This is a genomic window from Pseudomonas nitroreducens, from assembly GCF_014204515.1.
Classification (GTDB): Bacteria; Pseudomonadota; Gammaproteobacteria; order Pseudomonadales; family Pseudomonadaceae; genus Pseudomonas; species Pseudomonas nitritireducens_A.
On record NZ_JACHLI010000014.1, the window covers coordinates 1 to 113,610 of the forward strand.

General features: G+C 67.0%; 101 protein-coding genes, 3 tRNA genes and 2 pseudogenes. 64 read left to right on the forward strand and 42 right to left on the reverse strand.

Annotation, left to right across the window (positions count from 1 at the left end; genetic code table 11):
* Together HNP46_RS35680 and HNP46_RS17680 are read right to left on the reverse strand one after the other, a co-directional pair.
* Window positions 1–113 (reverse strand): acyl-CoA dehydrogenase family protein (locus HNP46_RS35680; RefSeq protein ID WP_221455026.1); only part of this gene is annotated, 113 nt, incomplete at its 3' end.
* A 77-nt stretch (window positions 114–190) separates the two neighbouring features.
* A complete protein-coding gene (locus HNP46_RS17680; RefSeq protein ID WP_184591342.1) occupies window positions 191–1,018 on the reverse strand; it encodes an FAS1-like dehydratase domain-containing protein in 828 nt (275 codons plus the stop codon).
* Between the two features lie 160 nt (window positions 1,019–1,178).
* On the opposite strand from HNP46_RS17680, the gene HNP46_RS17685 reads away from it, so the two are divergent.
* On the forward strand, window positions 1,179–2,078 hold the full coding sequence (locus HNP46_RS17685; RefSeq protein ID WP_184591344.1) for a LysR substrate-binding domain-containing protein: 900 nt from the start codon (window positions 1,179–1,181) through the stop codon (window positions 2,076–2,078).
* Here the strand turns inward: HNP46_RS17685 and HNP46_RS17690 are convergent.
* The 4 genes from HNP46_RS17690 to HNP46_RS17705 form a co-directional block, all read right to left on the reverse strand.
* Entirely contained in the window at window positions 2,075–5,167 is a 3,093-nt protein-coding gene (locus tag HNP46_RS17690) for an efflux RND transporter permease subunit (protein WP_184591346.1), read from the reverse strand. The two genes, HNP46_RS17685 and HNP46_RS17690, sit on opposite strands and share 4 nt — an antisense overlap.
* Window positions 5,164–6,357 (reverse strand): efflux RND transporter periplasmic adaptor subunit, encoded by a 1,194-nt coding sequence (locus HNP46_RS17695; protein ID WP_184591348.1) that lies wholly within the window; start codon window positions 6,355–6,357, stop codon window positions 5,164–5,166. The genes HNP46_RS17690 and HNP46_RS17695 overlap by 4 nt, the downstream gene beginning before the upstream one ends.
* A complete protein-coding gene (locus HNP46_RS17700) occupies window positions 6,354–7,796 on the reverse strand; it encodes an efflux transporter outer membrane subunit (RefSeq protein ID WP_311771818.1) in 1,443 nt (480 codons plus the stop codon). The genes HNP46_RS17695 and HNP46_RS17700 overlap by 4 nt, the downstream gene beginning before the upstream one ends.
* Window positions 7,797–7,947: 151 nt before the next feature.
* Complete coding sequence (locus tag HNP46_RS17705; protein WP_184591352.1) at window positions 7,948–8,631, reverse strand: response regulator transcription factor; 684 nt, start codon at window positions 8,629–8,631, stop codon at window positions 7,948–7,950.
* Between the two features lie 163 nt (window positions 8,632–8,794).
* On the opposite strand from HNP46_RS17705, the gene HNP46_RS17710 reads away from it, so the two are divergent.
* Together HNP46_RS17710 and HNP46_RS17715 are read left to right on the forward strand one after the other, a co-directional pair.
* Window positions 8,795–9,487 carry a response regulator transcription factor gene (locus tag HNP46_RS17710; RefSeq protein WP_184591354.1) on the forward strand — a complete coding sequence of 231 codons (693 nt, stop codon included), beginning with the start codon at window positions 8,795–8,797 and terminating at the stop codon, window positions 9,485–9,487.
* Window positions 9,465–10,832 carry a sensor histidine kinase gene (locus tag HNP46_RS17715; RefSeq protein WP_184591357.1) on the forward strand — a complete coding sequence of 456 codons (1,368 nt, stop codon included), beginning with the start codon at window positions 9,465–9,467 and terminating at the stop codon, window positions 10,830–10,832. The genes HNP46_RS17710 and HNP46_RS17715 overlap by 23 nt, the downstream gene beginning before the upstream one ends.
* Window positions 10,833–10,847: 15 nt before the next feature.
* On the opposite strand, the pseudogene HNP46_RS17720 reads toward HNP46_RS17715, so the two are convergent.
* Window positions 10,848–12,752: pseudogene (locus tag HNP46_RS17720) on the reverse strand (LTA synthase family protein).
* 289 nt (window positions 12,753–13,041) lie between these two features.
* On the opposite strand from HNP46_RS17720, the gene HNP46_RS17725 reads away from it, so the two are divergent.
* Window positions 13,042–13,698, forward strand: coding sequence for a hypothetical protein (locus tag HNP46_RS17725; RefSeq protein WP_184591359.1), 657 nt, complete (start codon window positions 13,042–13,044; stop codon window positions 13,696–13,698).
* A gap of 18 nt (window positions 13,699–13,716) precedes the next feature.
* Here the strand turns inward: HNP46_RS17725 and HNP46_RS17730 are convergent, their stop codons facing one another.
* Entirely contained in the window at window positions 13,717–14,052 is a 336-nt protein-coding gene (locus tag HNP46_RS17730; protein WP_184591361.1) for a hypothetical protein, read from the reverse strand.
* A gap of 235 nt (window positions 14,053–14,287) precedes the next feature.
* Between HNP46_RS17730 and HNP46_RS17735 the strand changes: the two genes are divergently transcribed.
* From HNP46_RS17735 to HNP46_RS17765, 7 genes are all read left to right on the forward strand, one after another.
* Window positions 14,288–15,307 carry an iron ABC transporter substrate-binding protein gene (locus HNP46_RS17735; RefSeq protein ID WP_260403196.1) on the forward strand — a complete coding sequence of 340 codons (1,020 nt, stop codon included), beginning with the start codon at window positions 14,288–14,290 and terminating at the stop codon, window positions 15,305–15,307.
* 66 nt (window positions 15,308–15,373) lie between these two features.
* Complete coding sequence (locus HNP46_RS17740) at window positions 15,374–16,912, forward strand: ABC transporter permease (protein WP_409372443.1); 1,539 nt, start codon at window positions 15,374–15,376, stop codon at window positions 16,910–16,912.
* Window positions 16,909–17,976, forward strand: coding sequence for an ABC transporter ATP-binding protein (locus tag HNP46_RS17745; protein ID WP_184591363.1), 1,068 nt, complete (start codon window positions 16,909–16,911; stop codon window positions 17,974–17,976). The genes HNP46_RS17740 and HNP46_RS17745 overlap by 4 nt, the downstream gene beginning before the upstream one ends.
* A 165-nt stretch (window positions 17,977–18,141) precedes the next feature.
* Window positions 18,142–18,909 carry a hypothetical protein gene (locus HNP46_RS17750; protein ID WP_184591365.1) on the forward strand — a complete coding sequence of 256 codons (768 nt, stop codon included), beginning with the start codon at window positions 18,142–18,144 and terminating at the stop codon, window positions 18,907–18,909.
* A gap of 58 nt (window positions 18,910–18,967) precedes the next feature.
* The gene (locus HNP46_RS17755) at window positions 18,968–19,393 is read left to right on the forward strand and encodes a hypothetical protein (RefSeq protein ID WP_184591711.1); all 426 of its coding nucleotides are present in this window, start codon (window positions 18,968–18,970) and stop codon (window positions 19,391–19,393) included.
* A 74-nt stretch (window positions 19,394–19,467) separates the two neighbouring features.
* Entirely contained in the window at window positions 19,468–20,133 is a 666-nt protein-coding gene (locus HNP46_RS17760) for a response regulator transcription factor (protein WP_184591367.1), read from the forward strand.
* Window positions 20,109–21,470 carry an ATP-binding protein gene (locus HNP46_RS17765; RefSeq protein ID WP_184591369.1) on the forward strand — a complete coding sequence of 454 codons (1,362 nt, stop codon included), beginning with the start codon at window positions 20,109–20,111 and terminating at the stop codon, window positions 21,468–21,470. Before HNP46_RS17760 ends, HNP46_RS17765 begins: the two co-directional genes overlap by 25 nt.
* A 3-nt stretch (window positions 21,471–21,473) precedes the next feature.
* Here the strand turns inward: HNP46_RS17765 and HNP46_RS17770 are convergent, their stop codons facing one another.
* Window positions 21,474–22,229 carry a DUF899 domain-containing protein gene (locus HNP46_RS17770; protein ID WP_184591371.1) on the reverse strand — a complete coding sequence of 252 codons (756 nt, stop codon included), beginning with the start codon at window positions 22,227–22,229 and terminating at the stop codon, window positions 21,474–21,476.
* 94 nt (window positions 22,230–22,323) lie between these two features.
* Here HNP46_RS17770 and HNP46_RS17775 point away from each other — a divergent pair, with 94 nt between their 5' ends.
* The 7 genes from HNP46_RS17775 to HNP46_RS17805 all read left to right on the forward strand — a co-directional run bounded on the left by HNP46_RS17775 (window position 22,324) and on the right by HNP46_RS17805 (window position 30,124).
* Window positions 22,324–23,520, forward strand: coding sequence for a helix-turn-helix domain-containing protein (locus tag HNP46_RS17775; RefSeq protein ID WP_184591373.1), 1,197 nt, complete (start codon window positions 22,324–22,326; stop codon window positions 23,518–23,520).
* 41 nt (window positions 23,521–23,561) lie between these two features.
* Window positions 23,562–24,215, forward strand: a complete 654-nt coding sequence (locus HNP46_RS17780; RefSeq protein ID WP_184591376.1) for a DUF5074 domain-containing protein — start codon at window positions 23,562–23,564, stop codon at window positions 24,213–24,215.
* Window positions 24,216–24,276: 61 nt separating this feature from the next.
* Entirely contained in the window at window positions 24,277–24,726 is a 450-nt protein-coding gene (locus tag HNP46_RS17785; RefSeq protein ID WP_184591378.1) for a methyltransferase family protein, read from the forward strand.
* Between the two features lie 96 nt (window positions 24,727–24,822).
* Window positions 24,823–25,515, forward strand: coding sequence for a response regulator transcription factor (locus HNP46_RS17790; protein ID WP_184591380.1), 693 nt, complete (start codon window positions 24,823–24,825; stop codon window positions 25,513–25,515).
* On the forward strand, window positions 25,515–26,891 hold the full coding sequence (locus HNP46_RS17795) for a HAMP domain-containing sensor histidine kinase (protein WP_184591382.1): 1,377 nt from the start codon (window positions 25,515–25,517) through the stop codon (window positions 26,889–26,891). Before HNP46_RS17790 ends, HNP46_RS17795 begins: the two co-directional genes overlap by 1 nt.
* Before the next feature lie 81 nt (window positions 26,892–26,972).
* Window positions 26,973–29,207, forward strand: a complete 2,235-nt coding sequence (locus HNP46_RS17800; RefSeq protein WP_184591384.1) for a TonB-dependent siderophore receptor — start codon at window positions 26,973–26,975, stop codon at window positions 29,205–29,207.
* A gap of 23 nt (window positions 29,208–29,230) precedes the next feature.
* Window positions 29,231–30,124, forward strand: coding sequence for an alpha/beta hydrolase (locus HNP46_RS17805; protein ID WP_184591388.1), 894 nt, complete (start codon window positions 29,231–29,233; stop codon window positions 30,122–30,124).
* Between the two features lie 272 nt (window positions 30,125–30,396).
* Here HNP46_RS17805 and HNP46_RS17810 read toward each other — a convergent pair whose 3' ends face one another.
* Window positions 30,397–31,290, reverse strand: coding sequence for a LysR family transcriptional regulator (locus HNP46_RS17810; protein WP_184591391.1), 894 nt, complete (start codon window positions 31,288–31,290; stop codon window positions 30,397–30,399).
* 89 nt (window positions 31,291–31,379) lie between these two features.
* Between HNP46_RS17810 and HNP46_RS17815 the strand changes: the two genes are divergently transcribed.
* The 8 genes from HNP46_RS17815 (at window position 31,380) to hydA (ending at window position 39,335) form a co-directional block, all read left to right on the forward strand.
* Window positions 31,380–32,156 (forward strand): NAD(P)H-dependent oxidoreductase, encoded by a 777-nt coding sequence (locus HNP46_RS17815; protein WP_184591394.1) that lies wholly within the window; start codon window positions 31,380–31,382, stop codon window positions 32,154–32,156.
* A gap of 270 nt (window positions 32,157–32,426) precedes the next feature.
* Window positions 32,427–33,212 (forward strand): transporter substrate-binding domain-containing protein, encoded by a 786-nt coding sequence (locus HNP46_RS17820; RefSeq protein ID WP_184591396.1) that lies wholly within the window; start codon window positions 32,427–32,429, stop codon window positions 33,210–33,212.
* 83 nt (window positions 33,213–33,295) lie between these two features.
* Complete coding sequence (locus HNP46_RS17825) at window positions 33,296–33,973, forward strand: amino acid ABC transporter permease (protein ID WP_184591399.1); 678 nt, start codon at window positions 33,296–33,298, stop codon at window positions 33,971–33,973.
* Complete coding sequence (locus tag HNP46_RS17830) at window positions 33,970–34,704, forward strand: amino acid ABC transporter ATP-binding protein (RefSeq protein WP_184591401.1); 735 nt, start codon at window positions 33,970–33,972, stop codon at window positions 34,702–34,704. Before HNP46_RS17825 ends, HNP46_RS17830 begins: the two co-directional genes overlap by 4 nt.
* Before the next feature lie 28 nt (window positions 34,705–34,732).
* Window positions 34,733–35,998, forward strand: coding sequence for a cysteine desulfurase-like protein (locus HNP46_RS17835; RefSeq protein ID WP_260403197.1), 1,266 nt, complete (start codon window positions 34,733–34,735; stop codon window positions 35,996–35,998).
* Between the two features lie 30 nt (window positions 35,999–36,028).
* Window positions 36,029–36,904, forward strand: coding sequence for a MurR/RpiR family transcriptional regulator (locus HNP46_RS17840; RefSeq protein WP_184591403.1), 876 nt, complete (start codon window positions 36,029–36,031; stop codon window positions 36,902–36,904).
* 72 nt (window positions 36,905–36,976) lie between these two features.
* Window positions 36,977–37,873 (forward strand): allantoinase PuuE, encoded by an 897-nt coding sequence (locus HNP46_RS17845; RefSeq protein WP_184591406.1) that lies wholly within the window; start codon window positions 36,977–36,979, stop codon window positions 37,871–37,873.
* A 1-nt stretch (window position 37,874) separates the two neighbouring features.
* Window positions 37,875–39,335, forward strand: coding sequence for a dihydropyrimidinase (gene hydA / locus HNP46_RS17850; protein WP_184591409.1), 1,461 nt, complete (start codon window positions 37,875–37,877; stop codon window positions 39,333–39,335).
* 148 nt (window positions 39,336–39,483) lie between these two features.
* On the opposite strand, the gene HNP46_RS17855 is transcribed toward hydA, so the two are convergent.
* Window positions 39,484–40,296, reverse strand: a complete 813-nt coding sequence (locus HNP46_RS17855; RefSeq protein WP_184591411.1) for an aminotransferase class IV family protein — start codon at window positions 40,294–40,296, stop codon at window positions 39,484–39,486.
* Window positions 40,297–40,445: 149 nt separating this feature from the next.
* On the opposite strand from HNP46_RS17855, the gene gcvA reads away from it, so the two are divergent.
* Window positions 40,446–41,357 carry a transcriptional regulator GcvA gene (gene gcvA / locus HNP46_RS17860; RefSeq protein ID WP_184591413.1) on the forward strand — a complete coding sequence of 304 codons (912 nt, stop codon included), beginning with the start codon at window positions 40,446–40,448 and terminating at the stop codon, window positions 41,355–41,357.
* A gap of 1 nt (window position 41,358) precedes the next feature.
* On the opposite strand, the gene HNP46_RS17865 is transcribed toward gcvA, so the two are convergent.
* Complete coding sequence (locus tag HNP46_RS17865; RefSeq protein WP_184591415.1) at window positions 41,359–41,832, reverse strand: glycine zipper 2TM domain-containing protein; 474 nt, start codon at window positions 41,830–41,832, stop codon at window positions 41,359–41,361.
* Between the two features lie 19 nt (window positions 41,833–41,851).
* Window positions 41,852–42,133 (reverse strand): hypothetical protein, encoded by a 282-nt coding sequence (locus HNP46_RS17870; protein ID WP_184591417.1) that lies wholly within the window; start codon window positions 42,131–42,133, stop codon window positions 41,852–41,854.
* Window positions 42,134–42,296: 163 nt separating this feature from the next.
* Here HNP46_RS17870 and HNP46_RS17875 point away from each other — a divergent pair, with 163 nt between their 5' ends.
* Window positions 42,297–42,701, forward strand: a complete 405-nt coding sequence (locus HNP46_RS17875; protein ID WP_184591419.1) for a hypothetical protein — start codon at window positions 42,297–42,299, stop codon at window positions 42,699–42,701.
* Between the two features lie 80 nt (window positions 42,702–42,781).
* Window positions 42,782–43,123: an FKBP-type peptidyl-prolyl cis-trans isomerase gene (locus HNP46_RS17880; RefSeq protein ID WP_184591421.1), complete on the forward strand. Its 342-nt coding sequence runs from the start codon at window positions 42,782–42,784 to the stop codon at window positions 43,121–43,123.
* Window positions 43,124–43,138: 15 nt separating this feature from the next.
* On the opposite strand, the gene HNP46_RS17885 is transcribed toward HNP46_RS17880, so the two are convergent.
* Entirely contained in the window at window positions 43,139–45,103 is a 1,965-nt protein-coding gene (locus HNP46_RS17885) for a DEAD/DEAH box helicase (RefSeq protein WP_184591423.1), read from the reverse strand.
* A 166-nt stretch (window positions 45,104–45,269) separates the two neighbouring features.
* Between HNP46_RS17885 and HNP46_RS17890 the strand changes: the two genes are divergently transcribed.
* The gene (locus HNP46_RS17890; protein ID WP_184591426.1) at window positions 45,270–46,037 is read left to right on the forward strand and encodes an ATP-binding cassette domain-containing protein; all 768 of its coding nucleotides are present in this window, start codon (window positions 45,270–45,272) and stop codon (window positions 46,035–46,037) included.
* Window positions 46,038–46,724: 687 nt separating this feature from the next.
* Here HNP46_RS17890 and fhuF read toward each other — a convergent pair.
* The 4 genes from fhuF to HNP46_RS17910 form a co-directional block, all read right to left on the reverse strand.
* Window positions 46,725–47,480: a siderophore-iron reductase FhuF gene (gene fhuF / locus HNP46_RS17895; RefSeq protein ID WP_184591428.1), complete on the reverse strand. Its 756-nt coding sequence runs from the start codon at window positions 47,478–47,480 to the stop codon at window positions 46,725–46,727.
* Window positions 47,481–47,511: 31 nt separating this feature from the next.
* A complete protein-coding gene (locus tag HNP46_RS17900) occupies window positions 47,512–48,498 on the reverse strand; it encodes a GNAT family N-acetyltransferase (RefSeq protein ID WP_184591430.1) in 987 nt (328 codons plus the stop codon).
* 98 nt (window positions 48,499–48,596) lie between these two features.
* Entirely contained in the window at window positions 48,597–49,931 is a 1,335-nt protein-coding gene (locus HNP46_RS17905; protein WP_184591432.1) for a lysine N(6)-hydroxylase/L-ornithine N(5)-oxygenase family protein, read from the reverse strand.
* Between the two features lie 441 nt (window positions 49,932–50,372).
* The gene (locus HNP46_RS17910; protein WP_184591434.1) at window positions 50,373–50,879 is read right to left on the reverse strand and encodes a sigma-70 family RNA polymerase sigma factor; all 507 of its coding nucleotides are present in this window, start codon (window positions 50,877–50,879) and stop codon (window positions 50,373–50,375) included.
* A 126-nt stretch (window positions 50,880–51,005) separates the two neighbouring features.
* Between HNP46_RS17910 and HNP46_RS17915 the strand changes: the two genes are divergently transcribed.
* From HNP46_RS17915 to HNP46_RS17950, 8 genes are all read left to right on the forward strand, one after another.
* Window positions 51,006–52,034 (forward strand): FecR family protein, encoded by a 1,029-nt coding sequence (locus HNP46_RS17915; protein ID WP_184591436.1) that lies wholly within the window; start codon window positions 51,006–51,008, stop codon window positions 52,032–52,034.
* Window positions 52,035–52,322: 288 nt separating this feature from the next.
* Window positions 52,323–54,011 (forward strand): cyclic peptide export ABC transporter, encoded by a 1,689-nt coding sequence (locus tag HNP46_RS17920; RefSeq protein ID WP_184591438.1) that lies wholly within the window; start codon window positions 52,323–52,325, stop codon window positions 54,009–54,011.
* A 155-nt stretch (window positions 54,012–54,166) separates the two neighbouring features.
* Window positions 54,167–56,563, forward strand: coding sequence for a TonB-dependent siderophore receptor (locus HNP46_RS17925; protein ID WP_184591441.1), 2,397 nt, complete (start codon window positions 54,167–54,169; stop codon window positions 56,561–56,563).
* Window positions 56,564–56,688: 125 nt separating this feature from the next.
* The gene (locus HNP46_RS17930; protein WP_184591443.1) at window positions 56,689–57,594 is read left to right on the forward strand and encodes an ABC transporter substrate-binding protein; all 906 of its coding nucleotides are present in this window, start codon (window positions 56,689–56,691) and stop codon (window positions 57,592–57,594) included.
* Entirely contained in the window at window positions 57,587–59,596 is a 2,010-nt protein-coding gene (fhuB, locus tag HNP46_RS17935; RefSeq protein WP_184591445.1) for a Fe(3+)-hydroxamate ABC transporter permease FhuB, read from the forward strand. The genes HNP46_RS17930 and fhuB overlap by 8 nt, the downstream gene beginning before the upstream one ends.
* A gap of 269 nt (window positions 59,597–59,865) precedes the next feature.
* Window positions 59,866–61,431, forward strand: a complete 1,566-nt coding sequence (locus HNP46_RS17940; RefSeq protein WP_184591447.1) for a sensor domain-containing diguanylate cyclase — start codon at window positions 59,866–59,868, stop codon at window positions 61,429–61,431.
* A 209-nt stretch (window positions 61,432–61,640) separates the two neighbouring features.
* On the forward strand, window positions 61,641–62,000 hold the full coding sequence (locus HNP46_RS17945; protein WP_184591449.1) for a hypothetical protein: 360 nt from the start codon (window positions 61,641–61,643) through the stop codon (window positions 61,998–62,000).
* 46 nt (window positions 62,001–62,046) lie between these two features.
* Window positions 62,047–62,658, forward strand: coding sequence for a Yip1 family protein (locus HNP46_RS17950; protein WP_184591451.1), 612 nt, complete (start codon window positions 62,047–62,049; stop codon window positions 62,656–62,658).
* A 172-nt stretch (window positions 62,659–62,830) separates the two neighbouring features.
* Here HNP46_RS17950 and HNP46_RS17955 read toward each other — a convergent pair whose 3' ends face one another.
* On the reverse strand, window positions 62,831–62,971 hold the full coding sequence (locus tag HNP46_RS17955; RefSeq protein WP_184591453.1) for a hypothetical protein: 141 nt from the start codon (window positions 62,969–62,971) through the stop codon (window positions 62,831–62,833).
* 66 nt (window positions 62,972–63,037) lie between these two features.
* Window positions 63,038–64,987 (reverse strand): hybrid sensor histidine kinase/response regulator, encoded by a 1,950-nt coding sequence (locus HNP46_RS17960; protein ID WP_184591455.1) that lies wholly within the window; start codon window positions 64,985–64,987, stop codon window positions 63,038–63,040.
* A gap of 186 nt (window positions 64,988–65,173) precedes the next feature.
* On the opposite strand from HNP46_RS17960, the gene HNP46_RS17965 reads away from it, so the two are divergent.
* The 7 genes and pseudogenes from HNP46_RS17965 (at window position 65,174) to glgX (ending at window position 76,941) form a co-directional block, all read left to right on the forward strand.
* Entirely contained in the window at window positions 65,174–65,689 is a 516-nt protein-coding gene (locus HNP46_RS17965) for a DUF4142 domain-containing protein (protein ID WP_184591459.1), read from the forward strand.
* 559 nt (window positions 65,690–66,248) lie between these two features.
* Window positions 66,249–67,778: a glycogen synthase GlgA gene (glgA, locus tag HNP46_RS17970; protein ID WP_184591463.1), complete on the forward strand. Its 1,530-nt coding sequence runs from the start codon at window positions 66,249–66,251 to the stop codon at window positions 67,776–67,778.
* Window positions 67,775–69,532, forward strand: a pseudogene (treZ, locus tag HNP46_RS17975) (malto-oligosyltrehalose trehalohydrolase). Before glgA ends, treZ begins: the two are co-directional and overlap by 4 nt.
* Window positions 69,532–71,613 (forward strand): 4-alpha-glucanotransferase, encoded by a 2,082-nt coding sequence (malQ, locus tag HNP46_RS17980; protein ID WP_184591483.1) that lies wholly within the window; start codon window positions 69,532–69,534, stop codon window positions 71,611–71,613. The pseudogene treZ and the gene malQ overlap by 1 nt, the downstream one beginning before the upstream one ends.
* Window positions 71,606–74,332 (forward strand): malto-oligosyltrehalose synthase, encoded by a 2,727-nt coding sequence (gene treY, locus HNP46_RS17985; RefSeq protein ID WP_184591491.1) that lies wholly within the window; start codon window positions 71,606–71,608, stop codon window positions 74,330–74,332. The genes malQ and treY overlap by 8 nt, the downstream gene beginning before the upstream one ends.
* Window positions 74,329–74,799, forward strand: coding sequence for a DUF2934 domain-containing protein (locus HNP46_RS17990; protein WP_184591493.1), 471 nt, complete (start codon window positions 74,329–74,331; stop codon window positions 74,797–74,799). The genes treY and HNP46_RS17990 overlap by 4 nt, the downstream gene beginning before the upstream one ends.
* A gap of 15 nt (window positions 74,800–74,814) precedes the next feature.
* Entirely contained in the window at window positions 74,815–76,941 is a 2,127-nt protein-coding gene (gene glgX, locus HNP46_RS17995) for a glycogen debranching protein GlgX (protein ID WP_184591495.1), read from the forward strand.
* Window positions 76,942–77,024: 83 nt separating this feature from the next.
* On the opposite strand, the gene HNP46_RS18000 is transcribed toward glgX, so the two are convergent.
* The 4 genes from HNP46_RS18000 to HNP46_RS18015 form a co-directional block, all read right to left on the reverse strand.
* Window positions 77,025–78,464 carry a short-chain fatty acid transporter gene (locus HNP46_RS18000; RefSeq protein ID WP_184591497.1) on the reverse strand — a complete coding sequence of 480 codons (1,440 nt, stop codon included), beginning with the start codon at window positions 78,462–78,464 and terminating at the stop codon, window positions 77,025–77,027.
* A gap of 244 nt (window positions 78,465–78,708) precedes the next feature.
* Window positions 78,709–79,890 (reverse strand): acetyl-CoA C-acetyltransferase, encoded by a 1,182-nt coding sequence (locus HNP46_RS18005; RefSeq protein ID WP_184591499.1) that lies wholly within the window; start codon window positions 79,888–79,890, stop codon window positions 78,709–78,711.
* Between the two features lie 118 nt (window positions 79,891–80,008).
* Window positions 80,009–80,665: a CoA transferase subunit B gene (locus HNP46_RS18010; protein WP_184591501.1), complete on the reverse strand. Its 657-nt coding sequence runs from the start codon at window positions 80,663–80,665 to the stop codon at window positions 80,009–80,011.
* A gap of 26 nt (window positions 80,666–80,691) precedes the next feature.
* Window positions 80,692–81,390 (reverse strand): CoA transferase subunit A, encoded by a 699-nt coding sequence (locus tag HNP46_RS18015; protein WP_184591503.1) that lies wholly within the window; start codon window positions 81,388–81,390, stop codon window positions 80,692–80,694.
* A 138-nt stretch (window positions 81,391–81,528) separates the two neighbouring features.
* Between HNP46_RS18015 and HNP46_RS18020 the strand changes: the two genes are divergently transcribed.
* Window positions 81,529–82,431, forward strand: coding sequence for a LysR family transcriptional regulator (locus HNP46_RS18020; RefSeq protein ID WP_184591505.1), 903 nt, complete (start codon window positions 81,529–81,531; stop codon window positions 82,429–82,431).
* A gap of 91 nt (window positions 82,432–82,522) precedes the next feature.
* On the opposite strand, the gene HNP46_RS18025 is transcribed toward HNP46_RS18020, so the two are convergent.
* A complete protein-coding gene (locus HNP46_RS18025; protein ID WP_184591508.1) occupies window positions 82,523–83,254 on the reverse strand; it encodes an IclR family transcriptional regulator in 732 nt (243 codons plus the stop codon).
* A 99-nt stretch (window positions 83,255–83,353) separates the two neighbouring features.
* Between HNP46_RS18025 and hmgA the strand changes: the two genes are divergently transcribed.
* Window positions 83,354–84,649 (forward strand): homogentisate 1,2-dioxygenase, encoded by a 1,296-nt coding sequence (hmgA, locus tag HNP46_RS18030; RefSeq protein ID WP_184591510.1) that lies wholly within the window; start codon window positions 83,354–83,356, stop codon window positions 84,647–84,649.
* Entirely contained in the window at window positions 84,646–85,950 is a 1,305-nt protein-coding gene (fahA, locus tag HNP46_RS18035) for a fumarylacetoacetase (RefSeq protein WP_184591512.1), read from the forward strand. The genes hmgA and fahA overlap by 4 nt, the downstream gene beginning before the upstream one ends.
* A gap of 1,140 nt (window positions 85,951–87,090) precedes the next feature.
* Here fahA and HNP46_RS18040 read toward each other — a convergent pair.
* Window positions 87,091–88,119, reverse strand: a complete 1,029-nt coding sequence (locus HNP46_RS18040; protein WP_184591514.1) for an ABC transporter substrate-binding protein — start codon at window positions 88,117–88,119, stop codon at window positions 87,091–87,093.
* A gap of 82 nt (window positions 88,120–88,201) precedes the next feature.
* A complete protein-coding gene (locus tag HNP46_RS18045; RefSeq protein ID WP_184591516.1) occupies window positions 88,202–88,975 on the reverse strand; it encodes a class II aldolase/adducin family protein in 774 nt (257 codons plus the stop codon).
* A 174-nt stretch (window positions 88,976–89,149) separates the two neighbouring features.
* Between HNP46_RS18045 and HNP46_RS18050 the strand changes: the two genes are divergently transcribed.
* From HNP46_RS18050 to HNP46_RS18065, 4 genes are all read left to right on the forward strand, one after another.
* The gene (locus HNP46_RS18050; RefSeq protein WP_184591520.1) at window positions 89,150–90,538 is read left to right on the forward strand and encodes a PLP-dependent aminotransferase family protein; all 1,389 of its coding nucleotides are present in this window, start codon (window positions 89,150–89,152) and stop codon (window positions 90,536–90,538) included.
* 133 nt (window positions 90,539–90,671) lie between these two features.
* Complete coding sequence (locus HNP46_RS18055; protein ID WP_184591523.1) at window positions 90,672–91,472, forward strand: RNA polymerase sigma factor; 801 nt, start codon at window positions 90,672–90,674, stop codon at window positions 91,470–91,472.
* A complete protein-coding gene (locus tag HNP46_RS18060) occupies window positions 91,469–91,888 on the forward strand; it encodes a PaaI family thioesterase (protein WP_184591526.1) in 420 nt (139 codons plus the stop codon). The genes HNP46_RS18055 and HNP46_RS18060 overlap by 4 nt, the downstream gene beginning before the upstream one ends.
* 75 nt (window positions 91,889–91,963) lie before the next feature.
* Window positions 91,964–92,665, forward strand: a complete 702-nt coding sequence (locus tag HNP46_RS18065) for a YebC/PmpR family DNA-binding transcriptional regulator (protein WP_184591528.1) — start codon at window positions 91,964–91,966, stop codon at window positions 92,663–92,665.
* Between the two features lie 47 nt (window positions 92,666–92,712).
* Here the strand turns inward: HNP46_RS18065 and HNP46_RS18070 are convergent, their stop codons facing one another.
* Both HNP46_RS18070 and HNP46_RS18075 read right to left on the reverse strand, forming a co-directional pair.
* Window positions 92,713–93,153, reverse strand: coding sequence for a hypothetical protein (locus HNP46_RS18070; protein ID WP_260403199.1), 441 nt, complete (start codon window positions 93,151–93,153; stop codon window positions 92,713–92,715).
* A 77-nt stretch (window positions 93,154–93,230) separates the two neighbouring features.
* Window positions 93,231–94,127: a LysR family transcriptional regulator gene (locus tag HNP46_RS18075; RefSeq protein WP_184591532.1), complete on the reverse strand. Its 897-nt coding sequence runs from the start codon at window positions 94,125–94,127 to the stop codon at window positions 93,231–93,233.
* A gap of 131 nt (window positions 94,128–94,258) precedes the next feature.
* On the opposite strand from HNP46_RS18075, the gene HNP46_RS18080 reads away from it, so the two are divergent.
* The 4 genes from HNP46_RS18080 to HNP46_RS18095 all read left to right on the forward strand — a co-directional run bounded on the left by HNP46_RS18080 (window position 94,259) and on the right by HNP46_RS18095 (window position 98,448).
* Window positions 94,259–95,767: a CoA-acylating methylmalonate-semialdehyde dehydrogenase gene (locus HNP46_RS18080; RefSeq protein WP_184591535.1), complete on the forward strand. Its 1,509-nt coding sequence runs from the start codon at window positions 94,259–94,261 to the stop codon at window positions 95,765–95,767.
* 136 nt (window positions 95,768–95,903) lie between these two features.
* On the forward strand, window positions 95,904–96,779 hold the full coding sequence (gene mmsB / locus HNP46_RS18085) for a 3-hydroxyisobutyrate dehydrogenase (protein ID WP_184591543.1): 876 nt from the start codon (window positions 95,904–95,906) through the stop codon (window positions 96,777–96,779).
* A 163-nt stretch (window positions 96,780–96,942) separates the two neighbouring features.
* Complete coding sequence (locus HNP46_RS18090) at window positions 96,943–97,860, forward strand: bestrophin family protein (RefSeq protein WP_184591545.1); 918 nt, start codon at window positions 96,943–96,945, stop codon at window positions 97,858–97,860.
* A 21-nt stretch (window positions 97,861–97,881) separates the two neighbouring features.
* A complete protein-coding gene (locus tag HNP46_RS18095; RefSeq protein ID WP_184591547.1) occupies window positions 97,882–98,448 on the forward strand; it encodes a flavin reductase family protein in 567 nt (188 codons plus the stop codon).
* Here the strand turns inward: HNP46_RS18095 and HNP46_RS18100 are convergent.
* Together HNP46_RS18100 and HNP46_RS18105 are read right to left on the reverse strand one after the other, a co-directional pair.
* Window positions 98,435–99,820 (reverse strand): CoA transferase, encoded by a 1,386-nt coding sequence (locus HNP46_RS18100; RefSeq protein ID WP_184591549.1) that lies wholly within the window; start codon window positions 99,818–99,820, stop codon window positions 98,435–98,437. The genes HNP46_RS18095 and HNP46_RS18100 overlap by 14 nt on opposite strands.
* Window positions 99,821–100,039: 219 nt before the next feature.
* Window positions 100,040–100,420 (reverse strand): hypothetical protein, encoded by a 381-nt coding sequence (locus HNP46_RS18105; protein ID WP_184591552.1) that lies wholly within the window; start codon window positions 100,418–100,420, stop codon window positions 100,040–100,042.
* 223 nt (window positions 100,421–100,643) lie between these two features.
* On the opposite strand from HNP46_RS18105, the gene HNP46_RS18110 reads away from it, so the two are divergent.
* Both HNP46_RS18110 and HNP46_RS18115 read left to right on the forward strand, forming a co-directional pair.
* Window positions 100,644–100,958, forward strand: coding sequence for a transcriptional regulator (locus HNP46_RS18110; RefSeq protein WP_184591554.1), 315 nt, complete (start codon window positions 100,644–100,646; stop codon window positions 100,956–100,958).
* A gap of 113 nt (window positions 100,959–101,071) precedes the next feature.
* Window positions 101,072–101,257 carry a hypothetical protein gene (locus tag HNP46_RS18115; protein WP_184591556.1) on the forward strand — a complete coding sequence of 62 codons (186 nt, stop codon included), beginning with the start codon at window positions 101,072–101,074 and terminating at the stop codon, window positions 101,255–101,257.
* Window positions 101,258–101,263: 6 nt separating this feature from the next.
* Here HNP46_RS18115 and HNP46_RS18120 read toward each other — a convergent pair whose 3' ends face one another.
* Window positions 101,264–101,635 (reverse strand): hypothetical protein, encoded by a 372-nt coding sequence (locus HNP46_RS18120; RefSeq protein ID WP_184591557.1) that lies wholly within the window; start codon window positions 101,633–101,635, stop codon window positions 101,264–101,266.
* A gap of 432 nt (window positions 101,636–102,067) precedes the next feature.
* On the opposite strand from HNP46_RS18120, the gene HNP46_RS18125 reads away from it, so the two are divergent.
* Together HNP46_RS18125 and HNP46_RS18130 are read left to right on the forward strand one after the other, a co-directional pair.
* Window positions 102,068–102,781, forward strand: coding sequence for an endonuclease (locus tag HNP46_RS18125; protein ID WP_184591559.1), 714 nt, complete (start codon window positions 102,068–102,070; stop codon window positions 102,779–102,781).
* Between the two features lie 89 nt (window positions 102,782–102,870).
* Window positions 102,871–103,377, forward strand: a complete 507-nt coding sequence (locus HNP46_RS18130) for a DUF1993 domain-containing protein (RefSeq protein WP_184591561.1) — start codon at window positions 102,871–102,873, stop codon at window positions 103,375–103,377.
* Between the two features lie 32 nt (window positions 103,378–103,409).
* Here HNP46_RS18130 and HNP46_RS18135 read toward each other — a convergent pair whose 3' ends face one another.
* Window positions 103,410–103,883 (reverse strand): Lrp/AsnC family transcriptional regulator, encoded by a 474-nt coding sequence (locus tag HNP46_RS18135; protein WP_184591564.1) that lies wholly within the window; start codon window positions 103,881–103,883, stop codon window positions 103,410–103,412.
* A 213-nt stretch (window positions 103,884–104,096) separates the two neighbouring features.
* Here HNP46_RS18135 and HNP46_RS18140 point away from each other — a divergent pair, with 213 nt between their 5' ends.
* A complete protein-coding gene (locus HNP46_RS18140; protein WP_311771820.1) occupies window positions 104,097–104,351 on the forward strand; it encodes a hypothetical protein in 255 nt (84 codons plus the stop codon).
* A 98-nt stretch (window positions 104,352–104,449) separates the two neighbouring features.
* Window positions 104,450–105,448, forward strand: a complete 999-nt coding sequence (locus tag HNP46_RS18145; RefSeq protein WP_184591566.1) for a bile acid:sodium symporter family protein — start codon at window positions 104,450–104,452, stop codon at window positions 105,446–105,448.
* Between the two features lie 57 nt (window positions 105,449–105,505).
* On the opposite strand, the gene gorA is transcribed toward HNP46_RS18145, so the two are convergent.
* Window positions 105,506–106,864, reverse strand: a complete 1,359-nt coding sequence (gene gorA, locus HNP46_RS18150; RefSeq protein ID WP_184591568.1) for a glutathione-disulfide reductase — start codon at window positions 106,862–106,864, stop codon at window positions 105,506–105,508.
* 88 nt (window positions 106,865–106,952) lie between these two features.
* Between gorA and HNP46_RS18155 the strand changes: the two genes are divergently transcribed.
* Window positions 106,953–107,384: a VOC family protein gene (locus tag HNP46_RS18155; protein ID WP_184591570.1), complete on the forward strand. Its 432-nt coding sequence runs from the start codon at window positions 106,953–106,955 to the stop codon at window positions 107,382–107,384.
* Window positions 107,385–107,442: 58 nt separating this feature from the next.
* On the opposite strand, the gene galU is transcribed toward HNP46_RS18155, so the two are convergent.
* Window positions 107,443–108,282: a UTP--glucose-1-phosphate uridylyltransferase GalU gene (galU, locus tag HNP46_RS18160; RefSeq protein ID WP_138215537.1), complete on the reverse strand. Its 840-nt coding sequence runs from the start codon at window positions 108,280–108,282 to the stop codon at window positions 107,443–107,445.
* Between the two features lie 209 nt (window positions 108,283–108,491).
* Window positions 108,492–108,926 (reverse strand): LexA family protein, encoded by a 435-nt coding sequence (locus tag HNP46_RS18165; RefSeq protein ID WP_184591573.1) that lies wholly within the window; start codon window positions 108,924–108,926, stop codon window positions 108,492–108,494.
* A 381-nt stretch (window positions 108,927–109,307) separates the two neighbouring features.
* Between HNP46_RS18165 and HNP46_RS18170 the strand changes: the two genes are divergently transcribed.
* Window positions 109,308–109,727 (forward strand): DUF3509 domain-containing protein, encoded by a 420-nt coding sequence (locus HNP46_RS18170; protein WP_184591575.1) that lies wholly within the window; start codon window positions 109,308–109,310, stop codon window positions 109,725–109,727.
* A gap of 109 nt (window positions 109,728–109,836) precedes the next feature.
* On the opposite strand, the gene HNP46_RS18175 is transcribed toward HNP46_RS18170, so the two are convergent.
* The 6 genes from HNP46_RS18175 to gacA form a co-directional block, all read right to left on the reverse strand.
* Window positions 109,837–109,922 (reverse strand) — tRNA-Leu (locus HNP46_RS18175).
* A gap of 157 nt (window positions 109,923–110,079) precedes the next feature.
* Window positions 110,080–110,153: transfer RNA gene (locus tag HNP46_RS18180), tRNA-Cys, on the reverse strand.
* A 35-nt stretch (window positions 110,154–110,188) separates the two neighbouring features.
* Window positions 110,189–110,264: transfer RNA gene (locus HNP46_RS18185), tRNA-Gly, on the reverse strand.
* A gap of 67 nt (window positions 110,265–110,331) precedes the next feature.
* Window positions 110,332–110,892: a CDP-diacylglycerol--glycerol-3-phosphate 3-phosphatidyltransferase gene (pgsA, locus tag HNP46_RS18190; RefSeq protein WP_184591578.1), complete on the reverse strand. Its 561-nt coding sequence runs from the start codon at window positions 110,890–110,892 to the stop codon at window positions 110,332–110,334.
* Between the two features lie 33 nt (window positions 110,893–110,925).
* Entirely contained in the window at window positions 110,926–112,752 is a 1,827-nt protein-coding gene (gene uvrC / locus HNP46_RS18195; protein ID WP_184591719.1) for an excinuclease ABC subunit UvrC, read from the reverse strand.
* A complete protein-coding gene (gene gacA / locus HNP46_RS18200; RefSeq protein ID WP_184591580.1) occupies window positions 112,752–113,396 on the reverse strand; it encodes a response regulator transcription factor GacA in 645 nt (214 codons plus the stop codon). Before gacA ends, uvrC begins: the two co-directional genes overlap by 1 nt.
* Window positions 113,397–113,610: the final 214 nt, after the last annotated feature.

Here is a 113,610-nt window from a genome sequence, read left to right on the forward strand (position 1 = left end):
TCGGGGAAGCCCTTTTCTTCATCGATCTTGCGCCAGTATTCGGCGGGGAACTCCGCACAGAGAGCGCGTACGCCGTCACGGATGGCCTGGAGTTCTTCGGGGGTGGACGTCATCGAAACACCTCATGTCTTTCTTGTAAGTCGTGGGCTTGTTGGAGGCACCGGGCTTTTGGAGCAGCAGCCGGGTGCGGTCAGTCGAATTCCACTTCACCGCGCTGGGCGATACCGGCGCCGTTGCCGGCCCAGACCTCGGCCTTGCCGGGGCCGCTCAGGCGGCCGCCGACTTCGAACGCTTCAGGGCTGATCAGCGGGCGCAGGCCACGGTAGGCATAGCGGCGCAGGCGGGCCTGGGGATTGGCGCGGCAGAACGCGCGCAGGTTCAGGGTGCCGATCAACGGGCCGTGGACCACCAACCCCGGATAGCCCTCGGCCTCGGTGACGTAGGGCCAGTCGTAGTGGATGCGGTGGCCGTTGAAGGTCAGCGCGGAATAGCGGAACAGCAGGATCGGCGTCGGCTCGACGGCTTCGCTCCAGTCTCCGGCGGGCAGCGCGTCGCCGCTGGAGAGCTTGGGCGGCGTGGGTTCGCGGTAGACGATGTCCTGCTCCTCGCTGAACGCCAGGCGGCCGTCCTGGGCGAATTCGTGGCGCAGGGTGACGAACAAAAGCGCGCCGGTGCGGCCGTGCTTTTCCTCGACATTGAGGATGGTGGTGGTGCGCTTCGCCACGCCGCCGACCCGCAGCGACTCGTGGAATTCCAGGCGGCCGCCGGCCCACATTCGGTTGCGCCCCTCGGCCGGCGGCAGGAAGCAGCCGCGTGCAGGGTGGCCATCAGCGCCCAGGCCGGACTCGACCACTTCGTCCTGGAAGAACATCCAGTGCCACAGCGGTGGCAGCGCGTCGCCCGCTACGGGAACCTCTTCCGCCAGGGTCACGGCCAGGCGGCGCACCAGCAGCGCACTCAGTTCTTCCTCGCGCTCCTGGGAGCGGCCGATCCAGTCGGCGTAAGGCGAATCGCTCATTTCTGCTCTCTCGTGGCTGTCAGAGTGGATGGACGGAGCATGCAACAGGGCTTGCGTTCGTCGAATCCACATTTTCATAATCCAGCGTTAGCTTTTGCCTAACGCTATCCCGGCATTCAAAGCCTAGCGGGCCTGCTCATCGCTTTACGGAGAACCGTCCATGCACTTCGACCTGGCCGACCTGCGGCTTTTCGCCCATATCGCCGAAGCCCCCAGCCTTACCCAGGGCGCGCGCCGCGCGCATCTTTCGGCGGCTGCCGCCAGCGCGCGGATCAAGGCGCTGGAAGGCCAGCTGGAGTGCCGCCTGCTCTACCGCGACAACCGTGGCGTCGAACTGACCCCGGCGGGCCAGCGCCTGCTGCAGCACGCGCGGCTGATCCTGCGCCAGGTGGATCACCTGAAGAGCGACTTCAGCGGCCAGGCCGGCGACCAGGTGGGACATATCCGCATCTTCGCCAACACCACGGCCTGCACCGAATTCCTTCCCGAACTGCTGGCCGACTTCCTCGCCGGGCGCCCCGGCGTCAGCGTCGACCTGCAGGAAAGGCTGAACCGCGACATCGTCCGCGCCATCCTCGATGGCTCGGCGGACCTGGGCATAGTCGCCGGACCGGTGCGCGCCGAAGGCCTGCAGGTGGTGCACTTCAGCACCGACCGCCTGGTGCTGGCAGTGGCCCCGGATCATCCGCTGGGCGCCCTGCCCCGGCTGACCCTCGCCGACACCCTGGGTTACCCGCACATCGGCCTGCACGAGGGCAGCACCCTGCAGAGCTTCCTGCGTGAGCGGGTGGACCGCATGGGCGGCGAGCTGAATCTGCGCATCCAGGTCGCCAGCTTCGAGGCGATCTGCCGGATGATCGAGGCCGGCGTCGGCATCGGTGTGATCCCCGAAACGGCTGCCGTGCGCCACAGCCGCACCATGAACCTGCGCATCCTGGCGCTGGACGAGCCCTGGGTGATCCGCGAGCGCAGCGTGCTGCTGCGCGACCGCGAGGCCCTGCCCGCCTGCGCGCGGGCGCTGGTGGATCGGCTGCAGGCAATGAAGGACCCGACGCCCTAGCCCGGCAGGGCCTCCGCGCGCGGCGTGGCGGCCTTTGCCCGCGCCTCGCGCAGGCGCTCGAACCACAGGTAGATCACCGGCGTGGAATACAGCGTGAGGATCAGCGATACCAGCAACCCGCCGACGATAGCGATCCCCAGCGGCTGGCGCAGTTCGGCGCCGGCGCCATGGCCGAAAGCCAGCGGCACCGCGCCCAGCAGCGCCGCCAGCGAGGTCATCAGGATCGGCCGCAGGCGCAGCAGGCACGCCTCGCGCACCGCCTCGGTGGCGGGCATGCCACGTTCCTGGGCGGCCTGGGTGAAGTCGACGATCATGATTGCGTTCTTCTTGACGATGCCGATCAGCAGTAGGATGCCGATCAGCCCGAGCACCGACAGGTCGAGGCGGAACAGCAGCAGCGCGACCAGCGCGCCGAAGCCGGCCGAGGGCAAGGTGGAGATGATCGTCAGCGGGTGGATGGCGTTCTCGTAGAGCACACCGAGTACCACGTAGACGGTCAGCACCGCCGCGAGGATCAGCCAGGGCTGCGACCTCAGCGAATCCTGGAAGGCCTGGGCGGTGCCCTGGAAGCTGCCCTGCACTCCATCCGGCAGGCCGATCTGCGCGGTGGACTGCCGGATCGCCGCCACCGCGTCGCTCAGCGACTTGCCCGGCGCCAGGTCGAAGGACAGGGTGATGGCCGGGAACACGCCCTGGTGGTTGATGACGATGGGCACCAGCTCGCGGTGAATGCTGGCGAGCATGTCCAGCGGCACCAGGTTGCCGGCGTCGGAGCGCGCGTAGAGGTGCTGCAGGGTCGACAGCGACACCTGCCATTTCGGGTCCAGTTCGAGGATCACGTGGTTCTGGTCCAGCTGGGTGAACATGGTGGCGATCTGGCGCTGGCCGAAGGCGTCGTAGAGCACGTCGTCGATGGTCTGGATCGATACGCCCAGGCGCGCCGCCGAAGCACGGTCGATCTGCAGGGTGGCCTGGGCGGTGCCCTGCTGCTGGTCCGAGGCCACGTGCTGCAGTTGCGGCAGGGCCTGCATGCGCTTGAGCAGCACGTCTGCCCAGTGGCTGAGCTCGCTGCTGTCGGGGTCCTGCAGGGTGTACTGGTAGAGGGTCTTGCTGATCCGGCCGCCGAACTGCAGGTCCTGCGTCGGCTGCATGTAGAGGCGCAGGCCGGTCACCGCACCCAGCGGCCCCTGCAGGCGGTTGATCACCTGGCGCGCCGAGACGTCGCGCTGGGCGAAGGGTTTCAGCGCGAGGACGATGCGCGCCTGGCTGATGGTCGGGCTGGGGCCGATCCAGAAGTACACCTTGTCCACCGCCGGGTCCTGGCGGGCGATTTCCGCTGCCTCGCGGACCTGTTCACGCATGGCCAGCGGCGAGCTGTCCGGCGCGCCCTCGGCAACGGTGACGATCAGCCCGGTGTCCTGCTCGGGGAAGAAGCCCTTGGGAATCACCACGTAGAGCACAGCGGTGGCCAGCAGCGTCGCCAGCACGCCGGCCAGGGTCACGCGCTGGTGGCGCAATACCCAGTCCAGGGTGCGTGCGTAGCCATCGTGGATCGCTTGCAGGCACTGCTCGCAGAACAACGAGAAGCGCCCCGGCGCGGCCTCCTCGGCATGGGGTTTCAGCAACCAGGCGCAGAGCATCGGCGTGATGCACAGGGAAATCACGCAGGACACCAGGATGGCGATGCTCACCGTGATGGCGAACTCGCGCAGCAGGCGGCCGACAATGCCGCCCATCAGCAGGATCGGCAGGAACACCGCCACCAGCGACACGGTCATCGAGACGATGGTCATGCCCACCTCGCGCAGGCCGTCCATGGCGGCCTGCAGCCGCGGCTTGCCCATCTCCAGGTGGCGCACGATGTTCTCCATCATCACGATGGCGTCGTCCACCACGAAGCCCACGGCAATCGCCAGGCCCATGATCGACAGGTTGTCGAGGCTGTAGCCGAGCACGTACATCACCGCGAAGGTCACCGCCAGCGATAGCGGGATGGTCATCGCCGGGATCAGCGTGGCCGTGGCCCGGCGCAGGAACAGGAAGATCACCAGCACCACCAGGGCGATGGACAGCAGCAGGGTGAACTCGACGTCGGCCACCGAGGCACGGATGGTCTGGGTGCGGTCGCCGGCGATGTGCACCTGGACGTCCGCCGGCAGCTGCGACATCAGCGCCGGCAGCCGCGCCTTGATGTTCTCGATGGTCTGGATGACGTTGTAGCCGGGCTGCTTGTGGATGTCGGCGATCACTGTCGGCTGGCCATCGAGCATCGCCGCCTGCTCGGTGTCCTCGGCGCCGGCGATCACACCCCCGACATCGCCGACCTTGATCGGCGTGCCGTTGCGGTAGGCGATCACCTGCTCGCGGTAGTGCCTGGGGTCGAGCAACTGGTCGGTGGCGCCCAGGGTGATCGAGCGGGTCGGCCCGTCGAGGTTGCCCTTGGGCTGGTCGAGGGTGGCGTTGCCGATGGTCGCGCGCAGGTCTTCCAGGGTCAGGCCGCGGGCGGTCAGGCGGTCCGGGTCGATGCGGATGCGCACCGCCGGCTTCTGCTGGCCGTGGAAGTCGATCAGGCCGACGCCGGGGATCTGCGACAACTGCTGGGAGATGTAGTTGTCGATGTACTGGTTGAGCTCGGGCAGCGTGCGCACCGGCGAGGTCACCGCCAGCGACAGCACGGTGGCTTCCGCCGGGTTGACCTTGTTGAAGGTCGGCAGGCTGGTCATGGTCTTGGGCAGGTTGGCGGTGGCGGCGTTGATCGCCGCCTGGACGTCCCCGGCGGCGCCGTCGATGTCGCGGTTGAGGTCGAACTGCAGGACGATCTGGGTCTTGCCGGCGGCGTTCGAGGAGGTCATCGCGGTGATCTGCGGCACGGCCGAGAACGCCCGTTCCAGCGGCGTCGCCACCGAGCTGGCCATGGTCTCGGCGTTGGCCCCGGAGAGCAGCGCGGTGACCTGGATGGTCGGGAAGTCCACCGTCGGCAGCGCCGCCACCGGCAGGTTGAGGTAGGCGAAGGCGCCCAGCAGCATGGCGCCGATGGCCAGCATGCTCAGGCCGACGCGGCGCGGAATCAGCCCCATCAGGCCGTTCATGGCTGGCGCCCCCCGGCATTGGCGGCGTTCAGCGTGCTCGCGCTGCTCGCCACGGCCTCCGCCTTGACCGACGCCACGCGGGCACCAGGGGCAATGCGCGGCTGGCCGATGGTCACCACGGTCTCGCCCGGCGCCAGGCCCTGGCGAATCCACTGCATGCCGTCGACCACCACGTCCGCGGCCTGCACCGGGCGCGCTTCCACCTGCTGGCGGGCATTGACCACATACACATAGTCGCCATCCCGGCCCAGCTGCACGGCGTTCTCCGGAATGGCGGTGACCGCGCGCTGGGTATCGAGCAGCAGGCGTGCGGTGACCAGTTGGCCCGGCCAGAGCTTCTGCGCGCCGTTGTCGAACTGCGCCTTGAGCTGCACCTGGCCGCTGGCGGTGGCCACCTGGCTGTCGATGAAGCTGAGCTTGCCGTGGGCGATCTCCTGGCTGCCGTCGCGGCTCATGGCGACCACTTCCAGCGGCGCCTGGGCCTGGCGGGCGAGAATCTGCGGCAGCTGGTCCTGGGAGACGGCGAAGGCCACGGAGATCGGGTCCATCTGGGTCAGCGTCACCAGCCCGGTGGCTTCGCTGCCGTGGACGATCGAACCGGCATCCAGCAGGCGCTGGCCGGTGCGGCCGGTGAACGGCGCGTGAATCTGGGTGAACGACAGCTGCAGGCGGGCGCTGTCCAGGGCCGCCTGGTCCGCCCGCAGGGTGGCCTGCTGGGCAGCCAGCTGTGCACGGTAGGTGTCGACGTCCTGGCTGGGGCCGGCCTTCGCGGCAGCGAGCTTGCTGGCGCGGTCGAGGTTCGACTTGAGGTTGGCCACCTGCGCCTGGTCACGGGCGACCAGCGCCTGGGCCTGGTCCTGCTGGGCCTGGTACGGACGCGGGTCGATCTTCGCCAGCAGGCTGCCGGCCTGGACCATCTGCCCCTCGCCGAACAGCACGTCGGTCAGCTCGCCATCGGCGCGTACGCGCACGTTGACGCTGTTCAGCGGCTGTACGTCGCCGATCGCCGACACCCACACCGGCATGTCGCGGCGGTCCACCTGGGCGGTCTGCACCGGAATCGCGGCGGGCTCCGCCTTGGCCGGCGCCGCACCGACCCTGGGCAGGCTCACGGCGGCGATGGCAATCACGACGATGCCGGCCACGATGCACCAGGCCAGGCGCTGGCGTGACAGAGGGGGGAAGTTCATGGACGGGGCTCCTGGCGGGCGGAATCGGACGGCATGGAAGCGGCAACGCTGGAAGCCTGCGCGACAGCGGTACTGGCCTGCCTGAAGTCGCCACCCAAGGCGCGGAACAGGCCGACGGAAGACTGCAGGTGCTGCAACTGCACCTGCAGCAGCGCGTCCTCGGCCTGGTACTGGGTGCGCTCGGCGATCAGCAGGGTCTGGAAGTCGATGGAGCCCAGGCGGTAGCGCACCTGGGCCAGGTGCGAAGCCTCGCGGGCGGCCTGCACGGCGGCCTGATTGAGCCCGTAGCTCTGCTGCAACTGCTGGCGGGCGCTGATCTGCGTCTGCACGTCCTGCAGTGCCTCGATCCACTGCTCGCGGTAGTTCGCCAGCAGCTCGCGGGAGCGCGCCTTGCTGGTGTCCAGCTGGCCTTCGAGCTGGCCGCCGGTGAACAGCGGTTGGGCAATCGAGCCGAGCACGCTCCAGATCGCGCCGGAGCCGAGGGTGTCGACGCCGCCCAGCAGGTTGATCGAGACGTTCGGCAGGAACGCCGCGCGGGCCACGCCGACGTCGAAGTTGGCGGATTTCAGGCGCGCTTCGGCGGCCTGGATGTCCGGGCGCTGGGCCAGCAGGTCGAGCGGCACGCCGACGCTGGGGAAAGGCACGGCCATTTCACCCAGTTGCTGGCGTTGCAGGCTGAAGCCCTGGGGCGCTGCACCCACCAGCACCGCCAGTTGGTAGAGCGCCTGGTCGCGCTGCTGCCGCAAGGCCGGCACGGCGGCCTCGAAAGTCTTCAGGGCATTGCGTTGCTGGGCCACTTCCAGGTCCGACGCGGAGCCAAGACCGGCCTGTACCTGCACCAGTTGCAGCATCTGGCGGGCATCGTCGGCGATGGTCTGCGCCAGGCGGATACGGTCCTGCAGTGACAGCACCTGGAAGTAACTGTCGGCGATGCTCGCGGTGAGGGTCATGCGTACGGTCTGCGCATCCAGCCGCGAGGCCTGGGTCAACTGGTCCGCCGAATCGGCCGCCGCGCGGTGGGCGCCCCAGAAGTCGATCTCGTAACTGGCACCGAGGGCAATCGAGCGCTTGGCGGTGGTCGAGTAGTCGTTCTGCCGCTGGTAGGTGCCATCCAGGCTCAGTTGCGGAAACAGCCCGCTGGCGGCCACCTCGGCGTTGCCCCGCGCCTGGTCGATGCGCGCCATGGCGGCGGCGAGGTTGTTGTTGCTCTGCAGGCCGAGCTGGATCAGCGCATCCAGTTCGCTGTCGGAGAACTCGCGCCACCAGGCGCCACCGGCAGCGGCCGTGCCCTTCTGCGCACTGACCGAGTCCCAGCTGGCAGCGGCGGGAACCTTGGGCGCCTGGTACTGCGGCACCAGCGAGCAGCCCGCCAGCAGGCTCAGCCCCAGGGCGAGCGGCAGCGCAAGGAACAGGCGTTGGGGACGGGCAGCGTCTGGCACGGGTGGGGTCTCCATGGAACCGGGTTGGACTGCGTCCTGACTGGGTTCCACGGTAAGGCCGGCTTGCTGGCAGGCCATTCCCCGGAAGTTAAACTTAAATTTAGCTGGGCGATCTGGCTGGACGATTTAGTTGGGCGAAGGGAGCGAAAGATCAGTCCGGATCGTCCGTCTCCAGCAGGTAGCCGGCGCCCGCGACGGTGCGGATGATCGAGCGCGAATGACCCTCGTCGAGTTTGCGCCGCAGGCGATGGATGTGCTTGTCGATCACGTTGTCGTTGGGGTCGAAATGGTAGTCCCAGGCGCTTTCCAGCAGCAGGTCGCGGCTCACCGGCTGGCCCTGGTGGCGCAGCAGGCGGGCCAGCAGCAGGGTCTCGCGGAACTGCAGGCGCACTTCCCTGCCCCGCCGCCACGCCAGGCGGGCACTGCAGTCCAGCTCCAGGCCGGGAGCGCGGAGGATGTCTCCGGTCGCGCCGCGACCGGGCCGGCGCAGCAGCGCCTGCAGCCGCACCAGCACCTCGACGAAGGCATAGGGCCGCGACAGGTAGTCGTCGCAGCCGGCGCGCAGGCCTTCCACACGTTCCAGCGCGCTGGGCTGGGCGCTGCACATCAGCACCGGCAGGTGCAGGTCTTCGGCGCGCAGCCGGCGCACCAGCTCCAGGCCGCCCAGGCGTGGCAGCTCGCGCTCCACGATCAGCGCGTCGTAGATGCCCTCCAGGGCCATCTCCAGGCCATCCACGCCATTGCCGGCGACATCGGCGACGTAGCCGCTCTCGCTCAGGCCGCGCGCCAGGTAAGCGGCCTGGCTGGCGTCTTCGGCCACCAGCAAAATTCTCATCCAGGGCGCTCCGCAGATAGATAGACTTTGGCCAGATAAACTTTTGTTCAGGTTGCGGCGAGCTGTGCTTTCGCCGCCGGGCAGCAGACTATGCCCAGGCGGATGTGAATCCGCCGTGATTGCCAATGCTGCCTGATGAATGATGTTGCCTGGAGAATACCGCATGGCCCACGTTCTGGTGGTCGAGGACGACAGCTCCACCGCCCTGGAGATCGAAGCGGCGCTGGTCGACCACGGCTTCGCGGTGACCCTGGCTGCCGACGGCCGCAGCGGCATCGTCCAGGCGCTGAGCCTGCCCTTCGACCTCATCGTGCTCGACCGCATGCTGCCGCTGGTGGATGGCCTGGGCGTGCTGACGGCGATCCGCACCGCCGGCGTGCTGACCCCGGTGCTGATCCTCAGTGCCCTCAGCGCCCTCGATGAACGGGTGCGCGGCCTGCGCGCCGGCGGCGACGACTACCTGACCAAGCCCTTCGAATTCATCGAGCTGACTGCACGCCTGGACGCCCTGCTGCGCCGCGGCGGCAACCTGCGGCCGGTGCTGCCGGCGAGCAACCAGCTGCACATCGGCGACCTCGCCATCGACCAGCTGCGCCGCAGCGTGCGCCGTGGCGAACGGGCCATCGACCTGCTGCCCCGCGAGTACGCGCTGCTCGAACACCTGGCCCTGCACGCCGACGAGGTGGTCACCCGCACCATGCTCTTCGAGGCGGTGTGGAACTACACCTACGACGAGCGCACCAACGTCATCGAGGTGCACATCGGCCGCCTGCGCCGCAAGATCGACGGCGACGGCGAAGAGCCCATGCTGCACACCGTGCGGGGAGCCGGCTATGTCCTCCGTTCGCCTCGCTGAGATCCCGCGCACCAGCGGCTTCCGCGTCGGCCTGCTGTTCCTCGCGCTGTTCGGTGTGTCGTTCCTTGCGCTGTTCGGCTACACCTACTGGCAGACCGCGGTCTATCTGCGCAGCGAGGTGGACGCCAACCTGCACCGGCAGATCGACAACCGCGGCGCCCAGGACGCGGACACGCGCCTGCAGGAAATCCGCCGCCACGCCCTGCAGGACCACGACGGCCGCGTGCCGCACACGCTGTTCGACGCCCAGGGCAAGCCGCTCGCCGGGCCGCTCAAGGAGTTGCCGGCCGGCAAGCGTTTCGACGTACCGGGTGAGTTCCGCTGGCAACGGCCCGACGGTGAGCACCGGCCGGTCCGCTACATCAAGCATCGCCTGGAGGACGGCGGCATCCTCGTGGCCGCCCAGGACGTGCACGACATCCACGAGTTCGACGAACTGCTGGTCAATGCCCTGGCTTCCGGCGGCGTCCTGCTGCTGGTGGTCGGTCTGATCGGCGCGGTGTGGCTGGGCAACTCCACGCGGGTGCGGCTCAACGACCTGAGCACGGCGATCCGCCGCATCGTCGAGGGCGACCTCAGCCGGCGCCTGCCGGTGCGCGGCAACGACGACGACATCGACCGCATCTCCGCCGTGGTCAACGGCATGCTCGATGAACTGGAGCGGCTGATGAGCGAGGTCAAGGGCGTCTGCGACGATATCGCCCACGACCTGCGCACCCCGCTGACCCGCCTTATCGCCGGCCTGGAGCGCGCCCAGCGCCGCGAACTGCAGGCCGCAGACTACGAGCAGACCATCGATGCCGCGCTGAACGAGGCCAAGGGCCTGTTGCTGACCTTCCGCGCGCTGCTGCGCATCTCCGAGATCGAGGACAGCGTGCGCCGCAGCCACTTCGCCCCGGTGGACCTGAACCGCATCGGCAGCGACGCGGTGGAGCTCTCCGAGCCGCTGGCGGAAGAACGGCGCATCCACCTCGAACTGCTACCCGCGGCGACTCCAGCGCTGCTCTCGGGCGACGCGCAGCTGCTGTTCGACGCCAGCTGCAACCTGATCGACAACGCCATCAAGTTCTCCCCCGAAGGCGCCCATGTCCGCGTCGAGATCGGTGCGGCGGACGGCGCTGTCGGCCTCACCGTGCGCGATAACGGCCCCGGCATCCCCGAGGCCGAGCGCGAATCGGTGTTCCGCCGTTTCTACCGCGCGCAGAGCAGCCGGCAGACCGCCGGCAACGGCCTGGGGCTGAGCCTGGTGGCGGCGGTAGCGCGGCTGCATGACCTGCAGCTGCGCGTCGAGGATGCCAGCCCCGGTTGCATCATGAGCCTGCGCGGCAAGCCTGCCGCCAGCTGAGGTTGCCGCAGGGCATCACTTCGTCGGCTGCGGCTGCCACTCCAGCAGGTGGTGGGAGAAGCCGTAGCTGGCCGACTGGTAGTAGGCGATTGCCCGTGCCACCAGAGGATCATCCGCCCTGGCCGTGACCTCCACGCTGGCCCCCAGCGCCTAGTTGTGCCGGCGCAGCCCCTGGCGCGGACTGAGGATCGCCAGGTCCTTGCCGTCGAACAGCCCCAGGTGCTGGTAGTTGCCGATCACCACGTGCGGCGGCAGTGCTTCGGGCTGCATCAGGTCGCGGCCATAGAAGGTCGAGTCGTAGCCCAGGTTCAGCAGGCCCAGCAGGGTCGGCGCCAGGTCCAGCTGGCTGGCCAGCTCTCCCCGCTCGCCGCTGGGCAGCAGCGCCGGTGCGTAGATGAACAGGGGAATCTGGTAGTTCTCCACCGGCAGGTCTTCCTTGCCTGCGCTACCGGCAGTGTGGTCGGCGACGAAGACGAAAATGGTGTCGGCGAACCACGGCTTGCTCTTCACCTCGCTGAGGAACTTGCCGATGGCGTAGTCGGTGTACTTCACCGCACCATCGCGGCCATTGCCCGACGGAATGTCGATGCGCCCCTGCGGGTAGGTGTAGGGCCGGTGGTTGGAGGTGGTCATCAGTTGCAGGAGGAATGGCTGCTGCCTGGCGTGGTCCTCGTCGGCAAGCCTGATCGCCTGGGCGTAGAGGTCTTCGTCGGCCATACCCCAGGCATTCTTGAAGTGGATGTCGGCCTCGTTGACGCTGGACTGGTCGACGATGCGGTAGCCGTTGCCGCCGAAGAAGGCATTCATGTTGTCGAAGTAGCCGCGCCCGCCATACAGGAACACCGAGTCGTAGCCGACGGCCTTGAGCTGCTGGCCAAGGCTGGCGAAGCCGCTTTCGCGGCCGATGCGCTTGACGATGGAGCGGCCCGGAGTCGGCGGGATGGACAGGGTGATCGCTTCCAGGCCACGGTCGGTGCGGGTGCCGGTAGCGTAGAAATTGTTGAAGTAGAGGCTGTTGCGGCGCAGCTCGTCGAGGTTCGGCGTCAGCTTGCGTTCGTCGCCATTGCTGCCCAGGTACTTGGCGCTGAGGCTTTCGATGGTCACCAGGACGATGTTGTGTTTCTTCAGCGGGCCGGCAGCGCTGATGCGGCGGCGGATGTCCAGCGCCTGGCTGCCGATGAAGGCCGCATTGGGTTCGGCCAGCTCCGCGCGCATCTGCCGTGCGACTTCCTGCTCGGGCAGGGTCGCGTAGAACTGCGGGTAGTCCAGCTCGTTGTTGCGGAAGGCGGCGAAGAACTGGTACGGGCCGTTGCTTTCCAGTTCGCGCAGGTAGGCGTTGCCGCCCTGGCCGCGCGGGTGCTCCTGGTCGACCAGGAACAGCGGCAGCAGCATCACCAGCAGCAGGCCCACGGCACCGGCGAGACGCTTGCGCAGCGGCGGCACGTCGGCCTGGGCAATGCTGCGCAACGGCTTGCGCAGGGCCAGGGTGGCCAGCGCGGCGATCAGCGCGAGCAGGCCCAGCAGTTTGCCGATCGGGTAGGACTCGAGGATGTTGTTGAGCACCTCGTCGGAGTACACCAGGTAGTCCACCGCAATGAAGTTGAAGCGCACACCGAACTCGTCCCAGAACAGCCACTCGGCCACCGCGGTGAAGAGCATCACGTACAGGCTGACGAACAGCAGCGCCACCAGGGCCCGGCGCCAGAAGGCGCTGCGCCAGAGCCGCGCGGGCAGCAGCAGAAGCAGCAGGCCCAGCGGCAACAGGGCGTAGACCAGGAAACTCAGGTCATACAGCAGGCCGATGGCGAACACCGCCAGGTGCCCGGCACCCAGCTCGGACAGGTGGCTCGCCAGCAGAACCGTGCGGGTGAGGAAGAAGACGACGAGCCAGAGAACGGCGGCCAGCGCCAGGAAACGCATTGGCGCAGAGCGGAGGAACGGGATGGAGACACCCTTGTTGTAATGCACCGGAACACGCGGCCACGGCACTTCGGAAGAGCCGGAACCGGCTGTTGGGCGGGCACCCTACAAGGCAGGACGAAAAAAAATGTCAAAAACGCGCTGATCTCACGAATCTCTTCGCGCCCTTTCAGCACCTGCCTGCTGGGCGGGCCACCACGACTTTTTCACATGTCCTTGACGAGACCTTGATCGGCCGACTCGATAATGGCCGGAAACAATGAGCCGTCGCAGCTGCCGAGCCCTGTCCATGAATGAACCCCAACGCCTGGTGGCCCCTGTTGCGCCGCGTGCAAGCGATAACGCCTCCGGCCGGCAGTTCACCGCCCGGCTGCGCGCCAGGGTCGCGGCGTGGCGCAAGCGCCGGCTGTTGCGGCTGGCGTTGCGGGTGGCGGAGGAGCCGATCCTGATGCTGGAGGTGTCGCAGGCGCCGGGGCTGTTCTGGCCGGTGCTCACCGAGCACAACAACCGCGTGATCGTGGCGACCTCCCCGGCCGCGGAATCCCTGCTCGAAGCCCACCGCCTGCTGCCCCAGGGCGTCACCCGGCGCATCCGCGTGATGCCCGGCCCGCTGGACTACGCCGAACTGCGGCCGGCGTCGGTCGACTGCATCCTGCTCGCCGAAATCCCCCCCTCGCCGTGCAACGCGAATACGCTGCGCCTGCTCGGCCAACTGCATCACGTCACCCGCGACAGCGCGATCCTCTTCGCCCGGGTCGGCTCGCAGCGGCCAGCGCCGCAAGCCGGGGACGCCTGCCACTGTGGCGACTCGCATGCCGTGGCGGCCGAGGCCAGCCATGCCAGAGCGCTGGAACAGGAGTTCCTGCGCATCGGCTTCTCGCAGATCCGCCATTACAACTTCACCCCGGGCTCGGACGGCGTTCGCGTCTACATCCTGCGCAAGTGATCCCGCAGCGGCAGCCCTTCAGCGGCGCCGCTGCCAGCGCAACCCCAGCAGCACGCCGACCAGCGCACCGAGCGCCGTCCCGGCTATGTCGGCGAGGAACAGCAGCGAGTAGGGAAAATACGACTGCCCGCGATCCACCGCCTCCAGGTCGACATGGCGGATGTCCAGCAGCCAGTGCAGGCCATTGGGCAGGCAGGCGAACACCACCAGCAGGATCGTCAGCAGCGCGTAGAACCACGCGGCTTCCAGCCCTGGCACGAAAACCCGCCAGAGCACCTGGGCAAGCCCGGTCAGCAGCAGCGTGAAGAACAACGAGAAGCTGCCGTGGCGGATGAGTTCGAGTAGTTCTTCCATGGTCTCTGAATCTTTCGCGAATGGATGGACGGGGCTGCACAGCGCCCGGCGTGACCAGTGACTGTCCCACTGGACGGGCTCGGTCGCAAGGCTGTCATGTATACAGTTCGCGTCTACCAAATGAGAATGACAATTTCTTAACGCCCCGATTGCGAAGATCGCCGCCAGAATCGGGCGATGCCCTGGCCAATTGGCTGCCAGTCGCCCCCCGGACAACCTGCTGGAGTGGCGATTGATGAAATGGCGCGGTGCCTCGTGGGTGATGTGGCTGGCGGTGGGAACCGCGGCGTTGCTGGAGCTGGGAGCCGCCTTCGGCGCCGCGCCGGATGACGGCATCGTCATCTACAACGCCCAGCACGAATCGCTGACCAAGGCCTGGGTGGAAGGCTTCACCCGCGAGACCGGGATCAAGGTGACGCTGCGCAACGGCGACGACAGCGAACTGGGCAACCAGATCATCCAGGAGGGCAAGGCCTCCCCGGCCGACGTGTTCCTCACGGAAAACTCGCCGGCCATGGTGATGCTGGACAACGCCGGGCTTCTTGCGCCGGTGGCGCCGACCACCATTGCCCAGGTCGCCGCGCCGTTCCGCCCGGCCCAGGGGCGCTGGATCGGCATCGCTGCACGCTCCACCGTGCTGGTCTACAACAAGGACAAGGTCAAGGAGTCGGAACTTCCCGCCTCCCTGCTCGACCTCGCCGAGCCGCAGTGGATCGGCCGCTGGGCCGCCTCGCCGGCCGGCGCCGACTTCCAGGCCATCGTCGGCGCGCTGCTGGAGCTCAAGGGCGAACAGGTCACCCAGGACTGGCTGGATGCGATGAAGGCCGGCGCGCGGGTCTATCGCGGCAACAATGCGGTGCTCAAGGCGGTCAACGCCGGCCAGATCGACGCCGGGGTGATCTACCACTACTACTACGTCGGCGACCGGGCCCGGACCGGCGAGAACAGCAACCACTCGGCGCTGCACTACTTCGGCCACAAGGACCCCGGCGCCTTCACCAGCCTGTCCGGCGGCGCGGTGCTGGCTTCGAGCAGGCACGCCGAGCAGGCGCAGGCTTTCCTGCGCTGGATCACCAGCGCCCAGGGTCAGGCCGTGCTGCGCGAAGGCGCCTCCTACGAATACGCGGTGGGCGAAGGCGCACCGTCGAACCCGAAGCTGATTCCCCTGGAACAGCTGGACGCACCGCAGGTGGACGTGTCCCGCCTGGACAGCCGCAAGGTCGTGGAACTGATGACCCAGGCAGGCCTGTTCTAAGTGACCGCGCAGCAGCTCGACCCGCCCAACGCCAGCCGCACCCGGCTGGCGCCCGTTCCCCAGGCGCTGCGGCGCTGGCGTAATCGCACCGGCCAGGGTTGGGTGCTCGGCGCCGCCCTGCTGGTGTCGGCCTTTGCACTGTTGCCGCTGCTGTTCGTGGCCACCGCTGGAGTGCAGGCCGGCTTGCCGCTGATCGCCAAGCTGGTATTCCGCCCGCGGGTCGGCGAGCTGCTTGGCAACACCGTGCTGCTGGTCCTGCTGACCGTGCCGCTGTGTGTCCTCCACGGCGTGGCCATGGCCTGGTTGACCGAGCGCTGCAACCTGCCGGGGCGGCGCGTCTGGTCGCTGCTGGTGGTTGCGCCGCTGGCGATCCCGGCGTTCGTCCACAGCTACGCCTGGATCAGCCTGGCGCCCGCGCTGCACGGGCTGTTCCCGGCGGTGCTGGTGTCGGTGATCGCCTACTCGCCTTTCATCTATCTGCCTGCGGCAGCGGCGCTGCGGCGCCTCGACCCGGTGCTGGAAGACGTGGCGGAGTCCCTGGGTGACAGGCCGTTCAAGGTGTTCCTGCGCGTCGTGCTGCCGCAACTGCGCGTGGCGATCTGGGGTGGTTCGCTGCTGGTGGGGCTGCACCTGCTGGCCGAGTACGGGCTGTTCGCGCTGATCCGTTTCGACACCTTCACCACGGCCATCTTCGATCAGTTCCAGTCGTCCTTCAGCGGCCCGGCGGCGAACATGCTCGCCGGCGTGCTGGCCCTGGCCTGCCTGCTGCTGCTCAGCCTGGAATCCGCCACCCGCGGCAGCGCCCGCTATGCCCGGCTGGGCGCCGGCAGCCCGCGCTCGCCACGGCAGTATCGGCTGGGCCGCGCGGTTGCGGCCGGCGCGTTGATCCTCTGCGCCCTCTTCAGCGTTGCCTCGCTGGGCGTGCCGCTGGTCACCCTGGGCCAGTGGTTGAAGGCTGGCGGCCTCGCGGTGTGGGCCTCGGATGACCTGCTGAACTGCCTGGGCCAGACCCTGCTGCTCGGTGGCGCGGGCGCGCTGCTGACCACAGTGGCGGCGGTGCCGATCGCCTGGATTTCGGTGCGCGCGCCCAGCCGCCTGCAGAAACTGCTGGAGAGCAGCAACTACGTGACCAGCGCCCTGCCCGGCATCGTGGTCGCCCTGGCGCTGGTCAGCGTGACCATCCGCTATGCCCAGCCGCTTTACCAGACGGTATTCACTGTGCTGCTGGCCTACGTGCTGATGTTCCTGCCGCGCGCCCTGGTCAGCCTGCGTGCCGGCCTGGCCCAGGCACCGGTCGAGCTGGAGAACATCGCCCGCAGCCTGGGGCGCTCACCGGCCCGCGCGCTCTGGGGCGTGACCCTACGCTTTGCCGCACCGGGTGCCGCGGCCGGCGTCGCGCTGGTGTTCCTGGCCATCGTCAATGAGCTGACCGCCACCCTGCTGCTCTCCCCCAGCGGCACCGCGACCCTGGCCACCGCCTTCTGGGCGAAGACCAGCGAGATCGACTACGCCGCCGCGGCGCCCTATGCGCTGCTGATGATCCTCCTGTCGCTGCCCCTGACCGGGCTTCTCTACCACCAGTCCAAGCGAGTAGCCGGCCGATGAGCAGCCTCGAACTTCACTCCGTCTCGCGTTTCTTCGGTGCCTACGCGGCCATCGAGAACTTCAGCCTGCACGTCCCGGCCGGCAGCCGTGCGGCCATAGTCGGCCCTTCCGGGTCGGGCAAGACCACCCTGCTGCGGCTGATCGCCGGCTTCGAAGTACCGGACCTGGGCAGCATCCGCCTGGGCGACACGACCCTGGCGGACGACAGCGGCTTCGTTCCCGCCCATCGCCGCGTCATCGGCTACGTGCCGCAGGACGGTGCGTTGTTCCCGCACCTGTCGGTGGCCGAGAACATCGGCTTCGGCCTGCCGCGCAGCATGGAGCGGCGTACCGCGCGCATCCACGAGCTGCTGGAGATGGTCTCGCTGAACGCCGAGATGGCCGGGCGCTGGCCCCACGAGCTTTCAGGCGGCCAGCAACAGCGCGTCGCTCTTGCCCGCGCGTTGGCCCAGAGCCCGCGTCTGATGCTGCTCGACGAGCCCTTCTCGGCGCTGGACAGTGGCCTGCGCGCGGCCATGCGCAAAGCGGTTTGCAAGGTGCTGGGCGATGCCGGCGTCACGGCGATCCTGGTCACCCATGACCAGGAGGAAGCCTTGTCCTTCGGCGATCAGTTGGCAGTGATCCGCCAGGGGCGCCTGGTCCAGGCCGGCGCGCCGAAGGACCTGTACTTCCGCCCGGTGGACCGACAGACAGCGGCCTTCCTCGGCGACGCCCTGGTGTTTTCCGCGCGCCTGCAGGGACGCTGGGCGAACTGCCCGCTGGGCAACGTGCAGGTGGCCAATCCGTCGACCGACGCCAGCGGACAGTTGCTGCTGCGCCCGGAGCAGCTGCACCTGAGCCGCCGCGCGATGTTCCCCAGCAGCGCGGACGGCTGCTACGGCACCGTGGTGGGCAGCGACTTCGGCGGCGACCGCTGCACGGTCATGGTTCATCTGGAAGGGGCGCACTCGGAACCGGCGATTCCGGTCCGCGTGCCAGCGATGGACTGCCCCGATCCCGGCGAGCGCGTACACCTGTTCGTCAGCGGCCATGCCCATCTGTTTCCGGCACCGGACATGCACTGAACGGATAAATCAGAAGCGCGCGACGACCGTGTTTGGAGTGCTCCCTTGCTCCGCAGTGGCCGCCCGCCAACAGGAAGACTGTCCACCCGCCCTCAGTGTCATCTAAGTCTGCCTCCGTACGCTGTCCTCCAACCGCTCGCCAGCAGCCCCAGGAGGCAGCCCGCCATGAACCCCAGCAGCAAGGCCCATTGGCTCAACAAGGTCCCGGAAGTGACGCTGTCCTTCTGGGTCATCAAGATTCTCTCGACCACCGTCGGCGAGACCTTCGCCGACTTCCTCGCCGTGGATGCCGGCCTGGGCCTGGCCATCACCACTGCCGCCATGGCCGTGGCGCTGAGCGCTGCGCTCGCCTGGCAGCTGCGCACCCGCGCCTACACACCCTGGATCTACTGGCTGAGCGTGGTGCTGGTGAGCATTCTCGGCACGCAGCTGACGGACATCCTCACCGATGTGCTGGACGTCAGCCTGTACGCCAGCAGCGCCGCCTTCGCCGGGCTCCTGGCGATCAACTTCGCGGTCTGGTACGCGGTGGAGCGCAACCTGTCGATCCAGCAGATCGTCACCCCGCGCCGCGAACTCTTCTACTGGACCACGGTGCTCTGCACCTTCGCCCTGGGCACCGCCGCCGGCGACCTCGCCACCGAGGCCCTGGGCATGGGCTTCACCGTCGGCACCCTGTTGTTCGGCGCGCTGATCGCCGCGACCTTCGTCGCCTGGAAACTCGGCGCCAATGCCGTGCTGGGCTTCTGGACCGCCTACATCCTGACCCGTCCGTTCGGCGCCTCCCTGGGCGACCTGCTGACCCAGGCCAAGACCTATGGCGGCCTGGGCATGGGCGCGACCTGGACCAGCGCGCTGTTCCTCTGCGTGATCCTGCTGCTGGTCACCTTCGCCCAGCTGGGCGCCAACGGCGACAAACGCCTTCCCCAATAACCAAGTCCGCATCATTCAACCGGTTACCCGAGGATTTTCCATGACCCGTTTCCAACCCATGCCACTGATCCGCAAGACCGTCTGCAAACTCGCCCTGGCCTCCGCCATCGCCCTGCTGGGCCTGGCCGCCGGCTGCTCCAAGCCCGAATCCGCCGCGAGCACGGCCAGCACCGGGCAGCACCAGGCCACTGCGCTGGGTGATCTCTCCGCGTTCCGCCAGATCGCCGCCGACGTCACCGCAATGGTCCAGCGCCACGAACTGGACCAGGGCAAGGCGCGGATCAAGGACCTGGAACTGGCCTGGGACGAGGCCGAAGCCGGTCTCAAGCCACGCGCCGTGAACGACTGGCACACCCTCGACAAGGCCATCGACCGGGCCCTGGACGCCCTGCGCGACAGCCACCAGCAGCAGGCCGCCTGCCAGGCGGCGATGGATGACCTGATGAAGGTCTTCGATACGCTGCAGGGCCCGCGCCAGGCCTGAATCCCATGACGTTGCCCCGCCAGGGGCTATCGTCAGATGATCGCGACAACGCCCCGGAACTATCGAGACAAGCCATGCGCATACTGCTGGTCGAGGACGACCCGATGATCGGCGAGGCCGTCGAAGGCGCGCTGAACGACGCCGGTTACGCCGTCGACTGGGTGAACAATGGGCTCACCGCCCTGTCCGCCCTCGCCGCCCAGGCCTATGACCTGGTGCTGCTCGACCTCGGCCTGCCAGGGCGCGACGGGCTCGGCGTGCTGGAAAGCATCCGCGCCCAGTACAACCCCGTGCCGCTGTTGATCATCACCGCCCGCGACAGCCTGCAGGACCGTCTGCGCGGCCTCGACGGCGGCGCCGACGACTACCTGCTCAAGCCCTTCGAGATGGCCGAACTGCTCGCCCGCATGCGCGCTGTGCTGCGGCGCAAGGGCGGCAGCGCCGCGCCGCTGTTGAGCAACGGTGTGGTGAGCCTGGACCCGGTAGCGAAACTGGCGAGCAGCGCCGAGGCCGGCGAAGTGCAGTTGTCGAATCGTGAGTTCAGCCTGCTGCAGGCGCTGCTGATCCGCCCCGGCGCGATCCTTTCGCGCAGCGAGCTGGAAGACCGCATCTACGGCTGGGGCCACGAAGTCGAGAGCAACGCGGTGGAGTTCCTCATCCACTCGCTGCGCCGCAAGCTGGGCAACCAGGTGATCAGGAATGTCAGGGGCATGGGATGGATGGTCTGCAAAGGCGAATGAAGGAATCGGTGCAGTTCCGCCTCTCGCTGTCGTTGTCCCTGACCATCCTGCTGGTCGCGCTGCTGGCCGGCGTGTTCGCCTTCGCCTCGGCCTACGACGAAGCGCTGGAGCTGCAGGACAACACCCTGCGGCAGATCGGCGCGCTGGTCGAGCGCCAGCAGATGAGCCTGCACTACCCCGACGACGCGGCGAAGATCGCTGGCGACAACGAGGAGACCCGCATCGTCGTGCAGTACCTGGCCGATGGCGCCAGGGCGCCGGGTACGGGCGACAACAGCCTGCCGCTGCCCCTGCCCACCGACCTGGCGGACGGGCTGTCCACCGTCAGCGTCGCCGACGAGCACTTCCGCGTGCTGGTGCGCACCACTGCCAGCGGCCAGCGTATCGCCATCGCCCAGGAAACCGGCAGCCGTGAGCGCGATGCGCGGGAAAGCGCCTGGCGCGGGCTGCTGCCCTTCATCGTGCTCATCCCGGTCCTGCTGCTGGTGATGGCCGACCTGGTGCGCAAGCTGTTCCGCCCCATCGCCACCCTCGCCGGGCAGATCGACCAGCGCGACGAACAGGACATGGCGCCGGTGGATGCCAGCGCCCTGCCGACCGAAATCCGCCCGTTCGCCCTGGCGATCAACCGCCTGCTGGGACGAGTGGCGAAGTCCATGGAAACCCAGCGGCGCTTCGTCGCCGATGCCGCCCACGAACTGCGCTCGCCGCTCACCGCCCTCTCGCTGCAGGCGGAGCGCCTGGAGGCGGCGGAAATGTCGGCGCCGGCCAGGGAAAGGTTGGCCCGCCTGCGCCAGGGCATCGAGCGCGGGCGCAAGCTGATCGACCAGTTGCTGAGCCTGGCCAGCGCGCAGGCGGCCGCGCCGATCAGTGGCGCACCGGTTTCGCTGCACCGCATCTACCGTGCCGTGCTGGAAGACCTGCTGCCGCTGGCCGAGAAGAAGCAGATCGACCTGGGGGTGGATGGCGAGGACTGTTCCATCAGCGCGAGCGAGACCGACCTGCTGGCCCTGGTGAAGAACCTCGCCGACAACGCCGTGCGCTACACCCCCGCCGGCGGCAAGGTGGACCTGCTGGTCCGCCGCGAAGCCGACAGGATTCTGCTGCAGGTGCGCGACAACGGCCCCGGCATCCCGGCGGCGGAGCGCGAGCGCGTCTTCGACGCTTTCTATCGCGTGCCGGGCAGCCAGGAAATCGGCTCGGGGCTCGGGCTGTCGATCGTCAGCAGCATCGCCAGCCGGCTCGGGGCGACCATCGAACTGGCGGCCACCGATCCTGCCGATGGCAGCGGCCTGTGCGTCAGCGTGGCGTTCCCGGTTCCGACGCAGGCTGGCTGAGCCTCAGCGGCCGTACTCGTCATGCCGGCGCCACCAGTTGCCCTGCTCGTTGCGCCCCAGCGGTGCGCGATCCAGCCACTGGAACAGGCCCCAGAGCACGTCCAGCCCGCGGGCGTAGGTGGAGTAACAGTGGTAGAGGCTGTCGCCCTCGCGGACGAAGCTGCTCATGCCCGGCAGGTCGCGGGTAAAGGTCGCCACGTCGGTACCGCAGCAGGCGGCGGTGGCCACTACCGGCTCCGGCGCCGGGCCCGTGGCAGGGCCTTCGCGACGGAAGTTGTAGTCGACCTCTCCGCCGCGCTGCTGCGCTTCGGTGAAGGACACATTGAAGTCGTAGTTGAACTCGCTGCCGTGGGACGACGCCCAGGGGAAGCTCCAGCCCATGCGCCGGCGGTAAGCCAGCAGCTTTTCCAGCGGCGCGCGGGACACCGCCAGCAGGCTGACGTCGTGGTGCGCCAGGTGGCTGGCGTAGCGGTCGAAGCCATCGGCGATGTTCGAGCAGGATGGGCAGCCGGCCACGTAGTCCGGGCCGAACATGAAGTGGTAGACCAGCAACTGCGAGCGGCCTGCGAACAGGTCCGCCAGACTGGCCGGGCCCTGTTCGGTGTCGAAGCGGTAGTCCTTGTCGATGCGCACCCAGGGCAATGCCTGGCGTTGCCGCGCCAGTTCATCGCTGCGCCGGGTCAGGGCCTTTTCCTCGGCCAGCAGCGCCAGGCGTGCGGCCAGCCATTCTTCGCGGGTTCCGGTCTTGTGGGTGGTCATGGCAGTCTCCTGCGCCAACGGCGGCTGGGTGGGCATGCCTTAGACTAGCCAGCGGGCTGACGTCGATGGGAGTGACAAAGGTGGCGGGATTTCCATGGATTCGCTGATCACGGCGGCAGCCGCGGCACTGGCGGCGGGCGACCCGCTGGGCGCGCTGAACCGCGTGGCACTGCGCGGCGACCCGCCGGCCCTCGCCTTGCGCGGCATCGCCATGGCCCAGCTGGGCGACTTTCCCCGCGCGCGCGACCTGCTGCGCCGGGCTGCGCGCGCCTTCGGCCCCCACGAGCCCATGGAGCGCGCCCGCTGCCGGGTGGCCGAAGCGGAAGTGGCGCTGGCCAGTCGTGAGCTGAACTGGCCGGGCGAGCCCCTCGAACAAGTGGCGCAGACGCTGCGCAGCCACGGTGACACCAGCAATGCGGCCCAGGCGCAATACCTGCTGATCCGCCGCGCCCTGCTGATCGGCCGGGTCGACGAGGCCGCCGCGAAACTGGGCACTCTCGACCCAGCCACGCTGCCGGCGCCCCTGCGCGCGGTGCACTGGCTGATCGTCTCCGGTATTGCCGTGCGCCGATTGCAGGCAGGCGTGGCTCGCGGCGCCCTGCAGCAGGCCGCCGCAGCGGCGCTGGCTTCGGCCATTCCTGCCCTGCGTGCGGAAGTCGAGCAGGCGCGCAACCTTCTCGAAGCCCCGGCGGCCCGGCTGATCTCCCGGCAGGCGGAACGTGCGTTGTCACTGGACGACGTGGAGCGCCTGCTGCGCTCCGATGCCCTGGTGGTGGACGCCTGTCGCCAGCGCATCGGTAGCCTCGAACTGGGCCGCCGACCGCTGCTGTTCGCCCTCGCCCGCCTGCTCGCCGAGGCCTGGCCGGGCGATGTCGCGCGTGTGGAACTGATCGGCAAGGTATTCCGCACCCGTCATCCGGACGACAGCCACCGCGCCCGCCTGCGGGTGGAAATCGGTCGCCTGCGGCGCCTGCTGCAACCGCTGGCGACCATCGAATCGACCGCCCGCGGTTACCGGCTGGTGGCCGCCAATCCGCAGGTGCTTGCGCCGCTGCGGGAAGACGCCAACGCTAAAGTGCTGGCGCTGCTCAGCGACGGCCAGGCCTGGTCCAGCTCCGCCCTGGCCCTGGCGCTGGAGACCAGCCAGCGCAGCGTGCAGCGCGCCCTCGAAGCGCTCGCCACCGATGGCCGGGTGCAGGCCCTGGGCCGAGGCCGTGCACGACGCTGGATTCTGCCGCCCGCTCCGGGATTCGCGACGACCTTGTTACTCCCAGCGCCCTTCGGGGTTTGAATAGGCTCAAGGCTCTCACTCACAACGCACAGGGCTAGACCATGACCACCCCTTACAAGCAATCCCCGGCGCAGGTGCTGCAGGAATACGGCCCCTTCCCCGGCGTCAGCACCGTCCACGGCCTGACCTTCGACGGCCAGCGCGTCTGGTTCGCCACCGGCGAACACCTGCAGAGCCTCGACCCGAAGGACGGTCGCCTGGAACGCGCCATCGAAGTCCCCGCCCACGCCGGCACCGCGTTCGATGGCACGCACCTGTACCAGATCGCCGAAAGCCGCATCCAGAAGATCGACCCGGCCAGCGGCAAGGTGCTTTCGAGCATTCCCGCGCCGGGCAACGGTGGCGATTCCGGGATGGCCTGGGCGGAAGGTTCGCTCTGGGTCGGCGAGTACCGCGCCCGGAAGATTCACCAGATCGACCCGGAAACCGGTGAAGTCCTGCGTACGATTGATTCAAATCGTTTCGTCACCGGAGTGACCTGGGTCGAAGGCCAACTCTGGCACGGCACCTGGGAGCCGGAAGCGACCTACAGCGAGCTACGTCGCATCGACCCGCAGACTGGCGCGGTCCTGGAGCAGCTGGACCTGCCCGAGGGCGTCCACGTTTCCGGCCTGGAGGCGGACGGCGGGGAGCGTTTCTACTGCGGCGGCGGCAACAGCGGCAAGGTGCGTGCGGTACGTCGACCGCGCCAATGATGGCAATCTGGGCTAGTGTGGTCACCTCACTGGAGATGGCCGCAGCGGCCCGGAGAACGCTATGGATTGGCTGGAACACCGAATTCCCCCGCCCCTGGTGGCGACCATCACGGGCTTGCTGATGTGGCTGGCGGTACGCCCGATCGCCCCGCTGGGCGGTCGGCTGTGGCTGGCCCTGCTGGTGGTGCTGGCCGGGGTCGCGGTGTGCCTGGCGGGCGTGGCGTCGTTCCGCCGCGCCCGCACCACGGTCAATCCGCTGAAGCCGGAGTCCGCCTCGTCCCTGGTGGTCGCCGGCATCTACCGGCACACACGCAATCCCATGTACCTGGGCTTCGCCATCATCCTGCTGGGCTGGTGCGTGTTCCTCGGCTCGGCTCTGGCCGTGATCGGCGTGGCGGCCTTCGTGCTGTACATCGGACGCTTCCAGATCCGCCCGGAGGAGCGAGCGCTGCGCGAGTTGTTCGGGGCGGAGTTCGATGCTTTCTGTGGGCGAGTGCGGCGTTGGGTCTGAGGCTGTTTCAGACAGGCGTCAGGCAAATCGCCATTGCCTTCTGGCAGACAGGAATGAGATATTTGCAAATGCTAAATATTCTCATCAAGGTCTACTGTGTCCCCTTCGCTCCTGCTGGTGGAAGACGATTCCCGTCTTCGCCTGGATCTCGAACGCCATTTCTGTCAGCGCGGTTTTGCCGTCACCACCTGCGCGAACGGTGACCAGGGCCTGGTGGCCGTGCACCAGAACGACTTCGACCTGGTGCTGCTGGACATCCTGCTGCCCGGCGTGGACGGCCTGTCCCTGCTGGACGACCTGCGCCGCGCGCGCAGCACGCCGGTGATGCTGATGTCCGCCCTGGGCGCGGAGCAGGACCGCATCACCGGCTTCACCCGTGGCGCCGACGACTACCTGCCCAAGCCCTTCAGCCTGGCGGAGCTGGATGCGCGCATCGATGCCTTGCTGCGCCGGGTCAACCTCGATCGCTCTCGCGAGGCACCGCGCCCCCAGGGCTCATTGCAATTCGACGATGAGCTGCAGGACGTTTCCCGCAACGGTGATCACGCGGGCCTCACGCACTCCGAGTACCGCCTGCTGTCGACGCTGAACGCCCACGCCGGCGAGGCGCTGAGCAAAAGTTTCCTCTATCAGAGCGTGCTGCACCGCGCTTATACGCGGCTCGACCGCGGGCTGGACGTGCACGTCTGCAACCTGCGCCGCAAGCTCGCCGCCATCGGCGCGCAGCAGGTGCAGATCCAGGCCGTACGTGGCCAGGGCTACATCCTGGTGGATGCGGAACGTCACTGATGCGCCGTCATCCGCTGTTGTGGAAACTCGCCGCCCTGCAGGTCGGCTTCTGCCTGCTGCTGACCTGGCTGATCTGGACCTGGGGCCTGTCGCTGGAACGCAGCACCTATTTCCTTGGCGAAGCCGATCGCGATTACCTGGCGCGCTACGCCGAGCAGGCTGAAAGGGTCTGGGAGCAACAGGGCGCCGAGGGTGTGGAGCGCTTTCGCCGGGAGCTTTCCGCCGCCGAGGACACCTGGGTCGCGGTGATCGGCTCACACCTGCAAAGCCTGGGCACCACGCCACTGAGCGCCGAGGAATCCAGCCACCTGACCTTCATGCGCATGCTGCACTGGCCGATGAGCCGGCGCCTGCAGGACGAACTGCCCTATGTCAGCATCGCGTTCCCGCAGCACCCCGAGCATGGCCGGCTGGTCATGCAGCTGCCCGAACGTCTGTTGCCCAGCGGTCTGACGCCCTGGACGCACCTGTTCAGCCACGGCGTGGTGCCGACCCTGCTGGCCGCCCTCCTCGGCCTGCTGATCTACCGCCATCTGGTGCTGCCACTCAATCGCCTGCGCGCCCGTGCCGACGCCCTGCGCGCCGACGATCTCGACAGTGAAGGCCCCGGCACGCCGCTGGCCAAGCGCCGCGACGAATTGGGCGAACTGGCGCTGGCCTTCGATCACATGGCCGAGCGCCTGCGGCATAGCCTGGCCCAGCAACGCCTGCTGCTGCGCACCCTGTCCCACGAGTTGCGTACGCCCCTGGCGCGCCTGCGCATCGCCCATGACGGCGACCTGCCGGCGGAGCAGCTGCGCGAACGGCTGGACCGCGAGATCAACGACATGCAGCGCCTGCTGGAAGACACCCTGGACCTGGCCTGGATGGACACCGAACGCCCGCAGCTGGAGCGCGAACCAGTGCTGGTGCTGTCGGTGTGGGAAGCGCTGCGCGAGGACGCCTGCTTCGAAAGCGGCTGGGAGGCCGAGCGGCTGCCCTGCTCGCTGGGCACCGACTGTGTGGTGCAGGTGCACCTGGACAGCTTCGCCCAGGCCATCGAGAACCTGCTGCGCAACGGCATCCGCCATTCCCCGCGCGGCGGCAGCGTGCGCCTGGACGGCTGGCGCGAAGGCGAGTTCTGGCACCTGTGCGTCAGCGACGATGGCCCCGGTGTCGCCGAGCAGGATCTGGAACGCATCTTCCAGCCCTACCAGCGCTTGCAGCCGTCCGAAGCCAGCGGCTTCGGCCTTGGCCTGGCCATTGCCCGACGCGGCGTGGAACTGGCCGATGGGCGTCTCTGGGCGGAAAACGGTACTGGCAGCGCCAAGGCCGGTCTGTGCCTGCACCTGTTGCTGCCGGTAGTTCCTGCCCGACAATCCGCCGCAAGTGTTTAGAAAGTTAATGCGCTTTACTAGCAAATAGCAGTCATTATCATTTGTGATCTTCCAGTAATCGTCCTCCTCCGGAGATCACCGATGTCGTCCCGTCCGCTGCCGTTCCTTCCGCCCTTCCTGCTGCTGTCCAGCTGCCTGCTGTCCTTCGCCGTGCAGGCCGCCAGTGCCGATTCCGAGCCTGTCGAATTCGACAGCGAGACCATCGTCGCCACCGCCGCGGAGGAAGCCAAGCAGATGCCGGGCGTGTCCATCATCACCGCCGAGGACATCAAGAAACGCCCGCCGGCCAGCGACCTGTCGCAGATCATCCGCACCATGCCGGGCGTCAACCTGACCGGCAACTCCACCAGCGGCCAGCGCGGCAACAACCGCCAGATCGACATCCGCGGCATGGGCCCGGAGAACACCCTGATCCTGGTGGACGGCAAGCCGGTCGCCAGCCGCAACGCCGTGCGCTACGGCTGGCGTGGCGAACGCGATTCGCGCGGCGACACCAACTGGGTACCGGCCGACCAGGTGGAACGCATCGAAGTGCTGCGCGGCCCGGCAGCGGCGCGCTATGGCAACGGCGCGGCAGGCGGCGTGGTGAACATCATCACCAAGCAGGCCGGCAAGGAAACCCACGGCGACGTCACCGTCTACAGCAACTTCCCGCAGCACAGCGACGAAGGCGCCACCCAGCGCATGACCTTCGGCCTCAACGGCCCGCTGACCGACAGCCTGAGCTACCGCATCTACGGCAACGTCGCCAAGACCGACTCGGACGACTGGGACATCAACCAGGGCCACGAGTCCAACCGTACCGGCAACCAGGTCGGCACCCTTCCCGCCGGCCGCGAAGGCGTGCGCAACAAGGACGTCAACGGCCTGCTCAGCTGGCACCTGACGCCCGAGCAGACGCTGGACTTCGAGGCCGGTTTCAGCCGCCAGGGCAACATCTACACCGGCGATACGCAGAACACCAACAGCAACGCCAACGTGAAGTCCATGCTCGGTCACGAGACCAATCGCATGTACCGCGAGAACTACTCGATCACCCATCGCGGCGACTGGGACTTCGGCAGCTCCATGGCCTACCTGCAGTACGAGAAGACCCGCAACAGCCGCATCAACGAAGGCCTGGCCGGCGGCACCGAGGGCATCTTCAGCAACACCGACTTCTACACCGCGACCTTGCGCGACCTGACCGCCCACGGCGAGCTGAACCTGCCGCTGCACGCCTGGCGCGACCAGACCCTGACCCTGGGCAGCGAGTGGGTGCAGCAGAAGCTCGACGACCCCAGCGCCAACACCCAGACCACCAGCGAAGGCGGCTCGGTGCCGGGCCTGACCAGCAGCAACCGCGACACCAGCTCGCAGGCGCAGATCTTGTCGCTGTTCGCCGAGGACAACATCGAGCTGCTGCCCGGCACGATGCTCACGCCGGGCCTGCGCTGGGACCACCACAGCATCGTCGGCGACAACTTCAGCCCGTCGCTGAACCTGTCCCACGCGCTGACCGACAGCGTCACCCTGAAGGCCGGCATCGCCCGCGCCTACAAGGCGCCGAACCTGTACCAGCTGAACTCCGACTACCTGCTCTACAGCCGCGGCCAGGGCTGCTACGGCCAGACCACCAGCTGCTACCTGCAGGGCAACGAGGACCTCAAGGCGGAAACCAGCGTCAACAAGGAGCTGGGCATCGAGTTCAACCGCGACGGTCTGATCGCCGGCCTGACCTACTTCCGCAATGACTACAAGAACAAGATCGAGTCGGGCCTGTCGCCCATCGATGAAGCCAGCGGCGGCACCGGCAGCTACGCCAACGCGTCGATCTACCAGTGGGAGAACGTGCCCAAGGCGCTGGTCGAGGGCCTGGAAGGCACCCTGACCATCCCGCTGAACGAACAGCTGAAGTGGAGCAACAACTTCACCTACATGCTGCAGTCCAAGAACAAGGAAACCGGCGACGTGCTCTCGGTAACGCCGAAGTACACCCTCAACTCCATGCTCGACTGGCAGGCGACCGACGCCCTCTCGCTGCAGGCCAGCGTCGCCTGGTACGGCAAGCAGAAGCCGAAGAAGTACGACTACCACGGCGACCGCGTCACCGGCAGCGCCAACAACCAGCTCTCGCCCTACGCCATCGCCGGCTTGAGCGGCACCTATGTGTTCACCAAGAACCTGAGCTTCACCGCAGGCGTCGACAACGTCTTCGACAAGCGCCTGTTCCGCGAGGGCAACGCCCAGGGCGTGGCGAACATCGAGGGCGCCGGTGCCGCGACCTACAACGAACCGGGCCGCACGCTGTACACCAGCCTCACCGCGTCCTTCTGATTCGTAGAACGAGAAAAAGCCTGATGATATCTCGCCTCCTCGCCCTGGCACTGGCATTCGCCGTGCCGGGGCTGGCAGCGCACGCCGCGCCTGCCCCCGACCAGAAAATGGATACCCACCTGCTGCAACGCAGCGACCTGGCCTACCGCTTCAGCGAGCTGAAACTGGACTCCGCCGACGGACAGCGTCACTACCAGCTGTGGATCGCCCGCCCCAATCGCCCCGCCCCCGCCGCCGGCTACTCAGTGGTGTGGATGCTCGACGGCAACGCCGCCATTGGTGCCCTCGATGAAAAGCTGCTGGCCGAGCTGAACGACGGCAAGGCGCCGCTGCTGGTCGCCGTCGGCTACCAGACGCCCCTGCGCATCGACCGCAGCGGTCGCACCCGCGACTACACCCCGCCACGCCCGCAGCTCGCCGAGCAGAAGGACCCGCTCACCGGCGACCCCAGCGGCGGCGCCGACGCCTTCCTCGACCTGATGCGCGACCAGATGCTGCCAGCCGTGGCCGCCCAGGCGCCCATCGACCGCTCGCAGCAGACCCTCTGGGGCCACTCCTACGGCGGCCTGCTGGCGCTTCACGCGCTGCTCACCCGACCGCAGCAGTTCAGCTTCTACGCTCCGGCGAGCCCTTCGCTTTGGTGGGGCGACGGCGCCATCCTCAAGGAGCAGGACGGCTTCGCCCAGCGCCTGGCCGGGCACTCCGTGCAACTGCTGTTGATGCGTGGCGGCCAGGAGCCCTTCAGGCCCCGCGAAGACATCACCCCCAGCGCGCCTCGCGCGGCGCAGCAACTGGTGGAAGACCTCGGTCGCGTACCCGGTGTGACGGCGCAGTTCCATGCCTTCGACGGCATGAGCCATGGGCAGACGCTGGAGGCTTCGTTGAAGTATCTGTTGCGGGTGAGGTTCGTGGAGTGACTGGATATTCCTGCGTTGGCTGAATCCCCTCACCCCAGCCCTCTCCCAGAGGGAGAGGGAGCAGTCCGTGCCGGCTGACGCGGCGGCTTCATCCTGCTCCGAACGGTCCCCTCTCCCTCTGGGAGAGGGTTAGGGTGAGGGCTTGCCCAGCTCCGAAGTCCAACCTGTGGGAGCGAGGGGGACGCCTAGTCCTTGCTCGCGAACCCGCCCAGCACCCAAGCGGCCGGCGAACCGGTTCGCGAGCAAGCTCGCTCCTACAGCAATGCAAAGCCTCAAACCGAGCCGGCAATCTGCTCACGCAACCACCGATGCGCCGGATCACGGTGCGAGCGTTCGTCCCACAGCATCGACATCTCATACCCCGGCACCTGCACCGGCGCCTCCACCACCCGCAGCGCCAGGTTATCCCGCACCAGCCGCGCCGGCACCATCGCCACCAGGTCGCTGCTGGCGATGGCCGAGATGACAAAGAGAAAGTGCGGCACCGACAACGCCACCCGCCGGCTCAAGCCTGCCGCCGCCAGCACCTCGTCGGTCACGCCGCTGAAACCACCGCCATCGGGCGACACCATCACATGCTCCAGCTGGCAGAACTGCGCCAGGCTCGGCTTGCGCTTGAGCTTCGGGTGCCCGGCGCGGCCGGCCAGTACGTAGCGCTCGCTGAACAACGTGCGGCGGCGCATGCCCGGCGGGCTGCCCTCGGTGGTGTGGAAGGCCAGGTCGATCTCGCCCTGCTCCGCCTGCCGGGCGATACGTGGCGGCGACATTTCCACCAGTGCCAGGCGCGTGCCCGGCGCGCTGCCGCGGATAGCGCTCAAGGCCGGCAGCAGGACGGTGGACTCGCCGTAATCGGTGGCGGCGATGCGCCAGGTGTTGTCCGCCTGCGCCGGGTCGAAAGGTGCGGACGGCGCCACCGCCTGCTCCAGCGCTTCCAGGGCGACGCGCAACGGCTCGCGCAGGGACTCCGCCCGGGCCGTAGGGCGCATGCCGCGTGGGCCGGGCAGCAGCAGCGGGTCGTCGAAGATGTCGCGCAGCTTGGCCAGGTGCACGCTCACCGAGGGCTGGGAGAAACTCAGCCGCTCGGCCGCGCGGGTCACGTTGTGCTCGTCGAGCAGCACGTCCAGGGTCACCAGCAGATTGAGGTCGAGCCTGCGCAGATTATTCATTCATATACCTGGGATACCGGATATTCATTTCAACTATACCTCGGCAACTCCCAGACTGCGCTCATCCCCTCCTCACCGGATGAACCGCCATGAATGTACTGATCGTCTACGCCCACCCCGAACCGCGCTCGCTGAATGGTTCGCTGAAGGATTTCGCCGTGCGCCGCCTGCAGGCCGCCGGTCATGAAGTACAGGTCTCCGACCTCTACGCGATGAACTGGAAAGCCACGCTGGACGCCTCTGACAGCCTCGACCGCGACACCGACGCGCGCTTCGACCCTTCGCAGGATTCCAAGCGCGCCTACGCCGCCGGCCGGCAAAGCCCGGACATCGCCGCCGAACAGGACAAGCTGCGCTGGGCCGACACGGTGATCCTGCAGTTCCCGCTGTGGTGGTTCACCATGCCGGCGATCCTCAAGGGCTGGTTCGAACGGGTGTACGCCTACGGCTTCGCCTATGGCGTGGGCGAGCACTCCGATGCCCGCTGGGGCGACCGCTACGGCGAGGGCAACCTGGCCGGCAAGCGCGCCATGCTGGTGGTCACCACCGGCGGCTGGGAATCGCACTACAGTGCCCGCGGCATCAACGGACCGATCGACGACCTGCTGTTCCCGATCCACCACGGTGTGCTGCATTACCCCGGTTTCGACGTCCTGCCGCCCTACCTCGTGTACCGCACCAGCCGTGTGGATGAGCAGCGCTACGCGCAGATCGAACAGGAGCTGGGCGAACGCCTGGATACCCTGCAGACCACGGCGCCCATCCCCTTCCGCCGACAGAACGGCGGCGACTACGAGATCCCCGCGCTGACCCTGCGCGAGGAGATCGAACCGCAGGTGAGCGGCTTCAAGGCCCACCTGAACTGACAGACCAACGCCTGCTGCAAAGCGGTGCAGGAAACTTCAAGGGAAGGCTCTGGGGCGCGCATTTCCTGCCCCCAGAGCTCTGCCGGGGGCGCCCCGAAAGGGTGCGCAATGCACTCTCATAGAACTATTTAATTCAGTAAAATTAGTTATTGAACTATTTGATTTACAGGCTTACCCTCGGCGACAGATCCCCCAGACGGGATCGCCAGCTTCTTCAGAACAGGCCCTTTCAACAGCGGCCTCTTTACAACAAGAACGAGGGGAGCAGCAATGAAAGCAAAGTGTGTAGCGGGATTCGCCCTGGCAGCCGCCTTCGCCGCCGGAGCCTCCAGCGCCTGGTCCGCTGACTGGACGGTGGGCGCCAACGTCGGCAACGTGCCCTGGGAATTCCAGGATGCCAAGGGCGACATCGTCGGCTTCGAGGTGGACGTGGTCCGCGAGGCCGCCAAGCGCGCCGGCAAGACCGTCGAGTTCGTCAACATCCCCTTCAATGGCCTGTTCAGCGCCGTGCAGTCGCAGCGCGCGGACCTGGCCATTTCCTCCATCACCATCACTCCCAAGCGCCTGGAATCAGTGGGTTTCGCCCAGCCGTACTACGACAGCGACCAGTCCCTGTCGGTGCTCAAGTCCTCCCCGATCAAGAGCCTGGACGACCTCTCCGGCAAGGTGGTCGGCGTCGATACCGGCTCCACCGGCGACATGTGGGTCGGCCAGCACGGCGCGCAATACAAGATCGGTGACGTGTCGCGCTACGAAGGGCTGTCCCCGGCCATGCTCGACCTCGCCTCCGGGCGCATCGACGGCTACATCAGCGACATTCCCGCGGTGCTCTATTACATCAAGGACAAGCCGCAGTACGCCGTGGTCGCGCACATCCCCACCGGCGAGCGCTACGCGATCATGCACGCGAAGAACTGGCCGGCCTCGGCGCAGCTCAACGACATCATCAGCGCCATGAAACAGGACGGCTACATCGCCGGCCTGCACAAGAAGTGGTTCGGCGCCGACGCCAGCGCCGGCTCCAGCACCCTGGAAGTGGTCGACGCGCCGCGCTGAAACCCTCCCTGCCATGCGGCGCCCCTGGCGGCGCCGCTTCGCTGAGGCCGCCTTGCTAAGGCCGCTTCTTTCAGGAAGCCCCGATGGAACTGCTACATACCTTCTTCAACTGGAGCGTCTTCGTCGACGCCCTGCCGGTGATGCTGCGCGGGCTTGGCGTGACCATCATGCTGGGTCTCGTCAGCATCGTGCTGGGCCTGGTCGGCGGGCTGGCACTGGCGATGGTCCGCCTGTACGCCCTGGCGCCCCTGCGCGCCCTGGCACGGGCCTACATCGATGTGCTGCGCTCGATCCCGCTGCTGGTATTGCTGGTGCTGATCTACTACGCGCTGCCGTTCATGGGCATTCGCCTGTCATCCTTCGCCGCGGCCACCGTGGCGCTGTCGATGGTCTCCTGCGCCTATGCCGCGGAAATCTTCCGCTCCGGCATCGAGGCCATCCCGCGGGGCCAGTTCGAGGCCGCGGCCTCCCAGGGCATGGGTTTCTTCCACACCATGCGCGACGTGATCCTGCCGCAGGCCATGCGCATCGTCATGCCGCCGATGACCAGCAACTGCATCAACGTGATGAAGGACACCGCGCTGGCCTCGGTCGTGGCGATGCCCGACCTGCTCAAGCAGGCGACCCAGGCGCAGGCACTGGCGGCCAACCCGACGCCGCTGGTTGGCGCCGCCGCCATGTACCTGCTCCTGCTGCTGCCGATGGTGCAGCTGGTGAGCTGGATCGAGCAACGCAATCACAGCCGGAGCAAAGCCGCATGAAGCCGATCATCCAGGTCAAGCGCATGTCCAAGCACTACGGCGATTTCCAGGCGCTGCACGGCATCGATCTCGATGTGGTCGAGGGCGAGGTGGTCGTCATCCTCGGCCCCTCCGGTTCGGGCAAGTCGACCCTGATCCGCTGCATCAACCTGCTGGAGAACTACCAGCAGGGCGACATCCTGGTGGCCGGCGAGCGCGTCGAAAGCGGCCCGCGCCTGGCGCATATCCGCAGCGAAGTGGGCATGGTGTTCCAGGGCTTCAACCTCTATCCGCACCTGAGCGTGCTGGACAACGTGGCGCTGGCGCCGATCCGCGTGAGGAAGATGTCACGCCGCGACGCCCAGGCCCGCGCCCGGGTGTTGCTGGAAAAGGTCGGCATGGCCAGCCACGCGCACAAGCTGCCCGGCCAACTCTCCGGCGGCCAGCAGCAACGCGTGGCGATTGCCCGCACCATGGCGATGGAGCCCAAGGTCATCCTTTTCGACGAACCCACCTCCGCGCTCGACCCGGAGATGGTCGGCGAGGTGCTCGACGTCATGCAGGCCCTGGCCCGCACCGGCGTGACCATGATCGTGGTCACCCACGAGATGGGCTTCGCCCGGCGCGTGGCCGATCGGGTGATCTTCATGGAGAGCGGACGCATCGTCGAAGAAAGCCAACCCGAGGCCTTCTTCACCCAACCCCGTGAAGCGCGCACCCAGGCCTTCCTGCAGGCCATCCTGCATCACTGAATAATGCTCACCGAATAGGAGCACTGCCTTGAACCTGCCCCTTGCCTCCCGCCATGGCGCACTCGACATGGATTACGTGCGCGCCCAGTTCCCCATGCTGGCCGACGGCTTCGCCTACCTCGACAACGCCGGTGGTTCGGCGGTGCTGGGTCGCGTGGCCGATCGGGTGCGCGACTACCTGCTCAACCACAGCGTGCAGCTGGGCGCCTCCTACGGCGGCTCGGTGGATGCCGGCGCGCTGGTGCTGCAGGCCCGCCAGGCCATCGCCCAGCTGATCAACGCCCGCCACCACGAAGAAGTGATCATGGGCGGCTCCACCACCCATCTGCTGCAGACGCTCTGCCGCGCCCTGGCGCCGAGCATCGGGCCCGGCGACGAAATCATCGTCACCAACAGCGACCACGAAGCCAACATCGGCCCCTGGGTGCGCCTGGCCGAAGAACGCGGCGCCACGCTGAAGTTCTGGGAAGTCGACCGCGACAGCCGTGAGCTGGAGCTGGCCGACCTGGACCAGTTGCTCAGCCCGCGCACCCGCTACGTCAGCATGACCCACGCCTCCAACATCCTCGGCAGCGTCAACCCGGTGGCCGAGGTGGCGCGGCGCGTCCATGCGGTCGGCGGCAAGCTGTGCGTGGATGCCGTCGCCTATGCGCCGCACCGTCTGGTGGACGTCCAGGCCAGCGCTGCCGACTATTACGTGTTCAGCTTCTACAAGGTCTTCGGCCCGCACTTCGCCGTGCTCTGGGGCCAGCGCGAGGCGCTGCTGGAACTGCCGAGCCTGAACCACTTCTTCATCGGCCGCGAGGTGCTGCCCTACAAGCTGCAACCCGGCAACCTCAACTACGAGCTGTCCCATGGCTGCGTCGGCATCAACGACTACCTGCTGGACATCGGCACCCGCCTGGGCGCCCAGGGCCAGCCGCGGCAGGTGATGCAGGCCGCCTTCGACGCCTTCGAGCAGCAGGAAGACCGGGTGGCCGAGCGGCTGCTGCAGTTCCTCCGCGACAAGCCCGGTGTGCGTATCATTGGCCGGGCGCAGGTGAAGGATCGCGCCCGTGTGCCTACCATCAGCTTCGTCGCCGACGGCCTGCAGTCGGAGAGCGTGGTGCGGGCCATGGACGAGCAGCGCATCGGCATCCGCTTCGGCGACTTCTACGCCAGGCGCCTGATCGAACACCTCGGCCTGGCGCAACAGGGCGGCGTGGTGAGGGTATCCATCGCCCACTACAACACACTCGAAGAGATCGACCGGCTGGTCGAACACCTCGACGGCACGCTCGATCGCCTGCGCTGATCGAAGCTCCCCAACCTGACCGAGCCTCTTATGTCTGCCCCGAAGAATCTCACGGAACTGCGTGCCGCCATCGTCGCCCAGCAGGCCGACCTCACCCAGCGCATGCGCGATGCCGCGCGCTACCTGACCGACCACCCGCATGACGTCGCGCTGAACACCGTCGCGGCGCTCAGCGAGCAATCAGGTATCGCCTCCACTGCCTTCATCCGCCTGGCCAAGGCGCTGGGGTTCAACGGCTTCAGCGAGCTGCAGAAGCTGTTCAAGGAGCCTCTGCAGCAGGCCGGCCAGGGCAGCTTCAGCGAGCGCATCCGCCACCACAAGGGCGAACAGCTGCTGGAAGATCCCACCGATGTCGGCGGTATCCTGCGCGAGTTCAGCCGGGCCAACATCGTCTCGCTGGAGCATCTGGCAGAAGGCACCCAGCAGGCAGCCATCGAAGAGGCCATCTTGTTGCTGCAAAGCTCGCGCACCGCCTTCGTGATCGGCATGCGACGCTCGTTCCCGGTGGCCAGCTACCTGAGCTACGCGCTCAGTCGCGGCGGACGGCCGTCGGTGCACATCGGTGGCTTCGGCGGCACCCTGCGCGAGCAGGTCGGCGCCGTGCGCGCCGATGATGTGCTGGTAGCCGTCAGCTTCCCGCCCTACGCCGGCGACACCGTCGAGGCTTGCCAGCAGGCCCTGGCCGCCGGTGCCAAGGTGCTGGCCATCACCGACAGCCTGCTCAGCCCGATTGCCCAGGGTGCCGCGGTGCTGATCGAGGTCAGCGACGCCGAACTGCTCGGCTTCCGATCGCTTACCGCATCGTTCTGCGTCGCGCAGACCCTGGCCATGGGCCTGGCCTTCCGCGATCGCCAGGCCGCGGACGGCAGTTTCGATCATCAGGTGCTCGAAGACATCGACTGCTGATCCACCCCGCTACTCCACAAAAAACCCTCTTGTTCGGTGCGGCCCCTGGGCCGCTGCCAGGAGTCCGTCTGCATGAAAGAACCTGTTCGCAACCTCGTTGGCTACGGCCAGAAACGCCCCACCGGTCGCTGGCCGAACGGCTCGCGCCTGGCCATCAGCCTGGTGATCAACTACGAAGAAGGCTCCGAGCGCTCGCTGGCCATGGGCGATGCGGACCAGGAGTCGATGACCGAGTGGGGCAGCTACCAGTGCCCGCCCGGCGTGCGCAACCTGGCCATGGAGTCGATGTACGAATACGGCTCGCGCGTCGGCATCTGGCGCATCCTGGATATCCTCCAGGCCGCCGATGTACCGGCCACCTTCCACGCCTGTGCGGTGGCCTTCGAGCAGAACCCGGACGTCGCCCGCGCCGCCGTCGAACTCGGCCACGAAATCTGCAGCCACGGCTATCGCTGGGAAGAGGTCTTCCGCCTCAGTGAAGCCGAGGAGCGCGAGCACATCCGCCTGGCCATCGAGTCCTTCGAGCGCACCTGCGGCAAGCGTCCGGTGGGCTGGTACTGCCGCTATGGCGCCAGTGTGCATACCCGCCGGCTGGTTGCCGAAGAAGGCGGCTTCCTCTATGACTCCGACGCCTACAACGATGACGTGCCCTACTTCGTCGAAGTCGAAGGCAAGCGCCACCTGGTGGTGCCTTATACCTCCGACGTCAACGACTTCCGCTACTGGAACACGCCGGGGCTGAACCAGGCTTCGGACTTCCTCGAGTACATGAAGGAGAGCTTCGACGTGCTCTACGAGGAATCCGCCGATGGCCTGCGCATGCTCTCCATCGGGCTGCACCCGCGCATGGTCGGCCACCCCGGCCGGGTGATGGCGATCAAGCGCTTCATCGAGTACGCCCAGCAGCACGCCGACGTCTGGTTCGCCACCCGCGAGCAGATCGCCCGCGCCTGGCTGGAGCGCAGCTGAGATGAACGATCCCGCCAGCGCACCGACGTCTCCGTTCGACCTGGTCATCCGCCGCGCCCGCGCGGTCACCGCCGCGGACGAATTCCACTGTGACATCGCGGTGCGCGACGGGAGCATCGTTGCGCTGGGCCGCGACCTGCCGGCGGCAAGGCGCGAGATCGACGCCGCCGGCCGCTACGTGACACCCGGCGGCATCGACAGCCACGTGCATTTCGACCAGTCCACCGGCGATGGCTCGCGGATGGCCGACGATTTTCGCAGCGGCACGCTGTCGGCCGCCTGCGGCGGCACCACCACGGTGATTCCCTTTGCCTGCCAGCAGAAAGGCCAATCCCTGCGCGCTGCCGTCGAGGACTACCACCGCCGCGCCGACGGCAAGGCACTGATCGACTACGCCTTCCACCTGATCGTCACCGATCCGACCGAGCAGGTCCTGCGCGAGGAACTCCCCGCGCTGATCGACGAAGGCTACAGCTCGTTCAAGATCTACATGACCTACGACGCGCTCAAGCTGGATGACCGGCAGATCCTGGAAACCCTCAGCGTCGCCCGCGAGCACGGCGCCATGGTGATGCTGCATGCGGAAAACAGCGACTGCATCGGCTGGCTGACCGAGCGCTTGCTGGCGGCGGGCCACAGCGCGCCGCGCTACCACGCCGCGTCGCGGCCGATGCTGGTCGAGCGCGAGGCGACCCACCGGGCGATCGCCCTGGCGGAACTGGTGGACGTGCCGATCCTCATCGTCCACGTTTCCGGCCGCGAAGCCATCGAGCAGATTCGCTGGGCCCAGGGCCAGGGGCTCAAGGTGTATGCCGAGACCTGCCCGCAATACCTGTTCCTCACCGCCGACGCACTGGGCTGCGATGACAGCTTCGAAGGGGCGAAATGCATCTGCAGCCCTCCTCCACGGGATGCGGCCAACCAGTCGGTGATCTGGAACGGCCTGGTCAATGGCAGCTTCGAGGTGTTCTCCTCCGACCACGCGCCGTTCTGCTACGACGGCCCGGACGGCAAGCGCGCCCATGGTGACGACGCCTCCTTCGAGCGCATCGCCAACGGCATCCCCGGTGTGGAAACCCGCCTGCCGCTGCTCTGGTCCGAAGGCGTGCTCAAGGGTCGCATCAGCGCGCAGCAGTTCGTCGCGCTGACCTCCAGCAATGCCGCTCGACTCTACGGCCTGGCGCCACGCAAGGGCACCATCGCCATTGGCGCCGATGCCGACCTGGTGATCTGGAACGATGGCCTGGACCTGCGCCTGGAGAACCGCATGCTGCACCACAACGTCGACTACACGCCTTACGAAGGCATGCACCTGCAAGCCTGGCCGGCGTTCACCCTGTCACGTGGCGAGGTGGTATTCGACGGGGAGCCGCACCTGCAACCGGGGCGCGGCCTGTTCCTGCGTTGCGAGCGACCGGCACCGGCGCAGCATCGCCAGCGCGCCGGTCTCCTGCCTCTCTGAATCAGGGCCGAATGCGCGGCTCCGCCTCGAAGTCGCGGCGCATTGGGGTAATCCTCTGTTCGCGAGCAAGCTCGCTCCTACGAAGAGCAGCGCTGCCTGGTCCTGTAGGAGCGAGCTTGCTCGCGAACCGCCCAACCGCAGACATTCCTCAGGGCCGGACGCGTGGCTCCGCTTCGAAGGCGCTGCGCAGCAGTTCGACGAACTCCGGCGCCGGCGGAATCTCCACCTCACCGATACGGCTTACCGGCACCGCCGGCGTCCAGGAGTTCATCAGCACCGCGCCGGCCAGGCGCGGCAGGTCCTGCTGGTCGATGCTCAGCGACGATTGGCGCGCGCCCAGCCTCTCCAACTGGCGCTGGAGGATGCCCAGGGTGGTGCCGGTGAGCATCTTCGCCCGCGGCCAGATCACCGATTCGCCATCCCAGAACGCCAGGTTCCAGATGGTCGCCTCGCTGAAGCGGCCGCGATGATCGGTGAACACCGCATCGTCGAATCCAGCGGCGACGGCTTCGCGCAGGTACCAGGTCTTGGCGATCTCGCCGACGTGCTTGATCTCCGGCAGCACCCGCTCGTGGCCGGCAATGGCCAGCGACAGCGGGCCTTGCGGCCCGTCAGACGGCGGCGCGGTTCGCACCAGCAGCTCGGGGCGATGCTCGGGGCCGGCGACGGTGAACTCCCCGGCCGGCGAATAGACGGTCGCCATCAGCGAGGTGTCCGCCGGTGCCTGCTCCAGTGCGGCGCGCAGGGCCGCGCGGATTTCCTCGTCGGTGTGGCTCTGGCCGAACAGCCGCTGCGAGGCATTGCGCAGGCGCTCCAGGTGCAGGTCCAGGCCACGGATACCGCCGCCGCGCACCTGCATGGCGGTGAAGTGCGCATAGCCGGCGAAGGCCAGCGGCGCGAGGTCATCGGCGCTGGCGGGGTGGGCGTTGCGCTGGGTGATGTAGGGATGGATGGCGGACATGGCGTTGGCTTCCTCTGCTCGGCTTTCTTCAAGGGAATCTTCAAGGGAATCTTCAAGGCAATCTTCAAGGTGATCAAACTATCGGCCTTTGACGAAGCCAGGAGAAACGAGTATTTCTCGTCAGATCATCAAGCAGGGTTTGAAGATCGATGAGCCGTCCCTTTCCCGGCATTCGCTCGCTGCGCACCTTCGAGGCGGCCGGCCGCCACCTGAATTTCACCCGCGCCGCGGAGGAAGTCGGCCTCACCCCGGCAGCGGTCAGCCACCAGATCAAGGAGCTGGAGGATCAGCTCGGCCTCGGTCTGTTCGTGCGTACCAGCCGCAGCATCCAGCTGACTCCGGCGGGTGCGTTGCTGCTGGAAGCGGCGGCGGAATCCCTCGGCCTGCTGCATCGCGCCACTGTGCGGGCGCGGCGGCTGGCGCGGACGTCCGAGCAACTGCGGGTCTCGCTCACTGCACGCTTCGCCACCCACTGGCTGCTGCCGCGGCTACCGCAATTCCGCGCGCTGCATCCGGGACTGAAACTCAGCTTCGATGTCAGCGACGAGCTGCGGGATTTCGCCGTCGACGATATCGATCTGGCCATCCGTTTCGGCAGCGGGCGCTATCCCGGCCTGCTCGCCGAGCGCCTGTTCGATACGCAGATAGTCCCGGTGTGCTGCCCGAGCCTGCTGGAAGAACAACTGCCCCTACGCGAGCCGCGTGACCTGCAGGCCCACACGCTGTGCCATGTGGTGTGCGAAACCGAAGGAGCGGCCTGGCCGGACTGGTCGCGCTGGATGGCCGCGGCCGGCGTGGAGGACTTCGACGCCAGCGCTTGCGTCAACTTCGAGGACACCAGCCACGTGGTCCAGGCGGTACTGGAAGGCGGCGCGGTGGGGCTGGCCGACCGCGCCATGGTCATGCGCGAGCTGGAGCAGGGTCTGCTGGTGCAGCCTTTCGAACTGGGCGTACGGGTGGCCGACGACTACGCCTACAACCTGGTCTACCCGCAGGCCAGCGCGCAGGACCCACGGGTCACCGCGTTCCGCGACTGGATCATGGCCGAGCTGGCCGACTGACTCAGTCGCCCTGGGGCACCACGCGGGCGCCGCCGCCCTGCCCTTCGATATAGACCTTGCTGCCGGGGTGAAGCTCGGCATTCACCGGCTGGGTCACCGAGACCAGCACGCCATTCTTCATCCGCACAACGACCTGCTGCGCCTCCTGGGGCTTGTCGTACTGGCGCTGCTCGGCGTAGTTGCCGCCGACGCCACCGGCCAGGGCACCGGCGATCATCGCCACGTCGCGCCCGGTGCCGCGGCCGATCAGGCTGCCCAGCGCCACGCCGCCCAAGCCGCCGAGAATCGCGCCGACGCCGGTGTCGTGGTTGGTCTTCACCTGGGTGTCGGTGACCTGCTCCACTACCCCGGTACGGATTTCCATCTCGCCCGGCACGTTGTTGGACTCGCCATAACCGCCCCCGCCGTTCGCCGCACAGGCGCTCAGGGCAAAGACGGCGAAGCCGATGAAGAAGGCGTGGCTGATGCGATTCATGGGGATCTCCCTGGGGTGTTCAAAGCTCATGTTCGTTGGCGACGTCGGCGGCGGCACGCAGCTCCGCATCGGCCTCGGCGAGCAACTGACGGGCCCGCCCGGCATGGCCGCCGAGTTTCGAGTTGTTGTCGTACTGCGCTTCGCCGATCAGCCGCCAGGCCTGGACGATATGCTCCTGGGCGGCACGCAGGTTGCCGTGGCGCTCGCCGATATCGACCTGCGGCGGCCCCGCCTGGCTGCTGCAGCCAAAGGCAAGGCAGAGGACGGTCAGGCAGGCCAGTTGCAGGACGTGACGGGGCATGGCGGTCTCCGGTGTTTTCGGCTCGCCTGCTGAGCATTGCCCAGAATTCCCCGAATGCCTGCCTGGAGGGCTGGCGAGGCGGGCTTTGCGACGGACGGTCAGGCTCGACGGCAGCATCCACCGGGCGCAGACTGCCGGTCTGATCCTCCGGCCAGGGCCCATCATGTTCGAGCGCGACGGCGTCACCTACGAGTTCCACCACCTGGGCATTCCCACCGACCAGCCGCGCGAGGGCGAGCGCTACAGCGCGCTGTACGATATGTACACCAGCGATGCCGACAGCGAGCTGCTGCACGTGCAGTACCACCGCTACGGCCCTGCCAGCACCCTGCATGCACTGATGCGCAGCCTGCCGCACCCGGCGTTCAAGGTCTCGGATCTGGAGCGGGCGATCCAGGGCAAGGAAGTCGTCCTCGGGCCCTACGAGCCCATCGACGACTATCGCGTGGCGGTGATCATCGACGGCGGCGTACCGGTGGAGCTGATCCAGACCGGCCTGAGCGACGAGGAAATCTGGGGCCGCGCCCGCAGCGGCCGGCAATCGTCGCTCTACGCCAGGCCCGAGTGAGGCTTGCCTTCGCCGCGTATTCCTGCGAAAACGCACGCCCTCGCGGCGCTCGTGCCGCACCCGCAGCACCGGAGAACGCCATGGGCAGCGAACTGCAGATCGAAGATATCGTCGTCGGCGACGGCAAGGCCGTGGTCAAGGGCGCCCTGATCACCACCCAGTACAGGGGCACCCTGGAAGACGGCACGGTCTTCGACTCGTCGTACGACAAGGGCCGGCCGTTCCAGTGCGTGATCGGCACCGGCCGGGTGATCAAGGGCTGGGACATCGGCCTGATGGGCATGCAGGTCGGCGGCAAGCGCAAGCTCTTCGTCCCCGCGCACCTGGCCTACGGCGAACGCCAGGTCGGCGCGCACATCCAGCCCAACTCCAACCTGCTGTTCGAGATCGAGCTGCTGGAAGTGCTCACCCGCGACGACTGATTCCCGCACTCCGAATCAGGCTGGAGTCGTTTCCACGCTGCGCCGCATGGCCAGGATCGCCGTCGGCCCCTGGGCCTTGCGGGTGAACCAGAACACCCGGCTCACGCCACGGGTGATCGCCACGTAGGCCAGGCGCAGCTGTTCGTCCTGCTGGGCCTGGTCGTAGCTGCTGGAGAAGAAGCCGGATGCCGCATACAGCGCGCTGCGCAGCGGGTGTTTTTCCGGCGGCGCGCAGTCGTCGACGATGATCGCCACTTCCGCCTGCAAACCCTTGGCGCGGTGGATGGTCATGCCCTTTACCGGCAGCTTGCGGTCCAGCTCGCCGAGGATGGTCTGCAGGGTTTCATTGCGCCGGCTGAGCAGCAGCACGGCAGTCTTCTCCCGCGAGCCGCGCGCGGCGACGTGCTCGCACTGCTTGCGGATTTCCTCCAGCAGCAGTGGCAGGCTGTTGCGCGCATCGAAACGCTGCACCAGCTTCACCCCGTGGTCGCCCGCCTCCGCCGACTTGAACGCGCGGCAGGTCTTGGCCTGCTTGCTGGCAACCCCCACCAGCACCCGTTCGCCATCGCGGATCACCGGGTCGATGCTGCGGTAGTTGGTCTCCAGCAGCAGCACGCGGCTCTTGCGCCGCCCCTTGCTGGGGAAGTGCCGGTCGAAGTCCATGAACAGCTCCGGCGAGCTACCGCGCCAGGCGTAGATGGACTGCCAGTCGTCTCCGATAGCCATCAGACTGACCGCCTCGCCGCGCTTGGCGAGGTCGCGGTGCAGCGCCTGCAGCCATTGCACGATCTGCGGCGAGACATCCTGGAACTCGTCGATCAGCAGGTGCTGGAACGGCGCCAGGGCCTCGGCCGGCAGCTTGCCGTCGCCGAGCTGGTCGGTGAGGCGCTGGAAGGCCAGGTTGAAGGTCAGCAGGCCCTGCTCCTGCAAGGCGGCGTCGAAGGCCGCCCAGAACAGCTGCAGCGCTTCGAGGAACTGCCGCTCGCGGGCCGGGCAGGCGAGCTTTTTCGGCTGCAACTGGGCGATACGCAGGCCGATGCTCTCGATGAACCCGGATTGCGCGTAGAAGGCTTCGAACAGCGGCAGTGCGGTGAACTCGCCGGCCAGTTTGAAGGCATCCAGCGGCGCCTTGCCGATGCGTGGCGGCTTGCCGTCCTCGCCGGTTTCCGGCGCTGGCGGCAGTTCCAGCAACTGATGCACCAGCGTGCGGAAAGCCGGTTGGTCGACGTAGCACTGCTGATAGACCTGCTTGAGCAGACGTTGCTGCGCCGGGCGCAGGCGGCCGGCGAGCAAGGGGTTGTCCAGTTCGTCGGCTGGAGTACGTTCGTCCAGTTGCTCGAACCAGCGCGGATTCTTCAGCGCGACCTTCGCCAAGGTGCCCATGGCCGAATGGAAGGTGCGCACGCACTGCCGCGCCTGCGCCGCGTCGAACGGATGGCCCCAGTAGCCGAGCACCTTCACCAGTTGCTCGCGCAGCTGCGCGCAGGAGGCGTTGGTGAAGGAAATCACCGTGACCTTCTCGGCCTCGATACCCAGATGGCAGAGCAGGTAGACCACCCGCAGCACCAGCGTGGTGGACTTGCCGGAGCCGGCGCCGGCGAAGATGCGGGTCAGCGGTTCGGGCGCGAGGATCATCGCCCACTGCTCGTCCGACGGCGGGCTCACCACGCCGTGGGCAGCGGCCTGGGCCACGCGCTGGCGCATGTCGATGGCGTGCTGCTCGTCGGGAGCCGTGGCCGTGCCGTAGATGCCGGCGACAGCGGGTACTCGCGCTCGTTTGGGCGCAGGCGCGTCGCCGTCCTTCTTGGCCCTGGCGGTGCGTTTGGCCGGCGCCTTGGTCCTACCTTTCGCCTTGCCACGCGCACCCGGCTTGGGCTGCGCCGCTTCGCGCTCGGCGCGCAGGTATTCGGTGGTGCGGGGGAAATAACGTGCAAGGGCTTCGGCGACCAGCCGCTTGTAGCGTTCGACAGCAGACTCCATGGGCCCTACCAGATCATGTACGACGTTGAATCATAAGCGCTTTCGGACAGGGACAGGCAATCCATCCGACGGTTCCGCGCGGCCATGGAAAATTGATAAGCATTAGCGATTGGATTAGAGTCGGGCTCCCGCTTTTTCCGGCCACGCCGCCGCTACGGATGACCCCATGTTCGAACTGGAAAATGTCAGTTTCAGCGTCCCCGGTCGCACCCTCCTGCAACCGCTGAGCCTGCAGCTGGCCGACGGCAACATGATCGGCCTGATCGGCCACAACGGTTCGGGCAAGTCCACCCTGCTCAAGCTGCTGGCGCGCCAGCAACAGGCCAGCGGCGGCAGCATCCGCCTGGACGGCAAGCCGCTGCAGGACTGGGGCAATCGCGACTTCGCACGCCAGGTGGCCTACCTGCCGCAACAGCTGCCGCAGACCGACGGCCTGACCGTGCGCGAGCTGGTCGCCTTCGGCCGCTACCCGTGGCACGGCGCACTGGGCCGGGTGACCGCGGAAGACCGCCAGCAGATCGACCGCGCGCTGGACCTCACCGATACCCTCGCCTTCGCCGACCGCCCGGTGGACCTGCTCTCCGGCGGCGAACGCCAGCGCGTCTGGCTGGCCATGCTGCTGGCGCAGAACAGCCGCTACCTGCTGCTGGACGAGCCGACATCGGCGCTGGACATCGCTCACCAGGTAGAGGTGCTCTCCCGCGTCCATGAGCTCAGCCGCGAGCTGGGCCTGGGCGTGCTGGTGGTGCTGCACGACATCAACATGGCGGCGCGCTACTGCGACCACCTGATCGCCCTCCACGGCGGCCGCCTGCAGGCCCAGGGCACCCCGGCCGAGCTGATGCGCGGGGAGACGCTGGAGGACATCTACGGGATTCCCATGGGTGTGCTGAACAACCCGGTGGATGGGTCGCCGATCAGTTATCTGCGTTGAGGTCGGCACCGGCCTGCGGGTTGGGCGGGGGCGTCCAGCCCATGTGCCCGATGCGCCGGCTGGTTCGGCGCTTACTGGGCAACTCCGGTTGTCCTGGTTGCGTAGGAGCGGACTTTGTCCGCGATGCTTTTGCTTCGGGTTCGGAGTTTCAGCGTCGCTTCGGCGTGCGCGCAGACGTCTTGTTTCGCCCCCTCGGGCGACCTCCTTTGGCAAACGACCCAAAGGAGGCAAAGGTCTCGCCCCTGCCATCCGGCTTTTCGCTTCGCGAAAAGTACCCTCGGTTCCTCGGAGTTCCAGGGGCCCGCATTGACGGGCCATCCCTGGCCCGACAACGCTCTCGCGACATCCATGTCGCTCAACCCCTGGAACTCCGATCACCTTCGGCCTCCTGAAAGGGGCACTTCGGCGCGTGCGGAAGTTTCTCTGGAAGACTTCAAGAGCCAGAGCCAGAGCCAGGGCCAGGGCCAGCGCTGGTGTCTGTGCGTAGTACGTAGGGCGGATAACCCGGAACGGGTTATCCGCCGCCTCCCTCCCCAGCGAGCGCATCTGTAGGATGGGTGGAGCTTGCGATACCCATGCTGTCGGCGCGCGGATATCGAGCGATGGGTATCGCTGCGCTCCACGCCATCCTACGTCCGTGCTCCACCTCGATTCCTGTGCGAGCGGAAACGCTGATCAGGTGTTCTGCTAAAGGTCGCTCGGCTCCGCCGGCGGTTCATCTATCAATGGGCAGTTGTCGCAATGCCCGATCGTACCCAGCCGATAGCGGATGCAGCAGGTCCGCCGTTGCCGCCACAGGCCGTCGGCGCGCTGTTCGCAGGACACTTCGACATACTGGATCGGCTGGTACAGCGGATTGCGCGTGCCATCCGGGCGGCGCTCGGTTGCCAGCAGTTCGCGGCCGTGGCCGAGCAGCGGAGCCAGCGGCGGCAACCTGGCCATCTCGCCGAGGAACCATTCGAAGTAATTGCCGGCGTTGCTCCAGAGCACCTTGGGCGACAGGCGCACCTCACTGGCGAGGGCCTGGATGAAGGGCTGCAGATGGCCCTCCAGCAGGTGGGCGAAACGCTGGAACGGATCGCCCGGCTGCATGGCGAAAGGTCCGCCCTCCCCTGGCAACTTGAACGCCTCGGGAATCCCCTGGGCATCCAGCACCACCTCCACCTCGTCGAACGCCAACGGCAGCGTGCGGCCCAGTGCCAGTGCGGCGGCCACCACCGGTGGAATCAGGCGCACCAGGTACCACTTGGACCACTGCGAAGCCAGGGCGCGACGGTCGCCGTCGGCGTGGGGTGGGTCGAAGCGGCGCAGCACGCTGTCGAGCATCTCGCGCTGCAGCAAGGCGCGCGCGGGAATCGAGGGACGGGGATCGTCGCGGGTCACCAGCACCTCGCGGTAGCTGGCGAACTCGCCGAAATACAGGGGTGCGAGGGCTGCGATCACCGACAGCCCTCAATCCGGCAAAGACCCGCTGTCAGCACAGGCCGCAACGCTCGAAGAAGGTTTCCCGGCTCTGCACCATCAGCGCGGCGCGCTTGTGCGGGAAGTTGAATTCCTTCTCGCGCCAGAAGCCCAGGCGCTGCATGTGGCCGATCATCTTCGCATTGTCGGCACGCGGCTCGGCGACGATGCGCTGGGTGCGTGGGTCGTCCAGCAGCAGGTAGTGCACCAGGGCGGTCATCCAGCTTTCCACCTTGTGCGGGCCGCGATGGCTTTCCTCGCCCACCAGCATGTGGATGCCGCGGTCGTAGTCGCCCACTTCGTAGAACGGCGCGATGCGGTCTTCCTTGGCCCAGTAGGCTTCGTAGTAGGCAAAGGGTCCGTCATCGATGCAGCCGATCAGGGTGGTGGTGTGCGGGTCGGCGGCGGCCTTTTCCAGGTAGGCGCGGTGCTGCTCCAGGGTGCCGCCCTCCTGCCAGAATTCCAGAACGCGCGGGCTGTTCTGCCAGCGGTTGAAGCGCTCCAGGTCCAGGTCGATGTCCAGGGTGCGCAGGGAAATCCATTGGCCGAGCTTGGCGTCGAAGCGACGGTAGACTTCGCCCCGAGGCTTGGGCGCCCGCAGCGGATGACGACGGCCGCCGCTGATGCGGTAGACCTGCGGGTAGTCGGCGCTGGCCACGCCCTTGTGCCAGGCGGAGGGCAGTTGCCAGAAGGCGGCGCGTTCGATCTGCAGGCGACCGCCGACTTCGTCGCGATTCACCAGGCCCTGCTCGAACACCTCGGCGGGAACATCCGCGGCGGCGAACTGCACGCGCTCGCTCTGCGCGTCGCTGGCGAAGGTCCAGTAAGCCAACGCCCACAAAGCTTGCGGGGAAGGCGCGGCAGCCAGCTGCCAGCAATCACCTTCGCGTTGTGCAGCCAGCAGTGGCTGGCCGTCGAGCAGCAGGGTCAGGGCGTTGGCGCCGCGATCGGCGGAGAGAACGCGGCCATCGGGCAAGGGCAGGGAAAAATCCGGCTTCATGGTGAATCACCTTTCGTGAATGCAACGACCCCGCCCGTATGACGAGCAGGGTCGGCAGGAATTTAGTCGGCCCGGACGTTCTGTCCGCGCCGGGCGGCTCAGGCGCTTTCGGCTTTCAGCGGGCGGCTGGGCTTGTGCGCGGATTCCTGGGGCGGCAGATGCTCGAACATCGAGGCGGCGATTTCCTGCGCGCGCATCGGCAGTACCGACAGCAGCGTATCGCTCAGGCCGTGGCTGTCCTGGGTGAAGCCCTGCAGGTAGATGCCGGCGTGCAGGCGCTCGTCGGCCAGTACGCGGTAGTCGCGGCCGACCTCGAAATCGCCGAGGTAGTGCTGCAGCGGCGCGAGCAGTTCGCGGTGCGACTTGCGCTCGTAGCCGGTGGCGAGGATCACCGCATCGTAGCGATGGGTTTCCACCGCGCCGGTGGCGCTGTCGCGCAGGGTCAGCTCGATGCCCTCGGCGTCGGCTTTGGCAGCTTCCACATTGCGGCGGCAGAGGAAGGCGTGGCGGTCCACACCGGCCACTTTCTGCCGGTAGAAGATGCCGTAGATGCGCTCGATCAGGTCCAGATCCACCACCGAGTAGTTGGTGTTGTGGAACTCCTGGATCAGCTTCTCACGCTCGGCCTTGGGTTCGTTGAACACCAGGTCGGTGTAGCGCGGGGCGAAGATTTCGTTGACGAAGGGGCTGTCGTCGGCCGGCTTGAGCACCGCCGCGCGCAGGACCATGTCGACCTGCACCGAGGGGTAGCTGTCGTTGAGGTCGATGAAGGCTTCCGCCGCGCTCTGGCCACCGCCGATCACCGCGATGCGCATCGGCTCGTTCTGGTTGCAGCGCTGCTTGGCCATGCATTCCAGGTAGCGGGCGTGGTGGAACACGCGCGGATCGTCACGCAGGTGGCTGAAGGCCGACGGGAAGCGCGGCGTGCCGCCGGTGCTGACCACCACGCTGCGCGCCAGGCGGAAGCGCTCGTGGCCGCGGGCATCGGTGGAGAGCACCTTGACCAGTTCGATGCCGTCCGGCCCCTGCACCGGCTCGACGCGGCTGACCGTCTCGCCGCAGACGCGCTGCTCGGCGAACTGCTCGCTGACCCAGCGCAGGTAGTCGTTGTACTCCATGCGGCACGGGTAGAAGGTGCCCAGGTTGGTGAAGTCGATCAGCCGCCCCATGGCGTGCAGGTAGTTGACGAAGCTGTAGGGGCTGGTGGGGTTGCGCAGGGTCACCAGGTCCTTGAGGAAGGAAATCTGCAGCTCGCTCTGTGCCACCAGGGTGTTGCCGTGCCAGCGGTAGTCGGCCTGCTTGTCGAGGAACAGCGCGTGGTAGTGACGACCCTCGCGTCGCGCCTGCTCCTGCAGGGCGATCGCCAGCGCCAGGTTGGAGGGGCCGAAACCGATGCCGAGCACGTCGTAGGTCGGGGTGATCATCTGGGTCATGGTGCCAATGTCCTGTGTCGCGATGGCCGTGGGGCGTGACCACGCGGGAGGCGGCGGCTTACTGCTCTGCCCGGAGCGCCCCGCCATCCGGCGGTCGGCGCTCGCTCCTGCGTGTCGCCCATGATTTGCGCTGTCGATAGCGCGTTATCTGGAGAGACGAGGCAGGTCCGGCGAAATTTAGAATGATTCTCACTAAGTCATGAAAATTTCAGAATGAGGGGCGGCGAGCGGCAGCAGGATTTTTCCCAGAAAACCCGCGCGGGCCCCGTGGGACTAAATCCCCGCGGGAGTTGCGCGTCAATCAGGTAAATACCGGTTGGTGCATTGCCGTAGGAGCGGACTCTGTCCGCGATCGATTCGCCACCGCTCTATTGGAACAGGGAGCACAGCCTACCCATCGCGGACGGAGTCCGCTCCTACGGGATGGACCCGGCGCGGGGCTCAGCCCTGCCCGCCCCAGGCCTTCAGGCGCAGGCGGCAGTGCTTCATGGCGTTGACGATGTGTTTTTCCACCATGTCGCGGGAAATGCCCATGGTCTGGGCGATTTCGCTGTGGCTGCAGCCGTCGACCTTGCGCAGGACGAAGGCACGGCGGCAAGCCTCGGGCAACTCGCCCAGGGCGCGCTGGAGCATCTGCAACTGCTGCTGGTGGCTGGCCTCTTCCTGCGGGCAACGCTCGTCCAGGCAGCCTTCGCGGTCGAGGCTTTCCAGCTCTTCGCTGCGTCGAACACGGCCACGCCGGTGCAGATCGATGCTCAGATTGACCGCCGTACGGTAGAGAAACGCCCGCGGTTGTTCGATAGGCTCCTCGCCCTTGCGGTCGAGCAGGCGCAGGAAGGTCTCCTGGGTGAGATCGGCCGCCGCCTGGCGATCGCCAAGGGTACGATTCAGGTACAGGACCAGTTCCTTGTAGTAACGGATGAACGCGCTTTCCACCCCGTCGGGCATCCTATGAAAAACAGTCGAGGTTGCAGGCGCCTGCTGACAGTCCGAGTCAGGCTTATTTATAATCACTCGCATCAACGCGAAAAGAAAGTGTGATATCGGCCGCAAACGGCCTTACCGAGATCCCTGATGAACAGCTCCCCCGCCCCGTTCGACGATGACCGCATCAGCGCCGAAGCTGCGCACTGGTGCGCGCGTCTGCACGACGAAGCGTGCAGCGACGCCGAGCGCGCCGAGTTCGCCCAATGGCTCGCGCTCGACCCTCGCCACGAGGTGGAATACGAGGCGATGCTGGAAATCTGGCAGCTCTCCGAACGACTGCCGTCGACGCTGCGCGCAGCTCCTGCTCCCGCAGCACCGACTCCATTGGCTGGGGCGCGTCCGCGCAGCAGCGCCCGCCGTCCGCGCAGCGGCAAGCGCATCGCCGCCGTGGCCGCAGGCGTACTGGTAGCCGTCGGGGCGCTGTGGTCGGCGGGCTGGTCGGCCGGGCTGCTGCCCTCACGGATCGGCTACTACGCGGCGCAGCCCGCGCCGCGCCTGGTGGAATTGGCCGATGGCTCGAAGGTCGAGCTCAACAGCAATTCGCAGCTGATCTTCGCCGACTTCCGCGACCGTCGCAGCGCCTGGCTGAAAAGCGGCGGCGAAGCGTATTTCCAGGTCACCCACGACACCTTGCAGCCTTTCTCGGTATGGACCGACAACGGCAGCGTGCGGGTCACCGGCACACGCTTCAACGTCTGGACCGACCAGCGCCAGATGCTCGTCACCCTGCTCGAAGGCTCGGTGGTGGTCAGCCCGCCGGACAGCGTCGACGGCAACAGCGCCCAGCTCACACCGGGCATGCAGGCGCGCTACAGCCAGGGCAGCGAGCGCATCGAGCTGGCCCAGGTGGCGCCGGCCGGCGCCATCGCCTGGACCGAAGGCAAGCTGGTGATCGACGACCTGACCCTGCAGGCCGCCATCCCCTTGATCAACCGCTACCTCAGGCAGCCGGTGTTCCTCGACGACGCCACCGCCGCGGCCATGCGCATCGGCGGCATCTACCGCACCGACGACCTGCAGGCGCTGGTGGATTCGCTGCCCAAGGTGCTGCCGGTGGAATTGCGCAAGGACAGCCAGGGTCGTACGGTGCTGGCGAGTCGGTACGTTCAGCTCTAGCCGGGTTGGCGGATAACCCGTTCCGGGTTATGCGCCCTGCGCCGCCGCCCCTGCTCTCCCGTAGGGCGGATAACGCGCCAGCGTTATCCGCCGTCTAACGACCGACGCATCCAGGCCAGCCATAACGCCCGCTTGTTTGAGAGACTTTCGCAAATTCTCTTCAGTTTTTTCCCGGCTCATTCGTCTTGATAGGAACGATTCGGATTTGCCGATGATTTCCTGATCCGCGCTGCCGTCTCGTCCCGTTGTGCGGCCTGTCTTCCGGCAGGCCGGGTTCAGGAATAGACGATGCAGACTCCCGCTCCAAGCGCTTTGCGCGAAATGCTCAAGCTGCTGCGGCCCTACTGGCTGCCACTGACCATCGCCACCCTGCTGGGCATTCTCGGCGGCGCTGCCATCACCGCCCTGCTCGCCACCATCAACTACGGCCTGCACGCCGAAGGCGGCATGAGCGCCGCTCTGCTGCTGGGCTTCGGCGGGTTGTGCGTCGTCGCACTGGTCGGCTCGATCATCTCCGACCGCGGCACCAACTACGTCGGCCAGCACGTCATCGCCAGCCTGCGCAAGGAGCTGGGCAGCAAGATCATCGCCGCGCCGATCGAGCAGATCGAGCGCTACCGCAGCCACCGGCTGATCCCGGTGCTGACCCACGATATCGACACCATCAGCGATTTCGCCTTCGCCTTCGCCCCGCTGGCCGTCGCGCTGACCACCACCCTGGGCTGCCTGGGTTACCTGGCCTGGCTGTCGCCGCCGATGTTCCTCGCCACCGCCGTGGCCATCGTCATCGGCAGCGCCGTGCAGTACGTGGCGCGGGCGAAAGGCATCAAGGGCTTCTTCGAGGCGCGGGACAAGGAAGACGAGCTGCAGAAGCACTACCGCGCCATCGCCGAGGGCGCCAAGGAGCTGCGCATCAGCCGCCCGCGCCGCTTCCAGCACTACAGCGAGCGCCTGCAAGGCACTGCCGACGAGATCTGCGACATCCAGCTGCGCTCGATCAACCTGTTCAACGTCGCCAAGGGCTTCGGCTCGACGCTGTTCTTCATCGTCATCGGCGTGGCCCTGGCCTACCAGTCGCTGTGGCCGAGCACCGACCAGGCGACGCTGTCGGGCTTCATCCTGGTGCTGCTCTATATGAAAGGTCCGCTGGAAGGCCTGATCGGCCAACTGCCGGTGGTGACCCGCGCCCAGGTGGCATTCCGCCGCATCGCCGAGCTGTCGGTGCGCTTCTCCTCGCCGGAGCCGAACCTGCTGCTGGCCGACGATGGTCGCGAGCCGCTGGCCTTCCAGTCCATCGAGCTGCGCGACCTGGCCTACCACTACCCGACTGACGATGGCTCGCCAGGCTTCGGCGTAGGCCCGCTGAACCTGACGGTCAAGCGTGGCGAAATCCTCTTCATCGCCGGCGACAACGGCTGCGGCAAGACGACGATGATCAAGCTGCTGCTGGGCCTCTACGCTCCGCGCGGCGGCGAGTTGCTGCTCAATGGCGCCGCCGTCACCGATGCCAATCGCGACGACTACCGCCAGCTGTTCACCACCATCTTCGCCGACTACTTCCTCTTCGAGGACCTGCTCAAGGGCAGCCAGGACATCCCGGCCGAAGCCGGTCGCTACCTGGAGCGCCTGGAGATCGCCCACAAGGTCAGCCTCGAGGGCCAGGAGTTCTCTACCACGGATCTGTCCACCGGCCAGCGCAAGCGCCTGGCCCTGGTGCAGGCCTGGATGGAGAAGCGGCCGGTGCTGGTGTTCGACGAATGGGCGGCGGACCAGGACCCGGAGTTCCGCCGCATCTTCTACACCGAGCTGCTGCCCGAGCTGCGCGCCCAGGGCAAGACGCTGATCGTGATCTCCCACGACGACCGCTATTTCGACGTCGCCGATCGCCTGTTGCGCCTGCGCGCCGGGCAGATCGCGGCGATCGAGGACCACCGCGCCAGCGCCCCTCGGGGCGGCTCCGGCATGGCGATGCATTGACGGCCGGGCGGCCTGGAGCGCCGCCCTTTCCTCCTGCCGTCGCTCAGCAAGAAAAAAAGATCGAACGGATTCTTCCGGTTTTTCACCACCGGCGCGTCACATAAAGCTGAATCATTCTTATTAGAAACTGCATTAAGATCATAGGAGCAAAACAAGTGAGTCGCACCCGCACTGCGCTGCAATCCCAGCACCCGGTCAAACCGCTGGCCCGCCTGGTCCGCGCCACGGCCCTGGGCATGGTCCTGACCGCTACCGCCGCCCACGCCGCGCCGGTCCGCATCGACATCCCGGCCCAGTCCCTGGCTTCCGCCCTCACCAGCCTGGGTGCGCAGTCGAACCTGCAGATCGTCTTCAACCAGACCCAGGTACAGAAACTCCGCGCTCCCGGTGTGCGCGGCGAGATGGAGCCCACCCAGGCACTGGAACGCCTGCTGCAGGGCACCGGCATCAAGTACCAGGTCGAAGGCAGCCGCGTGACCCTGCTGGGCGCCGACTCCGCCAGCGGCGATACCCTGAACATGTCCGCGCAGGTCGTCACCGGCACCATCGAAGGCGAAGACAGCTACGTGCCGCGCACTTCCACCAGCGGCAGCAAGACCGACACCCCGCTGCTGGAAATTCCCCAGTCGATCTCGGTGATCACCCGCAAGCAGATGGACGCCCAGGGCGCCCAGACCGTGACCGAAGCGCTGCGCTACGTGCCCGGCGTCAAGGTGGAAGCCTATGGCCTGGACCCGAAAGGCTTCGACTGGATGTACATCCGCGGCTTCAACGCCCAGGCCACCAGCGACTACCTCAACGGCCTGCGCCAGCAGAACAACAACTACGCCTACTTTCGCAGCGAGCCCTATGCCTTCGAGCGCATCGACGTGGTCCGCGGCCCGTCCTCCAGCCTGTTCGGCCTGGGCGACGCCGGCGGCATCGTCAACCGCGTGAGCAAGAAGCCCACCGCCAACCACATCAATGAAGTCCAGCTGACCGGCGGCAACCATGACCGCAAGCAGGGCCAGTTCGACCTCGGCGGCGCCCTGGACGAGCAGAACCAGTTCCTCTACCGCGTAGTGGGCCTGGCCCGTGACGCCAACACCCAGGCCGAGTACGACGACGGCCACGAGATCGAGGACGACCGCTACTACATCGCCCCGTCCTTCACCTGGGCGCCGGACGAAGACACCAGCCTGACCGTGCTCACCGATTTCCTGCGTGACCGCAACTCCGGCTCGATCTTCGACTACAGCATCAACGGCCACACCACCGGTACCCTGCTGGGCGACCACAGCTACAACCACTTCAGCCAGGACCAGTACACCCTGGGCTACGAGTTCCGCCACCGCCTGAACGATGTCTGGGAATTCCGCCAGAACGCGCGCTACGGCCAGGTCGACCTGGTCTTCGCCAACCTGCTGCCGCAGGCCCAGGTCGGCCGCAACATCATCCGCACCGCGGACCGCTTCGACCAGCACCTGGACACCTTCAACCTGGACAACCAGTTCCAGGCCAACTTCGACACCGGCTCCATCAAGCACACCCTGCTGATGGGCGTCGACTACAGCTGGCAGGACGCCGACATCGCCCGCTGGCGTACCCTCGGCCCGTCGCTGAACCTGGACAACCCGCAATACGGCCAGAGCGTGCAGCGTCCGACCAAGGACACCACCCTTCCCGGCCAGGCCATCGACTACGACCAGAACATCGAACAGGTCGGCGGCTACATCCAGGACCAGGTCAAGTTCGACGACCACTGGATCCTCACCGCCGGCGGCCGCTACGACTACGTGCGCAACGACCTGGACAGCCACACCGGCGCCCACAGCATGCAGAAGGACAACGCCTTCACCGGCCGCGTCGGCGTGACCTACCTGACCGACTTCGGCCTGGCGCCCTACGTCAGCTATTCCGAGTCGTTCGTGCCCAACTCCGGGATCACCTCCGACGGCGGCGCGTTCAAGGCCAGCGAGGCGCATCAGTACGAAGCCGGGGTGAAGTTCCAGCCCGACGAAAACCTGCTGATCACCCTGGCCGCCTACGAGCTGACCAAGGAGAACATCCTCACCACCCAGCTCAACGCCAACGGCGTACCCACCGGCTTCAGCGAGCCGACCGGCGAGCAGCGTTCGCGCGGCATCGAGGCCGAGCTGAAAGCCAAGCTGGACCAGAACTGGGACCTGCTGGCCTCCTACACCTACACCAAGGCCAAGATCACCAAGAGCAACGACGGCAACGAAGGCAACCGCCCGGCCAACGTGCCCGAACACATGGCCAACGGCTGGCTGAACTACACCTTCCACGAAGGCGCGGTCGACGGCCTCTCCATCGGCGGCGGCGTGCGCTACACCGGCTCGCTGTACGGCAACAACGCCAACACCTACCACGTCGACAACTACACCCTGTTCGACGCCGGCGTGAGCTACCCGCTGAACAAGAACGTGACCCTCTCGGTCAACGCGCAGAACCTGCTGGACGAAGAGTACGCCGCCACCTGCGACAGCCCGATCTCCTGCTACCCCGGCCTGCGCCGCACCGTCATGACCAGCGTGAAGTACAGCTGGTAAGGCAGCGACGGAGGCCGGTGCACGCCGTCTCCGCCTGCTGTTCCCGGGCTCCCTGTTCGCAGGGGGCCTTTTGTTGTTTCCAGGGCCGGTTGTTCCTGAAGCCTGTTTCACGCGAGGAGTAGTGCATGTCCCTCACCCGTCGCCACCTGCTGCAGGGCCTCGCCATCGGCGGGCTGGCCTGCGCCTCGGGCCTGCCGGTTTTCGCCGGCGAACGCCTGACGCGGATCGTCGCGCTCAACTGGGTCGCCGCCGAAACGCTGCTGACCCTGGGCGTGCCGCCCCTGGCGATCTCTGACGACCGCTACTACCGCGTACGCATGCCGACCCTGCCGCTGCCCGACAGCGTGCGTGACGTGGGGCCGTACTGGGAGCCGAACCTGGAACTGATCCAGCAGTTGCAACCGCAGCTGATCCTCAGCGACCCGATGACGCCGACCTTGCAGCGCCGACTCAACGGCATTGCGCCCACCGAGAAAGTCGCCATCTACCCGGCTGCCGAGGGCGCCTGGAAAGCCACCACCGATTTCATGAACGACCTGGCGCGCCGACTGGGTGTCGAGCAGGTTGCCACCGACTACATCACCGCAGGCGAGCAGCGCCTGGCGGAACTGCGCGCAAGACTGGCGAACCGCTCCCTACCGCCGGTGTGCGTCGCCGTGCTCAACCAGGACGGCCGCCACGCTGCGGTCTACGGCAGGAACAGCATGGTGCAGGACGTACTCGACCGCCTCGGCGTCGAAAACGCCTGGCAAGGCCCGGTCGGCCCGGTGGGGCTGGCCATGGTCAGCATCGAGCGCCTGGCCGAGCGCCCGGATGCGCACCTGGTCTATGTCGACATCCCGACGACTTCGGCGCGCCTGCAGAGCCTGCGCCAACCTAATGACCTGTGGGCCAACCTGCCCGCCGTACGCCAGGGCCACACCCTGACGCTGCAGCGCTTCTACCCCTATGCCGGCGCCGCCTCGGTGCTCGACCTCGCCGAACGCATCGCGGCCTACCTGGACAGCGCCACGGAGCAAGCCCATGTCTGAATCGACCCTCGGCCTCGCCGCCCCGCGCAGCGGCCTGCCCATGGGCCCGGCGATCTGCACCCTCGTGCTGGCGCTGCTCGCCGGCCTGCTGGTGTTCCACGGCCTGCAAGGCGCCCTGCCCCGCGACCTGTGGTGGCAGGCACTGTGGGCGCCGGACCTGGACGACGTGCGCCAGGTGCTGCTGCACTTCAGCTTCTTCCCGCGCCTGGCGGTCAGCCTGATGGCCGGCGCCGCGCTGGCCCTGGCCGGTACGCTGTTCCAGCAGATACTCCGTAACCCGCTGGCGGAGCCGGTGACCCTGGGCGTCTCGGCCGGCGCCAACCTCGCCCTGTCGGCGGCCACCATCTTCGCCCCAACCCTGCTGGTACATGGTCTGGAAGCCGTCACCCTGACCGGCGCCGCGTTGGCCACCGGCCTGCTGTTCGCCTTCGCCTGGGGCCGCACGCTGTCGCCGCTGCGCTTCATCCTCGCCGGCATGGTCATCAGCCTTTACTGCGTATCGCTCAACGCCCTGCTGGTGCTGTTCAACCACGACTACCTGATCGACCTGCTGCTCTGGCAGGCCGGCTCGCTGAACCAGAGCGGCTGGGACGGCGTGCTCTATCTTGCCCCACGCCTGGCGGTGGCGATGGTCATCGCGCTGCTGATGGTGCGCCCACTGGCGGCGCTCGGCCTGGAAGACGAAGGCGCCGCGGCGGTGGGTGTGAACCTGCGGCGCACCCGCGTGCTGGGTCTGGCTGTCGCCGTGGCGCTGAGTGCCTTCGTCACCAGCGCCGTGGGCATGCTCGCCTTTGTCGGCCTTGCCGCCCCGGCCATCGCCCGCCTCTGTGGTGCGCGCACGCTCAAGCAGCGGCTGATCTGGGCGCCGTTGCTGGGCGCTGCGTTGCTCTGCGTGGTGGACCAGATCGCCCGCGAACTGTCGCGCTTCGCCGGGGAAATTCCTGCCGGCATCCTCACCGGCGTCTTCAGCGTGCCGTTGCTGCTGTGGCTGCTCGGCCGCCAGCGCAGCGGCGGCATCATCCCGCGGCCGGCGCCGGCCAGGCCGCAGCGCGAGCATCCGTGGCGGCTGATCATCGGCGCGGCGATCCTGCTCGCCCTGCTGACGCTGCCGGCGATCTACTTCGCGGTGGACGCCAACGGCTGGCACTGGGGCGACGCCGGTCTCAGTGATGCCATCGCCCAATGGCGCCTGCCACGCGTGCTTGGCTCACTGGCCGCCGGCGCCATGCTCGCCGTGGCCGGCCTGCTGGTGCAGCGCCTGACCGGCAACCCCATGGCCAGCCCGGAAGTGCTGGGCGCCACCTCGGGCGCGGCGATCGCCGTGCTGGTGCTGTTCCTGGTCATGCCGCAGCCGCAGGCCTACATGGTCCCGGCAGCCAGCCTCGGCGCGCTGCTGACTCTCGGCCTGCTGCTGTGGTTCGCCTGGCGCAAAACCTTCAATGCCGAGCGCCTGCTGCTCACCGGCGTCTGCCTGACCACGCTGCTGCATTCGCTGAGCACCCTGCTGCTGGCCAGCGGTGACCCGCGCATGACGGCGATGATGAGCTGGATGACCGGGTCGACCTACCAGGTGGATGCGCTGTCGGCGAGCACCGGGCTGGCGGTCGGCGCGCTGATGATCGGCGCCAGCCTGCTGCTGGCGCGGCCGCTGGACCTGCTGACGCTGGGCAACGGCACTGCGGTTGCGCTGGGCATGCGGCTGCGCCTGAGCCACCTGGCGATCCTGCTCACCGCCGCGGTGCTCACCGCCACCGCGACCATCATCGTCGGCCCGCTGAGCTTCGTCGGCCTGATCGGCCCGCACATCGCCCGCCACCTCGGCGTGCGCCGTGCGGCGCCGCAGATCCTGCTCAGCGCGGTGGCCGGCGCGCTGATCATGGTGGTGGCCGACTGGCTGGGACGGAACATCGCCTATCCCTGGCCGGTATCGGCGGGATTGCTGGCAGCGTTCATCGGCTGCCCGTACTTCCTCTGGCTGATGCACCGCGAGCGCCGCGGCTGAGCCATCGGCGCGGCGCGCAGCGCCCAAGCCATTGGCGAAGTCATGCGCATCACGCCGGTAACGACGAGCAGGACCTGGCCCGCCTGCTCGACGCGCTGATCCGCCTGGACGACTGAACGCCGGCAATGTGACGGACGCGCCAAGCCTGCCTATCCTGAAACTCGCACCGTCGAGGATCGACGGATAGGCTGCACGTCCTTCACCAGAACCGGCCACTCCATGGATCAGAACCCGACTGAAGTTCCGCGTCGGCCCCGGCAGGCCACGCGATGAAGCGCTGGAGCCGCCAACCGCTGACACTGCGCACCCTCATCCTGGCCTTCGTGCTGCTCGCCGCGCTGGCGACCCTGGGCAACAGCCTGTTCGTCGCCTACAAGGTGCAACGCAGCGCGCTGATCCATTCCACCCTGGAAGCCAACCGCGCCTACGCCGCCAAGGTCGCCTCCAGCATCAGCGAGTTCCTCAACTCGGCGCGGCGCAACCTCGCCTACAGCTCCGGCATCCTCGCCAACCACTTCGACCAGCCGCCGGTGCTGCACGCCGAAGCCATGCGCCTGCAGGCCCAGGACACCTTCTTCAACTCGATCATCATCGTCGATGCCCGCGGCAAGGTGCTGCAGGCCTACCCCGACTCGCTGCAGGTGGTCGGCACCACGCTGCGCTCGGAGAGCGTGCAGGAAGCCCTGCGGCTGAAGCGGCCGAATGTCAGCCAGGCCTACGTGTCCATCGCCGGCAACCTGGTGGTGCTGATCTCCCAGCCGGTCATCAGCCCCAGCGGCGAATACCTGGGGCTGGTCGGCGGCTCGGTGTACATCCTCAAGCCCAGCGTGCTGCACACCATCATCGGCAGCCACTTCCAGCAGGATGGCACCTTCGCCTTCGTCGCCGACGCCAACCGCCGCCTGCTGCACCACCCCGAGCGCCAGCGCGTCGGCGAGCTGCTCGGCCACAGCTCCACCGTGGACGCCGCCCTGCGCGGCGAGAGTGGCTCCATGGAAATCCGCAACTCCAGGGGCGTGCCCATGCTGGCCGGCTATGCCCAGGTGCCCGAAGCCAACTGGGCGGTGGTCGCCCAGCAGCCGCGCGACCTGAGCCTCTCGCCGCTGCACCTGCTGATGAAGGACATGTTCCTCGGCCTGGTGCCGGCCAGCCTGCTGGGCGTGCTGGCGATCTGGGCCGGCACCCTGCTGATCACCCGGCCGTTGCGTCAGCTGGCGCAGAGCGCCGAGCAGCTGTCGGACCCGGACACCCCGCGCGAGCTGCAAGGCATCCGTACCTGGTACCGCGAGGCGGCGGCCATCCGTGCGGCGTTGCTCACCGGCGTCGGGCTGATGCAGCAGAAGCTCGGCCGGCTGAGCCTGGAGGCGCAGAGCGACCCGCTCACCGGGCTGGCCAATCGCCGGGCGCTGGGCATTGCGCTGGCGGCCCTGGAGCAGTCCGGCCAGCCCTTCGCGGTGCTGGCCCTGGACATTGACCACTTCAAGCAGGTCAACGACGCCTGGGGCCACGACAGCGGCGACGAAGCGCTGCGGCGGGTGGCCGCGATCCTGCGCGACAGCTCGCGCGCCGACGACCTGGCCTGCCGCGCCGGCGGCGAGGAGTTCGTCCTGCTGCTGCCCGACACCTCCCTGGACAGCGCCGCCAGCATCGCCGAGCGCATCCGCGAGACGGTGGCGGCGACGCCGATTCCCCTGGTCGGCCAGGTCACCCTGTCCATCGGCGTGGCCGACCTGGGCACCCGGGCACCCACCCCGGACGCCGTGCTCAAGCTCGCTGACCAGCGCCTGTACGGCGCCAAACAGGCGGGGCGCAACCGCGTGGTCAGCCGCGACTAGCTGGCGGCTCGCCAGCGTCAGGCCAGAGCCGGTTTAGCGCCTGGGTCACCCCATGGACAGCCTGCTCCAGGCCTAAGCCGACCATTCGTCCCCGACGCTGAACACCACCGGCCGGCGGGCAGTCTTCCGGGAACGTGGCTGATGCCGCGGTTTCGCCGAGTCGCCTGTTCAAGTCAGACATCTCACATCAGCTATCGGAGGTGCCCCACATGGGCTGGAACGATCATCGAGACGTTGAACTCAACCAGGGCCTGCAGCGACTGCTGGATGAAGGTGCGCCGGAATCCGACAGCCGCCGCGAGATACTCGCCCGCTACATCCTCAACCACGGTTTCGCCGCGCTCTCCGAAGAGCAGCAGCTGCAGTTCCAGCAGGAGCTGCTGCCGCTGCTCGACTGCCCGTCCCGCAGCGAAGGCCTGATGCCCCAGGGCGGGCTCGACCCGGCCATCGACGACCCGCAACTGAAGCTGTCGCCGATCAACGATCCGGGCAACGAGGACCCCGGTTCGCTGATCGAGATGGAAGTCGCCGAGGGCCTGCGACCGGCGCGGGAGCCGAAACGCCCGTGATCCCTTTCCGAGGCCGGAGGAGCCTCCCGGACCAGAGGAGCATTCCATGATCTTTCCCCTGACCCATTTCTTTTCCCATCCCGAGCGGGCATGGCACGAGCTGCGCGAGAACACCGAAGAGCACCCGGCCAGCTACCTGCCGTTCTGGCTGCTGATGCCGCTGATCCCGGCGGTCTGCCTGTTCATCGGCACCACCCAGGTCGGCTGGCGCCTGCCCGGCAATGGCGCCACCCAGTTCCTCAGTGGCATCAGCGGTGCGCTGCTGGCGGTCTGGTGCTACGTCGGGCTGGTGGCCGGCATCGTGATCATCGCCTACCTGACGCGCTGGGTCCTGTTCCGCACCGATGTGCGGCCCAACGTCAACCGCAGCATGGGCTTTTCCACGGCGGTGGCGCTGCCGCTGATGCTGGCCGGCATCGCTGCGCTGCTGCCCTCGCGCTGGCTGCTGCTCCTCGCCGCCGTCGCGGCAACGGCCTATTCGGGCTGGCTGCTGTTCCTCGGCCTGCCCATCTACATGCGCCTGACACAACGCAGTGCGGCCTTCTACTCCAGCTGCATCCTCGCCCTGGGCTTCCTCGCTCTGCTGACCACAGCGTTCGCCTTTCTCGAGTTGTGGAGCCAGTCGATGGCCGGGGCGGGGGAATATCTGCAGGAGTAGCTTCCCCCCTGCGCACGTTTCAACGCGCTGGGGCCCTTCAGCTACCCTGCGCGCGCTGCGGAAAATTGCGGACGGAGTGCGCTCCTACGAAAACGCCTGAAGAGCGGATTCATCCGCGATCCGGCCCGGGCCGGCCCGCATGGCTCCGGCCTGGAGCCCTGCGGGGTGAAGGTCATTGCTCCGGGCGCGGCAGCGGCTCCTCGGGAGGCTGCTGGTTGGGCACCTCCTCGGGGAAATCCTCGGGAATCTGGCTCTCGCGATCGGGCGGCGGCTGCATCGGGTCTGGCTGCTGGGCGTGGGGCTGGACGTTCATGGCGAATCCTCCGGGACAGGGCAGTCACCTGTTGGGCTGCGCCGTGCCGCCGGAGGTTCGCTTTTTCTAGCCGGCAGCCTTCACCTGCAGCAGCAGCGCCAGCAACTGGTCGCGGTCGAACGGTTTGGGCAGGCGCAGCACCGATTCGGCCAGGGTGTCCAGGCGCCCGGCATAGCCGGTGGTGAGCACGCAGGTCAGGCGCGAATGGGATTGTCGTACCTGCTGGATCAGCAGCATGCCGTCCATGTCGGGCATGGCGAAGTCGGTGATCAGCAGGTCGTAGCTGGTCTGGTCCAGCAGCTGCAGCGCCACCCGCGCCGAGTCGGCACGGCCGACCTGACAGCCGAGGTCGGCCAGCAGCGCGGCGGTACCCGCCAGTACCAGGGCATCGTCGTCCACCACCAGCACGCGCAGGCCCACCGGGCCGCTCGCGGCGCTGTCGGGCTGTTCGATTGTTGCCGTCGACGCCGTCTCGGCCGGTGCCTTGACCTTCACCGCCGGCAACCAGACTTCCGCCGTGGTGCCCTGGCCCGGCGCGCTGCGCAACAACAGAGCGCCGCCCTGCTGCTGGGCCAGCCCATGGACGATGGACAGCCCCAGCCCGGTGCCCTTGCCGGTGGCCTTGGTGGTGAAGAAGGGTTCGGCGGCGCGGCGCAGCGTGTCCTCGTCCATGCCCTGGCCGGAGTCGGTGACCGCCAGGCATACGTAGCTCCCCGCTGCCAGCTTGCCGCTCTGCTGCGGGCCGACTACTTCGTTGCGCGCTGAAAAGGTAATGCTGCCGCCGCCGGGCATGGCGTCGCGGGCATTGGTGGCGAGGTTGATGATCGCCAGTTCCAGCTGGTTCTGATCGCTCATCACGCAATCCAGTTGCAACGGGAAGCGCGTCTCCAGGCTGATGGTCGGGCCGAGGGAGCTGACCAGCAGCTCGCTCATGTCCTGCAGCAGCGCCGGCAGCTGGATCGGCTGCGGGAACAGGCGCTGCTTGCGGGCGAAGGCGAGCATCCGCTGGGTCAGCTGGGCGCCGCGGCGGGTCGCTTCCAGGGCGTTGCGCCAGATGCCCTGGACCTTCTCGTTGTCGCGCGGCAGCTGGCGCTCCAGCAGCTGCAGGCCGCCGAGGATCACCGTCAGCAGGTTATTGAAGTCGTGGGCGACACCGCCGGTGAGCTGGCCCAGGGACTCCATCTTCTGCGACTGGATCAGCTCGTCGCGGGCGCGCTCCAGCTCCTCCTGGGCGCGCTTCTTGTCGGTGATGTCGCGGGTGATCTTGGCGAAACCCACCAGCTTGCCGCTGTCGTCGAACACCGGGTCGATAACGATGTTGGCCCAGAAGCGCGAGCCGTCCTTGCGCATCTGCTGGCGTTCTTCCTCATAGCGGCCTTCCGCCAGGGCGGTATCCAGGCTGCTCTGGGGAATCCCGGCCTGGCGGTCGTCCTCGCCGTAGAAACAGTCGAAGCGGCGGCCGATGATCTCTTCCGGGCAGTAGCCCTTGATCCGCTCCGCGCCCGGGTTCCAGCTGGTGACGTTGCCCTGGGGGTCGAGCATGTACAGCGCGTAGTCGGTGACGCCGTTGACCAGCAGGCGGAAGTGCTGCTCGCTGCGCCGCAGGGCCTGCTCGGTCTCGTGCTGCTCGGTGCGGTCGCGGGTGATCTTGGCGAACCCCAGCAGCTCGCCGGAAACGTCGCGGATGGCGTCGATCACCACGTGGGCCCAGAACGAGCTGCCGTCGCGGTGCAGCCGCCAGCCCTCGCTCTCGTAGCGGCCGACCCGCGCCGCCTCGCCCAGGGCGTGCTCGGGCAGGCCGGCCTCGCGGTCGGCGGGGGTGTAGAAGCGGGAAAAATGCTGCCCGAGGATTTCGTCGGCGGCGTAGCCCTTCAGGCGCTGCGCGCCGGAACTCCAGCTGCTGACCCGGCCATCGGGGTCGAGCATGTAGATCGCATAGTCGGTCACCGCCTCGACCAGCAGGCGGTAGCGGGCATCCTCCACGAGCTGGGCGGTGCTGGCGATGGTATCGGGCATGAAGTCTTCGCTCCCTTGGCTCATTCAGCAAAGCATAGGCGCCGCCATCCTACCCAATCTGCCGCCAGACGGCTTGTCCTCTGGCATTGCCGCCACTGGCGGAAAAACCTGAACCCCCGCCCACGCCCCCGGATCAACCCTGTAATCCTCGCCTGGCGAGGCCAGTTAAATGACCGGGAGAACCCCATGAAAACCACCACCCTGCTCCACGGCGCAATCGTCAGTGCCGCCCTGCTGCTCAGTGGCCCGCTGCTGGCCGCCGATCCCCATTCCCAGGCGCAGAACTTCGTCAGCCAGGCCTCCGCCGCCGGCATGGCGGAGATCGACGCGGCCAAGCTGGCGCTGAAGAAGAGCCAGTCCAATGACGTCAAGGCCTTCGCCCAGCACATCATCGACGACCACACCAAGGCCGGCGAGGAGCTCAAGGTCATCGCCCAGCAACAGAAGCTGGAGCTCGCCGACTCCCCGGCGATGGTCGACCAGGCCAAGGCCAAGGTGCTGGATGTGCGTGACGACTCCTTTGACGCCGCCTACGCCAACAACCAGGTCGGCGCCCACGAAGACGCGGTGAAGCTGTTCACCGATGCGGCGAACAATTCCGCAGATACCCGGATCAAGGCGTTCGCCCAGCAGACCCTGCCGGTTCTGCAGCAGCACCTGGAGATGGCCCAGGAACTGGTCAAGGCGCATCCGTCGAAGTGAGCCGGGAATTGTCTGCCCGGCAGGGGCGCAGGATGGCCTCCACGGGGGCCGTGGCAGAGCGCGTGCTCGCCTTGCTCGCCGGTTTGCCACCTCGGGTGCGGGTAAGCGAAGCGGCAAGGCATTTTGCAACCAGCCACTCCGTGCTTCGTGCAGTTTGCTGGTCGCACATGGCCACGCCCGCGGCCTGATTTGCAGCCAGATCAGCCACTTGCGCACGAGCCGCGGATTGGTACGGACCCTGCTTGCAGTAACAGGTGTCGACCCGGACTTCCACCGGACGGCGCCTTTCTCCCCTGCCTGAATGACTGCCGAAGAGCGTGCCGCCCCGCAAAGCCGAGGCTGCCGCTTGCGCGCCTTCGTGCGCGGCGGGCATTCCAGGCAGGGAGCGGGCAGCCGCACGGAGGTCGGCAGATCGTCGCAGCATCGCCAGGACGGGTTAACCCAGCCTGGCGCCGCAGGGCACTACAAGGTTTTCGAGCCTAGGACTTCGAGTCGGGCCGCCAGGACGTGCGGACCCAACTCCCTGGAACAGCCGACAGACACGAGCGAGGAACGAACAATGCGCAACCAGCTGGCCGATGTGCGCCTGGAACCAGCCACAGTCAACCTCACCTCCCTGCCATCGGCCGATGGTGCGCCGTCCCAACCGCGCAAGCGAATACTCTTCGCCACCTCCGAGTTCAGCGACTTCGTCAAGGCCGGCGGCCTGGGTGACGTGTCCGCCGACCTGCCGCGGGCGCTGCTCGCCGATCACGATATCCGCGTGCTGCTTCCCGGTTATCCGCAGGTGCTCAAGGGCGCCGTGGCCTGCCGGCTGGTCGGCCGCCTGCCGGGGCTGGCGGCGTTGCCGGCCTGCGACATCGGCGAGCTGAAGCTGGCCGACGGGCTGGTGGTCTACGCGGTGATCTGCCCGGAACTGTACGACCGCCCCGGCACCCCCTACGTCGACCAGCACGGCCATGAATGGGCCGACAACCACATCCGCTTCGCCCGCCTGAGCCTGGCCGCCGCCGACCTCGCCGCCGGCAGGGGCGAACTGGGCTGGAAACCCGACCTGCTGCATGTCAACGACTGGCCCACCGCGCTGGCACCGGCCTACATGGCCTGGCGCGGGCTGGCCACGCCCAGCGTGCTGACCATCCACAACCTCGGCTACCAGGGCGCCTGTCCGATGGGCTGCAGCGCCGAGCTGGGCCTGCCGGAAACCGCCGGCCTGCCGGAGAGCATGGAGTTCTACGGCAAGCTGTCGTTCCTCAAGGCCGGCATCAGCCACGCCAGCCACATCACCACGGTGAGCGAGACCTACGCCCGCGAAATCACCGGACCAGACCTGGGCTGCGGCATGCATGGCGTGCTGTCTCAGCGTCGTGACCGCGGCCAGCTCAGCGGCATCACCCACGGCATCGATGCCGGCTGGGACCCGCTGAACGACCCGCACCTGATCGAGGGCTTCGATGCCGCGCGCCTGGCCGGCAAGCGCCGCAACGCCGAATACGTGGAGAAGCAGTTCGGCCTGCTGCCGGGCCGCGGCCCGCTGTTCGCCGTGGTTTCGCGCCTGGTGCAGCAGAAAGGCATCGACCTGACCCTGGCCATCGCCGACGACGTGGTCGCCGCCGGCGGGCGCCTGGTGTCGATCGGCTGCGGCGAGCCGGAACTGGAGCAGGCCATGCGCGAGCTGGCCGAGCGCTATCCGGGGCGCGTCGCGGTGCACATCGGTTTCGACGAGACCACCGCCCGGCGCATCTACGCCGCCAGCGACTTCCTGCTCATGCCCTCGCGCTACGAACCTTGTGGCCTCAGCCAGATGTACGCCCAGCGCTTCGGCTCGCTGCCGATCGCGCGGCACACCGGCGGCCTGGCCGACACCATCATCGACGGCGTCACCGGCCTGCTGTTCCGCGACGAGACCCCGGCCAGCTACTTCGACGCCGTGCGCCGCGCGCTGAACATCTACCGCTACCCGGAGCTACTCCATGCCATGCGCTGCAAGGCCATGGAGTCGCCGCTGCCGTGGGACGAAGCCGTGCGCCCCTACACCGCCCTCTACCAGCGCCTGTTGCAGCGGGTACCGGCGCAGGCCGTGCGATGACCCCGCAGCACACTCCACAACACGGCGCACAGGTCCTGCCCGGTGGCAGGGTGCGCTTCGCGCTGTGGGCGCCGGATGCCCAACGGGTTGAGCTGGAACTGGGCGGCGGCAGGCGGCACGACCTGGCGGCCGGCGCGGACGGCTGGTTCAGCGGCGAAGTTCCCGCCATCGTCGGACAGACCTACCGCTACCGCATCGACCACGACCTGCTGGTGGCGGACCCGGCCTCGCGGGACCAGGCCGGCGGCGTCGAAGGCGAAAGCCGGGTGGTCGACCCGACCACCTACCGCTGGCTGTATCCGCACTGGCGCGGCCGGCCCTGGCATGAAGCGGTGATCTACGAAGTCCATGCCGGGCTGTTCGATGGTTTCTCCGCGCTGCAGGGGCGCCTGGAAGCACTGGCGGCGCTGGGCATCACCGCCATCGAACTGATGCCGCTCAACGCCTTTCCCGGCCGGCGCAACTGGGGCTACGACGGCGTCCTGCCCTATGCGCCGTCCTGCGCCTATGGCGACCCGGACACCCTCCGCCGGCTGATCGACAAGGCCCACGGCCTGGGCCTGATGGTCTTCGTCGATGTGGTCTACAACCACTTCGGCCCGCAGGGCAATTACCTCGGGCGCTATGCCAGCGCCTTCTTCCGCGAGGACCGGCAGACGCCCTGGGGCCCGGTCATCGACTTCCGCCAGCCGGCGGTGCGCGAGTTCTTCATCGGCAACGCCGAGATGTGGGTGCGCGAATACCGCGTCGACGGCCTGCGCATCGACGCGGTGCACGCCATCGCCGACCAGGACTTCCTGCGCCAGCTCGCCGAGCGCGCCCGCCAGGCCGCCGCAGGCCGCGAGCTGCACCTGATCCTGGAAAACGAACACAACGAGGCCAGCCTGCTGCAGGGCGAGCATGGCTTCGACGCGCAGTGGAACGACGACCTGCACCATTGCCTGCACGTACTGCTCACCGGCGAGGACGAGGCCTACTACGTCGACTACTCGCACCAGCCCATCGAGCAACTGTGCCGCTGCCTGTGCGAGGGCTTCGCCTTCCAGGGCGAGACCAACTACCGCGGCGTCGCCCGCGGCGAGCCCAGTGGCGAACTGAGCCCGCAGGCCTTCGTGGCCTTCCTGCAGAACCATGACCAGGTCGGCAACCGCGCCCTGGGCGAGCGCCTGACCACCCTCGCCCACGCCGACCGCCTGCGCGCCGCCAGCGCACTGGTGCTGCTCTGCCCCATGGTGCCGATGCTGTTCATGGGCGAGGAATGGGGCGAGCAGCAGCCCTTCCTGTTCTTCACCGACTACCAGGGCGAGCTGGCTCGCGCCGTCACCGAAGGCCGGCGCGAGGAGTTCAAGCGCTTCAGCCGGTTCTCCGCGCCCGGCGCGGCGGCCTGGATTCCCGATCCGAACGACTACCAGACCTTCGTCGCCTCGCGCCCGCGCCCCGAGCAGGCTGACGAAAGCTGGCGCGCGCACTGCCGCGAGCTGCTGGAGATTCGCCAGCACTGGCTGACCCCGCGCCTGCCCGGCAGCCGCGCACTGGATGCGCAAGCGCTGGGCCCGCGTGCCCTGAGTGCGAAATGGCGCCTGGGCGACGGCAGCCTGTGGCGCCTCGACCTCAACCTGGGCCCGGACGACATCGCCATCGAGCCACCGGCGGAAGGCGCCCAGGTGCTGTTCTGCTGCGGCTAGAGCGCCGCCCACTACCGCCATGGCTGGCTCGGCGCCGCCGCGCTGGTGGCCAGCCTGGAGACGAGCTGATGAGCGACGCGCAACTGCAGCGCCTGGCCAGCGAAGCGGGCCTGGCCATCGACTGGATGGATGCCGACAACCGCCCGCAGCGCCTGAGTGCCGAGGTACAGCGCAACGTGCTGGAAGCCCTGGGCTTCCCGGCGCAGAGCCCGGAGCAGATTCGCCAGAGCCTGGAGGCGCTGGAGCGGCGGCGCGCCGAGGTGCCGCCGCTGCTGACGGCTGATCGCGGCCGGCCGATCAGCGTCCCTGTGGCGCCGGGCACCCGCTACCGGCTGTTCAACGAGGACGACAGCGGCCACAGCGAGGGCCAGGTCGACGCCCAGGGACAGATTCCCGCCCTGGAGCACAGCGGCTACTACCCGCTGCACCTGGGCCGGCATGAGCTGATCCTCGCCGTGGCGCCGCCGCGCTGCCCGTCGGTGACCCAGTACTGCGGCGGTCGCCAGCGCGTCTGGGGGCTTGCCGCCCAGCTGTATTCGCTGCGCGGCGAAGGTGACAGCGGGGCCGGCGATCTCGCCGCCCTCGCCCAACTGGTTCGCGCCGCCGCCGGGCAAGGCGCGGACGCCCTCGCCATCAGCCCGCTGCACGCGATGTTCCCGGCTGCGCGGGACATCTACAGCCCCTATTCGCCTTCCAGCCGCCTGCTGTTCAACGAGCTGTACGCCGCGCCCGCCCTGGTGCTCGGCGACGGGCCGGTGCGCCAGGCGCTGGCCGCCGGCGGACTGCAGGCCGAGCTGGAGCGCCTGCGGGCGCTGCCGCTGATCGACTGGCCGGGCGTCGCCCGGCTGCGCGAGCGCCTGCTGGCGCAGCTCTACGAGCAGTTCCAGGGCCGGCAACCGGCGCAACAGAACGACGACCTGCTGGAGGACTTTCTCGCCTTCCGCCACCTCGGCGGCGCCGAGCTGCTGCAGCACTGCTGCTACCAGGTCCTGCAACAGCGCCGCCGCGAGGCCGGCGACGGACTGGACTGGCGCTTCTGGCCCGAAGCCTACCGTGATGCCGGCAGCGCCGAGCTGGGGCGTTTCATGCTCGACGAGGAACGCGCCATCAGCGCCCAGGCGTTCGGCCAGTGGCTGATCGCCCGCGGCCTGCAGCAGGTGCAGCGCGATGCGAAGGCCGCGGGCATGGGCATCGGCCTGATCGCCGACCTCGCCGTGGGCGCCGAGCCTTCCGGCAGCCAGGCCTGGATGCGCCAGGACGAACTGCTCAGCGGCGTCAGCGTCGGCTGCCCGCCTGACATCCTCAACCGTGCCGGGCAGAACTGGGGCATCTGCGCCTTCTCCCCGGACGGCCTGCGGCGCCACGGTTTCCGCGCCTTCATCGAGATGCTGCGGGCCAACCTGCGCTATGTCGGCGGCCTGCGCATCGACCATATCCTCGGCCTGCGCCGCCTCTGGGTGATCCCCGCTGGCGCCGAGGCACAGGACGGCGCCTACCTCGACTATCCCTTCGAAGACCTGCTGCGGCTGATCTGCCTGGAGGCGGAGCGCGCCCAGGCGGTGATCATCGGCGAGGACCTCGGCACCGTGCCGCCAGGGCTGCGCGAGGCGCTGGCCGAACGCGGCATCCTCGGCATGCGCGTGCTGCTGTTCGAACAGGAACATGGGCGTTTCATCGCTCCCGCGCACTGGCCCGACGGCGCCCTGGCCACCAGCACCACCCATGACCTGCCGACCCTCGAAGGCTGGCAGCGGGGCCGCGACATCGACTGGCGCGAACAGCTCGGCCAGCGCACCCGCGAAGTCGCTGCCGACGAGCGCAACACCCGCCAGCACGAGACCTTCTCCCTGCGCCGGGCGCTGGGCGAGAGCGCCATCCAGCCCGACCCGTTGCTCGACGGTGCCATCGAGTTCCTCGGCGCCACGCCCGCGCCGCTGGTGCTGCTGCCCCTGGAGGACGCCCTGGCCTGCATCGAACAACCGAACCTGCCCGGCCCCGGCGACAGCCATCCCAACTGGCGGCGGCGTTTCGAGCGCACTGCCGGCGAAATGCTCGACGACCCGCAGGTCCGCGCCCGCCTGGAACGCCTGCGCCGCGCCCGCAGCGGCAGCGGCAGCGGCAGCGGCATAGGAGGCGGCGAGCATGGTTGAGATCCGCGCGACCCTGCGCCTGCAGTTCAACCGCGAGTTCACCCTCGACGATGCCCTGCCCTGGCTGGATTACTTCGCCCGCCTGGGCATCAGCCACCTCTACGCCTCGCCCCTGCTCGCCGCACAGCCCGGCTCGATGCACGGCTACGACGCCGTGGACCCGAGCCGCATCAGCGACGAACTGGGCGGCGAACCTGCGCTGCGCCGGCTGGTGGCCGGCCTGCGGCAGAACGGCATGGGCCTGATCGTCGATACCGTGGCCAACCACATGCGCATCGGCGACGCCAACCCCTGGTGGCAGGACGTCCTCGAATGGGGCCTGGACAGCCCCTTCGCGCACTTCTTCGATATCCGCTGGCACAGCGACGACCCGCTGCTGGACCAACAGGTATTGCTGCCGTGCCTGGGCGAGGACTACATCGACGAGGTGACCGGCGGGCGCATCCAGCTCGACTACGACAGCACCAGCGCGCGCTTCCTGCTGCGCTACGGCGAGCAGCGCTTCCCGATCTGCCCGTCCAGCTACGGGATGATCCTCTGCCACACCGAATGCCCCGAGCTGCTGGCCCTGGCGCCGCGTTTCGTCGAGCTGCACCATCACCCCATGGCCCGCCACCTGGCCCAGGGCCTGTGCCGCGAAGCCGCCGCGCCGCTGGCCGACGACGGCCGCCTGAGCACCCTGCTGGCCTCCTACCGCGAGGACTGGCACAGCCTGCACCGGCTGATCGAGCAGCAGCACTACCGCCTGGCCAACTGGCGGGTGGCCGCCGACGACATCAACTGGCGGCGCTTCTTCGACATCAACGAACTGGTGGGCCTGCGCGCCGAATACCCCGACGTGTTCCAGGACAGCCACGCCTACCTGCTGCAACTGCTGGACGAAGGCTTGATCGACGGCCTGCGCATCGACCACGTCGACGGCCTCGCCGACCCGCGCGGCTATTGCCGGCGCCTGTGGCGCGCCACCGGTGGCGCAGCGGTCTACGTGGAGAAGATCCTCGGCCCCGGCGAGACGCTGCCGGCGGACTGGAAGGTCTGCGGCACCACCGGCTACGACTTCATGAACCAGCTGTCGCTGCTGCAGCACGATGCCCACGGCGAACCGGCGCTGCGCCACCTGTGGCAGGAAGTCAGCGGCCGCCACGAGGGTTTCACCGACGAAGTCCGCCAGGCGCGCAAGCACGTGCTGAGCTCGCTGTTCGCCGGCGACGTCGAGGGCCTGGCGCTGCAGCTCTGGCAGATCGCCCGCTACGCCCTGGCCAGCCGCGACATCCCCCTGGGCTCGATCCGCCGCGCGCTGTTCCAGCTGCTCGTCGCCTTCCCGGTGTATCGCACCTACACCGACGCGATGGGCCGTTCCCAGCAGGACGAACGCTTCTTCAGCCAGGCGCTGGAGGAAGCCCAGCAGCACCTGGATGCCGGCGACCAGCGCACCCTCGGCTGGCTCGACCGCATCCTCGGCGGCGAAGCCCTGCGCCGCCAGCCGCCAGGGCCGATGCGGCAGCTGCGCAAGCTGGCCCTGGAGCGCTTCCAGCAGCTCACCCCGCCGATTGCCGCCAAATCCCTGGAAGACACCGCCTGCTATCGCTCGGCGGCGGCCCTGGGGCGCAACGACGTCGGCTTCGATCCGCAGCAGCTGGGCGGCAGCGCCGAGGCCTTCCACCAGGCGTGCCGGCAACGCCTGGGCGATTTCCCCCAGGCGATGCTCGCCACCGCCACCCATGACCACAAGCGCGGCGAGGATTGCCGGGCGCGCCTGGCGGTGCTCAGCGAGCGCGCCGAGTGGTTCGCGCAGCAGGTCTGGAGCTGGTGGAAGCACGCCGCGCCGCTGCGCCGGCACCTCGAACGCGGCCCGGCGCCCAGCGGCGGCGATGAGCTGATCCTCTACCAGTGCCTGCTGGGCAGCTGGCCGCTGGGGCTGGCAGCCGACGATACGGACGGCTTGCGCGACTACCACGCGCGCCTGGAGCAGTGGCAGCGCAAGGCCCTCCGCGAAGCCAAGCTGGACAGCGACTGGAGCGCGCCCAACGAAGCCTACGAACAGGCCTGCGGCGAATTCCTCGCCGCGATCCTGCTGGAGGACAGCGCTGCGCCCCTGCGCCAGTCCATCGCCGCCGCGGCGAGCAGCCTGATGCCCGCCGGCGCGCTCAACTCGCTCGCCCAGTGCCTGCTGCGCAACACCGCGCCGGGCGTGCCGGACCTGTTCCAGGGGTGCGAGTTCTGGGATTTCAGCCTGGTCGACCCGGACAACCGCCGCATCCCCGACTTTCTTGCCCGCGACAACGCCCTGGCGACCACGGCGGACTGGCCGGCACTGCTGGACAACTGGCGCGACGGCCACATCAAGCAGGCATTGCTGGCCCACACCCTCGGCTTGCGCAAGCGCTGGCCGGCGCTGTTCGGCGCAGGCGATTACCTGCCGCTGGAGGTGCGCGGCGAGCACGCTGCGCAGGTCGTCGCCTTCGTTCGCAGCCACGCCGGCCAGCACCTGCTGGTGGTGGCGCCGCGCTGTGCCAGCGGGCTGCTGGGGGAATCCGCCCGGCCGCACATCCCCGCCGAAGCCTGGCAGGACACCCGCCTGCACCTGCCGCCGACCCTCGCCGCCATCCGCTGGAACGGACTGGCCGGCCCGGTCGACCCGCATAACTCGGAACCGCGCCTGGCCGAGCTGCTGGGCGAGGTCCCGGTCAATCTGCTGATATCCGGAGGTGAACGATGAAAGTCGACGAGCGCAGGGTCCGCGAACTGGCCTACCAGATCTGGGAATCCGAAGGCCGCCCCGAGGGCCAGCACGACCGCCACTGGCGCATGGCCCGCAGCCTCGCCCAAGCCGAGGCGAGCGGCTCGGCCGGCGCGCAAGATCCGGTGAAGCCGCGTTTCGAGGGCGACCGCGAGCCGGAGAAGCCGGCCATCCTGCAGGAGCCGCCACGGCGCAAGGGAAATCTGCCCAAGGCTGATCCAGAAGCGCCGGCCCAGCAGCAGCCGGCGCAGGAAGAAGGCGAAACCGTGGCGCCCACACCACCGCCCTCCGCGCGCAAATCCCCGCCCAAGGCCAAGCCGACCAAAAGCGCGCCCACCGTCACGCCGACGCAGAAGCAGCGCAGGTCCAAACCCAGCCCCGCCGAGCAGGCCACGCCCGGCGCGCCGGCCAAACCCAAGCCCGGCGCCAAGCCGCAGGGCGTCTGACCCCAGGAGCCGGACATGAGCCGACGAGCACAATCGCGCGTCACCGAAGGGCGCCCCTTCCCCCTGGGCGCCACCTGGGACGGCCTGGGCGTCAACTTCGCGCTGTTTTCCGCCCACGCCACCAAGGTCGAGCTGTGCCTGTTCGACGCCCAGGGCAAACGCGAGATCGAACGTATCGAGCTGCCCGAGTACAGCGATGAAATCTGGCACGGCTACCTGCCCGACGCCCATCCGGGGCAGATCTACGGCTACCGGGTGTACGGCCCGTACGAGCCGGACGCCGGGCATCGCTTCAACCCCAACAAGCTGCTGATCGACCCTTACGCGCGGCAACTGGTGGGCGAGCTGAAGTGGTCCGAGTCACTGTTCGGCTACACCATCGGCGCGAAGGACGCCGACCTCAGCTTCGATGAGCGCGACAGCGCCGAATTCGTGCCCAAGTGCAAGGTCATCGACCCGGCGTTCACCTGGGGCGAGCAGCAAGCGGTGCGCGTGCCCTGGGACGAGACGGTGATCTACGAGGCCCACCTGCGCGGCCTGAGCATGCGCCATCCGCAGGTGCCCGAGCGCCTGCGCGGCACCTGCGCCGGGCTGATGAACAGCGAGCTGATCCAGCACCTGCACCAGCTGGGCATCACCAGCCTGGAGCTGCTGCCGGTGCACGGCTTCCTCGACGACAAGCACCTGCTCGAAAAGGGCATGAACAACTACTGGGGCTACAACAGCATCGCCTTCTTCGCGCCCCACGCCCGCTACCTCGCCAGCGGCCACGTCAACGAATTCAAGGAGATGGTCGCGCACCTGCACGCCGCCGGCATCGAGCTGATCCTCGACGTGGTCTACAACCACACCGCCGAGGGCAACGAGCTGGGCCCGACCCTGTCCATGCGCGGCATCGACAACATCTCCTACTACCGCCTGCAGGCCGACAACCGCCGCTACTACGTCAACGACTCGGGCACCGGCAACACCCTGGACCTGAGCCATCCCTGCGTGCTGCAGATGGTCACCGACTCACTGCGCTACTGGGCGACCGAGATGCGCGTGGACGGTTTCCGCTTCGACCTGGCGTCGATCCTCGGCCGCTATGCCGAAGGCTTCGAGGAGCGCCACAGCTTCCTCGTCGCCTGCCGCCAGGACCCGGTGCTGAGCCACCGCAAGCTCATCGCCGAACCCTGGGACTGCGGCCCCGGCGGCTACCAGGTGGGCGGCTTCCCGCCCGGCTGGGTGGAATGGAACGACCGCTTCCGCGACACCGTGCGCAGCTTCTGGCGCGGCGACGAAGGCCAGTTGCCGGACCTGGCGCGGCGCCTCACCGCCTCGGGCGATCTCTACGACCAGCGTGGCCGGCGGCCCTACGCCTCGGTGAACTTCATCACCGCCCACGACGGCTTCACCCTGCGCGACGTGGTCAGCTACGACCACAAGCACAACGAGGCCAACGGCGAGGACAACCGCGACGGCAGCGACGACAACCGCTCCTGGAACCACGGCGTCGAAGGCCCCACCGACGACGTGGCAATCCGCCGCCTGCGGGTGCGCCAGATGAAGAACCTGCTGGGCACCCTGCTGCTCGCCCAGGGCACGCCGATGATGGTCGCCGGCGACGAATTCAGCCGCACCCAGCAGGGCAACAACAACGTCTACTGTCAGGACAACGAACTGGGCTGGGTCGACTGGAACCTCGACGACGAGGGCCACGAGCTGCTGGCCTTCAGCCGCCGCCTGATCCGGCTGCGCCAGGCCTACCCGATCCTGCGTCGCGGGCGCTTCCTGGTCGGCGAGTACAACGAGGAGCTGGGCGTGCGCGATGTCACCTGGCTCGCCCCCGAAGGCGAGGAAATGACCGAGGAGCGCTGGCATGACCCGCAGCGGCGCAGCCTCGGCATGCTTCTGGACGGCCGCGCGCAACCCACCGGCATCCGCCGCAGCGGCGGCGACGCCACCCTGCTCCTGCTGCTCAACGCCGGCCACGAAGGCGTCGACTTCCTCCTCCCGCAGACCGCCCAGGGCCGCGAATGGCAGTACCTGCTCGACACCGCCGAGCCCGAAGGCCACGAACGCAGCTGGGAGTTCGGCAGCGCCTATCCGCTGGGCGCACGCTCGCTGGCCCTGTTCACCCTGCGGCGCAGCGAGGACTGACTGGCGAACCAGCATGCCGGTAACGACAAAGCCCGGATGTCTGGCGACATCCGGGCTTTTTTCTGCCAGGGCCGAAGGTTCGGCTACGGCTGGATCGGCGGCACGTATTGCAGGGTCGTGCCCAGTGCCCAGAGCAGGAACAGCACCAGCGGGATATGGACCAGCAGCTGGACGAAGCTGAAGCCGATCAGGTCGCGGGCTTTGAGGCCCAACACGCCCAACAGCGGCAGCATGTAGAACGGGTTGATCAGGTTCGGCAGCGCCTCGGCCGCGTTATAGATCTGCACCGCCCAGCCCAGGTGGTACTGCAGTTCGTTGGCCACCTGCATCACGTAGGGTGCCTCGATGATCCACTTGCCGCCGCCGGAGGGGATGAAGAAGCCCAGCACCGCCGAGTACACGCCCATCAGCAGCGCGTAGGTGTCGTGGGAGGCGATCTGCACGAAGAAGGTGGAGATGTGGTGGGCGATGGTGGAGCCGTCGCCGCCCTTGACGGTGGTGAGGATGGCCGCGATGGAGCCGTACAGCGGGAACTGGATCAGTACCCCGGTGGTGGTCGGCACCGCGCGGGCCACGGCGTCGAGGAAGTTGCGCGGGCGCCAGTGCAGCAGCGCGCCGACCATGAGGAACAGCAGGTTGTAGGTGTTCAGTCCGGAGATCGCGGTGATCGCCGGCTTGGTGCTGAACTCGTGGACCAGCCAGCCGGCGGCCAGGGCCACCAGCATCAGGATCAGCAGCGGGCTGTGCTCCAGCCACTCGCCCGGGCGGGTCGCCTTCGGCGCGCTGGGCGGGGTGAAGCTGACATCCACGCCGCAGGCCTTGGCGTCACGGGCGCTGGCCGCGCCGGGGGCGGTCATGTAGGCGATGACCAGGGACACCAGCACCAGGGCCAGCAGCATCACGCCGGACTGCCAGAGGAAGATGGTCTCGGTGAACGGGATGACCCCGGTGATCGCCAGGATCGACGGCGGCAGGCTGGCCGGGTTGGCCTGCAGCTGCGCGGCGGACGACGACAGGCCCAGCGCCCACACGGCGCCCAGGCCCAGGTAGGCGGCGGCGCCAGCGGCGCGGTAGTCCATCTTGAGGTCTTCGCGGCGCGCCAGGGCGCGCACCAGCAGGCCACCGAACACCAGGGACAGCCCCCAGTTGAGCAGCGAGGCGAGCATGGAGATCACAGCGACCCAGGCGACAGCCGAGCGGCCGTTCTTCGGCACGCGGGCGAACAGGTCGATGAGCCTGGAAGCCGGGCCGGAGCTGGCGACCACATAGCCACCGATGACCACGAAGGCCATCTGCATGGTGAACGGGATCAGGCTCCAGAAGCCGTCACCGAACGCCTTGGCGGTTTCGGTAGCCGGCGCGCCGATGGCCAGGGCGGCGACGCTGACGATCAGCACCGCGAGGGCGGCGAACACCCAGGAGTCGGGGAACCAGCGCTCGGCCCAATTGGAGCAGGCCATGGCGAAGCGCGCCGAACGGCTGTCCTGCAGGGCGGCGCCGGGGGTATGTACGGGGGAATTCATGATTTCTACCTCGTTGTTCTTGTAATGGTGCTTTTCTTCGGCAAAAAGAAAAGCCGCCCGACCTGCGTGGGGTCGGGCGGTGACGCAAGGGTCCTGGTCGATGCCGGGGGCCATCGCCAGGCCGTAGCAGTGATGTCGTCTGTCGGTGTACCCACCTCCCATCACGCCTGCCGCACCAGCATTCAGACAGGCTGGGCGGCGCTCGCCAATCAATCGTTGGTCGGATGGCCTCGACCGCGCGACCTCAGTCGCGGGCCAGGGCCAGGGCCACACCCTGGCCGCCGCCGATGCACAGGGTCGCCAGACCCTTCTTCGCATCGCGGCGGAGCATTTCGTGGAGCAACGTCACCAGCACGCGGCAGCCCGAGGCCCCGATGGGATGACCCAGGGCGATGGCGCCACCGTTGACGTTGACCTTCCCGGCATTCCAGCCCAGTTCCTTGCCGACCGACAGCGCCTGGGCGGCGAACGCCTCGTTGGCCTCGATCAGCTCGACCTCGTCCAGGCTCCAGCCGGCCTTCTCCAGGCAGCGACGGGTCGCGCTGACCGGGGCGATGCCCATGATCGACGGGTCGACGCCGCTGCTGGCATAGGCTTGGATGCGCGCCAGAACCGGCAGGTTCAGCTGGCGTGCGCGCTCGGCACTCATCAGCAGCACAGCGGCGGCACCGTCATTGAGGGTGGAGGCGTTGCCGGCGGTGACGCTGCCGTCCTTCCTGAAGGCCGGTTTCAGCTTGCCCAGGGACTCGGCGGTGGTGCCGGCGCGGGGTTGCTCGTCGGTGTCGAAGGCCAGCGGATCGCCCTTGCGCTGCGGGATCAGTACCGGGGTGATCTCGTCCTTGAAGCGGCCGGCCTCGATGGCCGAGGCGGCTTTCAATTGCGACTGCGCAGCGAAGGCGTCCTGGGCTTCGCGGCTGATGCCGAACTGTTCCGCCAGATTCTCGGCGGTGATGCCCATGTGGTAGTCGTTGAAGGCGTCCCACAGGCCGTCGACGATCATGCTGTCCTGCAGCTGGGCATGGCCCATGCGCAGGCCGGTGCGCGCCTTGGGCAGCACGTAGGGCGACAGGCTCATGCTCTCCTGGCCGCCGGCGATGACCACTTCGGCGTCGCCGCAGCGGATCGCCTGGGCGCCGAGGAACAGCGCATTGAGACCCGAGCCGCAGACCTTGTTGATGGTCATGGCCGGCACTTCCACCGGCAGGCCGGCGCCAATGGCGGCCTGGCGCGCGGGGTTCTGCCCGGAGCCGGCGGTGAGCACCTGGCCGAGGATCACTTCATCGACCTGCTCGGGCTTCACGCCGCTGCGTTCGAGCAGCGAGCGGATGATCAGGCTGCCCAGTTCAGGGGCGGGAATGTTCGCCAGGCTGCCCTGGAAGGCGCCGATGGCGGTACGGGTGGCGGCGACGATGACGACGTCTTGCATGGGTTTCACTCCAAAACTGGCCTTGCCGGTAGGAGCGAGCTTGCTCGCGAACGCTCTTGCCTCGCACCGAAGCTCGGGCGGGTTCGCGAGCAAGCTCGCTCCTACAGGTATCAGGGGATCAGAAGGTCATTTCCTTCACATCGTCCGGCACGATCAGGCGGCCGGCGGTCTTCTCGGCGATCTCGGCGACGCTCACGCCCGGCGCGGTCTCACGCAGGATGAAGGCGCCGTTTTCGATCTCCAGGTAGGCCAGGTCGGTGAGCACCTTGCGGATGCAGCCGGCGCCGGTCAGCGGCAGCGAGCACTGGTCCAGCAGCTTGGACTCGCCGTCCTTGGAGGCGTGGGTCATGGTGACGATGATGTTGTCGGCGCCGGCCACCAGGTCCATGGCGCCGCCCATGCCCTTCACCAGCTTGCCGGGGATCATCCAGGAGGCGATGTTGCCGTGCACATCCACTTCGAAGGCGCCCAGCACGGTGAGGTCGACGTGGCCGCCGCGGATCATCGCGAAGGACTGCGCGGAGTCGAAGATCGACGCGCCCTTCACCGCGGTCACGGTCTGCTTGCCGGCGTTGATCATGTCGGCGTCGACGGTGTCTTCGGTGGGGAACGCGCCCATGCCGAGCAGGCCGTTCTCCGATTGCAGCATCACTTCCATGCCCTCGGGCACGTAGTTGGCGACCAGGGTCGGAATGCCGATGCCCAGGTTCACGTAGAAGCCGTCCTGCAGCTCGCGCGCCACGCGCTGGGCCATTTGTTCGCGGGTCAATGCCATCTTCTTGTCTCTCTTGTCGTGTGGGCTCAGGAACGCACGGTGCGCTTTTCGATTCGTTTCTCGAAGCTGCCCTGAATGATGCGGTCGACGTAGATGCCAGGGGTATGGATCTGGGTCGGGTCCAGCTCGCCCGGCGCGACGATCTCTTCCACTTCGACGACGGTGATGCGGCCGGCGGTGGCGACGATGGGATTGAAGTTCTGCGCGGTGTGGCGGTAGATGACGTTGCCGTAGTGGTCGGCCTTCCAGCCCTTGACGATGGCGAAGTCACCGGTGATGGCGCGCTCCATCACGTAGTGGCGGCCGTCGAACTCGCGCACTTCCTTGCCCTCGGCGACCGGGGTGCCGTAGCCGGTGGCGGTGAAGAAGGCCGGAATGCCGGCGCCGCCGGCGCGGAGTTTTTCCGCCAGGGTGCCCTGCGGGGTCAGCTCGACCTCCAGTTCACCGGACAGCAGCTGCTGCTCGAACAGCGAGTTCTCGCCCACGTAGGAGGCGATCATCTTGCGGATCTGCCGGTCCTCCAGCAGCACGCCGAGACCGAAGCCGTCGATGCCGCAGTTGTTGGACACCACGGTCAGGCCCTTCACGCCCAGCTTGCGGATCTGCGCGATGAGGTTTTCCGGGATGCCGCACAGGCCGAAGCCGCCGGCCAGTACCGTCATGTCGTCGGTGAGCCCGGCGAGGGCTTCCTCGTAACTGCCTACACGCTTGTCGAGTCCTGCCATGTTGCTGCTGCCTCTCTTGTAATTGGAGTGTCCGACCCATCGGTCAGAGCGCGAATGCAGCTTCACCGGCGCGAACTGATTTGTTAAGTTTGTTTTTCCAATCGATTATTCCGCTTTACTTATCAATATGAGCCCGCGATGACCGCCAAGCAGCTGCGCGCCTTCCTCACCGTCGCCCAGACCCTGAGCTTCGCCCAGGCCTGCGAGCGCCTGCACCTGTCGCAACCGGCGTTGAGCCTGGCGATCAAGAGCCTGGAGGACTCCCTCGGCGGCCAGTTGCTGGTGCGCACTACCCGCAGCGTGGCGCTGACGCCGGAGGGCGAGACCCTGCTACCCCTGGCGCGCCGCCTGCTGGCGGACTGGGACAACGCCGAGGAGCTGATGCACCAGCACTTCACCCTGCAGCTGGGCAAGGTCTCCATCGCCGCCATGCCCTCCTTCGCCGGCAACCTGCTGCCGGCCGTGCTGCGCAGCTTCCGCGACCGTCACCCGAAGGTGAACGTGGCGGTGCACGACGTGATCAACGAGCAGGTGCTGGAGATGGTGCGCAACCGCCGGGTCGAACTGGGCATCGCCTTCGAGCCGGACAGCCTCGACGGGCTGAGCTTCACGCCCTTCTATACCGACCGCTTCGACGCCGTGCTGCCGGCCGATTCGCCACTGGCGCAGGCTTCCTCGATCAGCTGGGCGCAACTGCTGCAAGGCAACTTCATCACCCTGCAGCGCCCCTCTGCCGTGCGCCTGCTGCTGGAAGAGCGCGTCGCCGCGAGGCACGGCAAGCTGCCGGTGGCGTTCGAAAGCCACCAGTTGGTGACGGTAGGCCGCATGGTCGCCGAGGGGCTGGGCGTCAGCGCCGTGCCGCGCCTGTGCCGCCAGCAGATGCAGGAGCTGGGCGCGTGCTGCGTGGCGCTGGACGAACCGCGCATCGAACGTCGGGTGGGGTTGTTCTGCCTGGCGCAGCACCAGCTCTCCAGCGCCGCGCAGGCGCTGAGCGATGTGCTGGTGAAGGGGACGGACTGGGCGGGGATGGAGCGGGAGTGAGATGGGCCACCTCATTCGGAAAGAGCCCCTCACCCCAGCCCTCTCCCTCTGGGAGAGGGTTAGGGTGAGGGCAAGCCAGAACGTCGGTATCTCAGACCTCTCCCCCCATCCGCAAACTGACCTCCCGCGCCACCTCCAGCAGCGCCCGCGCCGCCTCACTCTGAGGCTCGGCGGCAAAGCTCACCTCCGATCCCACCACGGTGATCACCCCGGCCAGTTCGCGGCCGGTCTTGAACAGCGGCACCGACAGCGCATTCACCCCCGGCATCAGCAACCCGTGGACGGCGTGCAGACCCGCTGCGCGAATGCCTTCCAGCACCTGCGGCTCCGCGCCCTGCTCCAGCCCGTCCTGGTAGGCCGCGAACACCAGCCCGGTGGACGAGCCGTGCAGCGGCAGCACCGAACCGACCTGGGTCACCAGGGTGACCATGCCCTGCGCCGGTTCCACCTGCACCACGGTCGGCCCATGGCTGCCCCAGATGGCGAGGAAGCAGGTCTGCTCCAGCGCATCGCGCAGCTCGGCCAGGGCCGGGCTGGCGACCTTCACCACATCCAGCCGGCGGATCGCCGCCAGGCCCACATACAGCGCCTCACGCCCCAGGCCGTAGTGATTGGTGGTCGGGTCCTGCTCGGCAAAGCCACTGGCGATCAGCGCCTGCAGGTATCGGTGGACCTTGGCCACCGGCATCTCCAGATACTCGCCCAGGCGCTTGAGCGAGGTGCTCGGCGCCAGGTCCGCCAGGGCCTTGAGGATCTGCGTGCCGACCTCGGCGGACTGCACCTTCGCGCCCTTCGTCGGCGCGGACTCTTCGGGTTCGTTCATGGTCTTCAACTTAAAGGAGCTCCCGGGTGGGCTTGACGGCCCGACGACACGAAATTACGTTAATCGTAATTCAATTACGATAAAAAGAGTGAAACCACCATGACCGCCTCTCCTGCCTACCAGTCCGGGTTCGGCAACGAATTCTCCAGCGAGGCCCTGCCCGGCGCCCTGCCCGTGGGCAGGAACTCGCCGCAGCAGGTGCCCTTCGGCCTCTACGCCGAGCAGCTATCCGGCACCGCCTTCACCGTCCCGCGCAGCGAGGCCCGGCGCACCTGGCTGTACCGCATCCGCCCGTCCGCCGCGCACCCGCGCTTCGAGCGCCTGGAGCGGCAGCTGATCGGTGGCGGACTGGGCCCGGTGACGCCCAACCGGCTGCGCTGGAACAGCCTGGAAATGCCGCAGCAGCCTACCGACTTCATCGACGGCCTGCACGGCATGGCCGCCAATGCCGAAGGCGACGCGGTGAGCGGCGTCAGCCTGTACGCCTACCGCGCCAACAGCTCCATGCACCGGGTGTTCTTCAACGCCGACGGCGAGCTGCTGATCGTGCCCCAGGCCGGCCGCCTGCGCCTGGTCACCGAGCTGGGCGTGCTGGAGGTTGAGCCGCTGGAGATCGCGGTGATCCCGCGCGGCATGCGCTTTCGCGTCGAACTGCTGGACGCCGAGGCTGCCGGCTACCTCGCCGAGAACCACGGCGCCGCCCTGCGCCTGCCGGACCTCGGCCCCATCGGCAGCAACGGTCTGGCCAATGCCCGCGACTTTCTTGCCCCGGTGGCGCACTACGAAGACGTGGAAGGCCCGGTGCAACTGGTGCAGAAATTCCTCGGCGAACTCTGGGCCACCCAGCTCGATCACTCGCCGCTGGACGTGGTCGCCTGGCATGGCAACAACGTGCCCTACAAGTACGACCTGCGCCGCTTCAACACCCTCGGCACGGTGAGCTACGACCACCCGGACCCGTCGATCTTCACCGTGCTGACCTCGCCCAGCGACACCCACGGCATGGCCAACATGGACTTCGTGATCTTCCCGCCGCGCTGGATGGTGGCCGAGAGCACCTTCCGCCCGCCGTGGTTCCACCGCAACCTGATGAACGAGTTCATGGGCCTGATCCAGGGCGTGTACGACGCCAAGGCCGACGGCTTCGTCCCCGGTGGCGCCTCGCTGCACAACTGCATGAGCGCCCATGGCCCGGACAACGCCACCACCCGCCAGGCGATTGCCGCGGACCTCAAACCGCACAAGATCGACCAGACCATGGCCTTCATGTTCGAGACCGGCCGCGTGCTGCGGCCCAGCCGCTTCGCCCTCGACTGCCCGCAGCTGCAGCGTGATTACGACAGCTGCTGGAACGGCATGCAGAAGACCTTCGACCCTTCCGGAGCAAAGAAATGAGCAACGTCCACAGCGCCCAAAGCTGGATCGAATCGGCCAACGGCCACCCGGACTTCCCCTTGCAGAACCTGCCGCTGGGTGTGTTCAGCCCACCCGGTGACTCGCCCCGTGGCGGCGTCGCCATCGGCGACTACATCTTCGACCTGAAGACCGCCTGCGATACCGGCCTGTTCCACGGCGCCGCGCACCAGGCAGCGCTGGTGGCCAGCGGCGACAGCCTGAACGCCTTCTTCGCTCTGGGCGGCACCGCGCGCCGCACCCTGCGCGACGCGCTGATCCACCTGCTCAGCGAAGGCAGCGGCGAACAGAAACGCATGGAGCACCTGGGCGCCGCGCTGCTCAAGCCCCAGGCGGCGTGCCGCATGCACCTGCCGGCCAGGGTGGGCGACTACACCGACTTCTACGTCGGCATCCACCACGCGCAGAACGTCGGCAAGCTGTTCCGCCCGGACAACCCGCTGCTGCCCAACTACAAGTACGTACCCATCGGCTACCACGGCCGCGCCTCGACCATCGTGCCTTCGGGTACCGAAGTGCGCCGCCCGAATGGCCAGACCCTGCCGGCCGGCGTCGACGTCCCGGTGTTCGGCCCCTGCGCGCGGATGGACCTGGAACTGGAGCTGGGCATCTGGATCGGCCAGGGCAACGACCAGGGCAAGGCCATCCCGATCAACGCCGCCTCCGGTCATATCGCCGGCTTCTGCCTGCTCAACGACTGGTCCGCGCGCGATGTGCAGGCCTGGGAATACCAGCCGCTGGGGCCGTTCCTGTCGAAAAGCTTCGCTACCACGGTGTCGCCCTGGGTAGTCACCGCCGAGGCGCTGGAGCCGTTCCGCGTCGCCCAGCCGGCCCGCCCGCAAGGCGACCCGCAGCCGCTGCCGTACCTGTACGACGAGAACGACCAGCAGCGCGGCGCGCTGGATATCGAACTGGAAGTCCTGCTGCTCACCGCACGCATGCGCCGCGAGCACCAGGGCGCAGAACGCATCGCCCTGAGCAACACGCTGAACATGTACTGGACCGTGGCGCAGATGGTCGCGCACCACAGCGTCAATGGCTGCCGCCTGCAGGCGGGCGACCTGTTCGGCTCCGGCACCCTCTCCGGCGAAACCGCGGACAGCTTCGGCAGCCTGCTGGAGATGACTTTCGGTGGCAAACAGCCAGTGGTGCTGGGCAACGGCGAAGAGCGGCGCTTCCTCGAAGATGGCGACGAGATCATCCTGCGTGCCCGCTGCCGCCGTGACGGCCATGCCTCCATCGGCTTCGGCGAGTGCCGTGGGCGGATCCTGCCCGCCCATTGACGGCCTGCCTCCACGCCAGACCGCTCGACGCAGGATGGCGTGGAGCGCAGCGATACCCATCGTTTCGCAGCATCAGCAGCATGGGTATCGCTGCGCTCCCCCCTCCTGCGGCCGTCAGTCCCATCCTCCTACGATTGGCGGCTGCCCTTGCCCGATTGATATCCCGAAGTCCGCCTCGACGACTTCGCGGACAAGGTCCGCTCCTACGCCACCGGAAAGACCGTCAGCCACGTAAGGCGCATAGCGCGCCAGCGTTATCCGCCGGGGAGCCGGCGAATAACCCGTTCCGGGTTATGCGCCCTACGCTCGCAGATTGCCGTCGACATCGGCTCTGGCTCTGGCTCTGGCTCTGGCTTTTGAAGTCTTCCAGCGAAACATCCGCACGCGCCGAAGTGCCCCTTTCAGGAGGCCGAAGGTGATCGGAGTTCCAGGGGTCGAGCGACATGGATGTCGCGAGAGCGTTGTCGGGCCAGGGATGGCCCGTCGAGGGGGACGCCTAGTTCGGGCCCCTGGAACTCCGAGGAACCGAGGGTACTTTTCGCGAAGCGAAAAGCCGGATGGCAGGGGCGAGACCTTTGCCCACCTTTGGGTCTTTCCAAAGTGGGTCGCCCGAGGGGGCGAAACAAAATCTCCCAGCGCATGCCGAAGCGGCGCAGAAACACCTAACCCGAAGCAACAGCATCGCGGACAAAGTCCGCTCCTACGTGAAGTTCTGCGCAGGAGCCCCCTCTCCCCAGCCCTCTCCCTGAAGGGAGAGGGAGCTATCCGTGCCGGCTGACACTGCGGTTTCAGTCGGCACCGAACCAGTCCCTTCTCCCTTCGGAGCGGGGCGCGCAGCCAGGGTTAGGGAGAGGGGAAATCCCAGGCACGGTCTGTCAGAGAAAGACAGTTGCTCCTACGTAGAGCGGTCTGCCAATGCACAGTGCAGCATGGGTATCGCAAGCTCCACCCATCCTACGACGAGGCTCCCATCGGCCCTGCCGAGTACATTTCGCGAGCAAGCTCGCTCCTACAGAAAAGGCCGCAAACAAAAACGCGAACAAGGCCCACCCCTGCGGGGGAACACGATCCTCGCAGGAGCGGACCTCGTCCGCGATGCCTCAGCCAGGGCGCCGGTGCGACCACCGGCGCCCGCAACGGTCAGCCCTTGGCCGCCCAGGCGTTGAAGCGCTGCTCCAGGTCCTCGCCGTGATCCACCCAGAACTCGAAGTTCACCGGCACCGCCTGTTCCAGGTTCGCCGGCGCCGTGTTCAGGCGCTCGATCAGCTTGGGATCGATCAGCTTGTTGGTCCCCAGGTTCACCGAGCCGTAGCCCAGCTTCACGGTGTGGATCTTCTGCTGTTCGGGCGAGAGCGAGAAGGCGATGAAGTCCTCGGCAGCCTTCTTGTTCGGGCTGCCCTTGGGGATCGCCCAGGAGTCGATGGCGTACAGGCTGCCGTTCCACACCACCTTCATCGGCACGCCCTCTTCCTGCGCCGCGAAGGCGCGGCCGTTGTAGGCGGTGCTCATGACCACATCGCCGCTGGCGAGGAACTGCATCGGCTGCGCGCCGGACTCCCACCACTGGATCGACGGCTTGATCTGGTCGAGCTTCTTGAACGCGCGATCCACGCCTTCCTTGGTGGCCAGCACCTTGTACAGGTCTTCCTTCTTCACGCCGTCGGCCAGCAGGGCGATCTCCAGGGTGTACTTGGCGCCCTTGCGCAGGGAGCGCTTGCCGGGGAATTTCTTCGTATCCCAGAAGTCCGTCCAGCCGGTCGGGCCGTTGGCCAGGCGCTTGCCGTCGTAGACCATCGCCATCGACCAGACCAGCAGGCCAGCGCCGCAGTCGGAGATGGTGCCGGGTACGTAGTCCTCGGCCTTGCCGAGGATCGCCGGGTCGAGCTGTTCGAACAGGCCTTCCTCGCAGCCGCGCAGCAGCTCCGGTCCTTCCACCTGGACGACGTCCCAGTTGACGCCACCGGTGTCGACCATGGCCTTGATCTTGCCCATTTCGCCGTTGTACTCACCGGCGATCACCTTCATGCCTTCCTTCTTCTCGAAGGGTTTGTAGAAGGCTTCGGTCTGTACGTCCTTGCTGATACCGCCGAAGGAGATCACGGTCAGGTCAGCAGCCATGGCGCCGGACGCCACGCCCATGAGCAGGGCTCCCAGAATCGGGTTTTTCATTTCCACCTCTTGGCTTTGTTGTTGGCAGATGCTTCAAGCACGCAGGCGCCCGGTCTCTGCGGACCGGGGCACGATATCAGGCTCAGCTGCGGTAGACCGCCTCGCCGTCCTCGATCAGGCGCAGCGCCGATTCCCAGGCCAGCAGGTGCAGGCCGTCGGTGAGCGCTTCTTCTTCCTGCACCGCCACACGCTCGCACACCGCTTCGGGCGGGAAACGCAGCTGGCGGCCGCCGGCCAGGGCCTGGACCTGCGCCTGGCAGGCACGTTCGAGGAAGTAGATCTGGTTGAAGGCTTCGGCGATGCAGCGCCCGGTGGCCAGCAGGCCGTGGTTGCGCAGGATCATCACCATGTGGCTGCCCAGGTCGTTGACCAGGCGCGCACGCTCTTCCGGGTCCAGGGAGATGCCTTCGTAGTTGTGGTAACCCAGGCGGTTGTAGAACTTCAGCGCGTGCTGGCTGATCGGCAGCAGGCCGTCTTCCTGGGCGGACACCGCGATGCCGGCGGCGGTATGGGTGTGAATCACGCAGGCCACGTCTTCGCGGGCGGCGTGCACCGCGGAGTGGATGTTGAAGCCGGCGCGGTTGACGCTTTTCGGGCCGAAGCGCGGGTCGATGACGTCGCCCGCATGGTCGACCTTGACCAGGTCGGAGGCGCGCATCTCATGGAACAGCACGCCATAGCGGTTGATCAGGTAATGACCCGGCTCGCCCGGCACCCGCGCGGAGATGTGGGTGTCGATGTGGTCGGTCCAGCGGAAGTGCGCGATCAGCCGGTACAGCGCGGCGAGGTCGCAACGCGCCTGCCACTCTTCGGCGGAAATGCTCGACGGGTCGATGTTGTAAGCTGTGTCACGCATGACGGGCTGTCCCTTGTTCTTGTATTCAGGCTGTGCGGCGTTTTGCCGCTTTCTGAGACCGAGTGTGCTGCGCGCGCCCGGCCGGCACCATGCACAGGGACATCGCCGAATTTGCAGTGCTGTTATGGTCCGCGGACCGGTACAGATCGTTCTCCACCAGAATCGGACCTTCGGATGCTGTTGCTCGACCCCACCTCGGACATTCCCCTGGTCACCCAGATCGTCGATGGCATCGCCCAGGCCATCGACGAGCAGCGCCTGCGACCCGGCGCGAAGCTGCCCTCGATCCGCAAGTTCGCCCAGGCCAACGGCGTCAGCCACTTCACCGTGGTGGAAGCCTATGACCGGCTGGTGGCGCGCGGCTGCCTGAACGCCGTGCCCAACGCCGGCTTCTTCGTGCGCGGGCAGGTGGCGGAAGGCGGCGCCAGCGATGAGGCCCCCACCGAATTCGACTTCGATGCCCACCTGCTGCTGCACAAGGTCTTCCAGCCGCTGGGCATGGAGCTGCGCCCCGGCGTCGGCCTGCTGCCCGAGCACTGGCTGGATGGCGAGGGGCTGCTGCGCGGCCTGCGCAGCCTGGCGCGGGAGGAACCGACGCAGTTCGGCAACTACGGCCACAGCAAGGGCAACCTGAAACTGCGCGGCAAGCTGGCCGATCGCCTGGCCGATGCCGGGGTGGCCGCCAGCCCCGAGCAACTGCTGCTGACCGCCGGCGCCAGCCAGGCGCTGGACCTCACCGTGCGCTACCTGGTGCAGCGCGGCGACCCGGTATTGGTGGACGAACCCGGCTACCACAACCTGTTCCTCAACCTGCGCCTGCAAGGCGCACAGCTGCTCGGCGTACCACGCAGCGCCGACGGCCTGGACCTCGACCGCCTGGAGCAACTGGCCCGCGAGCACCGGCCCAAGGTCTACTTCACCCAGGCCCGGCTGCAGAGCCCCACCGGCGGCAGCCTGTCGCTGGCTGCCGCACACCGGTTGCTGCAACTGGCGGAGAAGTACGACTTCCTGATCGTCGAGAACGACATCTACGCCGACCTCGACCCCGCCGGCCAACTGCTGCTGGCCAACCTCGACCAGCTGGCGCGGGTGATCTACATCAGCAGCCTGTCCAAGGTCATCGCGCCGGCCCTGCGCACCGGTTTCATCGCCGCGCATCCCGAGCTGATCGAAGAGCTGGTACCGCTGAAGATGGTCAGTGGCCTGACCAGCTCGGAACTCACCGAGACCCTGGCCCTGGACATCCTCCTGCAGGGCCGCCACCGCAAGCACGTGCGCCAGCTGCGCGACCAGCTCGCCGAGGCCCACGACAGCGTGGCGCGGCGTCTGGAAGCCGCTGGCCTGGAGGTCTTCCACGAGCCGCGTGCCGGGCTGTTCCTCTGGGCCCGCCACCGCGCCGTGGACGACGCCACTCTGCTCGCCAGCCGCGCCAAGGAGGCGAAGATCCTGCTGTTCCCCGGCCAGCTGTTCATGCCCGACGGCCGCAGCGTGCCGTGGATGCGCTTCAACGTCGCGCACTCGCTGGATGAACGGCTTTACACCTTCTTGTCCGCCCAGGGCTGACACCCTCCGCTCTTCTTACGAGGACTGCCAAGCACCTCTTTTCAGCTCAACCGATTTGGCGGTCACAAAAATCAGCGACACCGAGTCCAAGGAAGAACAACCGGCATTTCGTCCGGCACGTCAGGAGGACACCGTGAAGTTTCCCGCCATCGACCCCGAACAGCTGCAGCGCGCCCAGCGCGGCGAACCCGCCGCCCTCGACGCCTTGCTGCTGGCCCTGCAGGCGCCGGTCTACAACCTCGCCCTGCGCATGCTCGGCCGCCGCGAAGACGCCCAGGACGCCAGCCAGGAAATCCTCCTGCGCATTACCACACACCTCGCCAGCTTCCGTGGTGACAGCCAGTTCTCCACCTGGGCCTTCCGCGTCGCCAGCAACGCCCTGCTGACCGCACGCACCAAGGTCCGCGAGACGCCCACCGTGTCGCTGGAAGCGCTGGCCGAGAAACTCGACCTCGGCCTGCGTCTGGCCCAGGCCAATGAGCGCCCGCTGGAACCGGCCGACAAGCTGGCCGCCGAGCGCATCGCCCTCGCCTGTACCCAGGGCATGCTGATGTGCCTGGAGCGCGAGCAGCGCCTGGCCTACGTGCTGGACATCGCCTTCGGCCTGGATTCGGAGACGGCCGCGGCGGTACTGGAGATCGCGCCGGCGGCTTACCGCAAGCGCCTGTCACGGGCGCGCCAGCGGCTGGATGAGTTCATGCATCAGCATTGCGGACTGGTCAATGCGCAGGCGGCCTGTTCCTGCGAGCGCCAGGCCCTGGCACTGCCGGCTGGCGCCAGCGACACCCGCAAGGCCGAAAGCGAACTGCTCGCCCTCACCCGCCTGGCAGATGCGGCGGCGGTTTTCCGCGCACATCCGGACTACCAGGTGCCGCAACGGGTGATCGAAACCGTCCGCGCCGTACTGCAGCAGCACACCGGAGGCTGGCAATGAACGCCATCGCCGACCTGGGCTACCCCGAGGGCTTCCAGCCATTGCAGCGGCGCAATCCCTTGCTGGACCTGCTCGGACCGTTCCTGGTGCGCGGCGAAGGCGAATCCCTTGAACTGGGCCTGCTGCTGGACGAACGCCACACCAATAGCCGCGGCGGCGTGCACGGCGGCATCCTCGCCACCCTGGCGGACATCGGCATGGGTTACGCGATGGCCTTCTCCAGCCAGCCGCCGCAGCCGCTGGTCACCGCCAGCCTGACCCTGGACTACGTTTCCAGCGCACAGATCGGTGACTGGCTGAGCATCCGCCTGCTGCACAGCCGGCTCGGCAAGCAGATGGCTTTCGCCAATGCGCTGCTGTCGGTCGGCGACAAGGTGGTGGCACAAGCCAGCGCGGTGTTCGCGGTCCCGCGCTGATCCGCTGGATATCGCCAGCGGCCGCTTGAGGCCTTAGACTTGCCGCCCATCAGCAACCGCCAGCAAGAGATCACTATGGGCGCCCAGTGGAAAGCCAAACATAAAGAAGTCGCCGCCAACGTCAAAGGCCGCGTGTTCGGCAAACTAGCGAAGGAAATCATGATCGCCGCGCGCAATGGCGCCGACCCGGACATGAACCCGAAACTGCGTCTGGTCGTCGAACAGGCGAAGAAGGCCTCGATGCCCCGCGACACCCTGGAGCGCGCCATCAAGAAAGGCGCCGGCCTGCTGGACGGCGCCGCCAGCTTCGAACGCGTGGTCTACGAAGGTTTCGCCCCGCACCGCGTGCCGGTGATCGTCGAGTGCCTGACCGACAACGTGAACCGCACCATCGCGGAAATCCGCGTGCTGTTCCGCAAGGGCCAGTTGGGCGCTTCCGGCTCGGTGTCCTGGGACTTCGATTACCTGGGTCTGGTCGAGGCCACTCCGGCCAGCGCCGATGCCGACCCTGAACTGGCCGCCATCGAGGCCGGTGCCCAGGACTTCGAGCCGGGCGAAGAAGACGGCGACACCCTGTTCCTCACCGATTCCACCGACCTCGACGCCGTCTGCCGCGCCCTGCCCGAGCACGGCTTCACCGTCGCCTCGGCCAAGCTTGGCTACAAGGCGAAGAACCCGGTGAGCCTGTCCGACGCGGAGCTGGAGGAAGTCGAAGCCTTCCTCGACGCCCTGGACGGCAACGACGACGTGCAGAACCTCTACGTCGGCCTGGCATAACCCGCAGTCGCGAGGGGCTGGGCCATACCCAGCCCCTCGCTGCCGAGTCAGTACAACCCGGTCGCGCTCCCCGGCTCGAAGACCGGAGTCTCATTGGCCTGGATCATGTTGTAGCTCAGCATGAAGGTCACGCCGCCTTCGCTGCCCAGCGTCTGGCTGACCCAGCCGATGGGGTTGTTGAACAGCGAATCATCCGGATTGAGCACGCCAATGGCCGCCGTGTCGGGATCGTCGTCCCAGATGACATCGCCCCAGTGCCAGCCCAGCCCTTCGACGAACTGCCGCCCCAGCAGCGCACCGAGGGCGAACACCGCGTCATCGTCCACCTCGCGCTGCTGCGCCTTGGCATCGCGCACGTACTGGGTGATCGCCGCGACCACCTCGTGGGGCGGTAATTCCGCTGCCAGCTTGAGCAGCTCCTGGCCCTGCTGCTGCAGGTCGGCCAGTTGTTGTTCGAGATCCGCCGACAGCGGGATGATTTCGGCCATGCTTCCTTCTCCTCAAACGGTTCCCGCGCTCTCCTGGCGGGCCCCTGTCACTGTTGAAACTTCCAGCCTGCCGCCGCTCACACGGCACAGCCCATCAGTACGTCCTGGCTGCCTTCGGCCTTCTCCCGCAGGAAATCCCAGGTGGTGCGCATCCGCGCGATGTCCTTGAGCTCCTGGGGCATCAGCATCCAGAAGGTCCGCACGAACTCGATCTCGCCGGCCAGCACCGGCTGCAGCGACGGGTCTTCGGCCGCGGCGAAGGCCGGCAGGATCGCCAGCCCGGCGCCCTCGGCGACCGCGCGCTGCTGGGCAAGGATGCTGGTGCAGCGCAGCGCCATGTGCAGCGGCCGGCCGATCTCGTCGAGGTATTGCAGCTCCTTGCTGTACAGCAGGTCGTCGACATAGCCCACCAGCGCGTGCTCGCGCAGATCGTCGCGGTTGCGGATCGGCCCGCGCTCGGCAAGGTAGTCCTTCGAGGCGTACAGGCGCAGCACGTAATCGGTCAGCCGGGTGATCAGGTACGGGCCGCGGCCGGGGCGCTCCAGGGTGATGACGATGTCCGCTTCGTGGCGCGACAGCTGCAGCGCGCGCGGCACCGCGAGCAGGTCCACGCCCAGGTGTGGATGGCGCTGGTTCAGCTCCACCAGTTGCGAGGTCAGCAGCGTCGATCCGTACCCTTCCGTGGCACCGATGCGCACCTTGCCGGACAGATTGTCCTCGGCGCCGGCCAGGCGTTTCTCGATCACCTTGCAAGCGCTTTCCATGGCTTCGGCCTGGGGCAGCAGGCCGTGGCCGGCCTCGGTCAGCCGGTAGCCGGCGGGCTCGCGCACCAGCAGCTGCGCGCCGATGCTCTTCTCCAGCGCCTGCAGGCGGCGGGCCACCGTGGTGTGGTCCACGCCCAGGCGCCGGGCGGCGACGGTGAGCTTGCCGGCGCGGGAGAGTTCGAGGAAGAAACGCAGGTTGTCCCAGTCCATATCTGCCTCGGCGCAAAGCGTGTGTGCAAAAACGCAGAGCATACTTGCACATCGCCGCATTGAGCACATCAAAAATGCACTGCTAGGATCGGACCACACAACAAGAAAGCCTTCAGGCTGGGAGAACCCCGATGACTGCACCTGCCGTCCCGACCGTCAAACTGTTCCTCGACGGCAAGCCCGTCGAGTCCACCACGTCCGAATGGCGCGAGGTGATCAACCCCGCCACCCAGGAAGTCCTCGCCCACGTGCCCTTCGCCACGCCCGAGGAAGTCGAGCGCGCGGTGGCCAGCGCCAAGGCCGCGTTCAAGACCTGGAAGAAGACCCCCATCGGCGCCCGCGCGCGCATCTTCCTCAAGTACCAGCAACTGATCCGCGAGAACATGAAGGAGCTGGCGGCGATCCTCACCGCCGAACAGGGCAAGACCCTGCCTGACGCCGAAGGCGACGTGTTCCGCGGCCTGGAAGTGGTCGAGCATGCCTCCGCCATCGGCAACCTGCAGCTGGGCGAGCTGGCCAACAACGTCGCCGGCGGCGTGGACACCTTCACCATCCTCCAACCCATCGGCGTCTGTGCCGGGATCACCCCCTTCAACTTCCCGGCGATGATTCCGCTGTGGATGTTCCCGATGGCCATCGCCACCGGCAACACCTTCGTCCTCAAGCCGTCCGAACAGGACCCGATGGTGACCATGCGCCTGGTCGAGCTGGCCCATGAAGCCGGCGTGCCGCCGGGCGTGCTCAACGTCATCCATGGCGGTCCGGACGTGGTGAACGCCATCTGCGACCACCCGGACATCAAGGCCGTCTCCTTCGTCGGTTCGACCCGCGTCGGCACCCACGTCTACAACCGCGCCTCGCTGGCCGGCAAGCGCGTGCAATGCATGATGGGCGCGAAGAACCACGCCGTGGTGCTGCCCGACGCCAACAAGGAGCAGACCCTCAACGCCCTCGCCGGCGCCGCCTTCGGTGCCGCCGGCCAGCGCTGCATGGCGGTGTCGGTGGCGATCCTGGTGGGCGAAGCCAACGAGTGGATTCCCGACCTGGTGGCCAAGGCGCAGACCCTCAAGGTCAGCGGCGGCACCGAGAACGGCACCGACGTCGGCCCGCTGGTTTCCTGCGCGGCGCTGGACCGCGTCAGCGGCCTGATCGAGCGCGGCACCCAGGAAGGCGCCAGGCTGGAGCTGGACGGCCGCAATCCGCAGGTGGCCGGCTACGCCAAGGGCAACTTCGTCGGCCCGACCGTGTTCTCCGGCGTCACCGCGCAGATGAGCATCTACCGCGAGGAAATCTTCGGCCCGGTGCTCTGCGTGGTCTCGGTGAAGACCTTCGACGAGGCCATCGAGCTGATCAACGCCAACCCCAACGGCAACGGCACCGCGCTGTTCACCCGTTCGGGCGCCGCCGCGCGGCACTTCAAGGAAGAGATCGACGTCGGCCAGGTGGGCATCAACGTGCCGATCCCGGTGCCGGTGCCGCTGTTCTCCTTCACCGGCTCGCGCGGCTCCAAGCTGGGCGACCTGGGCCCCTACGGCAAGCAGGTGGTGCAGTTCTATACCCAGACCAAGACCGTCACCGAACGCTGGTTCGATGAGAATGAGGTCGGCGGCGCGGTGAACACCACCATCAACCTCAAGTAATCCGCCAGGCCCGCCCGCCTGCCCCGAGCCGGCCCGGACTTCAGCATGGATGCTGGTCCGGATTCGGCACCACGCGGGCGGGCATCCTTTCAGCGTTCCCGCATCGCCGATCCAGAACAACAAGAGGAATGAACCCATGCGCATCGGATTCATCGGTCTCGGCAACATGGGCGGCCCCATGGCCGCCAACCTGCTCAAGGCCGGCTTCGACCTGAGCGTCTTCGATCTCTCCGCCAAGGCCGTGGAAGCGGCCGTCGCCCTCGGTGCCCGCGCCCTGGCCTCGCCTGCCGAGGTGGCGCGCGACGATGTCGAGGTGATCATCACCATGCTGCCCGCCGCCGCCCACGTGAAGCAGGTCTTCCTCGGCGACGACGGCCTGCTGGCCAACGTGCAGCCCGGCGTGCTGCTGATCGATTCGTCCACCATCGACCCGCTGAACGCCCGCGAGGTCAGCGCCGCCGCCCTTGCCCACGGCAACCCGATGCTGGATGCGCCCGTCTCCGGCGGCACCGCTGGTGCGGCGGCCGGCACCCTGACCTTCATGGTCGGTGGCGAGCAGGCCGACTTCGAGCGCGCCCGCCCGGTCCTCGCCGCCATGGGCAAGAACCTCGTGCACTGCGGCGGCGCCGGCAACGGCCAGGTGGCCAAGGTGGCGAACAACCTGCTGCTGGGCATCTCCATGATCGGCGTGGCGGAAGCCATGTCCCTGGGCGTGAAGCTGGGCATGGACGCGGAAGTCCTGGCCGGCATCATCAACACCTCCAGCGGCCGCTGCTGGAGCTCGGAGGTGAACAACCCGCTCACCGGCGCCCCGGCGGCGCGCGGCTACAGCGGCGGCTTCGGCACCGACCTGATGCTCAAGGACCTGGGCCTGGCCAGCGAGGCCGCCCGGCAGATCCGCCAGCCGGTGCTGCTCGGCGCGCTGGCCCAGCAGCTGTTCCAGACCTTCAGCAACCAGGGCAACGGCCAGCTGGACTTCTCCGCCATCGTCAAGCTCTACCAGCAGGACTGAAAAACCTCCCGTAGGAGCGGACTCCGTCCGCGATGGCTTGCGCCGCGATGCGGATTCATCGCGGACGGAGTCCGCTCCTACGCCTGTTTCTGCTCCCAAGCCTGCCCCTGCGACCCGCCTATCTCGGCTATCATGCGCGCTCCGCCCCACCGGATGCAGCCCGATGATCCTCCGCCCACAAACCCCGACGCTCTGGGTCCTGCTGTTTTCCCTCAAGGGCTCGATCATCCCGGCCATCTGGCGCAAGGTGCTCTACACGGTGCTGCTCAGCTCGCTGGTGGTGGCCACCCACGGCACGCTCTACCACTACAAGGTGATCCTCACCTCCACGCCCTTCACCCTCTGGGGCCTGACGCTGGCGATCTTCCTCGGCTTCCGCAACAACGTCGCCTACCAGCGTTTCTGGGAGGCGCGCACGCTGTGGGGCGAACTGCTGATCGTGACCCGCAACCTGGCGCGGCAGACCCGCTCGCTGCTGCCGGAACTGGACAACGAAGGCCGTCGCCAGCTGGGCAACCAACTGATCGCTTTCACCTATGCCCTGCGCGACCAGCTGCGCGGCATTCCGCAAAGTGACGACGTGCGCCGGCTGCTCGGCGACGAGGCCGCCGCCCTGGCTGCCAGCCGCAGCTCGACCAACGCACTGCTGGCCAGCATCGGCCAGCGCTTCGCAGAACGCGGCCGCACCAGCGGCGCCAGCGACATCACCCTGGCCGCCATCGACCAGCAGGTGACCCGGCTGTCCTACGTGCTGGGTGGCTGCGAGCGCATCCGCAACACGCCGATTCCCTACCCCTACATCCTGATGCTGCACCGCATCGTGCACGTCTACTGCTTCCTGCTGCCCTTCTGCCTGGTGGACAGCATCGGCTGGTTCACCCCGCTGGCGGTGTGCGTACTGGCCTACACCTTCTTCGGCCTGGACGCCCTGGGCGACCAGATCGCCGATCCGTTCGACACCCAACCCAATGACCTGCCGCTGGATGCCATGAGCCGCAACCTGGAAATCGCCGTGCTGGAAATCCTCGGCGAGACCAACCTGCCCGAACCGCTGCAACCGGTGGACGGCCTGCTGCTCTGATCCGGCCCTGAGGAAAACCCGATGAACCACCTGAAAGACGTGCCGCTGAACAAGGCCTATCTCCTGCTCAACCATGGCCCGAGCACCATCGTCACCAGCGAGCACGAAGGCGTCGCCAATGTCATGGCCGCGGCCTGGGTCATGCCGCTGGACTTCGATCCGCCCAAGCTGATGCTGGTGCTCGACCGCAACACCTGGTCGCGCCACCTGGTGGAAGGCTCCGGCGCCTTCGTCATCCAATTGCCGACACGCCTGCAGGCGGAACTGACCCTGGCGGTGGGTTCGAGCAACGGTGGCGAAGGCAACAAGTTCGAGCAGCTGGATATCCGCACGTCGCGTGCGAAGCAGATCGAGGCGCCCATCGTCGATGGCTGCGTGGCCTATCTGGAATGCAAGGTGATCAACGAGCCGCACAACCAGGAGAAATACGACCTGTTCATCGCCGAGGTGGTCGCCGCCTACGCCGATGAGCGCGCCTTCTCCAACGGTCGCTGGCACTTCCCCAGCGACGATCTGCGCACCATCCACTACCAGGCTGGCGGCGCCTTCTTCGCCATCGGCGAGGCGTTCCAGGTCAGTCGGAGCTGATCGACTGCCACTGTGCCGGCGCCGAGCCCAGCTCGGAAGCCGGCAATTCCCAGTACTGCGGAGCGCCGGCCACCTGCAGCGGCGGACGCAGGCGGCGCGCGTAGCCCCACGGCGTGGTTTCGATGCCCGGGGCCAGATCGGCCGCTGTCTCCACAGCCAGCTCTGCTGCCGCAGCGGGCGGCGCGCCGGCTTCCAGCAGGAACTGTGCGGTACGCGCCAACGACAGCCGCCAGCGGCTGCCACGCCCGCTGCGGCGGCGCTCGGCCAGCCCGCGCAGTGCGGCAGCGGCGATCAGGTAGCCGGTAGCGTGATCCAGCGCCTGCACCGGCAGCGGTACTGGTTTGTCGTCGCCACGCCAGCGCTGCCCGGCTTCGGCAATCCCGCAGCTCATCTGCACCAGGCTGTCGAAGCCGCGCCGCTCGCTCCACGGTCCGCTCCAGCCATAGGCGTTCAGGCTGACATCCACCAGGCCCGGAGCGATCGCCCGGCGCACGTCCGCACCAAAGCCCAGGCCATCCAGCGCATCGGCGCGATAGCCGTGCACCAGCACGTCGGCCTCGGCGAGCAGCGCCTGGAAACGCGCACGATCCTCTGGCTGGTGTAAATCCAGGCGCGCGCAGGACTTGCCCAGAGTGACCTCCGGAACCACGCCCGGCTCATCCCAGTGCGGCGGGTCGATGCGCAGTACTTCGGCGCCGTAGCCGGCCAGGAAGCGCGTGGCGACGGGGCCCGCGAGCACGCGGGTGAGGTCCAGAACGCGCAAGCCGGCCAGCGGCCTCTCACGATCGACCTCGATAGCCAGCGCAGGTGCGGAAATCAGCTGCAGCTCGCGCAACACCAACGGCTCGCGGGAAACAGCAAGCCCCTGCGGATGCTGCTGCCAGGCCTCCCAGGAGCGCATCTGCGCCGCGCAACCGCCCGCCTCGACAATCGCCAGCTCCAACTCGGCGGCGCTCCAGTCAGCCACGGCAGCGGCCACCTGCTCGCGCTCATTGCCGACTCCGAGCACGCGGAGCGCGGCGTCACGATGGTGAGAAGCATTGGTGTGCAGGCGGATCCAGCCGTCGCTGGTGCGGTAGTTGCCGGCGATCGCGTCCCACAGCTCTGGCGGCGTCCACCCCTGGGGCCGCAGCGAAGTGGAGAACCAGAAGCTCGCCAACCGACGATCCACCACCAGCGAGGCAGCCGCACCGGCTTCCGGCTCCAGCCACTCGCCCAGGGCAAGGCCGGCAGCGGCAATGCTGGCGGCGGCCAGTTCGGTCACGGCGAAGGCCGAAGGCAAGGCGCCGTCGCCGCGAAACGCCAATTGTCCCAGACGCTCGGTCTGTCCACCCAGGGCGGCCCATAGTCGTTCGGCAAGAATCCGCTGCATGTCTATCTCCGGCGTTCCCGTGGAACCACCACCATAGCCGCGCAGCTTCTGGCAGGCGAGCCGACCTTGGTCGGCAGGCAATAAAAAGCCCGCATGGAAGCGGGCTTTCGATGGGGAGCTAATCCCTTAGCTGATTTCCATCCTCTGCCCCCGGGTGTGAAAAAAACGTGAAGGGACAGCCGGTGGACACATTTTGTGGGAGATCGGCAATCAGCTTGATCAGCTCGAATAGTCCAGCGCCGTCCAGACACGGCTGAGTCCGTCGCTGATCCGGCACGCGGACAGATCGCCCGCTTCGCCGTGGGAAGACAGGCGCACGGTGGAGTTCCCCTCGCCTTCGGTCAACCACTGCAGGCGCCCGCAGTTGGCCGTGTCGATCACGTAGCTGGCGGCGATGGCGGACCGCTCCCTGGGCAGACGAATGGCGTCGCGCACGGTGCCGCGCTCCTCGATGCGCTTGCCGTCGGCCACCAGCACCGCCCAGGCCTCCTTGCCGTCGATGACGAGATAGGCGCCATTGGCGCGCGGGACGTCAGCCTGGGGTTGGGCGCAGCCCGCCAGCATCACCACACCTGCGCAAAGCATCAGTTTCTGCAGCATCGCCATCGCTCCTGTTCTTCGAGGAATGCCCGCCAGCCCAGTGGCGACGGGCACTTCAGGGTTTCTGTCAGATCGTGGAAGTGATACTAGGAGAAAACACTGTTCATGCATACAGTATTTTGCGAAAATTTTTTAAACCATCGACGAATGGCCGGAGTCCATTGGCTACGTCGATCACCTCGGATAACAGGGCATGGGCCTGACACCCATTGAGGAGCAAGCGATGGTGAGCATCCATCAGCTGAAATACACCGTGAACCACATGACCATCGAAGAAGTCAGCGAGGCCGTGGCGGAACTGCAATTGGAGGGGTTGGTCACAGAGGGCAAGACGCCCTTCAGCCGAACCCACTTCAACGTCTGCTTCGCGGAAATCGAAGCCCTGATGCAGCGCGCGGGTTATCACCGTCCGCTGGACGTGGTGGGCTACCAGGGCCAGGCCTACGCCATGTTCGACCCCAGTCGCTGGGACGCCGTGGAAGTGCTGCGCTGGCTGAAGGAATACGTCGAGGAATCGAAGGCGGTCAGCACCGCCTGAAGGCGCGTGCCTTTTCGCAGGTCGCGGTTGCGGGAGCAGCGACTTGCGAAGGACCACCCAGCGCACTAATGTCCCATGCACTTTTTCCCGCTTGCCGAATCAAGGACGATTCCATGAGCGACCCTTCCCCCGATGACAACTGGCTCTGGGCCTACCGCAAACTCCGTAGCTGGGATGTGGGCCGGGTCAGCTCCGCCTTTCTCGCCACACTCTTCCATTACCGCGGCGACACCGGGCTGTTCTACAGCCACGGCGGCCTGCGCAAATCCCGCCTGACCCGCGACGATTCGATCGACTGAGCGAACCTATTGCTGCTGGTAGTAGCCGTTACCCCGCGGATACACCGCGCCATTGGGGTACTCGATGCTCTGGCGGACGCCGCCGCTACCCTGGTCGATGATCACCGTGCCCGAACGCGTTTCGCCGTAGCTGCGAGGTACCTGCGTGCCCCCGTACCCGTCGTAGGTCTGCCAGCTGGAGGATGTTCCCACGCTGCCGCTGGAACCGGGGCTGACATAGATGCGCTGGACGGCCGGCGGCGATTGCTGCCATTGCGGCTGGGTCTGGTAGCGCGGCTGATTCTGGGGCTGGACTTCCTGCCCGGAAAACTTCTGAGCGAATGCCGGCAATGCCAGGGCACAACAGGCGGCCACTGCCAGGCTTCTGAGATCGATCATGGCGATCTCCCGATGGGGAAAGGCTTCAGCTTACCAAGCCTGGGTGAATCCGTGGAGCCTCACGCATCAAACCTATTTAATACTTATAATTCAATATCTTACTTGCGATAAATAATGTTTCCTCGAGAAAAATTCTCATAATCTGGACTGGCGAGTTCCAAATCCCATCACCTCCAGTGGATCACGTCAGAAAACAGCAAGATACAGCGCTTAGCTCAAGTGATTTATAGAATATTTTATTCATATTAATCAAAAGCTTACGCCTCATACTTAAAGCAATTAGGGAAAAAATCAGCGTTCCAGCCCGCATGCCCAGCCCGAAAATGGCACAGCCACAGCCAGCGGGTTGAATCGACCCTTGCCATTCCATTGCCACGATTGGCATTTCTTTCTCAATCAGTAAGATGCAGCGACTTTCGTAAGGAACGCCTCATGTTCGGACGCTGCCTGACCCTGCTGCTGATCCTCGCCATTCCCACCGCCGCTTCCGCCGCCGCACCGCGCACCTTCGAGGAAGCCAAGAAGGTCGGTCGCAAGCTGTACGCCCGACAGTCGGTGGAGTTCTATTGTGGCTGCCGCTACAACGGCACCAAGGTCGACCTGAAGAGTTGCGGCTACACCCCGCGCAAGAACGCCAACCGCGCAGCGCGCATCGAATGGGAGCACATCGTCCCCGCCTGGGTGATCGGCCACCAGCGTCAGTGCTGGCAGAGCGGCGGGCGCAAGAACTGCACGCGCAATGATCGGGTATATCAGAAGGCCGAGGCCGACCTGCACAACCTGGTGCCGAGCATCGGCGAAGTCAACGGCGACCGGAACAACTTCAGCTTCGGCTGGCTGCAGCAGAAGCCGTCGCAATATGGCGCCTGCCCGATGGTGGTGGACTTCAAGGCCCGCAAAGCCATGCCGCGCCCACAGATCCGCGGCATGATCGCCCGCACCTACTTCTACATGAGCGACCGCTACGGCCTGAAGCTGTCCCGCCAGGACCGCCAGCTGTTCAGCGCCTGGAGCAAGCAGTACCCGGTGGAAGCCTGGGAGCGCCAGCGCAACCAGATGGTTGGCTGCGTCATGGGCTGGGGCAACCCCTATGTCGGCCCGATCGAGACCGACCGCTGCCCGGCGCCGAAAATGGCCCGACGCTGATGCCTGGCGACAGCCGCCAGCGCCGGCAGTAGACTCCGACAGCCGTCCAGCGCGACGAGCCCCACTTATCTCTGTCTGGAGTACGCAGCATGTCCTTCTCGATCTACCAGGCTTCGGTTCCCGTCTTCATCCGCATGCTCGGCAACCTTTCGGTGATACTCACCAAGGCCGCCGAGCACGCCCAGGCCAAATCCATCGATCCTGCCGTCCTGATCAATGCCCGCCTCGCGCCGGACATGTTCGCCCTGGCCCGCCAGGTACAGATCGCCACCGACTCCGCCAAGGGCGCCGGTGCGCGCCTGGCCGGCGTCGAGGTGCCGAGCTTCGCCGATGAGGAGACCACTTTCGACGAGCTGCAGGCGCGCATCGCCAAGACCGTCGACTTCCTCAAGTCGCTCAAGCCCGAGCAGTTCGCCGGCGCCGAAGAGCGCACCATCGAACTGAAACTGCGCACCCGCGAAGTCAGCTTCAAGGGCGCGGACTTCCTGCTGGGCTTCGTCAACCCGAACTTCTATTTCCACATCACCACGGCCTACGACATCCTCCGCCACAACGGCGTGGAAGTCGGCAAGATGGATTACCTGGGCGGCGTCTGACCGCCCCGGGCGCCGGGCTTGCCGGCGCCCTTTCAGCCGCGCGGCAGCGGCAGCGTGGTGGTCGACTTGATCTCCGAAAGCGCCACGATGGAGTTGATCTCCTGCACCCCCGGCACCTGCGACAAGCGTTCGAAGAAGAAGCGCTCGTAGGCCTCCACGTCCTCGGTGACGATGCGCAACATGAAGTCCACCGCCCCCATCAGCACGTGGCATTCCAGCACCTCCGGAAATGCCTCCATGGCCTGGGCAAAATCGGTCAGGTGATTGCGCCCGTGGGCGTTGAGCTTCACCTGGGCAAAAATCTGTGTGTTCAGGCCGATCTTCTTGCGATCCAGGAGGGTCACCTGCTTGCGGATCACTCCCTCTTCCTTCAAACGCTGGATACGGCGCCAGCAGGGCGACTGGGACAGACCGATGCGCTCGGCGATCTCCGCCGTGGAGAGCGTCGCCTCTTCCTGAAGCAGAGCGAGGATCCTGCGGTCATGGGCATCCAATGAAACAGGCATGAACAAGTCTCTTCAGGTTGATATTCAGACTTATTAATGCACACAAAATCGCACAGAGGCAGAAAGCAGGCAAATAAATCCTCCTGAGTGGCTGCAGAATCTTCCCACTCCCAACTGCTTCGGCCAGCCGCCATGACACTCCCTGCGCTCCACCTCGTCGAATTTCCCGCGCCCGCCCTGGACCGCCCCGTCCCTACGGAATCCGCTGCCGACGTGCGCTACCTGATCCGCGCGGAGCTCGATGCCGATATTCTCTGTCGACTGCTGAACCAGTTCGCACTCCAGGGCCACGTACCGGCCGAGGTCGAGTCCTCGCGCCGGGAGGACTGGCTGGACATTGCCCTGCGGGTGGACAGCCTGCCGCGCCACCGTGCCGAAGTGATCGCCCAGCGCATGCGCGGCATGGTCAGTGTATGGTCGGTGGACCTGCACGTTCACGCTGCCGAATCTGTCCTTTCAGCGACATAAGCTGGCTTTCTGGCGTTAGCCGGCACTTTCTCAGGGGCTTAGAGTGCGAACCTGACCCTAGCGGTCTTTCACACACAACAACGATGAGAGATGTGCCCATGGCTCGCCCACGCCTGCTCCCCGACAACTTCACCCTGGCGCTGATCGCCACCGTGACCGTTGCCAGCCTGCTGCCCTGCCAAGGCACCGCCGCGGTGATCTTCGGCTGGATCACCAACCTGGGTATCGCGCTGCTGTTCTTCCTCCATGGCGCGAAGCTGTCGCGCCAGGCGATCATCGCCGGCGCCACCCACTGGCGCCTGCACCTGCTGGTGTTCGCCTGCACCTTCATCCTCTTCCCGATCCTCGGCATGGCGCTCAAGCCGGTACTGTCGCCGCTGGTCACCCCGGACCTGTACCTGGGCATGCTCTACCTCTGCGCCCTGCCCGCCACCGTGCAGTCGTCCATTGCCTTCACTTCCCTGGCGCGCGGCAACGTACCCGCCGCGATCTGCAGCGCTTCGGCCTCCAGCCTGATGGGCGTTTTCCTCACCCCACTGCTGGTGCAATTCCTGATCGGCGCCCATGGCGATACCGGCATCTCCACGCTCGACGCCATCGGCAAGATCACCCTGCAGCTGCTCGTGCCCTTCATCGCCGGCCAACTGCTGCGCCACTGGATCGGCGCCTGGGTCGAACGCAACAAGCCGGTGCTGAAATACGTCGACCAGGGTTCGATCCTGCTGGTGGTCTACACCGCCTTCAGCGCCGCGGTGATCCAGGGCCTCTGGCACCAGATTCCGCTGCCCGCCCTGGCCGGCCTGGTAGTCGCCTGCTGCGTCCTGCTGGCCCTGGCGCTGATCGCAACCAACCTGCTGGGCCGCTACCTGGGCTTCTCCCTGGAAGACCGCATCACCATCGTCTTCTGCGGCTCGAAGAAGAGCCTGGCCACCGGCGTGCCCATGGCTTCGGTGCTGTTCGCCAGCAGCACGGTCGGCGTGATCCTGCTGCCGCTGATGCTGTTCCACCAGATCCAGCTGATGGTCTGCGCCGTGCTCGCCCAGCGTTATGCGCAGCGCCAGGATGACAGCCATGCGCCCCTGGAGCGCGCCAACTGACGGCTGGAAAGCGCGCAGAAAAAAGCCGGTGCAGCTGCACCGGCTTTTTTATTGTCCTCAGGCGCCGACTGGCGTACGCATGGTGACGAACTCCTCGGCGGCCGTCGGGTGAATGCCGATGGTTTCATCGAACACCCGCTTGGTGGCTCCGGCCTTGAGCGCAATGGCGATGCCCTGGAGCATCTCGCCGGCATCCGGGCCGACCATGTGGCAACCGAGCACCTTGTCGGTATCGGCGTCGACCACCAGCTTCATCAACGTCCTTTCCTGGCATTCCGTCAGGGTCAGCTTCATCGGCCGGAAGCGGCTCTCGAACAGCTTCACCTTGTGCCCGGCGCTGCGCGCCTCGTCCTCGGTCAGGCCAACGGTGCCGATGTTCGGCAGGCTGAAGACGGCCGTGGGGATCAGCTTGTAGTCCACCGGACGATATTCCTCCGGGCGGAACAGCTTGCGCGCCAGCGCCATGCCCTCGGCCAGCGCCACGGGGGTCAACTGCACTCTGCCGATGACGTCGCCGATGGCGTGGATCGACGGCTCGCTGGTGCCATAGGACTCGTCCACCTTGACGTAGCCACGCTCATCCAGCGCGACCGAGACATTCTCCAGGCCCAGGTTGTCCAGCTGCGGACGGCGACCCGTGGCATAGAACACACAATCGGTCTCCAGCACGCGGCCATCCTTCAGGGTGGCGGCCAGGGTGCCATCGGCCTGCTTGTCGATGCGGGCAATATCGCTGTTGAACTGCAGGTCCAGCCCCTTCTTGCTCAGCTCATCGCGCAGATGCTCGCGCACGCTACGATCGAAGCCGCGCAGGAACAGCTCCTTGCGGTACAGCAGCGAAGTCTGCGCACCGAGGCCGTGGAAGATCCCGGCGAACTCCACCGCGATATAGCCGCCGCCCACCACCAGCACCCGGCGCGGCAGGGATGGGAGGAAGAACGCCTCGTTGGAAGTGATCGCATGTTCCTTGCCGGGGATATCCGGCACCTGCGGCCAGCCACCGGTGGCGATGAGGATGTGTTTGGCGCGGAAACTCTGCCCGTCGACCTCCACGGTATGCGCGTCCTTCAGACTGGCGTGCCCTTCCAGCAGCGTGACGCCGCTGTTCACCAGCAGGTTGCGGTAGATGCCGTTGAGCCGATGGATTTCCCGGTTCTTGTTGGCGATCAGGGTCGACCAGTCGAACTTCGCCTCACCCAGGGTCCAGCCGAACCCGGAGGCCTGTTCGAAGTCTTCATGGTAATGGGCGCCGTAGACCAGCAGCTTCTTCGGCACGCAACCGACGTTGACGCAGGTGCCGCCCAGGTAGCGGCTTTCCGCCACGGCCACCTTGGCGCCGAAGCCCGCGGCGAAGCGCGCGGCGCGCACGCCGCCGGAACCCGCACCGATGACGAACAGGTCAAAATCGAAAGACATCATGGATCTCCGCTGGGATATGCCAGGCAGCATACCTCATGCCGCCTGTCCTATCCTGCCATCAGCCGACCGCGAAGGAGGTACCGCCATGCGCTCGACGCTGACCCATCTGGCCTTGCATGTGCCCGACCTGGATGCCTGCATCGCCTTCTATGAGCGCTTCTGCGGCATGCGAGTCATCCATCAGCGCGAAGGCAAGGGGTCGCGCATCGTCTGGATGGCGGAGCCGGGCAAGGAACACCAGTTCATCTTCGTCATCATGCCCGGCGGCCAGGAACGGCACCTGGCCAGCGATGATTACAGTCACTTCGGCTTCGCCGTGGAATCCCGTGAAGCGATCGACCAAATTGCCCGCGAAGCGGCCGCCGCCGGCTGCCTGATCTGGGCGCCACGCGACGAACCTTATCCGGTTGGCTACTACTGTGGATTGCGCGATCCGGCCGGCAACTACGTCGAGTTCAGCTACGGCCAGCCACTGGGGCCCGGCTCGGAAGCCATGCCAATCCCCCGTTCGATGTAGGGTCGGAAACGAAAAAGCCACCCGAAGGTGGCTTTTTCAAGATCGATAAAGTCTGGGGTTACCAGGCCTTGCCGGTCTTGTAGAGGTTTTCGTAGCAGAAGTTGGTCGCCTCGATGTAACCCTCGGCGCTACCGCAATCGAACCGCTTGCCCTTGAACTTGTAGGCCAGCACGCAGCCGTCCTGGGCCTGCTTCATCAGGGCGTCGGTGATCTGGATTTCACCGCCCTTGCCCGGCTCGGTCTGCTCGATCAGGTCGAAGATATCCGGAGTCAGGATATAGCGGCCGATGATCGCCAGGTTCGACGGCGCGTCTTCCGGCTTGGGCTTTTCGACCATGGTGTTCACGCGGTAGATGTCGTCGCGGATCATCTCGCCGGCGATCACGCCGTACTTGTTGGTCTCTTCCGGCGGCACTTCCTGGATCGCCACGATGGAGCAGCGGAACTGGTTGTACAGCTTGACCATCTGCTTGAGGACGCTGTCGCCTTCCAGGTTCAGGCACAGGTCGTCCGCCAGCACCACCGCGAACGGCTCGTCACCGATCAGCGGGCGGCCGGTCAGGATGGCGTGGCCCAGGCCCTTCATCTCGACCTGACGGGTGTAGGAGAAGGTGCATTCGTCGATCAGGCGACGAATACCGACCAGGTACTTTTCCTTGTCGGTGTTGCGAATCTGGTGCTCCAGCTCGTAGCTGATATCGAAGTGGTCTTCGAGAGAGCGCTTGCCGCGGCCAGTAACGATACCGATTTCGCCGAGACCGGCTTCCAGCGCCTCTTCAACGGCGTACTGGATCAGCGGCTTGTTCACCACCGGCAGCATTTCCTTGGGCATGGCCTTGGTGGCCGGGAGGAAGCGGGTACCGTAGCCGGCGGCCGGGAACAGACATTTCTTGATCATGGGAGTCCTTCGAGAGGGACAGGGGTGCGAGTTGCGCGCAGTCTAATCAGGCTGCGCCCGCCTTACAATGCCCCGGATTGCAAGCTGCACGACTTGTGCGAAATCTTGCTGACCGGTGCCAAGCGTATCTGACCACCCTTGCTCCGGAATAGTTCGAAAACCTACTGGCAAAAGGTCAGCACGATCCCCCGACCGCTCCTGCCCCAAGCTCAACTATCCCTGGCAGTCGCCAGCTCCACGGCAGAAATGCGCCGTCTCACCACTCCCCAGATCGACAGTTCATCGCCCTCTTCCACCTTCAGCGCCGGAAAGCCTTCCCGCGCCGCCAGCAAGGCGAACGAGCCATCGACGATTGCGAGCCTGCGGATCAATGGCTCGCCGTTGAGTGCCGCGACCACGATCTCCCCTGCGACCGCCAGCTCGGAGCGATCGACCAGCAGCAGATCGCTGTCACGAATACCGGCTTCCGTCATGTCTTCGCCATGAGCGCGGACTATGTAGGTATGAAGGGCCGCGGCACAGGCAGCCTGGCCGGGGCGGAGGACATCGTGGACTTCCAGAATGGCTTGCTGCATGGCGACATACTCGAATACTGTATATTCATACAGATAACAGAAGTTCGTCGGTCCATCAAGCCATTGCATGGAACCTCTGCAGGCAAACGCCGCTCAACCGATAGGACGGCGCACTGCTGGCGGTGGGCTACCCTTAGGGAGGGGTGAGGATATCGATATGAATCCAGGCACATTCGTTACGCTCATGATTCTCGGCTGGGTCGTGCTGGCCCTGGTGACGCTGTGGGCCATCCTGCGAGTCCCCCTGCGTCGCGCCCGCTTGCAGAAGGCCAAGCCGAAATCCCGCTCTTCCCGGCACCATCCCATTGCGCATTGATCCCAGCGCCACTTCTGGCATCGTGCAAAATGCCACGACTTTCCAGGCCCACCTTGCAAGGTGCATGGCGAAGCGGCAGAGATCACAATCTATCTAATTGATTTTAAAGGCTTTTTTATTAACGAGAAGCTGGCATGCAGCCTGCAATGTATGGGAAAGACCTTCCCTTCATTGCCGAGGACGACACCATGCCGATCGAACGTCTGCCTGCCGCCCAATATCTCTGCCAACAGTTCGCCGATTTCGAGGTGAGTTTCACCACCCGCCCGGACGGCAATCTGATCATGACGTTGAGCAAGGATGCAGGCGAGCAAACTGCCTGCCGCGTGGTGCGCCTCGAAGAGCAACGCAACGAGGAACTGCTGTGCAGCCTGGTCAACCGCATTCGCCGCGACCTCGCCACCGAGTACGGCCCGCTGCAGGAGCGCGATGCTGATCATTTCAAGGATCAGATGCCACTGCAGAACTTCTACGAGAACACCGAGCCGCTGCGCCAGCGCCGCATCGTCAAGGCCGGCGCGCGCCTGCGCTCCATGGCGAACATCGGCGCCTGAGCTTAGTCAGGGCATGAAAAGACCCGGCCAAGGCCGGGTTTTTTGTGTCCATGCAGCGCCTGCGAAGCAAACGGCAGGGTTCAGGGAGCGAGACATGGAGCAAGGAATATGGTGCCCGGAGCCGGACTCGAACCGGCACGCCCAAAGGGCGAGAGATTTTAAGTCTCCTGCGTCTACCGATTTCGCCATCCGGGCGGCAGCGCGTTGTACGTCATCCGGGCTCCTGGGAACCCGAAGGGGCTGGACTATATACAGCCCCCAACCTCGCACGCAAGCGGTCGAGGCTCGCATTCTGAAGTTGATCGGCTAAAGAAAAAGCCCTGTAAATCGAAGATTTACAGGGCTTTTCTATTGGAGGCTGAGGTCGGAATCGAACCGGCGTTCACGGATTTGCAATCCGGTGCATAACCACTCTGCTACTCAGCCATGACACGGATGACTCAACGCGAATCATCAAAATCTGGAGCGGGAAACGAGACTCGAACTCGCGACCCCGACCTTGGCAAGGTCGTGCTCTACCAACTGAGCTATTCCCGCTTTGTCGTGTTGACGGGCGCCATTCTAACGATTCAGAAATGCCTGTCAACTCCTTGATTCAAAAAAGTTATTTTTCTTTCGGGGCCGTATTCAGGTGCGGCCAGGCGGCCAGCAGATAGTGCAGCATCGACCACAAGGTAAGAATCGCGGCAATGATCAGCAGTGCGTAGCCTACCAGCACCCAGAAGGTCATCAGTGGCGGGTTGGCCAGCAGGATGACCAACGCCAGCATCTGTGCAGCGGTCTTCCATTTGCCCAGGCTGGAAACGGCCACGTGCGCCCTTGCGCCGATTTCCGCCATCCATTCGCGCAGAGCGGAAACGACGATCTCGCGACCGATGATGATGGCGGCCGGCAGGGTCAGCCAGAGGTTGGCATGCTCCTCCACCAGCAGCACCAGCGCCGTGGCCACCATCAGCTTGTCCGCTACCGGATCGAGGAAGGCACCGAACGGCGTGCTCTGCCCCAGCCTGCGCGCGAGATAGCCGTCCAGCCAGTCCGTCGCTGCCGCCAGGGCGAATACGGAACTGGCCGCCAGGTGGCTGGCCGGGAACGGGAGGTAGAACAGCAGGATGAAGATTGGGATGAGCAGAACGCGGAGCAGGGTTAGCAGGTTCGGGATATTCATCGGGTCGGAAGGTCTGCGAGTTGAGCCGGCATTCTACTCGCTGTGCAGTGCAGCATAAATCTGCTCTGCCAGCTTTTTGCTGATGCCGGGGGCCTTGGCGATTTCATCGATACTGGCTCTACCCAGTTCCTGCAACCCACCGAAGTGTTTGAGCAGATCGCGGCGGCGCTTGGGACCAACGCCCGCCACATCTTCCAGGGTCGAGGTACGGCGGGCTTTCCCGCGACGTGCGCGGTGGCCGGTAATGGCGAAGCGGTGAGCCTCGTCGCGAATCTGCTGGATCAGGTGCAGCGCGGGCGAGTCGGCGGGCAAGGTGAATTCGTGTTCGGCGTCGTTGAGATAAAGGGTCTCCAGACCGGGCTTGCGGGTCACGCCCTTGGCGACGCCCAGCAAGGTAAGACCGACGACCGCCAGTTCCTGGAGCACCTCCTGGGCCATTGCCAACTGCCCCTTGCCGCCATCCACCAGGAGGATGTCGGGCATCTTGCCCTCGCCTTCCTTCAGGCGACTGAAGCGGCGGGTCAGCGCCTGGTGCATCGCGGCGTAATCGTCGCCGCCGGTGATGCCTTCGATATTGAAGCGGCGGTAGTCCGACTTGAGCGCGCCTTCCGGGCCGAATACCACGCAGGACGCCACCGTTGCCTCGCCGCTGGAGTGACTGATGTCGAAGCATTCGAGTCGCTGCGGCGGCTCGGGCAGGTCCAGTGCCTCACCCAGCGCATCGAAACGCGCCGCCATGTGCTGGCGATTGGCAAGGCGCGCCGCCAGGGCCTGCTCGGCGTTGGTGACGGCCAGCTGCTGCCAGCGCGCGCGGGTAGTACGCACGCGGTGGCTGATTTCCAGCAGCCGCCCGCGAGACTCTTCAATGGCGGCAGCGAGGATCGGGAAGTCCTCGTGCACGGCGTTGACGATCAGTTCGCTGGGCAGGTCGCGCTCGTGATGGCTGAGGTAGTACTGGCCGAGGAAAGCCAGCAGCACGTCGCCCACCTCCTCCTCGATCGCTACCTGCGGGAAGAAGTTCTTGCTGCCCAGCACACGGCCGCCGCGCACGCTGATCAGGTGCACGCAGGCGCCGCCCGGAGTCACGATTGCCGCCACCACATCGACGTTGCCGGTGCCGAACTCCATGCTTTGCTGGTCCTGCACGCGACGAAGAATCTGCACCTGGTCACGCAGCTCGGCGGCCTTCTCGAAGTCCAGGCGCATCGCCGCCTGCTCCATGCTGGTGGACAGTTCCTCCGCCAGCACATTGCTGCGCCCCTCGAGGAACATGATCGAGTGGCGCACGTCTTCGGCGTACTCCTCCTCGCTCACCAGGCCGACGCAGGGCGCCTTGCAGCGCTTGATCTGGTATTGCAGGCAGGGGCGCGTGCGGTTGCGGTAATAACTGTCTTCACACTGCCGGACGAAGAACGCCTTCTGCAGCAGCGCCAGGCTTTCACGAATGGCGCCGGCGCTCGGGTACGGCCCGAAATAGCGCCCTTTCGCCTTCTTTGCACCGCGGTGGATGGTCAACCGTGGGTACTGGTCTTCGCTGGAAAGGAAGACGTACGGATACGACTTGTCGTCGCGCAACAGGATGTTGTACGGCGGCCGCCACTCCTTGATCAGCGTCTGCTCCAGCAACAGCGCCTCGGTCTCGTTGGCGGTGATGGTGGTCTCGACCTGGGCGATCTTCGCCACCAGGGCAGCCGTCTTGGGCGCCAGGCCGGTCTTGCGGAAATAGCTGGAGAGGCGCTTCTTGAGGTCCTTTGCCTTGCCGACGTAGAGCAGCTTGGCTTCCGCATCGAACATGCGGTAGACGCCCGGCCGCCCGCTGCAGGTGGCCAGGAAGGCCGCCGAATCGAATGGCGCCATGATCAGATGCTGGTATCGACCATGCCGTGCCGGACGGCCAGCAGCGCCAGTTCGACGTCGCTGGTGATCGAGAGCTTCTCGAAGATGCGGTAGCGGTAGGTATTCACGGTCTTGGGTGACAGGCAGAGCTTGTCGGAAATGCTCTGCACCTTGTGGCAGTTGGCGATCATCAGCGCGATCTGGATCTCGCGTTCGGACAGGGTATCGAACGGCGAGGCGTTCTTTTCCGGCTCGAAGGATTTGAGCGCCAGGCTCTGGGCAATCTGCGGGCTGATATAGCGCTGCCCGGCAAATACCTGGCGAATGGCCTGGACCATCTCCTCCAGCGCCGCGCCCTTGGTCAGATAGCCGGCCGCCCCTGCCTGCATGAGGCGGGTCGGGAACGGGTCTTCTTCACAGACGGTCACCACCACCACGCGCACGTCCGGCTGGCTGCGCAGCAGCTTGCGGGTCGCTTCCAGGCCGCCGATGCCCGGCATCTTCACATCCATCAGCACGACATCGGGCTTGAGCTCGCGGGCCAGCTGCAATCCGCGCTCGCCGGAGTCGGCCTGGCCAACGACCTGCAGACCGTCGATATCGGCCAGCATGCGGGTAATTCCGGTGCGCACCAGATCGTGATCATCGACCACCAGCACCTTAATCACGCAGCACCCCTTGAAGGAAAATGGAATGGCGAAGACCCGGCAGGAGCTTCGGACAATTGCCGAACCTTAACAGAAAGCAGCTCTACGACCTAGCTTGGAAGCGCTTCGTCAAAATGCAAGCGCCAGAGAAATCAGGTCGCGAATGGGCAGATGCTGGCAGAATGCCCTCAAACCGTCTAGGACGCGCGTACCGGAAATTTCAGCGCCCTGAACG

Coding starts and splice junctions, on each gene's coding strand:
- HNP46_RS17680 (WP_184591342.1), bottom strand. CDS start 1,018: ATGAGCGATTCGCCTTACGCCGACTGGATCGGCCGCTCCCAGGAGCGC.
- HNP46_RS17685 (WP_184591344.1), top strand. CDS start 1,179: ATGCACTTCGACCTGGCCGACCTGCGGCTTTTCGCCCATATCGCCGAA.
- HNP46_RS17690 (WP_184591346.1), bottom strand. CDS start 5,167: ATGAACGGCCTGATGGGGCTGATTCCGCGCCGCGTCGGCCTGAGCATG.
- HNP46_RS17695 (WP_184591348.1), bottom strand. CDS start 6,357: ATGAACTTCCCCCCTCTGTCACGCCAGCGCCTGGCCTGGTGCATCGTG.
- HNP46_RS17705 (WP_184591352.1), bottom strand. CDS start 8,631: ATGAGAATTTTGCTGGTGGCCGAAGACGCCAGCCAGGCCGCTTACCTG.
- HNP46_RS17710 (WP_184591354.1), top strand. CDS start 8,795: ATGGCCCACGTTCTGGTGGTCGAGGACGACAGCTCCACCGCCCTGGAG.
- HNP46_RS17715 (WP_184591357.1), top strand. CDS start 9,465: ATGTCCTCCGTTCGCCTCGCTGAGATCCCGCGCACCAGCGGCTTCCGC.
- HNP46_RS17725 (WP_184591359.1), top strand. CDS start 13,042: ATGAATGAACCCCAACGCCTGGTGGCCCCTGTTGCGCCGCGTGCAAGC.
- HNP46_RS17730 (WP_184591361.1), bottom strand. CDS start 14,052: ATGGAAGAACTACTCGAACTCATCCGCCACGGCAGCTTCTCGTTGTTC.
- HNP46_RS17735 (WP_260403196.1), top strand. CDS start 14,288: ATGAAATGGCGCGGTGCCTCGTGGGTGATGTGGCTGGCGGTGGGAACC.
- HNP46_RS17745 (WP_184591363.1), top strand. CDS start 16,909: ATGAGCAGCCTCGAACTTCACTCCGTCTCGCGTTTCTTCGGTGCCTAC.
- HNP46_RS17750 (WP_184591365.1), top strand. CDS start 18,142: ATGAACCCCAGCAGCAAGGCCCATTGGCTCAACAAGGTCCCGGAAGTG.
- HNP46_RS17755 (WP_184591711.1), top strand. CDS start 18,968: ATGCCACTGATCCGCAAGACCGTCTGCAAACTCGCCCTGGCCTCCGCC.
- HNP46_RS17760 (WP_184591367.1), top strand. CDS start 19,468: ATGCGCATACTGCTGGTCGAGGACGACCCGATGATCGGCGAGGCCGTC.
- HNP46_RS17765 (WP_184591369.1), top strand. CDS start 20,109: ATGGATGGTCTGCAAAGGCGAATGAAGGAATCGGTGCAGTTCCGCCTC.
- HNP46_RS17770 (WP_184591371.1), bottom strand. CDS start 22,229: ATGACCACCCACAAGACCGGAACCCGCGAAGAATGGCTGGCCGCACGC.
- HNP46_RS17775 (WP_184591373.1), top strand. CDS start 22,324: ATGGATTCGCTGATCACGGCGGCAGCCGCGGCACTGGCGGCGGGCGAC.
- HNP46_RS17780 (WP_184591376.1), top strand. CDS start 23,562: ATGACCACCCCTTACAAGCAATCCCCGGCGCAGGTGCTGCAGGAATAC.
- HNP46_RS17785 (WP_184591378.1), top strand. CDS start 24,277: ATGGATTGGCTGGAACACCGAATTCCCCCGCCCCTGGTGGCGACCATC.
- HNP46_RS17795 (WP_184591382.1), top strand. CDS start 25,515: ATGCGCCGTCATCCGCTGTTGTGGAAACTCGCCGCCCTGCAGGTCGGC.
- HNP46_RS17800 (WP_184591384.1), top strand. CDS start 26,973: ATGTCGTCCCGTCCGCTGCCGTTCCTTCCGCCCTTCCTGCTGCTGTCC.
- HNP46_RS17805 (WP_184591388.1), top strand. CDS start 29,231: ATGATATCTCGCCTCCTCGCCCTGGCACTGGCATTCGCCGTGCCGGGG.
- HNP46_RS17810 (WP_184591391.1), bottom strand. CDS start 31,290: ATGAATAATCTGCGCAGGCTCGACCTCAATCTGCTGGTGACCCTGGAC.
- HNP46_RS17815 (WP_184591394.1), top strand. CDS start 31,380: ATGAATGTACTGATCGTCTACGCCCACCCCGAACCGCGCTCGCTGAAT.
- HNP46_RS17820 (WP_184591396.1), top strand. CDS start 32,427: ATGAAAGCAAAGTGTGTAGCGGGATTCGCCCTGGCAGCCGCCTTCGCC.
- HNP46_RS17825 (WP_184591399.1), top strand. CDS start 33,296: ATGGAACTGCTACATACCTTCTTCAACTGGAGCGTCTTCGTCGACGCC.
- HNP46_RS17830 (WP_184591401.1), top strand. CDS start 33,970: ATGAAGCCGATCATCCAGGTCAAGCGCATGTCCAAGCACTACGGCGAT.
- HNP46_RS17840 (WP_184591403.1), top strand. CDS start 36,029: ATGTCTGCCCCGAAGAATCTCACGGAACTGCGTGCCGCCATCGTCGCC.
- HNP46_RS17845 (WP_184591406.1), top strand. CDS start 36,977: ATGAAAGAACCTGTTCGCAACCTCGTTGGCTACGGCCAGAAACGCCCC.
- hydA (WP_184591409.1), top strand. CDS start 37,875: ATGAACGATCCCGCCAGCGCACCGACGTCTCCGTTCGACCTGGTCATC.
- HNP46_RS17855 (WP_184591411.1), bottom strand. CDS start 40,296: ATGTCCGCCATCCATCCCTACATCACCCAGCGCAACGCCCACCCCGCC.
- gcvA (WP_184591413.1), top strand. CDS start 40,446: ATGAGCCGTCCCTTTCCCGGCATTCGCTCGCTGCGCACCTTCGAGGCG.
- HNP46_RS17865 (WP_184591415.1), bottom strand. CDS start 41,832: ATGAATCGCATCAGCCACGCCTTCTTCATCGGCTTCGCCGTCTTTGCC.
- HNP46_RS17870 (WP_184591417.1), bottom strand. CDS start 42,133: ATGCCCCGTCACGTCCTGCAACTGGCCTGCCTGACCGTCCTCTGCCTT.
- HNP46_RS17875 (WP_184591419.1), top strand. CDS start 42,297: ATGTTCGAGCGCGACGGCGTCACCTACGAGTTCCACCACCTGGGCATT.
- HNP46_RS17880 (WP_184591421.1), top strand. CDS start 42,782: ATGGGCAGCGAACTGCAGATCGAAGATATCGTCGTCGGCGACGGCAAG.
- HNP46_RS17885 (WP_184591423.1), bottom strand. CDS start 45,103: ATGGAGTCTGCTGTCGAACGCTACAAGCGGCTGGTCGCCGAAGCCCTT.
- HNP46_RS17890 (WP_184591426.1), top strand. CDS start 45,270: ATGTTCGAACTGGAAAATGTCAGTTTCAGCGTCCCCGGTCGCACCCTC.
- HNP46_RS17900 (WP_184591430.1), bottom strand. CDS start 48,498: ATGAAGCCGGATTTTTCCCTGCCCTTGCCCGATGGCCGCGTTCTCTCC.
- HNP46_RS17905 (WP_184591432.1), bottom strand. CDS start 49,931: ATGACCCAGATGATCACCCCGACCTACGACGTGCTCGGCATCGGTTTC.
- HNP46_RS17910 (WP_184591434.1), bottom strand. CDS start 50,879: ATGCCCGACGGGGTGGAAAGCGCGTTCATCCGTTACTACAAGGAACTG.
- HNP46_RS17915 (WP_184591436.1), top strand. CDS start 51,006: ATGAACAGCTCCCCCGCCCCGTTCGACGATGACCGCATCAGCGCCGAA.
- HNP46_RS17920 (WP_184591438.1), top strand. CDS start 52,323: ATGCAGACTCCCGCTCCAAGCGCTTTGCGCGAAATGCTCAAGCTGCTG.
- HNP46_RS17930 (WP_184591443.1), top strand. CDS start 56,689: ATGTCCCTCACCCGTCGCCACCTGCTGCAGGGCCTCGCCATCGGCGGG.
- fhuB (WP_184591445.1), top strand. CDS start 57,587: ATGTCTGAATCGACCCTCGGCCTCGCCGCCCCGCGCAGCGGCCTGCCC.
- HNP46_RS17940 (WP_184591447.1), top strand. CDS start 59,866: ATGAAGCGCTGGAGCCGCCAACCGCTGACACTGCGCACCCTCATCCTG.
- HNP46_RS17945 (WP_184591449.1), top strand. CDS start 61,641: ATGGGCTGGAACGATCATCGAGACGTTGAACTCAACCAGGGCCTGCAG.
- HNP46_RS17950 (WP_184591451.1), top strand. CDS start 62,047: ATGATCTTTCCCCTGACCCATTTCTTTTCCCATCCCGAGCGGGCATGG.
- HNP46_RS17955 (WP_184591453.1), bottom strand. CDS start 62,971: ATGAACGTCCAGCCCCACGCCCAGCAGCCAGACCCGATGCAGCCGCCG.
- HNP46_RS17960 (WP_184591455.1), bottom strand. CDS start 64,987: ATGCCCGATACCATCGCCAGCACCGCCCAGCTCGTGGAGGATGCCCGC.
- HNP46_RS17965 (WP_184591459.1), top strand. CDS start 65,174: ATGAAAACCACCACCCTGCTCCACGGCGCAATCGTCAGTGCCGCCCTG.
- glgA (WP_184591463.1), top strand. CDS start 66,249: ATGCGCAACCAGCTGGCCGATGTGCGCCTGGAACCAGCCACAGTCAAC.
- malQ (WP_184591483.1), top strand. CDS start 69,532: ATGAGCGACGCGCAACTGCAGCGCCTGGCCAGCGAAGCGGGCCTGGCC.
- treY (WP_184591491.1), top strand. CDS start 71,606: ATGGTTGAGATCCGCGCGACCCTGCGCCTGCAGTTCAACCGCGAGTTC.
- HNP46_RS17990 (WP_184591493.1), top strand. CDS start 74,329: ATGAAAGTCGACGAGCGCAGGGTCCGCGAACTGGCCTACCAGATCTGG.
- glgX (WP_184591495.1), top strand. CDS start 74,815: ATGAGCCGACGAGCACAATCGCGCGTCACCGAAGGGCGCCCCTTCCCC.
- HNP46_RS18000 (WP_184591497.1), bottom strand. CDS start 78,464: ATGAATTCCCCCGTACATACCCCCGGCGCCGCCCTGCAGGACAGCCGT.
- HNP46_RS18005 (WP_184591499.1), bottom strand. CDS start 79,890: ATGCAAGACGTCGTCATCGTCGCCGCCACCCGTACCGCCATCGGCGCC.
- HNP46_RS18010 (WP_184591501.1), bottom strand. CDS start 80,665: ATGGCATTGACCCGCGAACAAATGGCCCAGCGCGTGGCGCGCGAGCTG.
- HNP46_RS18015 (WP_184591503.1), bottom strand. CDS start 81,390: ATGGCAGGACTCGACAAGCGTGTAGGCAGTTACGAGGAAGCCCTCGCC.
- HNP46_RS18020 (WP_184591505.1), top strand. CDS start 81,529: ATGACCGCCAAGCAGCTGCGCGCCTTCCTCACCGTCGCCCAGACCCTG.
- HNP46_RS18025 (WP_184591508.1), bottom strand. CDS start 83,254: ATGAACGAACCCGAAGAGTCCGCGCCGACGAAGGGCGCGAAGGTGCAG.
- hmgA (WP_184591510.1), top strand. CDS start 83,354: ATGACCGCCTCTCCTGCCTACCAGTCCGGGTTCGGCAACGAATTCTCC.
- fahA (WP_184591512.1), top strand. CDS start 84,646: ATGAGCAACGTCCACAGCGCCCAAAGCTGGATCGAATCGGCCAACGGC.
- HNP46_RS18040 (WP_184591514.1), bottom strand. CDS start 88,119: ATGAAAAACCCGATTCTGGGAGCCCTGCTCATGGGCGTGGCGTCCGGC.
- HNP46_RS18045 (WP_184591516.1), bottom strand. CDS start 88,975: ATGCGTGACACAGCTTACAACATCGACCCGTCGAGCATTTCCGCCGAA.
- HNP46_RS18050 (WP_184591520.1), top strand. CDS start 89,150: ATGCTGTTGCTCGACCCCACCTCGGACATTCCCCTGGTCACCCAGATC.
- HNP46_RS18060 (WP_184591526.1), top strand. CDS start 91,469: ATGAACGCCATCGCCGACCTGGGCTACCCCGAGGGCTTCCAGCCATTG.
- HNP46_RS18065 (WP_184591528.1), top strand. CDS start 91,964: ATGGGCGCCCAGTGGAAAGCCAAACATAAAGAAGTCGCCGCCAACGTC.
- HNP46_RS18070 (WP_260403199.1), bottom strand. CDS start 93,153: ATGGCCGAAATCATCCCGCTGTCGGCGGATCTCGAACAACAACTGGCC.
- HNP46_RS18075 (WP_184591532.1), bottom strand. CDS start 94,127: ATGGACTGGGACAACCTGCGTTTCTTCCTCGAACTCTCCCGCGCCGGC.
- HNP46_RS18080 (WP_184591535.1), top strand. CDS start 94,259: ATGACTGCACCTGCCGTCCCGACCGTCAAACTGTTCCTCGACGGCAAG.
- mmsB (WP_184591543.1), top strand. CDS start 95,904: ATGCGCATCGGATTCATCGGTCTCGGCAACATGGGCGGCCCCATGGCC.
- HNP46_RS18090 (WP_184591545.1), top strand. CDS start 96,943: ATGATCCTCCGCCCACAAACCCCGACGCTCTGGGTCCTGCTGTTTTCC.
- HNP46_RS18095 (WP_184591547.1), top strand. CDS start 97,882: ATGAACCACCTGAAAGACGTGCCGCTGAACAAGGCCTATCTCCTGCTC.
- HNP46_RS18100 (WP_184591549.1), bottom strand. CDS start 99,820: ATGCAGCGGATTCTTGCCGAACGACTATGGGCCGCCCTGGGTGGACAG.
- HNP46_RS18105 (WP_184591552.1), bottom strand. CDS start 100,420: ATGCTGCAGAAACTGATGCTTTGCGCAGGTGTGGTGATGCTGGCGGGC.
- HNP46_RS18110 (WP_184591554.1), top strand. CDS start 100,644: ATGGTGAGCATCCATCAGCTGAAATACACCGTGAACCACATGACCATC.
- HNP46_RS18115 (WP_184591556.1), top strand. CDS start 101,072: ATGAGCGACCCTTCCCCCGATGACAACTGGCTCTGGGCCTACCGCAAA.
- HNP46_RS18120 (WP_184591557.1), bottom strand. CDS start 101,635: ATGATCGATCTCAGAAGCCTGGCAGTGGCCGCCTGTTGTGCCCTGGCA.
- HNP46_RS18125 (WP_184591559.1), top strand. CDS start 102,068: ATGTTCGGACGCTGCCTGACCCTGCTGCTGATCCTCGCCATTCCCACC.
- HNP46_RS18130 (WP_184591561.1), top strand. CDS start 102,871: ATGTCCTTCTCGATCTACCAGGCTTCGGTTCCCGTCTTCATCCGCATG.
- HNP46_RS18135 (WP_184591564.1), bottom strand. CDS start 103,883: ATGCCTGTTTCATTGGATGCCCATGACCGCAGGATCCTCGCTCTGCTT.
- HNP46_RS18145 (WP_184591566.1), top strand. CDS start 104,450: ATGGCTCGCCCACGCCTGCTCCCCGACAACTTCACCCTGGCGCTGATC.
- gorA (WP_184591568.1), bottom strand. CDS start 106,864: ATGTCTTTCGATTTTGACCTGTTCGTCATCGGTGCGGGTTCCGGCGGC.
- HNP46_RS18155 (WP_184591570.1), top strand. CDS start 106,953: ATGCGCTCGACGCTGACCCATCTGGCCTTGCATGTGCCCGACCTGGAT.
- galU (WP_138215537.1), bottom strand. CDS start 108,282: ATGATCAAGAAATGTCTGTTCCCGGCCGCCGGCTACGGTACCCGCTTC.
- HNP46_RS18165 (WP_184591573.1), bottom strand. CDS start 108,926: ATGCAATGGCTTGATGGACCGACGAACTTCTGTTATCTGTATGAATAT.
- HNP46_RS18170 (WP_184591575.1), top strand. CDS start 109,308: ATGCAGCCTGCAATGTATGGGAAAGACCTTCCCTTCATTGCCGAGGAC.
- pgsA (WP_184591578.1), bottom strand. CDS start 110,892: ATGAATATCCCGAACCTGCTAACCCTGCTCCGCGTTCTGCTCATCCCA.